We start from the raw sequence: 115,343 nt of genomic DNA, 5'->3' as shown, positions 1-115,343 counted from the left end.
CCACAAAACTAAAACAGGAGAAGCATCAGTGAAATTGTCCTTAACTTTTTTTGCGAGAAAGAGGATGAAGTTCACTTAATGTTTTGTGATCAATTTACTCTGATCTCTGAAATCACTTGGGGTGTATCCCATTTTGCGCTTAAAAGTTCTGTTAAAATTTGAAATATTATTAAAACCGCTGTCGTAGCATATTTCTTTTATTGATTGTTCAGATTCAAATAATAATCTTGCGGCCATACCTAATCTTAAATCGGTTACATAATCCGAAAATGAGCTATTTGTGCATTTTTTAAAGTAATGACTAAACGCAGATTCCGACATGTTAACTAAATCTGCAACTTCCTTCAATTGAATTTTATTCTGAAGATTATTCTTTATAAATTCATTTACTTTTTCGATTTTCTGGCTTTCAGAAAAACTGTAATAATCTACGTAAGAATGAGAGGCAAGGGTTTTTGAGTTTTTTGCTATTGCTAAATCGTGTAATATAGATAGAAAATCCAACAACGAATTAAAATCCTGAGAGTCGGATAATTGTAAAATTTTTGGTTTTAAATTTTCAATTGTTTCTTTCGAAAAAGCAATACCGCGTTTTGATCTTTCCAATAACTCTCGAATTGGAATAGCAAGTTTTCTCCTTAAAGTCTTTTCTGAAAATAAATCTTCATGAAACTGAATGGTGACCACATGAGCATCATTGTTTTCTTTAATTCCTGTCCATAAATGTGGCGTGTTAGGACCAATCAGCGCCAGATCACAATCAGAATATTCTCCTACAGAATCTCCAATAATTCTTTTTCCTGAAGAATTCAAAACTAAATTCAATTCAATTTCTGGATGAAAATGAAGAGGAAAGTCAAATTTTGCATTCATATGATTTAATACTATAAAGAAGTCGTCATCTGAAATTGGTACTAATTCTCTTAAAATATTGCGCTTTTCGTTCATAATAGTATTATTTTAATTCACTTACTGAATAATAAAGTTGGTCAAAAATAAGTAATAAATTTCTGTTTTAAACAATTTTAGGCTCAAATAAAAATTATATGTTCAAATAAAAATTACTTTTATTGATAAAAGTATTATTCGTAATTCATTAAAGTATTACTATTTGATGTAATTTACAAAATGCTTACGAAAACGAAGTAGTTAATTTGTCTCGAAACTATTAACTAATCTTTAACCAATCAAACAAATGAAAAAAAAATGGACAAAAAGTATACTTTTTTGTATTCTGTTTGTTAGCAGTTTTGCAGCTTACAGTCAGAATATAATTAAAGGTACAGTTGCCGACGAAAGCGGTCTTACAGTACCTGGAGTAAATATTACCGTAGAAGGTTCTTCTAAAAGTGCTTCTACAGATTTTGACGGGAAATTTGAAATCAGTGCTCCAGTAAATGCAATTTTATCTTTCTCTTTTATGGGTTTTGACACTCAGAAAATTCAAACCGCAGGAAAAAATACTTTGAATGTTGTTTTAAGAGCTTCTTCCCAAAACTTAAAAGAAGTTGTTGTAATCGGATACGGCTCTGTTAAAAAAGCGGATTTAACGGGTTCGGTAGCGACAATCAAAACCAAAACTTTAGAAGACATTCCAACCAATTCTGTTGAGCAGGTTTTACAAGGAAGAGTTGCAGGATTACAAGTTACGACTTCCCAGGATCCTAGTTCTACGTCTACAGTAAGAATCAGAGGAGGAAGTTCGCTTAGAGGTTCAAATGCACCTTTAGTGGTATTGGACGGATTTCCATTGGGAGATGCCGGCGATTTAAAGCAGGTAAATGTTGCCGATATTGATAAAGTAGATGTTCTGAAAGATGCTTCGGCTTCTGCAATCTACGGTTCAAGAGGTGCTAACGGAGTTATCATTATTACTACAAAGTCAGCTAAAAAAGGAAAAACCCAGATTCAGGTGCAGCAACAATCTACGTTTTCCGAGTTTAATTCAGAACTAAATCTTTGGAGAGATCCAGTTTTAATGGCGCAATTAAGTAATGAGGGAAGAATTAACGGAGGACAGACGCCTTTATATGTAGGTGCGAATAACTCAAACGGAGTTTATTATCCATCCATTCAGGAATTGCAATCGGGTTCGTGGCCGTATTTTACAAGATGGGGCGATGTGACTTTTAGAAACATGCCTTTAGGAAATAATACTATTGTGAGCATTAACAGCGGAACCGATAAAACGAGTTTTAATTTAAGCGGAAATTATTACAGCGAAGAAGGTGTTTTCGTAAAAGATGGTTACAGCAAAGGCGGTTACAACTTACGTATTAAGCATGATGTCTTTGATAATTTCACCGTTCGCTTTTCAAATATCGTAAGTAAAGGAAAAAGAACTTCAAACGGAGGTCTGGCGTATTGGAGAAATCCTATTTTCCCAATTTACGATGATAATGGCGATTATTATATGATTGGTCAGAACGATTATACACATCCTGTTGCGATTACCAATCTTCGTCAGAACGAAACTAAAACTATAGATGTTATCAGTTCTGCGGCGTTAGAATGGCAGATTATTCCGTCTTTGAAATTGACTTCAAGATTAAATTACAAATACGGATCTTCTGTAAATGATCAGTATTATCCAAGTAAATATACCGAAACCGGAGATTTTAATAACGGTGCGGGTTATATCAACAATTGGGAAGGGCAGAATTTTGTGTCTGAAACTTTTGCCAATTTCAATAAAACATTCAATAAACACGATTTTGGTGTAACTGGAGGTTATACATTCGAAAGTTATTTATCAAGAAGTTCAGGACTTGGTGCATTTGATTTTGTGAATGAAACTTTAGGAAACGAAAATATGGGCGCTGGAAATCCCGAAAGAAATACCGTTTCTAACGGAAAAGTAGAAACTAGATTGGTTTCAGGAATTTTTAGAATGAATTACGGTTATGATGATAAATATTTATTGACTGTTACAGGCCGTGCAGACGGATCCTCAAAATTTGGTAAAAACAATCAATGGGCGTATTTCCCGTCTGGTGCAGTAAGCTGGAAAGCACATAATGAGACTTTTATTAAAAGTTTAAATGTTTTTGATGAATTAAAATTCCGTGCTAGTTATGGTATTTCTGGAAATCAGGGAATCAATCCGTACCAGACTTTAAGTCGTTATGGAGTAAGTCAGTACTATGATAATGGAAGCTGGGTTTCTGCAATTGGGCCAGGTTATGTCGTCGGAACTACAGGTCAGGACGGAATTGAAAAACTTTGGGGCGGAATCCCGAATCCAGATTTAAAATGGGAAACTACTGCTCAAAGTGACTTTGGAGTTGATATTTCGATCTTAAAAAGCCGTTTAAACATCATATTCGATTATTACAACAAACAGACAAAAGACCTTTTGAGAGAAAGAATTCTAACTCCGTCATCTGGTTACGATAGAATTTGGGTTAACGACGGAGAATTAACGAATAAAGGTTATGAGATTACTGTTGACGGTGAAATCTTCAAAAATGAAGACTGGCAGGTTAATGCTTCTTTAGTGTATTCAAAGAATAAAAATGAAATTGTAAGCCTTGGTTCTGTTGCGCAATCAGGTTTAAATGTAGATCCGAACACAGGAATGCAGTACGAATATTCTGGAAACAGTTTAGAGCAGTTCAGACAATTTCCAAATCTGTTAGCAATCGGTCAGCCGGTAAATGTTTTCTACGGATATAAAACTAACGGAATTGTACAAAATCTTCAGGAAGGAATCAACGCTGGTCTGGACGGACAATTGGCGCAGCCGGGAGAATTTAAATATGTAGATATCAATGGCGACGGAGTTGTAGATACTAAAGATCAGACCATTATCGGAAATCCAAACCCGGATTTTATGGCGAGTTTTAATATGAGTCTTAAATACAAACAATTTGATTTCAGTTTCTTTTTAAACGGCGTTTTTGGTCAGGATGTATTAGATACTCAGGCATTTAATCAGCCAAGTAATGCGCCTTTACGCTGGACTTTGGACAATCCGACAAACGATTATCCAAGTTTAAGAGACGGAAGAACTTTGAAATTCTCAGACTGGTGGGTAAAAGACGGATCATTCGTTAGAATTCAAAACATCACTCTGGGGTATACTTTAAAACCAGTAAAAAGTGCATTCCAAAGCGTACGCTTATATCTAAATGCCAACAACGTATACACTTTTACCAAATTTGACGGTTACGATCCGGAAGTGGGAACAGACGGAATTTACTGGGGTGGTTATCCTAGATTGAGCAAATGGACATTCGGACTGGACTTAACTTTTTAAAAAACTACTATGAAAACAAGATATAAAATAGCAGCAATGGCGCTTATCATTAGTGCTTTTGCCTGCGACTTAAACGAAGAACCATACGGATTTTATTCGGAAGATAATTTCTATAAAAGTGCTTCTGATGCCGAATCTGCGGTTGATTACGCTTACGATGCTTTGACTTTCCTTGAGTATTCAAGAGCCATTTTTTATGTGGGAGATCTTCCAACAGAAGAATGTGGCCCAAAGGGTGATGAAACCGTTGATAATCAGAATTTAGATAAATGGCAAACGGGAACGTTTAATACCAATAGAATGTTGGGCAATTATTTTAAATATGCTTACATCGCCATAAATAGAGCGAATGCTGTTATTAAAAATGTACCGGACGGAAAATTTGAACAGGATTTAAAAGATAAATTTCTGGGAGAAGCTTATTTCCTTAGAGCTTGGAATTACTTCAATCTCGTTAAAAACTTCGGTCGCGTACCAATGCATACTTCTGTTGTAGAAACTGTAAGTCAGACTGCTGCTCCGATGGCAAAAAACTTAGATGAAGTATATGATTTTATTATTGCTGATGCTGAAAAAGCAATCGAATTATTAAAAGTAAATCAGGCTTTAGGGCGCGCAGATAAAGTTGCGGCGCAGGCTTTATTGGCAAAAGTGTATTTGTATATCGCTTCTTCAAAAGAACATAACGTTCCGCAATATGCAGAAATGAGTAAAGAGGTAGCGACTATGTATCAGCAGGCTGCAAAATATTCCGGAGATGTAATTACAGGCCAAAGTGTGTATGGTTTTGAGAATAATTTAATTAGTATATACGATGTTGAAAAACCATTAGGAAGAGAAAACATCTTTTTGCTTTCAATGGACAGAACCGGAGCAACGGAAGGAGATTATTCTAAAATTTCGAAACTGTTTATTCCGTATATCGACGGTGCAACTATTTATTTGAAAAACCCTGATAATACCTATTCCAAATCGCATGACGGATGGAGTGTATTTCAAACTCTGACAGGCTTTTATAACAGTTTTGATAACTCAGATAAAAGAAAAACAGACTTGTTTGTAACCACAACTTATAATGCATCTGGAGTTGTTTCGGCTCAATATCCGGGAAAAATTATTTATCCGTTTACACGAAAGTATATTGACCCGAATTTTATTGGAGATAAAACAAGCACAAAGCCTTTTTTAATTCGCTTTAGCGAAGTGGCTTTGACTTATGCTGAAGCTGCAGGTCCAACAACTGAGGCTTATGCTCTGGTAAACCAAATTAGAAACAGAGCCGGTTTAGGGAATCTTGCACCGGGATTGAGTTTGGAAAGTTTTAGACAGGCAGTTTGGAATGAACGTGCTTTAGAGTTGGCTTTTGAAGGAAACCGTCTTTATGACCTGCGTCGTTTCAACAAAGTTTCTCAGGTTGTACCGGAAGCTGCCGGAATTACAGCAGAAGAAGCAGCGTTTTATCCGATTCCACAAACAGAAATCGATTTGAACACAGGGTTATAATTTTAAAAATATACGATTATGAAAAAAATAATATACGTTTTGTTTTTCATTACTGCCTTAGCGCAGACAAGCTGTCAAAGCGATCCTTTGGAAGATATCGAAAAAGGAGACTGGAATAACGAACGCAATGTTTTGGATATAAAATTCGAAAATCAGGTTGGTAATGCACAAATCGTTCGCGTAGACGAGCAAACAGGAACTATCAATTTAGCAATTAACGTTGATGCCGTTCCTAACTTAAGCAATATTGTAATTAAAGAATTGGTCTTATCTTATGGAGCAAATTCATCGGTTGCTGAAGGCGAAGCTTTAAACTTTGAAAATGCTGAGAACAGCGCCAGTTTAACGGTTACTTCTCCAACAGGAAAATCAAGAAATTATACAGTTGTAGCAAGCTCATTTAGAGAATCTCTAATCGGAATTTACGATATAGATAACTTGATTGTTTACGGAGGAACAGGCCCGGAATATGGTGGTGGAGCAGTTTTAGCCATGACCGATAAACCTTGGATATGGTCAACAACAAATGGTCCGGACAAAGAATTGGACAATCAGTTAATTTTTGAAATGGAAGGAATTACAGAAGATGGAAATACGTACGGAAAAGTGACTAATACTGCTGGAGCAGATGGCCAATACGCCGATTTTATTTACGTAGGAAGTCCTCAAACCGATGTTAAAAATTTCTACAGACAAATTCCGACCGGAGAAGGAAAATGGTTGAGAAATTATGCAGCGGGAACTATCACATTCACTTTCGCAGACGGAACTATAAAAGTTGGAACTTTTGAAAATGCCGGAACAGAAGATTTAGGAAATGGACAAAAGAAAACCATTACCAATAACGCTTTTGCCTTTAATCTAAACGGTACAGACGACTGGACGAATATTTATTCGGACTATGACAAATTCGTGAAGAAACCAAGACGTTTTTGGATAGATGTTACCAAAAAAGATTAAGTAAAGAGGTTGTAAATCAAATGTATGCGAAACATATTTATTAAAATTCTAGTATCATTTTGGTTAGTGAACTCGGTAATCAGTTGCTCGGCTTCGGCCGATGCAACTATTGCTGTTGATAGCAATACCATTATAAATGAAAATTACATTGGCAACGGTGTCCAATGGGATCCGTATCAATTGGATTACGGAGAAAAACAGCTCAACATTTCGGCGGCAGACTGGCAGAAATTGTATGCGCGTCTTGATTTTATGAAACCCCAATTCATAAGAGTGATGATCAATACAACTTCGGTAATTGAAAATGGAGTCTTAAATGAAACTAAAAATTACCAAAATATTGCCCCAATTCTGGAATATTGCCAGTCCCGAAATGTGAAGGTTGTTTTAGGAGACTGGGGCGACCGAATGGTTAATAGTAAAGCCAATACGATTTCAGAAAATAATTTAAAACTGGCTGCTCAATATCTTGATTTTCTTGTGAATAAAAAGGGTTTTTCATGTATCAAATATTATAACATGATCAACGAACCGAATGGATTCTGGTCGGCTACGGATGAAAATTATGGGCTATGGAAAAATGCAGCTCAATTTTTCTGGACAAATCTTCAAGCTGTAAATCTTGATAAAAAAGTGTCTTTAATGGGACCGGATATTGCGATTTGGAAAGCCGATAAAGTAGATTGGATTACGAATTCTGTTAAAGATTTAGATAGTGCGATCGGCGTATACGACATCCATACGTATCCGTCAAAAATCACGGTCAATTCAGGAGAATATACTTCGATATTAAAAGCGTATAAAGATGCTGTTCCAAAAGGAAAACCAATCGTTATGGGAGAAATCGGATTCAAATTTGTTGAAAAACATGATGAAGCGTTAATGAACGAAAATATAGAAAGAGCCAAAGCAAAACCTTACGCTTCGGTTGAAGATTCTCAAATGTTTGTTTACAATTATGTCTATGGTTCAGATATGGCCGATGCTTTAATTCAAACCGTAAATGCCGGTTATTCGGGATCGGTTGCCTGGATGCTTGATGATGCCATGCATGCCAAAGAACAAAAAAACAAACTAAAAGTCTGGGGTTTTTGGAACATTTTAGGAGACGAATATTTTGGAAGTAAAGAAGAAGAAGTCCGCCCATGGTTTTATGCCTGGTCTTTATTGACAAAATACATGCCGACGGGTTGTAAAGTGCATCAGGTTTCGGTAAACGGAAATCCAAACCTAAAAGCGGTTTCAGTTTCTAAAGACGGAAAAAATATGATCGCGATTGTCAATGTTTCGAATCAAAATCTTAAAGTAAATCTGACTTCGAAGAATTTACCTGTTTTAGAAAAAGTAAAAAGTTTTGCTTACGCGAAAAATCAGCTGAAACTCGAAGGCGATCATACAATGCTTCCGAACAAGACCAACTTCACTTTACATTTAAAAGACAATACAACGCAAACCATTCCGGCAGAAGGACTTTTGGTTTTAACCAATTTTGAATATTAATCTTAAAAATGCGATTATGAAATCATTATATACAATTTTATTGCTGTCGGGCTTTTTGTGTTTCGGATGCTCCTCTTCTGATGACAAAAAAGATCCTGGAGGAAACGAGCCTGAAAATCCGATTCCGGTTACGCTTCAATTATCTGATCCAAACGCCACCGCAGAAACCAAAGCCTTGTATTCTAATTTATGGAGAATTCAGGAAAAAGGAACTATGTTCGGACATCACGACGATTTATTATACGGAAGAAACTGGATGACAGAAGCCGGACATTCTGATATTAAAGATGTTTGCGGAGATTATCCTGCTGTTTTTAGCGTAGATTTTGCCGAAATTATGGACGACAGAAGTTCGACTTCAACCTTAAATAATGATCGAGCAAGAGTTATTAAAGAAGCCAGAGAAAGAGGCGAAGTGATTACAGCTTGTTGTCATTTAAACAATCCTTTAACAGGAGGAGACAGTTGGGATAATTCTAAAAATACGGTGGCAAAAGAAATCCTCACAGACGGAAGCGCAACTAATATAAAATTTAATTCCTGGCTGGATAAACTGGCCGATTTTGCCAATAATTTAAAAGACAAAGACGGAAAACTGATTCCGGTTATTTTTCGCCCTTTTCACGAACATACACAAACCTGGTCTTGGTGGGGTTCTGGAGCAACAACACAGCAGGAATTTATCAGTTTATGGAAATACACTATCGATTATTTGAAGAATAAAAAAGGAGTTCATAGCTTTATTTATGCGATTTCTCCGCAATTAGATTCACAGGGAACTGTTGAGAGCTTTTTGTTTAGATGGCCTGGTGACGATTATGTGGATTTTATTGGCTGGGACAGTTATCACGGAACCAATACCACAGCTTTTAGCACCAATCTTAGAAATCTGGCGACACTTTCGCAGCAAAAACTAAAACCATGCGGTGTTACAGAAACAGGAGTAGAAGGAATTGTAAAAAACGGGGCTCCGTACGATACGTATTGGACAAACGAAATTAGTGTTCCATTAACGGGAAAAAAAGTTTCGATGGTTGTACTGTGGAGAAACAAATACGATCCGTCTCACGAAGGAAACCATTTTTATGCTCCGTTTGACGGTCATAGTTCTGCTGCAAACTTCAAACTGCTTTATGCAAGTCCGAATATGATCTTTAGCAAAAAACTGCCGGATATGTACACGTTGGCAGTCAACACAATTGTAAAATAAAAACCAAAATACAAAATTCTAAAAATGAAATTAATTAAGTGCACTCAGAATCCAGTTTTAAGCCCAAACCCTAATAATTATTGGGAAAATCTTGTTGTTTGTAATCCGGGAGTTTGGTACGAAAACGGAACTTTTTATATGCTTTACCGAGCGGCGGGAGACGATGTTGATCATTTTATTCGTGTCGGACTGGCAACAAGTACGGACGGAATTAACTTTAAAAGAGAATCAGACGAACCAGTTTTTGGGCCAAGCAGCAACGGTCCGGATATGGGCGGGGTTGAAGATCCGAGAATCATTAAATTCGGAAGTGAATATTATGTTACGTATGCTTACAGACCTTATCCTCCCGGACGTTACTGGACCTTTCCACACGACGTAATTAATCTTCCTGAAACGGGCGAAGATGCACCTGCGGTTTTCAAACATAACATTGCAAATTCTGGTTTGGCGGTAACTTCAGATTTTAAGAATTTCAGAAGATTAGGTCGAATTACGACTTCTAATTTAGATGACAGAGATGTGATTTTATTCCCTGAAAAAATCAACGGAAAATATGCGATGTTACACCGTCCAAAACAATGGATAGGAGTAGAATATGGCTGTGATTATCCATCAATCTGGCTTCGTTATTCGGATGATTTAATGGTTTGGGAAGAAAAAAGTATTCTTTTATTAAGTGGAAGAAACGGAACTTGGGAAGAAAAAATCGGAGGAAGCACACCGCCTTTACGTACAAAAGACGGTTGGTTATTAATTTACCACGGAGTTGAAAATGGCGGAAATGGCTATTACAGAGTCGGGGTAGCTTTATTAGATTTAGAAGATCCGTCAAAAGTAACGGCAAGGCTTGAAGACTGGATTATGGAACCGGAACACGATTACGAAATTGAAGGTTTCTACAAAGGATGCGTTTTTCCTACAGGAAATATGATTCTCGATAATATTTTATATGTTTATTACGGCGCTGCCGATAAATACGTTGGTCTGGCAACTTGTGATATCAACGAATTATTACAAACTTTAAAAGATTCCAAAAAATGAAAATTCAAAATAATATCCTGATGCTTTGCGCTTTAGTCAGTTTTTCGGTTCAAAGCCAAAGCAAAATTCCAGTTGTTACTATCAATCCAAATGAGATAATTTCGAGTGAATTTATAGGAAACGGAATTGAATTTTCTGCTTATCCGCACGCCGATACCGAAAGTTCTGAATGGGGGAATTTAATGACCGATGAAAAATGGCAAATGGTTTTTGACCGTGTTTCATTCATTAAACCTAAGATCGCCCGCGTTATGGATCAGGCCAATTGGAGATATCTGAAAGGTTTTGATGCTGCAAGAAATCCGATTGTTGATTTTGAAAGTGATCAGATGCAGGCGCTTTATAAACTTCTGGATTATTGTCAAAAGAATGATATAAAAGTTATTTTGGGTGAATGGGGACAGCCGTACAAATTTCACGATACGCATCTGAATCTTCAAAATAGTTTTACGGGAGCAAACGACCCAAAATGGATTGACCTGATCGTTAAAAATCTGACTCATTTACTGAATGTAAAAAAATACAGCTGTATTAAATATTACAATTTAGTAAATGAACCAAACGGCGACTGGGCAACTACAGACGGCGATTTCGAGCAATGGAAACAAGGAATCGAACTGCTTCATAAATCCATTCAAAAAGCGGGATTAGATAAAAAGATTTCGATTATTGGTCCCGATGCAACTTCATTCAATAACAGTAAATCACAATACAAGGGTTTAGATTGGGTAAAACAAACTGCTCTTCAGATTCCGGATTTGGTTTCGGCTTATGATGCGCACGATTATCCTTCTAAAGAAAGTATTCGTTCAGGAGAATTTCAAAAGACATTTGGTGATTTGGTTCGTTTTACCGATTCAGTTCATAAAAAGCCTTTTATTTTGGGCGAGCTAGGAATCAAAGGCGATCCTTCATCTCAAAAACATCTTGGAGATAAATATACAAGTGTTGATAGTCAGCTTTCGGTTTACGATTATGATTACGGAGTTGATATGGCCGATGCTTTGATTCAGGCTATGAATGCCGGTTTTGATGCTGTAATCGCTTGGGATTTAGATGATGCCATGCATACCAAAGATGATAAAGGCGATAAATATCAATTGAAGCGCTGGGGAATGTTTAATAGTTTAGGAAAAGAACTTACAGAAGATCCGTCAGATGAAAATTTGCGCCCTTGGTTTTATACCTGGTCGATTATGACGCGTTATTTTACCGGAGATATGAAACTCCTAAAACTAGATTCAAAAATAGATAAAGTTCGTTCTGTTGCCGGAATTACTAATTCTGGAGAAATTACAATCGCAATTGCGAACAACAGTGATAAAGAAGTTGATTTTATTATTGATACTAAAAAACTAAAAGTAAAATCAAAGCTGAATAAATATTTGTACAGCGAAAACAAACGTACTGTAGACCAAAACGGATTTCCTGTTCCTTCAGAGAAAATTGATGTAAAAGACAATTCTATCAAAGTTTCTATACCAGTCCAAAGCGTTATTCTTTACACTTCATACCAAAAATAAACATGTTAAATTTAAATATAATTGACTTAGTTGTCATCGTTTTATACATCATCTTTATTGTTTGGTGGGGTTTAAAAAATAGTAAATCAAGCGATTCAGATGCTTATTTTCTGGCAGGAAGAGATTTAAAATGGCCAATGGTTGGTTTGTCACTTTTTGCAGCGAGTATTTCAAGTTCAACTTTGATGGGAAATTCAGGCGAAGGATTTATAAACGGAATTGCCGTTTTTAATTACAACTGGATTTCGATTTTGGTAATGGTTTTCTTTGCGATCTTTTTTCTTCCGTTTTATATTAAATCAGGAATTTTCACAATGCCTGAATTTCTGGAAAGACGTTTTGATGTTAGATCAAGAACGTACTTTTCGTTTATAACTATTATCGGAAATATTTTCCTCGATGCGGCCGCAACTTTATACGCCGGAGCTTTAATTATCAATATGATTTTTCCAGGCGCCGATATGATGCTGATTATTATCGGAATGGCTGTTGTTGCCGGAAGTTACACGATTATTGGCGGACTTTCATCTGTTATTAATACCGAAGTTATTCAGGCGTTTATCCTGATAATTGGTTCGACTTTATTGGCCTTTTTTGCAATGGACAGCATTGGCGGTTGGGATGCATTTTATACACAATTTCATGACGGAATTTGGTTAAAACTTACAAGACCAATGGACGATCCGACGGTTCCATGGTTAGGAATGTGGGTCGGTATTCCTATTCTTGGATTTTATTTCTGGGGAAACAATCAGGTTATGGTACAAAGGGTTTTATCTGCAAAATCAATCGATCATGGTCGAAAGGGCGTCTTACTGGTTGGTTTTCTGTATTTGTTTACGCTTTTCATTTTTATTTTTCCCGGAGTAATTGCGCGTGGAATTAATTTGTTTGGAGTTGAAAATCTACCGCATGAAATCATCAGCGGAAGCGAATTAAAATCAAAATACGGTATTAATACCGATCAGGTTTATCCGAGATTAATTAGCAGAGTTCTTCCAATTGGCTTAATCGGGATTATTTTATCGGCTATGATTTCGGCTTTAACATCCGCATTAAGCGCAACTTTAAATTCAGTTTCTACTTTGTTTACAATGGATTTTTACAGCAAATTTGATAAAAATGCGTCAAGCGAAAAAAAGGTAAGAGTCGGAAAAATTACTGCGGTTGTCACTTTGATAATTGCCATTTTATGGGCGCCGTATATTGGTAAATTTGATTCGTTGATTGCTTATTATCAAGAGATATTATCTTATTTGGCACCGCCGGTAGTAGGAACATTTTTCCTCGGATTATTCTGGAAACGTTCTAATGCCATCGGAGCTTTCAGCGGTTTAATGTCGGGATTATTTATTGCAGTGATTATTATGAGTGCGAAGTATATTTTAGGTATTCAAATCGGGTTGCACTTTTTATTATTAGCTCCAATTATTCTGGTTTTAAGTATTCTGGTTAATGTTACTGTAAGTCTTTCTACAAGACCTCCTTCAACGGAAAAAGTGAAAGAGAACACTTGGACAAAAGCACTTTGGACGGAAGAAACAATTGCTTTAAAAGATGTGGTCTGGTATAAAAACTTTCGTGTTCAGGCACTTCTTTTGGTTATTGCATGTTTCGTGATGTATGCTGTATTTTTCTAATTGCTGTGTTTTTTTAAACACATAGGGACATAGATTTACAGAACTGGAAATGGCATTTCACAGTTCTAAAATTCACATACTATTTATGTGTTGGAAACTAGTTTCTTTTCATACTCTTTTTCTGCATTAAAAAAGTCTATGTTTCTATGTGTTTAAAAACACAGCCAACAAAAAGATATTTATGAAAAAACTTCAAATTTTAGCGCTTCTTCTAATCATTTCCGGATTAGGAGCAAGCGCTCAAACGACTGATGCTGTAATCGAAAAGAAGATAGAAACACTTTTGAAGAAAATGACTTTAAAAGAAAAAATCGGTCAGATGAATCAGCTTTCTGCAGATGATATGGAAACCAATTATAAAGTCATTAAGAAGGGAATGGCAGGTTCGGTTTTGAGTATTACAAATCCTGAAATTGCCAATAAAGCACAGAAAATTGCTCTAGAACAAACCAGATTAGGAATTCCGCTTATTATTGGGCGTGACGTTATTCATGGTTTTAAAACCATATTTCCGATTCCGCTGGCGCAAGCAGCAAGTTTTAATCCTGATTTAGCTGAAAAAGCGGCTCGTATTGCTGCGATTGAAGCATCAGAAACCGGAATTCGCTGGACATTTGCACCAATGATCGATATTGCCCGCGATCCGCGTTGGGGGAGAATTGCCGAAAGCTGTGGAGAAGATCCTTATTTAACTTCAGTTATGGGAGCTGCAATGGTAAGAGGTTTTCAGGGAAAAGATTTATCAGATCCGACTTCTATTGCTGCTTGCGCTAAACATTTTGCAGGTTACGGTGCTGCGGAAGGAGGAAGAGATTACAATACAACGAATATTACTGAAAGACAGTTTAGAAACCTCTATTTAAAATCTTTTGAAGAAGCGGTTAAAAAAGCAGATCTAGCGACAATTATGACGGCTTTTAATGCTAATGACGGAATTCCTTCTTCTGGAAATGAATTTCTGCTAAAGCAAGTTCTTCGAAACCAATGGAATTTTAAAGGTTTTGTAGTTTCGGACTGGGCTTCGATTACTGAAATGGTCGATCACGGATTTTGTTCTGATACAAAAGAAGCTGCTCAAAAAGCTATAAACGCTGGAGTTGATATGGAAATGGTCAGCGGTACTTATGTGGCTTATGCGGAATCTCTTTTGAAGGAAAAGAAAATAAGTATGGAAAGTATCAATAATTCTGTTCGAAATATATTGAGAATAAAATTCAAATTAGGCTTGTTTGAAAATCCATATGTTAAAGGAAATCTCAATGAAGTTTTTTATAAAAAAGAACATTTAGAAATTGCTGAAAAAGCCGCTGAAGAATCTATAGTTTTATTAAAAAATGAAAATAATATTCTGCCTTTAAAAAAGCCGAAAACAATTGCCGTTTTTGGTCCTTTAGCCGATGCGCCACATGATCAATTAGGAACTTGGGTTTTTGACGGAGATAAAAGCCACACAATCACACCGCTTAAGGCTTTAAAAGAAAAATATGGAGAAGAGATTAAAATTCTTTACGAGCCAATTTTAAAATATTCCAGAGATATCGATTCTACTCAATTTGGAAAAGCCAGAGAAATGGCAAAACAGGCAGATGTTGTTTTATTATTTCTGGGAGAAGAATCGATTCTTTCCGGAGAAGCGCATAGTCTTTCGAACCTGAATCTTCAAGGCAATCAATCGAAGCTTTTAGAAATTTTAAATGAAACTAAAAAGCCGATTGTAACAGTTTTCGTTGCAGGAAGACCTTTAACAATTGAAAAAGAAGTCAAAGAATCTAATGCAGTTTTATACGCTTGGCATCCGGGAACGATGGGCGGTCCGGCAATGGTTAATTTATTATTTGGAAAGGCAAATCCGTCTGGGAAATTACCGATTACTTTTCCTAAAAATGTGGGACAAATCCCGATGTATTACAATCATTTAAATACAGGACGTCCGGCAAATGGAAACGAAATCAATTTGGATAATATTCCTGTTGAAGCTTCTCAGACTTCGTTAGGAAATAAATCCTATTATTTAGACAACGGAACAGAACCTTTGTTTCCTTTTGGTTTTGGGCTTTCTTATACGCAATTTGAATATGGGAAAATTTCGCTTTCGAAAACTCTTCTCAATCCAAAAGAAACACTTGAAATTTCGTTTACTTTAAAAAACAATGGAAAATACAAAGGAACCGAAGTTGTGCAGTTGTATGTGAGAGATATTTCGGCTTCGATTGCTTTACCAGTTAAAGAATTAAAAGGTTTTAAAAGAATTGAATTAGAATCGGGAGAAAGTAAAAAGATAACATTCGAATTAAAAATGGAAGACCTTGCTTTTTACGGAATAGATATGAAGAAAAAAGTAGAGCCAGGAAAGTTTGATTTGTGGATTGGCGGATGCAGTTCTAAAGGAGAAAAAGTTTCATTTGAAGTACAATAAATTATGAAAAAGCTATTATATCTGCTAATTGTATTATTTCAGTGTACAGTGCAGTCGCAGGATTTTATTAAAGTAGAAAACGGACATTTTCTAAAAGCCGGAAAACCATATAAATATTTAGGTACCAACTTTTGGTACGGAATGAATCTGGCTGTTTCCAACAAAGAAAGATTAATTCGTGAATTAGATCGCTTAGAAAATCTGGGCGTAATTAATCTTAGAATTATTGCCGGTTCTGAAGGAAATTCCAAAATACCGTGGACCGTGCAGCCAACCATGCAGAAAGAACCCGGAATTTATAATGAAGAACTTTGGCTCGGACTTGATTTTCTTTTAAATGAAATGAAAAAGAGGAATATGAGGGCTGTAGTTTGTCTTAATAATTTCTGGCCATGGTCTGGTGGTTTTGCGCAATATATTTCCTGGACAAAGAAAAATGAATCTATTCCGTATCCGCCGCCAGCAGAAAATGGTAACTGGAGAACTTATCAGCACTATTCAGCGCAATTTTATAGTAATGAAAAGGCTAAGAAATGGTTTTTAAATCATATCAAAAAAGTAATTAGCCGCGAAAACTCAATCAATAAAATATCATATAAAAATGATCCGACGATTATGGCGTGGCAATTGGCCAATGAACCTGAAGGAAGTAACAATGTCGAACATTATAGAAATTGGATTCATGAAACGGCTAAGTTTATTAAAAGCTTAGATTCAAATCATCTGGTTTCCATTGGTTCAGAAGGGAATACACCATCACCATCGAACGGAACCAATTTTGAAATCGATCATCAGAGTAAATATATTGACTATTGTACTTTTCATCTTTGGGTTCAAAACTGGGGCTGGTTTGATCCGCTTAAAGCGAAAGAAACGTATCCAGAAGCATTAGAGAAAGCAACAAATTATATTGATGAACATGTAAAGATTGCTCAGAAACTCAATAAACCAATCGTTCTTGAAGAATTCGGGATTTCGAGAGACGAGAACAGTTACGAAGCTAATTCATCAATAAAAATCAGAGATGATTATTATGCATTTATTTTCGATATGATCTATAAATTAAGCAAAACAACTCCACAAGTTTCCGGTGTAAATTTCTGGGCTTGGGGAGGCGAGGGCAGACCTTCACAACCGATGTCAGTCTGGAAAACCGGAGACGATTTAATTGGCGATCCTCCTCATGAATTTCAAGGATGGTATTCGGTTTATGATACTGATAAAGAAACGCAAGATATAATAAGTGAATTTGCCTTAAAACTAAACAAAGGAAATCTGTAGGGTCTATTATTAGATTCTTTCAATTCATTTTCGACATACATTCGCTATGAAAAAAAACTATTCAATAAAAGATATAGCGGCAGAATTAAATATATCAGTTACTACAGTTTCGTTTGTCTTAAATGGAAAAGCAATTGAAAAACATATTTCCAGAGAAACTGCACAAAAAGTTACTGATTACGCAAAAAGGATTAACTATAGAGCAAATGAGATTGCACGATGTCTTCGTACAGGAAAGTCACAGATTTTAGTATTTATAGTCAAAGACTTTTCAGATGCATTCTTTTCTAAATTTGCTGCAATTTTTGAGGATCTTGCCTATCAGAATGGATATAAAGTTATTTTTTGTTGCAATAGCAATAAAGATGATAAAATGGCCGAATTGATAGACTTTTATAAACTTTTGTATGTTGACGGATTTATAGTAGCAACTTCTATCGAAATGAAACAAAAAGTTCAGAATTTGTTTAAGGAAGATGAAAAATTAATTTTATTAGATATTGATGAGCTTAATGAAGATTCTCCTTTGTTTAAAATTGCTGAAGCTATGATAGGATCAGTTTTGAAACTTACAATTGTATAAATATTAAGAAATTTTTGACTTTATATATGTACAAACTAAAAGCTGAATGAGTTAAAATTTTATTGAGCTTTTGGTTATAATTTTCTATTGAGCGCTGAAATGGATTTTTTACCAATTTTGGACCATTAAGTCTGTAGTAGCGGGAACGGGACTCGAACCATGTATTTGTACGTTTTTGAAAAAATCTTTATGATCGCTCCGCCATTCGAACCTGCTTTTGTCTGGTGCTGTCAATGCAGGAATTTTACTTTTGTCTTCAACTGTGTGCCACGATTCTGCCACAAAAATAAAATGCATGATATGCGGTTAAATTCGCCTTAGATTTTTTTAAAAAATGAAGTCCATTAAAGTACTGCAAATTACAGATTAAATTTGGAATATCTGAATTGTCGTGACTCTGTCATGACAATTTAGATGATAAGAACCACTGTGCAATTCATTATTTATACATTTCTTTTCTTTAAAATTCTATTTCAAAATAATTGAGCACCGATTTATAATTATCCTGTGCAGTCAGGCAGGTGTCCATTAAATATTCTTTTATGCTGTTCCATTCCTGTAAACCTCTATAATAAAACAGCTTCAGCTGTTCATCAATTATAAAAGGGACAATATTGTTTGCAAGACATTCTTTAAAGATAATCAGTCGGCCCACACGGCCATTACCGTCCTGAAAGGGATGAAGTATTTCGAAATTATAATGAAAATCGATAATGTCCTCTATCGTTTTATTTTTAATACTGTGGTAATCTTTAAGCATTTCTTTCATCTTGGATGAAACAAGTTTCGGAGGACAGGTTCCGTTTCCTCCGACTTCATTTGGAAGCTTTTTGTATTCTCCTACATTAAACCAGCTTTTCCCGCTATCAGAAGTTCCGGACTTTAGTAAAAAATGGAGTTCTTTAATAATGGATTCAGTGAGTTTTGCATTTGCCTTATCGATTATAAAATCAATGCATCTAAAGTGATTAGCCGTTTCAATTATATCGTCCACATTAATGCTTTCTTCAGATATGCCGACTGTATTGGTCTCGAAAATATAGCGAGTCTGATCATGGGTCAGTCTGCTTCCTTCAATTTTGTTGGAGTTATAAGTCAAATCGATCTGGGTTCGATGATAGATCCCCCCTTTTAGTTTCATTTCCTTCTGTTCCTTTAGAATGTCCAGCAGGAAGTGTTTATTTAATTTTTTGTTATTTTCTTTTTGGGCAATAACGGCATCACTAGGAATATTCCATGTCTTGCCAGTTAGGAAAGCGCCTTTTAATCTGCCCGATGCGCAATAGTTGCGGATTGTTCTTTCGGAAAGCTCCACTTTTTTCGCAAATTCAGCTGTTGAAATATATTTCATTTTAAACAAGTTCCGTTATCGGCAAATATAATGTTATTTTTTAACTTTTTTCTTGATTTTTTTTGCCGATAAATATACCGGACAATTTGTTTCTATAAATACTATGCAATAGCCTTTTTAGAGATCAATTGTGCAAATTGGACTTTATAAAAGAAATTGTGTCGACAATGTCGACACAATCTAAAACTACAAAGAAATTAAATTGTGTGCACTGTGCGGACACATAACTATTCTAACCTAAATTCGGAAAAACTTGATTTTGGTGAGGTTTTACTTTCTTAAAAAGCAATGTGCCACGATTTTGCCATACTAATTCTGACTTTACGGAGGTATCGTAATGTGCTGGTTTTAATGCGGAAGGATACTTGTGGTGTCCTAATTAAATTCAATATCTTATTTTCTGGGTATAGCCGTATAGCAGCTCAATAAATATTTAAAGCTCAAGAAAGTTTTGCACTGCCGTTTGTATGTCCTGACGTATTAAACTGAGCGAATATTGTTTGGTGAGGAAGGCTGCAGCGTGGTTTTCTTGAGCAAACTTTTTATCCGCTTCACTCGAGGAAGTGGAATAGATGATAACCGGGATATCCTTAAAGTTGGGATCCGCTTTAATCTGCTGAAGGAATGCCCTGCCGTCCATGATGGGCATGTTAAGATCCAGAAAGATAAGGTCAGGTTCTGCAAAGGAGCCGGATCTCAATTTCTCAAAAGCGGCGGCGCCGTTCTCGGCCTGCTGATACAAAACAGAAGGATGTTCTGCCGCTAAAGATTCTTCGAAAATTTCGCGGTCATCAGGATCATCATCAATTAAAAAAACGGTCTTCATAAAATGGGGTAAAGCGAATGTAAATATACAATTTTTCGCGATAATTTTAATCTTCCCCTTTTTTTGCCTGTGATTTTGGCAGTATCATTGCAAAAGTGCTCCCTATGCCTTCTTCTGAGACGGCGCTGATGGTCCCGCCGTGGTTCTGGAGTATTTTCCGGCACATGGCAAGCCCGATCCCCGTGCCTGCAAACTGGCCATTTCCATGCAGGCGCTGGAAGATATTGAATATCTGTTCGGAATGCTGTTGGGAGAACCCGATGCCGTTGTCGCTGATTTCTATTTTAAGATAATCTTGATCCGGCCCCTCAGACAGATTGTTCTTGTCAGATTCGGAAAGGGGCTTTAGCCTGATGGAGATCAGTGGGGGGATATCTGGCCTGCTGTATTTCAGTGCATTGGACATCAGGTTGCCGAAGAGCTGTGCCATCTGCAGGGGAATGGCTTCTATTTCAGGGAGCACATCGCTCTGGATCACAGCATTTTTCTGCTCGATGACCAAGTCAAAATCCGCCAGGGTCTCCAGGATGACGGTGTTCAGGTCCACAGGCTCAAAATTCTTTTCCGCCTGGGAGAGTCTGGAGAACTGCAGCACGTCTTTTATCAGGTTTTCCATTCTCTTGGCCGAGCCGGTTATCTTGCCAAGGTAGAGGTCGGCTTTTTCAGGATTTTTATGCAGGTTGTTTTGCAGCATGTCGGCAAACACGCTGATTTTCCGTACCGGCTCCTGCAGGTCATGCGATGCGATATAGGCAAACTGGGAAAGCTCGCGGTTGCGCGCTTCCAGTTCGGCATTTGCCGCATTGAGCTCTGAAGTCCTTTCGGAGACCTTGAACTGGAGCTCGTGCTGGAGTTCGCGCTCTTTGGTCACATCCTGGGCTGTTCCGCTGATTCCCTCAGGGGTTCCGTCCTTGGAGTACAGCACCTGCGCATTGGCATGTATGATGCGCTTTTGGCCTGTAACCTTGTTGGTAATGGGAAATTCGTAATCATAGGAATCTTGGGCGTCAGAAGTGAAGGCCTCTTTAAATGCTTCCATTACTTTTTCCCTGTAAGGGTCTTCGATACGCTCCATAAATATGCCGCTGCTGCCGTGGTTATCGGCCAGTCCAAGCCACTCTTTGAAACGGTCCGAACAGGTAATGCTGCCGTCGGCCGCACTCAGGCCCCAAGTGGCCAGTTCGGCCAGTTCGATTGCCCCGGCGAGCGCCTGTCTGGTCTCTTCGAGTTTTTTGGAGGCGGTGACCTGCTGTGTCACATCAACGGCTATGTCCATGATGCCGTAGATCTCGCCTTTGGAATTGCGGATGGGCGTATAGGTGAATTCAAAGTAATAGGTGCTTAGTTTTCCATCGACCTGCAAATCTGCCGGCATAGCGCGCCCATAGTAGGTTTCCCCGGTGCGGTAGATGTTTTCCAGTATGCCGATAAACGGCTGGCCTTCGAGTTCGGGAACCGCATCGATGAACGGTTTTCCAATTACGTTGCGGTCTTTTCCCCAATAGCCGATCATGATGTCATTGGCAATTTCAATTTTCAGATCGTCACCGGTGAAAAGGCAGATCCCGACCGGGGACTGCTCTACCATTGAGGTTACCTTATGCTGGCTTTCGGTGACCGCCTGCCTGCCTGAGATGATTTCATCCATGTCCATGCAGAACCCTGCATAGCCTGCATATCGGCCTTCGGCATCGTAGAAGGGATCGCCCGCGGCCCTGCACCACATGGTTTCCCCCGTATGCTTTCTTGCCCTGAAAAGCGTGTCAAAGTGCCTTTTTGAGGCAATGGCATCCAGATAGGCATCTTTAGCCCTGTGGTAGTCTTCGGGCGCGATGGCATAGGTCCAGTTCCCTTTTAGCAGCTCCTGGTAGGGCATTCCGGTAAATTCGATCAGCGTCTTATTGAAATAGGTCATCCGACCATCCTTATCTGAGAGCCATAAGCCTGTAGGGGAGCTGTCGGTCACATTGCGGAACAGCGCATCTGCCTCGCGCTTGCTGATTTGAAGCTGCTCTTCGGCCTGCAGCAGTGCCAGACGGCTGTTGTCCTGCTCGGTGATGTCGGCAACGGTTCCCGAGAATGCAGAACCGTTTCGATGCGAATCAAACATCCTTGAGGCAGATATTGCAATCCTATGGATGCTTCCGTCCTCCCAGATCACGCGGGGCGTATAATGGAAAGTGCCGCTTTTGATACCTTCTTTAAGAGCCTGAACCCTGAGCTCCAGGTCTTCGGGATGGATGTATTTTGAGAGCTGTTCTATGGTGAGCTCTGCCTGGACTTTTCCGGTCATGAGCCTGGTTAGCTCAGCAGTGTAGTCGATGGTGCCCTGGGAGTAGTCCACGTTGAAAATTCCCAGCCCCATGCTTTTGATGGCAATATCGGTAAGCTGGCGTGATTTGTAGAGTTCTTCGGCCGCTTTTTTCTGGGCTGTGATGTCCTGCACCGTGCCGTTAAAGCGATACGCGATATTGTCCTTGTCAAACCACGCCTTTCCCAAGGCATGAACCGTTCGGATATCTTTAGATTTAGAATCTATGATATCGTACTCAATGTCGTAGCGCCCGCCAGAACTGTAATCCAGTGTCCTGTTTATGGAATCCGCCACACGCTCCCTGTCATAGGCCGCTATGGATTCCAGCGCATGGACCAAGAGCACTTCATCCTGCGCCTGCAGGCCAAACCAGTCCTTAAGCCTTGGGTTTGCAGAGAATCTCTGGGTCTTTGGGTCCAGGTCGAAAGTGCCGAACTCTGCGGCATTGATCGCAAATTCAAGCTCTTCCTTACTCTGGTTTATTTTCTGCCTGTGAAGCACTTTGTCTGTAGTCTCAGTGGCAATGACCAGTACGCCTTTGATCTGCCTGCTGTCATCGCGCACAGGGGAATAGCTGAAAGTCCAGTAGCAGTCTTTAAGGATTCCGTCCCTTTCAATGGGCATCAAAAGGTCATCGTACCATACGCTTTCCCCTTGGTCTAGAACCCTTGCTATCAGTGGCTGTATAAAGTCCCAGCATTCGTGCCAGTAATCGGCCGCTTTTCCTCCCATTGCATGGGGGTGCTTGGCAGTTCCCATTATGCCGAAATAGGAGTCGTTATAAAACTGGGTGAGCTCTTCCCCCCACCACAAAAACATCGGGAACTTGCAAGAGAGAAGGGTGGATAGCGTATTTTTCAGATTCTCGGGCCACTTCTCAGGAGTGCCGAGAATGTGCGCGCCCCAGTCGATACTCTGGATGATTCTGGCAGCTTCACCTCCATTGTGAAGGAAATAATAGTCGGAATTGTAAAGGTCTGGTTTCAAAGGTTTGTTTTCAGGTTGCCAGCCGCATATATTGGCGCGGCATATTTAGGTAAATATAGCCAATTAAATGTAAAGAGCCCGTTTTTAGGCTTGGTAATGCTGCGGGCATTTTTTTCTCACATCAGAAATGTGCCGGGATCCGAGGCGGTTTCTTCCTGCTGCTGCTGCTCGCTTTGCTCTTCTTGTTCATCAGGGCTGCCTTCACCGGTTTGTAAACGGGCGCCCACCAGCAGGGTATTAAAACGGCTTTTTGCTTTTGCCAGTGCCGATATGCCTGTACCCAGGCAGTGGTGGTACTGCAGCAGGAGCTGCTCTTCATAGCATGCGGCGGCACCGTCTTGGGGGACGCTGTGATAGCAGTTTTCTGGAGTCATAAGCTGATATTGGATTGATTAAGCGCCGCTTCCTTTTTTACAGGCCGCGGCAGGGTAAATGTAAAGCTTTTGGGTTGGGTGCCTTTTATATAATTTTTGCGGGGAATTGTTAAATTCTCATTTGCCGCTTTTCAATTTTAACAGGGGCACCTATTCCAGATAGGGTTTAAAATTATAAATTTGATGCTCTATTTACGGATGTTCAATATCAAATATTTCACAATGGAAAAAGAGATACAGCTAAAGGTGAGAAAAGATCTGGATGCCCGAGAGCAGCATACTATCCTCAAACTCAAAGGCAGCCTGATCTCAAAAGGCTATACGGAGATTATCCATATCCTGGACCAGGACGAGCAGTTCCATATCAATACTTTTGAAACAGATGGAGATAAAAGCGGTGAAGCCCTGGAGTATATTGCCGCGTTCATCGAGCAGGAAAACCTTTCGGGGGCAATCAGCATCAAATAATTAATCAGCCCTTTTAAATCCACAGCCCGCCAGCCGTCAGGCTGGCGGGCTTTCGAGCCTTAAAATGCGGCCATAAAAAAAAGCCGATTCAATTATCGGCTTCTGCTTTTACGTTTCTTTTTTTCATGCGCTGTTTTATCTGATACAGGTTTTGGGAAAGCAGGCGCAGTATCTGCTTGTGGTGATTTGAAGGCCTGTTCTTCAAGCCCCTGCATTGCAGCACTTCCATGCGGCTCAGGGATAGTTCGATGGTTTCCACTGATTTATCGGCAATTTTTGCCGATAGGATAAGCGAATCTTTTTTGCCATAATATTCATTGGTGAATACGCAGTGCCCCAAGTCATCGCCCTCGCGCATAAAATCCTTGACGTTTTCAATCACCGAAATGTTCAGTTCCCTGTCCTGAAATGACAGTCCGAAAAAGCGTTTTTTATCGCTTGCGTACCTGCTCTGCGCTTTTTCGATTTCAAGGCGCAGGTCTTGGAGTTTTTTCTTTCGTAAAAGCCCGCGCTTTTTATGCACCAATCGGTCATGCGCTCCGCTGAGGTTTTCAGGGCATACGTAAAGGGGACTGCAGAGGTCTTTTTTGAAATGCCGAAGCAATTCGAGATAATCCTCCCAAATCTGCACATCAGCGATTTTGTAGCTGTTCCTGATGGCGGTCTTGACTGCCTGCCAGTTTCGTCGGATGCCCTGTCCTGAAACACGCAGATAATGCTGCAGAAGCTTTATCTGACGTGCTTTTAAAAGGGTTTCGGCAATGGGGTCGGATAAAAGCGATGCAAAGAGCAGGTGGGGCGCTATATCATGCACCGAAGATTTAAAGCCGTTGCGTTTCAAAATGGGCAGCACTTTGATCTGCGGAAAGACCTTGTAGGGATTGATGAAGCACTTGGCATTGCGGACAAAATCCTTTGGCCTTATTTCAAGGGGGGAATAAAATTTCCACGCATCGCAGGCCTGTGAAAACGCATTGGTGCTGCGCGAGAGCGTGCGCACTTCCCCTGCGGGGCTTATCCAATGCTGCATGACCTCATGGTGGAAATGGGTCGGTGCGAAATTCTTTTTCATGCGCTTATAGGCTATGGCCATGCGCACCACCTGAAACCCTGCAAAGCGCTGCACCACGGCAAAGTATTCGGTTTCCTTGAAATGCACCTGATTGCAGGGCATCATTTTAAGCCTGCCTTTGCAGGCAGGACAGGCGGTAAATTTGGCGCAGGAGCTTTGGCAGGAGGGTTTCCATACATGGGTGCAGTCCAAGCAGTAGAATTTGGAACGTGATAGCACGCCCCATTTCAGGAAGATATTTTTTTCTGCCCAAACAAAAACCTCAGGATTTATGGGCGAAAGCGTTGCGCTTAAGGCGGCAAGCTGTTTTTCTATTTGTGTTTTGGGTGTCATAGGTCAAAGAGTGTCAGGGCGGTCTGCGCCGCAGGTTTTACATCTTTCTTTACGGGGATAACAGTCTGGGTTTGGATTTTCGCGGCAGGAATTTCAGGCTGCGAGAAAAGGTCGGCAGCGGCGGGTGTCTGCACCACGGCTTTATAGGCTACAGGGGCAGGCGTTGGGATGGAATCATCGGTGTAGTACTTTACTGCCATGTCAAAGATTTCCTGATTGTCAAAGTAGCACAAGCCTGTTTTTTTGACCTGCCCGCCTATGTAGTGCAGACAGGATTCGAAGTTCTTGGAAGCTTTGGCGTAATGGGGCGCAAAGGCGCTGTCGCCCTGCGCCAGACTGTTCAGATAATTTTCTATGGCTTTTCTAAAATTTTCAGAAGCTTTCATAAGAGTGGATTTAAGATTGAAATTTTCACTCAAAGAGCCTTGAATAAAGGTCGTAGCAGTACTCTTCAAAACAGAGCCAGCATACAAAAGTGTAGTGCGGCGCGCTAAATCGGTTCTCGATAGGTTCTCCAATCGCTTCTTCGAGCTGGGTTCGCATATCTTCAAGCTCATCGATATGTTCGATGTAAAATTCTTTGCAGTCCGCATTGTAGATAAACTCTGAAACCATCCCGCTTACGCAACCGCCAGTCTGCAGGTCAAGGAAAAAGGATTTCAGCTGTACGCTGCGTTTGCCGTCATACGAAGTGATGCTTCTAAGGATAATTTCATTAAAGGCAGCACTTACGCGATAATCGCTGTAATTTGATTTTTGTAAGGCTTTCATAAAAAAATATTTTAGGCGTGCATAATTTTTAAAAGGCGTAAGGTTTAGAAAGGCAGGTCGTCGGGGTCGTCCGTGGTTTTCTGCTGTTTGAGGGCGGGCGCTGGCTTGCTGTTATCCGACTGCGCGAATACCAGTATCTTGACATCCGAGGTGTGAAAGGTCAATGTCCCGTGAGCCTGCGCATCATTTCCGATATAGACCTTCAGCCCGATGCGCCCGAAGAGCTGCACAAGGGTGCCTTTACGAAGCCACTGCGCCAGTCCTGCGCTGAGCCAATAGGAGCAGTCGATATAGGTTACAATCTTTTTCACCTCGGTGCTTCCTTTGGGCTTGTAGCTGTCGTTGACAGCTATGGAGAAGTTTACCACCTCACGGTTTTCTTTTACTTTCGCCACTGAGGCATCTTTTACAATTCGTCCTGTGATTTCCATGATTTCTAATTTTAAATGAATACTTGTTCGAGTTTTCTTTTCCATGCCCCGCAAGAAAAATTTCAAAAGAAAAAACGGGAAAAAAGAAAGCGGAAGAACAGTGTGCGAAACGAGCCGGAGTGCTATAAGTCCCGAAGGGCCGCGTAAAGCGGTTATGCGCATGCAGGAGAGGGCGGGCACTACTTTGGCTGCCCTTTTAACCCGTTTTGAATTGAAAATTTACCACTCAGCTTTTTGCGCATTTGAGATTCCGCCACAGAATAGCTACCTTAGCGGTTAGTAAGAAAAAAACAGACCGCAGGCCTTAAAAACTATGGGACCAGACCAGTATATCAGACTCTCACAGCTGAACGACCAGATCCAGGACACGATCAATTCCCGCTTTAGGGGACAGACGCACTGGGTGGTGGCTGATATCACCAACCATTCCTTTAAGGCCGATAAGAAGATCCATTACTTTGAGCTGGTGGAAAAAGGCGAGAAGAACAGCGCCATTATAGCCAAAATCATGGGAAAGGCGTGGGGAGAGGGGGCAGTGCAGCTGTCGGATTTTGAGAAGAAGACCGGCCAGAGATTCACCAACAACCTTCATGTGCTGGTAAAGGTCAGCGTGGATTATCATCCGCTGTATGGGCTTTCTGTAAATGTGCTGGATATAGATGTGAATTTTACCCTTGGGGTCTTGGAGCAGCAGCGCAATGCGACCCTTAAAAGGCTTGCTGCAGAGAATGATTTTATCACCAAAACAGCCGATGGCTATTCCACGCTTAACAGCCGTCTGAAACTTCCCCTTGCCATTCAGAGGGTTGCCGTTATCTCAGCGAGCAACTCGGCAGGAAATGAAGATTTCCGCCATACCCTGCAGCACAATGATTTTGGGTATGCCTTCCAGATTGACGATTATTACACCATAGTGCAGGGGGACAACAATGCCAAGCTTTTCCTAAACAAACTCATTGAAGTCTATAATACAAAAATCCCTTATGATGCCATTGTCATTACAAGGGGAGGCGGCGCACAGTCGGATTTCCTGATCTTTGACAATTACCAGATCGGGCGTGCTGTGGCTAAATTCCCCATCCCGATCATAACAGGGATCGGGCACCAGAAGAATGTCACCATCACTGACCTTATGGCGCATACCCATACCAAAACCCCGACCAAAGCGGCAGAGTTCATTATTGCCCATAACCGCAGTTTTGAAATGGGGCTGCTTTCCCTGCAGCAGCTTATCGTGATCAGATCCCAGCAGCTTCTGCTGCAGCATTCCAAAGGGCTGGAAGAGCTCAAGAGAAATATATCCAAAAATTCAAGGGAGGCGCTCTTGGGACACAAGAAGCAGCTGGCCCTTGCCAACCAGAGAATCGCGGCGGACGTGAAAGACATACTGCAGGGGCAGCAGAAACGGCTTTCACTGAAAGCCCAGATGGCAGGGCAGCTTTCACAGAACCTGCTTCGCCGCAAAAGGAGCGATATGGAATATCTCACAGGGAATTTAAAGCTGTTTGCCGCAGGCTATCTGAAAAGCAGCAATCTTCATCTGTTGCATATGCAGAAGAGCATTGCACTGATGTCCCCGCAGAATATCCTGAGGAAAGGCTACGCGATTGTGAAAGCCAATGGGAAGATTGCCGCATACACCGGGGATATAAAACAAGGGGACGATATAGAAGTCATCCTGCACGATACCATACTTAAAAGCACCGTTAAAGAAAAAATACAATACGATGGAAGAGAAACTGACTTATGAGCAGGCTTGGGAAGAGCTTGCCGCCATTTCAAAAGAAATAGAGAACGAGACCATTTCGGTGGACCAGCTTGCCGCTAAGGTGAAAAGGGCATCTGAGCTTATCGCCTTCTGCCAGGGCAGGCTTAAGGCCGCAGAGACTGAAGTGGGCAGAATAATAGACGGCATGGAAAAAGAATAATAGGACTTGAATATCCAGCAACACTATACATGCTGGAACTGTAAAACAAAAAAGAGCCTCAGGCTCTTTTTTGTTTTAAGCATCTTCTAGCTGTTAGAAGATGCGCTTCAAGTGCTTCCAGCCCCTCCTGAATTATCATTTCGCCCCGTATCGTAGATGGAATCATCCGCTGCCGACCCATCGCGCTGATCATCCCAGTCCCCTGTATTGGCATCTGCATCCTTATTGCTGCTCTTTTCAGGCGGATTCTGATATCCCTGTGCCTTTAAGGCACTATGATATGGACATTTCTGGATATCATCGTAATTTTCTGCTGTATTTTCCATGACTGATCAATTTAAAGTTAATTATAAAAATACGGCTAGCGGATGGTATTTATTTACAGGCAGAGAGCTGGAGGTTATTTAATTTCCATTTTTGCTGACATGGCTTCTCCTATTTTTAATTTTCAGGCCCATTATCATCTGCAAATGGATCGGGAGCATTCTTCAGGCTTTCCTGAAGATCCAATAGGGCATCGGGCGAAGCGTTTTGCTGCTCGGAAGCAGCTAAGGCCAGGAATCGGAAAGCGAAATCAATCGGCTTTTCTTTCCCCATCTCAAAAAAATGCACCAGATACTGTTTTTTTTCGATATCCACTGCCAGAACTTCCCCTTTGTCCCATACGGGATGCACCACCATATCCCCTTCTTTGAAAGCGGTCTCTTGGGTGTTCTGCAAGGATGCTGCGGTAGCCTGCGAGGCCTGAAGGATCTCCGGGGAAAGCTTTCCCTTGCGCACATAAAACTCCTCCTTGATTTCAAAGAGAAACCGTGACGGGTATTTATTAAGTCCGGTAGTGAAATTAAACCCTTCGGAGTCGGTCATGTAAAACCGCTTCTCGGCGCGCGTTACCGCCACATACATCAGCCTTCTTTCTTCCTCTATGGCGCGCTTTCTCCTTTCTTTGATCGATAAGGCGCTCGGGAGCACCCCTTCGGTGAAGCCGCAAAGGAAGACATAGGGGAATTCGAGGCCTTTAGAGATATGGATGGTCATCAGGCGCACCTTGTCCTGATTTTCGGTGTCTTTGTCCAGATCCGTATACAGGGCTATCTCCTGCAGGTACTCGACGATATCTACAGGACCGTTGTTTTCTTTTTCCAAGAGCATCATCGAGCTTACGAGCTCTTTGATATTCTCGAGCCTGTCCTGGTCTCCGTCCTTGCGGTAGAGTTCGGAAAGCCCGCTTTTATCGAGTATGATTTTTACAAGGTCTGAAATAGAGTTGGACTGCGCATCTTTCTTCAATTCTGATACCAGTGCCAGAAAATCGGAAGCCCCTTTTTTATTGAGTTCCTTATCCTGGAGATTATTCTCCAGCGTGTGAAGCAGCGGGAGGTTCTGTTCGCCTGCCAGCAGGCTCAGCCTTTCGAGGAACTTTTTGCCGAGTCCCCTTGTCGGGTGGTTGAACATGCGCAGAAAGGAGAAATTATCCCCCTGCACGATAAGCCTTAGAAAAGAGAGCACATCTTTGATTTCCCTGCGCTCAAAAAAACGGATGCCCCCAAATATGGCATACGGGATATTTTCCTTGATGAGCGCCTGCTCGATATTTCTTGAAAGATGGTTGGAGCGGTAGAGTATGGTAATATCGGAATACGAGGCATTTTCTGTCTTCATGATTTCCTTGATTTCCGAGGCCACCCAAAAGGTTTCCTCAAAATCATTTTTGCCGTGGAAATGCACCACTTCAACGCCTTCTGGATTGTCGGTGACCATATCCTTATCCACCCTAACCGTGTTGTTTTTGATGATATGGTTGCCGACTTTCAGGATGTTGGGGGTCGAACGGTAGTTCTGGTTCATGAAGATGGTTTGGGTATCAGGGAACATCTGGTCGAATTCCACCAGATACTCGGGCTTTGCCCCGCGCCATTCGTAGATGGTCTGGTCGGGATCGCCCACAAGGAACAGGTTCTGGTGCACGCGCGAAAGCATTTCCACCAGATGGAACTGGCTGTCGGAGCTGTCCTGCGCCTCATCCACCTGTATGTAATGCAGCATTTGCTGCCACTTGGAGAGCACATCGGGATTGCTGTCCAGGATAAAAGCCGTGAAATGGATCAGATCGTCAAAATCCAGCGCATAGTTGCGTTTCTGCTTGTCCAGATATTTCTGATAGACCTGGCTGGAAAGCGAATCCTTCTCATCGGAAGTGAAGCTTTTGTTTTCAATCATATACCCCAGATAGTCCGAGGTGCTTTTCTGTTTGGAGATGAAGCGCAGCACCTGTTTGAAGGTTAGGTTTTTGGAGTTGATGTCCAGTTCTGTGAAGACTTCCCTTAGGATGGTTTTCTGGTCTTCTGCATCCAGTATGATGAAATTCTTTGGATAGTGCAGCTTATTGATTTCCTCACGCAGAAAGCGCACGCAGAAGCCGTGGTAGGTGGTGATGAAACTCACATCGTAGAGATCCCCGATGAGCGCCTTGACCCTTTTTTTCATTTCCTGTGCGGCCTTATTGGTGAAGGTCACACAGAGGATGTTGGAAGAGTTGATGCCCAGCCTGTCCACAATGTAGGCAAAGCGGGAGGTAAGCGCTTTTGTTTTCCCCGACCCGGCGCCGGCAATAACGCGCACGTAGCCTTCTGTGGTTTTTACGGCCTGAAGCTGGCTCGGATTAAGGTTTTCAAGAATCGGATCGTTCATTTTAAAAGGATGATTTTTTTTTGAACCCTATTTTAGCTGATGTCAGGTAAAATGAAATAGGCATGCAAATTTATGCAATTAATTGAAAAGCGCAGCGGCATTGAGCCCGATTGGCTTTGGATTGCCATTGCAATAAGATAATGCATTGCCAGTATAAAGAGCCGATTCAAATAAAAAATCCTGAAGAAGATCTGGAAATAAATGCCCTTCAGGATTTTTTGCGAACCGCTTCTGCTTTTTTTTATAAAACAGCTTAATAACTGCTGCCCATTTTCATTCCCCCTGATGCCATGGGCCGTCTTTCAGGCGCACGGTTTCTGAGGCGCTTTCCCTGGAAGGGGAATTTCCATTAAGATGATCCACTACTTCTTCAACCGTTGTTCCTGCAGCCCTTACGGCATCTTTCAATATTTCTTCAGGGACATTGAGCTTTTCTGCCCACTGCTGGATTTCTGCCTGCTGGGAGATATCGATATGCATATCATCGCTTTGTGGCATATTGTTTCTATTTTCCATGATTTCTAAATTTAATGATTTATCCAAAGTTAGCATCAAGCCGCATAATCCTGTTATATGATAAGAAAGGAATATTATAGCATTTCTATGATTATCAGCTTTTTAAAATAAGGAGCCGCATTTTTTATATCCCGCGCACCTGCCGAAAAGTGAGGTTGATCCTGGGCAGGACTTGGCGGGCTGTTTTAGGCACCTGATGCTCCCAATAGGTATTGGTGCTTCCCGCCATCAGCAGGAAGCTGCCGTGGTGCAGTGGAATTTCTATCGGCTCGATGTGCTTGAGGGTCTTATGTCGCAGGCGGAATAGGCGGGTTTCCCCAAAAGTCACAGAGGCAATGTTCATGTTCTTGTTGCTGGAAGAAGTTTTGTCGCTGTGCCATCCCACACCGTCTGTGCCGTCCCTGTAAAGGTTCAGCAGCACGGCATTAAAGTTTATGCGGGTCTCATCCTGCACGCGCTCCCTGATCTGGAGCAGCTCCAAGGGCCAGTGGGGATTGGATTTGCGCTCAGGCCTGCCAGAATCGCCATACCAGCAGATCATGCGCGGTGCGGTAACGACCTTGTCATACATAGGCATTTCATATTCCCTCCACTGCGTGCCATGGTATAAAACATTGTAATAATGGTCGGATTCCTGTTTATTGAAAAAATTATCAATCAGCAGCAGCTCGGCATCAGGGGCGTCAAATATCCTTCTGCCGCCATTGCCTGATGAAAAAATTTCAGTGTCATCAAAAAGCATCATTTTGTTTAGTTTTTCAGTTCACATTCAGACTGCCGGCATGCCGGAGGCCTGTCCACTGCTCATTTTAAGCCGCGGGATATTGATTTCATGTTCCTGCGGATAGGGTGCGCGATGGGTCATGCTCACATCCTCGCGTATTTTCTGCTGGGCCCTGTATTTCCAATCGTTCTCATGCTCATAACGCGGATCGGGTATAAAAGGCATTTTAGCCATCTTTATGACCGTTATGGTTGGGAAATGGTAATCCACCTCGACATTGCCCAGCAGCAGGTAGCATCCCCCTCCCTGAAAAGGGTATGCCGAGAGGCTGTCTGTGAAATGCGCCGTATCAAACATATCCCCTCTGGCATCTATCCAGGTGCCGAAATACATAGCGCCCATCTTTGTGGGCACATGCTTGCGCGAGATCAGATAGGCGAGCATCCGCACCTGTTTTTTATGATGGGCCAAAAGGTCTTGCGCCATCACATTGCCCCTGAAAGGGGTCTGAAGCAGATCAAAAGGGGAACACGAGACAGGGAAACCCAGCAGTTCGATCTCATCAAAAGCATCTTCAAAAGCGGAGCGCTCCAGCTGCGGCAGTATAAATTCCTTCACAGGCTGCTCAAGCAGCAGCGGGGTACGGGGTTTAAAGTTTACCAGAATTAGGCGGGTAATCACCAGCAGCTGGTTTTTTGTCTTGCCGGTGAACCGGAACGCGCCGATGAAAATCAGGATCTGTATGGCTTCGATTCCGATTGCTATGCGGTTGATAAAATCCTCAAGGGACTTGTACAGCCCGTTTTTTTCGCGTTCCTGCTGAATGAGAAGCGCTGTTTTGGATTCCAGGCCCTGCAGATGCATAAAACCCAGATATACATCAGAGCCATACAGAGTGGTTTGGATTTCACTTTTATTCACACAGGGATTGTGCACGGTGGCCCCAGACATCCTAGCTTCATGCACATATACTTCGGTGCGGTAGAAACCGCCCTGATTGTTGATCACCGCCACCATAAACTCTATTGGATAATGCACCTTCAGATACAGGCTCTGATAGCTTTCCACGGCATAGGAAGCCGAGTGCGCCTTACAGAAGGAATAGCCTCCAAAGGACTCGATCTGGCGGTATATTTCAGCGCTCAGCGCGATGGGATGCCCTTGGGCCCTGCAGGATTCAAAGAAGTTATCCTTTACCTTCTGCAGTGCGGCTTTGGAACGCCCTTTTCCTGACATGGCACGCCGGAGGATATCCCCGTCAGCAGCAGTAAGGCCTCCATAGTGCTGGGCAATCTTGATCACATCTTCCTGATATACCATAATGCCGTAGGTTTCCCCGAGCTGCTGCTGGAATACGGGATGGAAATATTCAAACCTGTCGGGATGGTTGTGCCTGAAGATATACTCTTTCATCATTCCAGACTGTGCCACTCCGGGACGTATGATGGATGAGGCGGCCACAAGGGTTTTGTAATTGTCGCATTTCAGTCGCCGCAGAAGGCCCCTCATGGCCGGGCTTTCGATGTAGAAACAGCCTATGGTTCTGCCTATGGAAAGAAACCTGTTGCAGCTCTTTTCATCTTTTGACATCCTGGTGTCACGGATGTTGATGCGTATGCCGCGGTTCTTCTCAATAAGCTTTACGCTGTCGTCAATATGCCCGATCCCGCGCTGGCTCAGGATGTCAAACTTTTCAAGTCCGATATCTTCGGCCGTATGCATGTCAAAAAGCACTATAGGGAAGCCCTTTGGGGGCATCTCCAGAACTGAATAATTAGTAATGGGCTCCTCGGAGATGAGTATGCCGCAGGAATGCATGCTTCTCTGGTTGGGATATCCCTCGAGCATCATTCCATACTGCTGCACCTCGCGGACCACTTCATTGGTGGGATGCAGCGCCATAGGGTTTTTGGCCAGCGCGTCGAGCTCTTCTTTTGGAAGCCCGAAGACCTTGCCGACCTCACGGAATATGGAGCGGTATTTGAATTCCACATTGGTGCCGCAGAAAGCCACATGATCATAGCCGTAGCGGGAGAAGATATATTCCAGGATAACATCCCGTTCCTTCCAGCTCCAGTCAATATCAAAATCCGGAGGGCTCTTGCGGTTCAGGTTCAGGAAACGCTCAAAGTAGAGATCCAGCTCCAAAGGGCAGATATCGGTAATCCCAAGGCAGTAGGCAATAATGCTGTTGGCCCCGCTGCCGCGTCCTATATGCAGGAATCCCTGAGAATTGCTAAAGCGTATAATATCCCATGTGATTAAAAAATAGCCGCTGAATTCCAGCTGGTCAATTACTTTGAGTTCCCGCAGCATCCTTGATTTTGCCTCTGCATTATTGTTTCCATAGCGCCATTCCAGTCCCTGCTGGGCCAGGGTGGTGAGAAGCTGCAAGTCGTCTTTTCTGCTGTTGGTATAGAATTTCTTATTTTTCGGCGTTTTGAAATCAAATTCAAAATGGCACTGTTCAATTATTTCTTTTGTATTGGAGATGATCTGGGGGTAGCCGTCATAGCATTTAAGGATCCTGTCCAGACCCACCATGACTTCTGTCTGCCTGCAGCAGTCTGTTTGGGAGAGGCGTGAAAAAACTACATTCAGGTCTATAGCCCGCAGTATCTTATGGAGTTTGTATTCGGTTTTGGTGCGGAAGGTGACAGGCTGCAGCACCACCATGCTGTCTGCTTTGGTCTTCCAATTGCCCATAACCAGTGAAGGGCGCTGTTCGGGGCGCAGGCCGATAAACTCATGCTCTCTTAATACAGAGGGCACATTCTCCAAGGGATAGATGACAAAAACATTTTCAAAGGCTGGAGCGATTAAGGGAAGTTCTGTATTGTCAAAATTATGCCGGGTCAGAAAACGGTTCATTTCTGCAAGACCTGCCGCATTTTTCGCCAGTCCGATATAACGCAGCGCATTTCCGGAGCGAAATTCGATCCCTACGATGGGCTTGATGCCCGCAGCCTGGCATCCTTTTATAAAGTCGTAAATCCCAGTGGCGGTATTGATATCAGTCAGTGCCATAGCCGTGATGCCCAAGTCCGAAGCTTTGGATATCAGGTCCTCAAGCGGTATGGTGCCATAGCGCAGGGAATGGAAGGAATGGCAGTTGAGATACATTTACTCTGATTTGCGTTTTAAAATTTCATTTTTGGCATTGGGTTTGAAAGAAGCGCCTGCGCACCGCATTACCGCATCAAAACCGTAGCGGTTCTTCATGCGGTCCATGGCCTGATAGAGCGCCAGCATTTCTTCGGTGTCATTGAAAATGTCGATCTGATAGGTCCCGCGCACCAGTCCGCTGAACGTAACTCCGATCAGCCGCAGCCTCATACGGCGCTGGTATAATTTATCAAAAAGATCCAGCACAATTTTGGCAAGTATGTGATCAGCCGAAGTGTGCTGCACACGGCATTGTTTTGTTTCTGTGTCAAAATTTGCGTAACGTATCTTCACTTTTACAGCGGAAGCCAGCCACGCCTCGGAACGCAGCTGGTAAGAGAGTTTCTCCACCATGCCCAGCAGCACACGGTTTAATTTCGCAATGTCAATGGTATCCTGAGAAAAGGTATGTTCTGTGGAAATCGACTTTCTTTCCGTGTAAGGCTCTACCGGATTATTGTCGATGCCGTTAGCCTTTTTCCATAGCTCGATGCCGTTCTGTCCGATCATGCGCTGCAGCGATTCGGCCGGCATTTCTGAAAGGGTCTTTATGGTGCGGATCCCGATGCGCGAGAGCAGCTGGAAAGTCTTATCGCCCACCATCGGTATTTTGCGGACCGAAAGGGGATTTAAAAAAGCCTGTACCAGATGTTCGGGGATTTCAAGGTTCTGCTTCTGCTTTCCTTCGCCCGTGCCGATTTTCGATACGGTTTTATTGACTGAAAGGGCAAAGGTTAGGGGCAGTCCGGTTTCTTTTGTGATGCGCTGCGCCAGCTCGTCGGTCCACTTATAGCTCCCGTAGAATTTATCCATTCCGGTAATGTCCAGATAAAACTCGTCGATGCTGGCTTTTTCCACCACGGGAGCTTTCTCCTGGATTATTTCGGTCACGTCGTGCGAGAGCCTTGAATAGAGTTCCATATCGCCTTTCATCACTTTTGCCTGAGGGCACAGCCTGAGCGCCATCTGGATAGGCATGGCCGAGCGCACGCCGAATTTTCGGGCTTCATAAGAGCAGGAAGCCACCACACCTCTTTCGCCTCCGCCGATAATCAATGGAATTCCGTTAAGCTGGGAATTGGCAAGCCTTTCGCAGGAGACGAAAAACGTATTCATGTCTATGTGTACAATTGCCCGGTTCATAATCTTAATCATTTTATACAGATCAAAATTAGCACAGATAGTAACATTTTTTTTAAAATAAATGTTCTAAATCATAACAATATTCTAGAGGCCTTATTTTTCAGGGAGTTTAAAAATCAGTTTTTTTATGGTGATAGATGTTTATTCAGAATTTACGCAGCATGGTTTAAAGGAATCTTTTTCGGGAAGGCTTTCAGCTAAAAGGAGTTTAGATGTGAAAACTGTTCAGTGCAATGCGCTTTTCTTTTCATAACATTCAAGCAAAATATAGATTTTGACAATATTTTATAGGAAAAAGACTTATCTTTGCATGCTATTAACCGCTCCCACGGATATAATTCGATTATTTATCGATTTTCAACGGCCGGCACAAAGGCTTTTGCAGATTTTTAGATTCTTGTCTTCCGTAACTGCACAAATTTCCAAGCCATGCCGCAACAGCAGGGTCCCCGACAGATTATTTTTCATGCAGATGATGACGAAGATGACAGAATGCTGTTTTTGGACGCCGTTGCTGAACTCAATTTGCAGCTTAAAGTGGAGCAGGCCCAAGATGGGCAGCGGCTTTTGGATATTCTTTGGCGCACTGCTTCAGAAATGCCGGAAATGGTATTTCTGGATATTAATATGCCCGGTAAAAATGGATTTGACTGCCTCAAGGAAATAAGAAGAGCATCAGGCTGGCAGAATAAGTTAAAGGTAATAATGCTTTCCACCAGCAGCAATATTGAAAATATTGAGCTGTCCTATGAATTGGGAGCTGATTTTTATGCCGTCAAGCCCAGCACCTTTGAGGGGTTCAAAAGACTGCTCGCATCTATAATGAGCTTGGACTGGAATATTTCAAAAAGGGATAGGAAAGAATTTCTCCTATTTGAAAAATAAATAGATTTAGATTCAAAAAAGCCCTGCATACTATTATGCAGGGCTTTTTTTCACAAGTCCTATAGGGCGGCTTCAGCATCTGTAGAGGACGCGCCAGCAGGCTCTTCGCCAGCAGGCTTTTCTGTGTTCTGTTGGGCAGTCTGCTGGACTGTCTTTTTCATCAGGATATAAAAATCCCTGAGATGCCACCATGCAGGACATCGGTCCAAAGGCCCTGTAGAGTTTCTGATTGTGGCATAGCAGCTCAGTAAGAAAACCTGCGTATCGGTAATCTTTGCCCACGGTGTCCATTCCACTTCTTTTGGAGCAGGATTGTGTTCAAAATGGCGTTTTATGTCTTCGTAATTCATGCGGTAAAATTAAATAAAAACCCTGCATCAAGCAAAACCTGTAGCGGTTCTTGATCTAAACTTTTTTTCCCTTTTTTAAAAGAGATTATAAGCTGTGGTCAAACCTGCAATTCCCGCGCCAATGAATGAAACTTCAGTTTGTACGTTTTGATTGGGTTTCTCAAATCCTAAAATTGATGTCGAATCAATCCAAAAAGAAACATTTTCTTCTAACGTTACAGCGCGCTGTTTAAGTTGTTATTAGCATTCATAAATAATCACTTTAATAATTAACAAAAAATAAGCAGTTCTTAAAAACTTAAATTAGCTGTAATAGAGGTCTAATTTGCATGGTTACTATATCGCAGCGTTTTGGCTGAGAGAGTGTAAAAAGAACGCTCATTGCGATATCTTCAGCCTCGAGCATTTCCATTTTATCGATTTTTTGCTGATGTTGTGCCTTTGTTCCTGGCTGCATATCGCTGGTTACAGCACCTGGTTCGATAAGTGAGACTTTGATTCCGAGCGGATTTAGTTCTTTTCGTAATGCGGCGCTAAAACCCCTTATTGCTGCCTTTGTGGCTACATAAACTGTACTGGTGGGTTCATTTGTTTCGGCGCTCATAGATCCAATATTAATGATATGACCCGATTTTTCTGCCGACATTCTTGTTGCGGCTTCCTGCGCAAATGCTAGATAACCAGAAATGTTTGTGTCTAAAATATATTGCCAGTCTTCTAGTTTAACTTCGGTAAGTCCAGAGGCAGGGAGCGCAGCATTATTTATCAAAATGTCCAAACCTCCCAGTTCTTTATCAACAGCCTCAAAAATTTTCTGCAAGTCCTCTTTGCGGGTAACGTCTGCTGTAAAACCATACAGATTGCTGTTAGGGTATTTGGATTTTATTTCATCAAATGTTTTTGTGAAATCTTCTACATCGCGCCCAAAGATAAAAACGCGTGCTTCTAGGGAAACTAATGAATCGGCTATTGCTTTTCCGATTCCTGTTGTTCCTCCCGTAATTAAAATTCTTTTATCTTTTATGTTTTTTCCAAAATAGTCTGATATATTCTCCATAATTTTTTCTTCAATAATTAATGGCTTAAATTTAGTTTTGATGAGGATATGATAATTACAGTATTTTGGATATGCCTTATATAATCTTTACACTGCAAATCACACTTAAAGAGTATTTTGATTTATAGGAAGGCTGTTTTCAACAAGATTTTTAAGTGACAAAGCATTAAAAGCCGCATCTCCTTTTTCATCATTATCAAAAAAAACAAATATATCTTTTGTTTTTAACCACTGGATGCATTTATCAGCCCATTCTTTTAAAACGGTAGCAGAATAACTGCTTTGATATTTCGCGGCAGTAGGGCCATGCAGCCGGATATACAAGAATCGGTGGCAATCTTTATGGACGAAATGTGACCTGCAAGCTCATAAATGCAAAAAGCACAACTGTATTTTTCTAATAACTGATAAAGTTCGGGTACATACTTGCATGCGAAACTCAACTACATAGCGGTTTTTATTAGAAAGTGCCATCAAGAAATCTTCGAGCAGCTGTAAATCCAATTCGAGATGGGGAGGAAGCTGAAATAAAACAGCACCAAGTTTTTTTCTAGATATTTAAGCTTTTCCATAAAAATCAGCAGACTGTCTTCTGGATCATGCAGCTTTTTCATGTGTAATAAATCGGTTGGCTTTTATGGCGTAAACAAAATCTTCAGAAACTTGATTTTCCCAATCCTGTAAGGTGGCATCGGCAGGCATTTTATAAAATGTGCTGTTAATTTGCACTGTATTAAAGATTTTTTGATAATACAAAAACTGATCTTTCACTTTTAAATTTTCAGCATAAAATGTGCCACGCCAATGTTTGTAAGACCATCCAGAAGTACCGATATGTATAGTGTGTAATAGTTACTGAAGTTGGATTTTAGATTAAAAATTACAAAGCGTAAAAGTCAAAATAGCAATTAAAACCCGTTTGAAATTTCATACGGGTTTGTCTTTTATAAATTTCGGTTAGGATTAGTGTCGGTTTCATCTTCTTCATCCAATTCGACATCATCTTCTTCATCCAATTCGACATCATCGTCATCTAATTCATCGTCATCTTCCTGATCAAATTTATCTCCGTCAGGATTTAAACTTTGTCCGTTTATTTCTTCGGCTGCAAAATCATTTCCATAATCTTGTTCTGCGTTATCACTTATCGAATGGACTGCGCCTGGCGCATCAATATCATCATATTGGCGGTCATTCTCATATCCCGTTTCATCATCTTGAAAATACGCGTCATCCTGACGGTAATTTTCTCTTTCGTCTAGATTCATAATTACAATTTTTAAAGTTATTTTTTGTTAGATTCTGAAGTTTGCCCGCTTTTGTCCGCGGTTTGCTTTTTATCTGTTTTTTTCTCTGAACCGGCAGTTTTCTTTGTGGTTTTAGTGTTTGAACTTTTCAGAATGTATAATTTTAAAATTGTTACGAAAGTAAAAGTAGAGTGGCCCTATTAAAAATTTATAATCAGCAATTGTGCAATTTTATGGATTATGAGCTTTCTCTTTTAGCCCACAGCAAGACTTGGGTTTTAACGGCGTAATGAATTTTATCCGGATAGATATTAATGGTATATTTTCCAGCCTCATATCTTATATCGTGTATTTTTACTTCCAAATTTCTTAATTTCCATTCCTGATGATGGATGTCAAACCTGCAGATTTTATCGGCACAAATTTCATATAAAGAGTGCCTTTCCGTCAGCCATAAATCCAGCTCTGTTTTGTTTTTAAGCATCTTACTTTTTACAATTTTTATATCAAGAAGATGATTTTGCTTTTTGTTTTCTGAATAAAGTTGATTGTGATATCGCTTGATTGTTGCATGTTCATAAGGAAGACCTATAAAAAGTCTGGTAAGTAAAACTTCTATTAATTTATTGGTTTCAATGGAAAATAAATAAATGCCTGGAATTCCATTTCGCGTCACATATGTTCTAATATTGATTTCTTCGAAATTAGAAAGGTAGGGAAGTGAGGGTAAGTTGCGATGTCTCATATTTTTTACCTGAAATGAAGCCAGCGAAACCCACGCCATATTAATGTAAGTGTCGAGTTTTAGTCCTTTCGGAATGTATTGTTCCAAAAAGTAAACGGGAAGTTCCCAATGGAAAAATACCGTATGGTGCCATTCCTGATAGTATTTCCATTTTTGTTCCGGTAAAGGATGCTGCCTGTTTCCAGTGCTGTCTAGTATTTCTTTTATTGAAGCCATTGCTGATGAATTGTAAAGAAGTTTTTATTTTTCTCCCGTTTCTACCCATTTTAAAGCTTGGCTGATGGCATCTCTTTTAAAGCCTTTAAATTCGCCCGGTACCAAATAGCCGAAACCTTTTGTAAAGGTAATTGCTTTTTCATAATCGGTTACAATAGCAGCTCTATTCCATTTTCCTAAATTTTTGAGGCCAAACAAAGCATCTTCCATCCAAGCAGAGGCTGTGAAATTTTTGATTTCAGTATCTATTAGAAGTAGAAAGTTGATTTCATTTATTTTTTTTACCAATCTGGTTACTTCAGGGACGAGCACGTTTTTATAATCTTCTGCTGTTATTACGCCTACTGCTCTGAAGGCGGCTGTATTTTCAGGCCCATCGATAATCTGTATCATAATAAGTAGATTTTAAAGTTCAGCTAAATGTAGCAACAGTTTCAATACGGTATTTATAGAATAATTTTTCGGATTTATAGAATATCTATTTCATAAACAATGCTTTATGGTTGTTATTTTATAAGACATAAAATGAATTCCATAAAAATGAACCTTTTTTAAATCCTAATTTTGAAAAAGTTAATTATTAAAAAAAAGTATTATTATGAAAACTACAGAAACTAAAAAAGCGAGCACTAAAAAAGCTCCTGCAAAACAAAGCGGCGCAAAAACAGCATCTAAAGGAAGAACAGTAAAAGCAAAGTCGGATGCTGCTGAAGGTTTGAGAGAATTATTTGTAGATTCTTTAAAAGATATTTACTGGGCAGAAAAAGCTTTGACAAAAGCGCTTCCGAAAATGGCTAAAAATGCCACCTCAGAAAATCTAATTAGTGCGATCAACGAACATTTAACGGTTACACAAGGACAAGTGGAAAGACTGGAACAAGTTTTTAAAATTCTGGGAGAAAAAGCGGCTGCAAAAAAATGCGATGCTATGGAAGGCTTAATCAAAGAAGGAGAAAGCATTATGGAGGAAACTCAGCAAGGGCCTGTACGTGATGCGGGAATTATCAGTGCTTCTCAAAAAATTGAGCATTACGAAATTGCTTCATACGGAACACTTGCAGCTTTTGCTTTGACTTTAAACGAAGAAGATGCCGCGGCTTTATTGCAGCAGACTTTAGAAGAAGAGAAAGAAGCCGACACTATCCTGACAGAAGCGGCTTACAATACAATCAATTTCGATGCTACTGAGGAAGATCAGCAAAGTGAAGAATAATGGACTGTAGATTTAGATAAAAACCTTTAAATAAGTGCCATCCTATTTACAGGTTTTTTGACAATAACGAGTGATTTAATTTGATATCATTTAAAAGATGCATTATGGAAATTTTCAACAATAATAAAGAATCACAATCTGATAGGGAAAATCAAATGCCCAAATGGAATCCAATTCCGGGAGAAGAATTGTTTTTTTCTGACAAGGAAGAAAACGAAAAAGGAGAAAACCAAAGAGATCCCGCTCAAAAACCAAATACTGGAGACTGGGAAAATGAGGATGAGTTTGAAGAAACTGAAAGAGACGAAAACCGAGGCAACGACAATAGCGGCGGGGCAGGAAGTTCAGGAAGCGCATCTACCAACAGTTAATAAAAATAGAGACTTAAAAAATTAAAACACGAATTTCACGAATAGACACTATTACTTGTGAATTATTTGCAAAAATCTGTGCTAGTTCGTGAAATTCGCATTTTAATTTATAAGCAACATTCATTTTTATATCAGGCACGTATTAAAACAGAACCCATAAATTTTCCTGTCATAATATTAGAAAACGAAAAAACCGAAGGAAAAACTGCCAAAGCAATCGAGGAACAGAGGTCAAAAAATACATTCAGATATCTATTTGTATGGTCCCTAGCATCGATGGGAACATCGCTTGCCTTAAAATGTTTGGTAAAAATCACAGCGTACTATCTGTAGGACAATGGGCAGCGCCATTTTTACTTTTAGGGATTTATAATAAGCTTGTAAAGCAGGGAGGTCATGATTCTCAAGACAATGCTAATAATGATTTCTAAAAATTAAAACTGTTATAATAAATAAAGCTGCCGTATAAATGCAGCTTATTTATTTGTAAAATCTTTAAGCGTCCAAAGCTTTGCAGTTACAATGATGAAAACTTATCGATGCTAATTATATAAGGGATTTATTAAAAAACTGTAATTTTAAGGGATTGTATTTTTGGAATTTTATAAAAGGACAATAATGCTGTTGTTTCTTTAATTGCTCCGCATGATTACAAAAGAAGAAAAGAACATCGCTAAAGAAAAGAAGAAAAGAACGGCAGTACATTTACTTCCATGGGTTACTGCTGTGGCTATGTTTATACAATCGCTGGACGGGACGATTCTCAATACTTCGCTACCCTCCATTGCCAAGGATATGCAATATTCGCCTACTCAAATGCATTCTGTAATTGTAACTTATGCATTGACTCTTGCTTTATTTATTCCGCTTTCGGGCTGGCTGGCAGATAAGTTTGGCACAAGGACCATGTTTATGATTGCTGTTGCTTTATTTGTCGCAGGTTCGTTATGCTGCGCACTTTCCGGAAGCTTATTAACGTTCAATTTATCCCGCGTGCTTCAAGCTATTGGCGCTTCAATGATGGTGCCGATTGCGCGATTGGCCATATTATATCAATATCCCAAAAGCAAACTTTTAAAAACCATGAATTTTATAACCATTTTTGGTCTTTTGGGAATGGTGGTCGGACCAAGTCTGGGCGGTTTTCTTTCCGATAATCTATCCTGGCATTGGATTTTTTTAGTGAATGTTCCAATTGGACTTATTGGGATCTCGATGGCCAAAAGGATTATGCCCAATTTTAAAAAAGCCGTCGGTAAGTTTGATTTCCGTGGTCTGATGTATTTCAGCTTTGCATTAATCGTGATTACAATGATTTTAGAACTCCTAAGCAGCGGTCTGACGAATTGGTTTATTATTTTGGGAGGGCTGTTTCTTTTTAATGCTCTTGCAGCATTGTATTATTACCATTATAAAAGAACAGAAAAACCCATTATTGATCTCAGACTGTTAAATATTAAAACACTTAGGGTAGGACTTGCTGGAAGCCTTATAACCCGACTGGGGATCGGAGGGCTGCCTTTACTGCTGCCTCTTATGCTGCAGACAGGATTTGGATATTCGGCTTCAGTTTCAGGGTTATTGTTGCTGCCGTCGGCTCTTGCTAATGTGGCTATTAAGCCTTTTATGGTTCGTATTATAAAAGTTTTAGGGTACCGAAATGTACTGGTCAGCAATACAGTGCTTCTTGGAATTGTTTTGATTGTCTTAGGTTTTGTCGAAAGAGACACGCCATTAGGTTATTATATCATTTTAATGGTTTTTTATGGCTTTTTTACTTCCATCCAAATGTCGGCAATGAATACCATTACGCTTGTGGATTTGGATGAGAATACCAAAAGCGGCGGTAATACCATGCTCGTTATCATGCAGCAGCTTTCTATTAGTTTTGGTGTTTCTGCAGCAAGTCTTGTGCTTTCTTTCTTCGGATCAGAACATTTGGGATTCAGTATTGCGCAATCTTTTCATTATACATTTATTGTGTTGGCAATTATAACTATTCTTTCAAGTGTTACTTTCAGAAGACTTAGTGATTCTGACGGACGTGGTTACATGTAAGGTATTTAATATAGAATCAGAAGCTTTATTGGCAGCAGGACTGGTATTTGTATTCAGGATAAATTTTTATTGTATGGCCATATAATGAATAAGCCTGCTGCAGTTAGCAGCAGGCTTTTTATATGCCGAAAAGAATTCATTTAGCTATTCTCCATTAACTGGTTTTTGCTGTTCTTTCATCACTTCTGCGCTTAAGCTGTCCGAAAGTACGTTGCTCATTCCCACCTTTAATTTATTGCTAAATCCTGATATTATTCTATCCTTATTGTTCATTAAAGCATTGTAGCCGTCTTTAGCCACATCTGCAGGATCGGCTAACGAGTCCTTATCCTGGACAGCTTTACTTTCATTCATGCCAGCTTTGTTGAAAAAGTCTGTATCTGTAGGGCCTGGAAGTAAAGCAGTAACTGTAATGTTGGTGCCTTCCAGCTCAGATCGAAGCGCTTCGGAAAAGGAAAGAATAAAAGCCTTGGTACCATGGTATACCGACTGCCAAGGACCGGGAGCTTTACTGGCTATCGAAGCCACGTTAAGAATTCTGCCTTCATTTCGGAGCAGCATTTTAGAAAGGAAATGTTTGGCGAGTATTATTGGTGCATTAATATTGAGATGCACTATATCCAATTCCCGATTAAGATCAGTGTCCTTAAAAAGGCCGTAAACACCCTGCCCGGCATTGTTGACCAGAATATTGACTTCAATATTGCTTTGTTCCAATTCGTCGCATAAACCAAAAACTTCTTCGGTTATAAAAAGATCCCTCGCAGAAGTAATGGCCTTAATTCCATACAGTCTGAGTTCTTGAGCGACTGTATCTAGTTCATTCTGGCTTCTGGCAACAATAACAAGATTATAGCCGTCCTTGGCAAAAAGCTTTGCAAGTTCGTAGCCGATTCCCTGCGTGGCACCTGTGATAAGTGCATATTGATGATTATTTTCCATAACTTTAAATTTAAATTAAGAATTCAATTTAAAAAAATCATTTCGTTGACAATTATATAATTACAGTTTGTAGTTGTAATATGAGCATTAGATTTTCTTTATTGAGGTCCTATAAATTTCAGTTCTGTTGTTTAAAAAGCTTTGGCAGCAGAATACGCTGCTCCATCGGCAAATAGAATAGAGTGATCGTATAAAAATCAGCATTTATAATTGTAATATTCAAAATCAATTAAAGGGATAATATTATAATAAACCCTCAAAATCATGTAAGTAAGATTGAAACGTCTAATTTAAATTTACTCAAATTCCTTATTGCAAAACTTGATTTGTTAATTGGAGGAGACCTGAACTTAATTATTTAATCTTTCCGCTATGTTTAGAAAAGGACAGAATGTGGAAGAAGGAATCCGTAGCTCAGGTTATGGAAGTAATAGGTTTTGAGCCTGAGGTGATTCAAAAGCTGATAACCAACGGGAAGATGAAAAAAGAACAATTGCAACTGGAAAATTTATAGAATGCCAGCTTTCCTGTGGAAGAATGAATTATTAAAAAAAATCAAAGCAATGAAAACAGATACGCACCCTAAAAATATATTCTACGCATATCAGGAAAAGGATATCCAGATTATTTTTGATGAGATGGAAAGCAGTGCAAAAAAGAAGCTTTTGTATCAATTGCCGACAGGAGGGGGAAAAACGGTGGTTTTCTGTGAAATTGCGAGGAAATATACGGCTCAGTTTGGTAAAAAAGCAATTATCCTGACGCACCGAAAAGAGCTATGCACGCAGACATCCAATACACTAAAAAAAATTGGTGTCAAAAACCACATTATAAACAGTGGAAGCGGTAATTTTAAAAAGGGTTTTGACTGTTATGTTGCCATGGTAGAGACGCTGCGCAACAGAATCAAATCAAAAAAAATTAAAACAGAAGATGTAGGGCTTGTTATAATTGATGAAGCCCATCATAATTCGTTCCGAAAATTAATGGGCAGCTTTAAAAAAGCATTTGTTATTGGCGTTACTGCGACACCTTTCAGTTCAGATATTTCTAAGCCTATGAACAAACAGTACAACTCATTGGTCACAGGCGAAAATATTGCAGAACTTATTGCTCAGGAGTATCTTGCCAAGCCGGAATCGTACGTTTATGAAGTAGAATTAAATTCGCTGAAAACAGGACTGCACGGCGATTATACAGTAAGTTCCTCTAATGAACTTTATGGTTCCGAGGTAATGCAGCAGTTATTATTAAAGGCTTATACCGAACATTCCAAAGGAAAAAAAACGCTGATTTTTAATAATGGAATTGCAGCCTCTCAAAAAGTGTATGAAACTTTTAAGAATGCCGGAATTTCCATAAGACATCTCGACAGCAAAACTTCCGGTGAGGAAAGAAAAGAAATCCTGAAATGGTTTAAGAAAACAAAAGATGCCGTTCTTACTTCGGTTTCAATTCTAACTACAGGATTTGATGAGCCTGCAGTGCAGAGTATAATACTGAACCGCGCCACTACGTCGATAACACTCTACCACCAGATGATAGGCAGGGGATCCCGAAGACTGCCAAATAAAAAAACTTTCTCTATTACCGATCTTGGCAATAATATTCAGCGTTTTGGCGCATGGGAAGAACCTGTTGACTGGAAATTTGTTTTTGAACATCCCGATACTTTTGCCAGACAGCTGCAATATCAGTCCAGTGGCAGTCCGTCAGTTCAGCCGCATCGATTTTCAGCAGAACTCAGGGCGCAGTTTCCCAACACCCTTGAAATGACTTTTGATATTGAAGAACATTACCAGGAAGCTGTTGATATGGATAAGAAACCTAAAACGGTTATCCAGGAATCTATCAGGCAGCACGCCAGAATGTGCCTCGATAATGCAGAAACGCTTTCTCAGGCTATTGCATTAGCGGAGGCTTTACAGCCTGAAATTGAATGGCGTGTGAAACAGTATGTAAAATGCCTTGAAAATGCCAGCAAAAATTATAAGCAGTGGCTCATGGAAGATTACCAGAACCGTTTAAAAGGACTGATTATAAAATTATATCCGAAAGTGAATGCTGCTTAGTATCAATGCAATTTGAGAAGTAAATGAATGAATTTTAAATTTTTAATGTTTTACTGTAATTGGCTTATGAAAACTTTTATACGCAACAACGGTCTATCGATCTGCATTCTATTATTATTTGTTTTTTCTTTTGCAGGACAAATTATTTTCGGTCTTAAAGAATATAATAAAGAACTTCTTGAAAATGGCGCTTCTACAGTTTCGCTGCTGGCCTATTTTTCAACAGGGCATTTTATAGAGTCCACTTTTGAGAATTGGGAAAGTGAATTTCTGCAAATGGCGCTTCTTGTAGTGTTAACTATTTTTCTGCAGCAAAAGGGGTCTTCAGAATCCAAAGATTTTGATAAAGAAGAGGAGGTTGACAGAGAGCCTTCTTCTAAAAGAAAAGGTGCTCCATGGCCAGTTAAGAAAGGTGGCTTGATTTTAGAAATCTACAAACATTCTCTTTCAATTGTTTTATTTTTACTTTTCCTGCTTTCCTTCGGGGCTCATTTCTATGGAAGCTTAAAGGATGAGAACCGGCAGCTTTCTTTAAAAGGAATGCCTCTGGAAACAGCTTCAAACTATATTGCCGATTCAAGGTTCTGGTTCGAATCCTTTCAGAACTGGCAGAGTGAATTCCTTTCTGTCTTTGCAATAATTGTACTTTCTATATTTTTACGCCAGATTGGTTCCTCCCAGTCAAAACCCGTAGATGCACCGCATATGGAAACAGGTGGGTAGTTTTTAACTTTTACTGCTATAAGCTTTATTACTCGAAAATTAATTCTTTTTAAACATAAATAATATGAATACCATTTCACCCTGGGCTGCCACAGTGCATGCCGATTTAGAAAACAGTGCTGTAATTTGGGAAAAAGAATGCCATAAATACAATTTCCAAGCTTATAATACGGGAGATTCCTTATGGATTGCGGTTACCTGGCCTGAGAGCGGAAAAATGGCTTTTCGTCCTGCTTTTGGAATGAACAGCTGTTTTGAAATAACCAATATGTTTGATGACGGCCAGACTCTTGTTGTCAACTTGGAAACAAGATTAGGCCAGTATGAAATTATTATAGCATTTCCGTCCGAAAACTCGGCAGTGCTCCATTATACAACTACTTTTAAAGCAAACCAGCCCTTACTGATTCCATTTTGGCCCAGAGATATTATTCCTTTAACACAAAAAGGAAGTGTGGAAAATACCAATGGAAAAATACACATGAACCAGATGGGGTCGCGCTCTGGCATTTTGTTCGCCAGCATGACCAAGCCAAAGACGGGATCTTTTTTTTACTTTCAGGATCTGGGTTCCTTAAGCGATTACTGCGAAGCCACGCAGACTACAGTTGATGACACTGTCTGCGGGAGCTGGCCCGAAATTGGATTCAGACTTCCGTCTGCAGAAGATAAGCCGCTGCCTGCCGGCAAGCCTTATATCATTTCCGATGCCTATGTATTATTTTCTGAGGGAATTATTGATGATGAAATAGCAGTAACGCACCAATTTTTAAATAATCTCGCAGGAGTCTACCGTTTGCTGCCGCACCCGGAAATTATTTACCATAACTGGCCGGAAATCACGCAAAACTGCCTTAACGATATTTACACTAACAAAGGCTGCTGGACCCAGACCAATGGTTCCCCTTATCTCAATGCGTACCTCTGCGATTATGATACGCCTGCCGAAGTTATGGTGCAGCTTGCCGTATTGATGCCTTTAAATGAACTGAAACATTGGTATGGAGGAACGCATCCGGTTTATAATGAACTATTTAACGGTCTGGAGGCCTTCTATGACCAAAAGGTAAAAACGATTAACCGATGGCTCCCTGCGCTTAATGGCCAGCTTGATAATTCGGAGATCCAGAAAAAAGAAATGGTCATGGATTCCTGGTATCTGTATCATCCGCTGATGAACCTCACCAGGCTTGCACTGAAAGGAGAAAAAAAAGCGGAAGAACTCGTTTTGAAATCAATTGAATATGCCATAAAGGTCGCGCATCATTTTAATTATGAATGGCCCGTGTTCTATAAAATGGATACTTTGGAAGTGATACGCAGGGAAACCGAACCCGGGAAAGGAGGCGAAAAAGATGTACCGGGCTCGTATGCACATTTAATGCTATTGGTGTACCGACTGACGAACGATAAACGCTATCTGAACGAAGCAGAAAAATCGGTTAAAAAGCTTGAGGGCCGTGGATTTGATATTTTTTATCAGGCCAACAATACAGCCTTTTCGGCAGGGGTACTATTGGAATTGTTTAAAATCACAGGCAAAAAAGAGTATCTGGATTTGAGTTATGCCTGTTTGGCATGCCTGTTTAAGAACATGCAAATATGGGACTGCCAGTACGGATACGGTAAAAATTACCCCAATTACTTTTCTGTTTTTCCTCTCAACAATGCGCCTTACACCGCCGCTTATGAGGAAATGGAAGTATATGCGGCGCTTTCAGAATATCTCATACAGGCGGCGGAAATTGATCTGCTGCCTTCTCTAAAAATCCTTATTGCGGAATTTATAAAATATGCGGTAGGAAGACTGCCGTTCTACTATCCAACAAAATTGCCTGCGGAAATGATTTCCGAAGAAGTAAAAACCGGAGAAATACAAAAGGAGCTTTGGATTCCCCTCGAAGACCTTTACAGCGGCTGGGAAAAAAGCGGGCAGGTGGGACAGGAAGTTTATGGTGCAGGTGTTGGTTTTGGCGCCATGGTACGACAATATCATCAGGTTAAAAATGAAGACTTTTTACTATTTCTGGATTATCCGCTTATAAACTACAGGAAATCAAAACAGACTTTGCGCTTTACCGTTCTGGGATCTGTAGAATTTCAGTGCAATTTTAAGATTGTTCTTAATGATAATAACAATATAAAAATGCAGGTTTTTGAGCAAAATCAAATAATTGAACCGAAAGTAAAATCGAAAATGCTGCTGGAATATACCGTTGCCGGAGGAAGCGCCATTAAAGTATCTTGGAATTAACCTATTGGATTTGTGAAATTTTAAAACAATAATATCATCTCACAGTAATTTTAAAACCTTCTAAGCTCCTTAAATTATATAAACAGCAAAGTAAAAAATGTAAATTTTCAAAAGGCCTGCGGGGGTAACTTTGCTTAATAAATTATTAAAGTTATGAAATTTTTAGAAACAAAACTCCACGGTTATCTGGACTACTCAATAGGGCTGCTGCTTCTATTTATGCCATCTTTATTTCGTTTGGAAGCACATACCGCACAGAGTCTCATTTTTTATATATTCGGGATCTTCACCATCTTTCTAAGCCTGCAGACAGATTACGAAGCTGGGATATATAAGCTGCTTCCAATGGAAGCTCACATTGTTATTGAAATACTATCCGGTTTATTTTTTGCGCTTTCGCCATGGATATTCGGTTTTGCAGGGAAGGTATTTCTGCCTCATTTACTATTTGGCAGCATTGCTGTTTTTTTAGCATTAGCTACAAAAACGCAAAACAGCATTTTTCAGAGATTATTCTGATTTTAAACTTTCAGAATATTTATATAGCAAAGGCAGAGTCATAAGCTCTGCCTTTTTTTGCGCAAGATTAAATGTCTCGCCAATATTGTTGTAAGAATTATGTAACGATGAAAGTCTAAAGTATAAGTAAATCTGAAATTACTTAACGAGCTTTGTTAATCGATGTATTTTACACTTTTGTAAACAATTCATTATGAAAAATAATTTTTCGATTCTCACTTCTCTCACGATCAATAATAAAGATTATAAGCTGGAGCTTCTTCCCTGGGTTTCATTATTAGATGCGCTTCGCGAACGGCTTAATTTAACCGGTACAAAAAAAGGATGTGACCACGGACAATGCGGTGCGTGCACCGTTTTGTGCAACGGCCAGAGAATTTTAAGCTGCCTGACGCTGGCGGTGGCAAAAAACGGCAGTGAAATTATAACAATAGAAGGCATAGCAGACGGTTTGGAACTTCATCCGCTTCAGAAAGCTTTTATCAAGCACGATGCTTTTCAATGCGGCTATTGTACGCCTGGACAGATCTGCAGTGCTATTGGCATGCTGCAGGAGGGAAAAGCCCAGTCCCGTGAGCAGGTAAAAGAGCTCATGAGCGGTAATCTTTGCCGCTGCGGGGCTAATAAAGGAATAATAGATGCGATCATGCAGGTAAAAGAAGGGAGCGGTCATGAATAGTTTTGATTATAAAAAAGAAATTACAGTCAATGGAGCCATTAAAGCTGTATCCACTGATAATAAAGCGACGTTTTTAGCCGGAGGAACCAATATTATTGACCTTTGGAAATACAATCTGACAAATCCCGAAAAACTTATTGATGTAAATGATATAGCAGCACTCAATACTATTGAAGAACTTGACAATAATGGTGTCCGATTAGGGGCGTTGGTCAAAAATGCGGCGACGGCATATCATCCATTTATAGAAAAACGCTATCCTTTATTATCTAAAGCGATTCTTGCGGGCGCTTCGGCACAAATACGAAATATGGCAACAAACGGCGGCAATCTTTTGCAGCGCACCCGCTGTTATTATTTTTACGATCCGGATGTTCCCTGCAACAAACGCATGCCTGGATCAGGCTGTCCCGCTATTGGGGGCTGTAACCGTATGCATGCAATTTTAGGGACAAGCGAGCATTGCATTGCAGTTTTTCCCTCTGATATGTGCGTGGCCCTTGCCGCACTGGAAGCGGTGGTAAATGTAATGGGACCAAATGGAGAGCGACATATTCCTTTTGCTGATTTCCATAGACTACCCGGCGACACCCCGCATCTTGATAATAATTTACAGCAAGGCGAAATGATTACCTCAATTGATCTTCCGCCAAATCAGTTTTCAAAGCATTATGCTTATTTAAAATTGCGGGATCGCCATTCGTATGCTTTTGCATTGGTGTCTGTTGCAGCCGCTTTTGAAATGGATGGAAATGCGATATCTAAAGCCAGGATCGCTTTAGGCGGAGTTGCCCATAAACCATGGCGCGTACCTGAAGCAGAAGAACTGCTGAAAGGAAAAAAAGCAGCGGCAGAAAATTTTGCCTTGGCGGCTGAGCGTATCTTAGCGGGAGCAGTTGGAAGGGGAGATAATGATTTTAAGATACCTCTTGCCAAGCGGGCAATTATCAGGGCCTGCGAAATGGCTTTAGATCCAGAATCGCAAATTCCGGGGGCTGGCCCTTCACTTTAATCTAAAAATAAAAAGAATGGAAAATAGACCCTTAGTTGGACAGCCCCTCAGCCGGCTGGAAGGTTTTGAAAAAGTTACCGGAAGTGCCCAATATGCAGCAGAGCATAATGTTCCGGATCTCCTATACGGTTATGTAGTCAACAGTACAATTACAAAAGGAAAAATCTTAAGTATTGATGTCTCGGATGTACTCGCACTTCAGGGAGTTGTAAAGATATTTACGCACGAAAACCGTCCAAGCCTTGCCTGGTTCGATATACAATATGCAGATATGGATGCGCCTCCAGGAACGGTTTTTAAGCCATTGAGCGATAATAGTATCAGATATAATGGCCAGCCGATCGCTCTCATTGTGGCAGAAGATTTTGAGACGGCGCGTTATGCTTCAACTTTGATTAAGTTTGTTTATGAGGAAGAAACGTTTAATACGGTATTATCTCAAAATCAGGATAAGGCGCGAGAACCGAAAAAAGGAATGGCGACACCGCTGAAACCGCCTCCGCCAAAGCCAACGGGTAACTTTGAAGAGGCCTACGCAAGTGCAGAATTTACAGCTGCAGCCCAGTACCGTCACGGAACCGAACATCACAATCCGATGGAGCTCTTTGCAACAACCACTATTTATGAAGGCGATGGAAAATTGACCATTTATGATAAAACGCAGGGAACAATAAACAATCAGCTTTATGTAGCCAATGTTTTTGGCTTGAAATATAAAAATGTCAGAGTGCTGGCGCCGTATGTCGGAGGCGCTTTTGGGTCAGGCCTTCGTCCGCAGTATCAATTGTTTTTGTGCGTGCTGGCATCGTTGGAACTTAAAAGAAATGTTCGTGTTACACTCGAAAGAAAACAAATGTTCTCGTTTGGGCACAGACCTCAGGTAGTCCAGTCACTACGGTTCGGAGCCGACAATAGCGGAAAAGTAACAGCTATGAATCACAGCGCGGTTGGCGAGACTTCTGCTTATGAAGATTATAATGAAATTCTGGTTCCCTGGAGCCATAAACTGTATCCGGCTGCGAATACCTTATTTGAATATAAGCTGGCTCCGCTAGACCTTGCCACACCTATCGATATGAGAGCGCCGGGAGGAGTGAGCGGTATGCATGCAATTGAATGCATTATGGACGAACTGGCCTATAAATTGAATTTGGATCCTTTGGATTTTCGTCTTAACAATTATTCGCAAATTGATCCTTCCACGCAAAAACCTTTTACCAGCAAAGAATTAAAGCAATGTTACGAAAAAGGTGCCGAAAAATTTGGCTGGCATATGCGAAATCCAAAACCCGCAAGCACAAAAAAAGGAAATAGGCTGGTAGGCTGGGGTATGGCAACCGGCATTTGGGATGCATACCAATTTCCCGCCAGGGCTGGAGCTGCATTAACTAAAGAAGGCCGGCTGGAAGTGCATAATGCCACAACCGACATTGGCACAGGAACCCTGACCGCTATGACGCAGATAGCTGCCGATGAATTTGGGATTTCTGCCAATGAAGTATTGTTTTTTTATGGCGACAGCAAAAAGCCTTTTTCCATGTTTCAGGGAGGTTCAGCCATTACGTCTTCTACTGGTACGGCAATTGTCGCTGCCATCAGGGAACTAAAGAAGAAAATCATAAAGAAAATAAAAGATATGGATAATTCTCCTTTTGAAAAAATTCCAGAACATCAGATTGTTTTTCGAAACCGTGCCGTTAGTGTAGTAAATCAGCCGGATATTTTCATTTCATTTCAGCAGCTTATTAAAATTAATAATGGTAAAGAGTTTAAAGTTACCAAATTGGGAGGACCAGATCTGCTGAAACTCAGAAAATATAGCAAAGCGACTCATAGCGCTTCATTTGTTGAGGTTGAAATAGATAAAGATTTAGGAAGTATAACTGTTACTAGAGCTGTTACGGCGGTTGCAGCAGGAAAAATAATCAATCCGAAGACGGCAAAAAGCCAAATATTGGGCTCCATGATCTGGGGAATCAGCAAGGCACTGCACGAGGAAACGCTGATTGATCCAAATCTTGGAAAATATATGAATGCCAATCTGGGCGAATACCATATTCCTGTCCATGCAGACATTCCAGAAATGGAAGTTATTTTTGCTGAAGAAAACGATACGCTGATTAACGAATTGGGAATTAAAGGTGTCGGTGAAATTGGCATGACTGCAATTCCTGCGGCGATCGCTAACGCAATTTTCCACGCAACGGGTAAAAGGATCAATAACCTGCCAATTCATTTTGAAGATCTTATAAAAGAATAATATTTATATTTTACGATTGCACAGGCCACAGCATAAGGCAAATCGGTTCTACTATTTTTATTGCTTGTTTTTAGGCCCGATTATGCTGAAATTAAATTATTTGAAGACGTAAAAAAGATTTGTCACTTTTTTAACAAAGGATGTGAAGCTGCTTGCCGGTTCTGTGACTTCCTTTTAGAGTCTCCATCGGCCGTTTAAGGATAAAAGACTGTAAATCATATAATATTATTTTTAATATAATGTAAGGTTTTGACTTTCAGTGTTTAATAAATTTAACAAGCTTCACAAAATGAATATCTTTCAAAGTAATTGAACCGCAATATCAACACTTAACAATCCTTATGAAAACAAAAATCACTTTTATACTGCTTTTGGGTTTAAGCTGCATGTCTTATGCCCAAAAAGGGATTTCGCCCAAGGAAGACACAAAAAAAACGACAATCACCAATTTCCCAACACATTTAGAATACAGCACCGAATTGGCCTCGGGACTAAAAACTGCCCAGGGCTGGCAGGTAACTCCGGTGGCTAAAGGTTTAGGAAAACCTCGAATGCTGTATGTTGGCAAAAGCGGACAATTGTATGTAACCCGCCGCGATGCCGGCGATGTGCTGATGCTCAAAGACACTGATAAAGACGGCAGGTTTGATGATTTGATGCGTGTTGCTGATTTTCCGGGTGTTCACGGAATCACCTCAAAAGACAATTTTATGTATTTGTGCAATAACAGCAAAGTGCTTCGATATGCTTTAAACACAGATGGTACTTTTGGAAAAGTTGCTGATACGTTAATTAACGATCTGCCCAGCGGCGGACAGCACGCTAACCGGACTATGGATTTTGGGCCAGACGGCAAATTGTATATTTCTGTGGGAAGCGTCTGCAATGACTGCAAAGAAAGCGACAAAGAAACCGCTTCACTGCTTCAGGTGGATCCGCAGACCTGGAAAAGGACTTTATATGCATCGGGACTTCGCAATATGATAGGTTTTGACTGGCATCCCCAGACAAAAGAAATGTGGGGCGCGGACAATGGCGGAGATACAAAGGGCGACGACTGGCCGCCGGAAGAATTAAATCATATTGTACTGGGTGGCAATTACGGATTTCCTTTTGCTTATGGAAAACGTGTCGTTGACCAGAGCAGGGAAGATCCTGTGGGAAATACAAAGGAAGGATGGGTAAAAGCCACACAGCCTTCTGTAATGGAATTTCCCGCTCACAGCGCACCGATTGCGTTTGCCTTTTTTCAGCAGGGAAATAACAAAGGCGATGCACTGGTATGCTGGCACGGATCGTGGAACAGACAAAACCCGAGCGGATACAAAGTAGAAAGAATCAAATTTGACAAAAAAGGAAATCCAGTAAGCTCTGATGATTTTTTAAGTGGATTTTTAATTGGAAATGAGCGTTTTGGAAGACCTGCCGGTCTTGCCATTGGCAATGATGTAGTGTATGTTTCTGATGATGCAAATGGAATTATTTATGCCCTTAAACACAAATAAATTATGAAAAAGTTTATCATACTCATGCTGTCTGTTCAGGCAATCTGGGCACAGCAGCCTACAAAACGAATTGAATTTGAAGCGCCGGAATCATATCCGGAAGGGGTTGCTTTTGATAAAGCTTCGAATGCATTTTATGTTACTTCCGCGCGATTGGGAACCGTTGGAAAAGTAACCAGGGAGGGAAAATATACCGAATTGTATGCAGATAAATCTTTAAAGTCGACTTATGGGATAAAAGTGCATCCGGACGGAAAACGGCTTTTTTTCTGTGCAGCAGATGCCAATTACAGCAAATTCAGCACGCCCGAAACTAAAAAGAAGATGGCAAGACTGGTTTCTATTGATATAAAATCCGGAAAAAAATTGTCTGATACTGATTTGTCAGGCCTTGCTGCGGGAGAGCATTTCCCAAATGACCTGGCTTTTGACAAGCAGGGCAGCGTGTATGTTACGGACAGTTATGCCGATGTAATTTATAAAGCGGACACCAATGGAAAGGCAGCTGTTTTCAGCAGAAGCGAACTGTTAAAATCGGCCGGAGTAGGACCAAACGGAATTGTTTTTCATCCGCAGGGATTTTTAATTGTTGCCAATAACGGCACCGGTGCACTGGTAAAAATAGAACTTAATAATCCCGAAAAAGGCACTAAAGTTAAAATAGATCAGTTTTTTCCAAGTGCAGACGGACTTCTTCTAGACGATAATAATACCCTGACACTGGTGCAGAACGGCGGGGTAAATAAAATTTTCAAATTAATAACGGCCGATAACTGGACAACCGCACAGGTTGCAGAATCGACCTCTGTCGAAGACCGGTTTGCTTTTCCGTCAACGGCTGCAACAACTGGTTCGGAAACATGGATTATGAATGCCAATTTCAGCGAACTGACCGAAGGCAATAATGTTCCTTCAAAAAAATTCTCCCTGCAGCAGGCGGTGTTCAGTCCGGCAAAAAAATAAAATCAGACTAAAAAAAACTTTATGACTTTATCCACCCATTATATCCGTTACAGCGATTCGGTAGAAGTGCAGCAGCCGGATGAACAGGAAATCAGTCGGAAAATTGTAGATTCCATGGCGAGAGTAAACCGTCTGATGTACGAGAAATACCGTCATGCGATAAGAGATGCCCATGCCAAAAGCCATGCCGTTTTAAAAGGCGAAATTACCATTTATGAAAATCTGCCGGAACATTTAGCTCAGGGACTATTTGCAGAGCCTAAAACCTATCCCGTTATTGTGCGTTTTTCTACGGCTCAAGGTTCTATAGTACCAGATAAATTGTCAGCCTTCAGAGGAATGGCAATCAAAATAATAGGAGTAGAAGGAGAGAAATTTTTACCTGAACTGTCAGATGCCCTGACGCAGGATTTTCTGCTGGTGAATTATCCAATAATTCCAACAGGAACAATAAATGAATATTTAAAAATGCAGGAAGGTCTGGAGAGCCAGGCCCAAAGCGGCGAACTGTTCCAGCAGATTGCGCAGAAAGCCGCTGTAGGGGTGCAGAATGTTATGGCCGCTGTAGGTCTGGCAGATAATACAAACAAATTAAGCGCACCGGGACCGCACATTTTAGGCGATGCCTATTTTAGTATGGCAGCACTTCGTTACGGGGATTATGTGGCAAAGATTAACGTAAAACCATTGTCTGAAAATGTAAAGGGACTGTCTGGCAAAAAAATTGAAAGCGAGATAATTGATGAGGACGAAAATGCTTTTCTGACCAAAATTATAGCTGATTTTTTCAGATCCAATACGGCAGAATATGAATTAAGCGCACAGCTTTGCACAGATCTGGAAAAAATGCCGGTAGAGGACGGTTCGGTGCAGTGGCCGGAAGATGAAAGCCCTTATCAGCCGGTGGCAAAGCTGGCTTTTCCGCCACAGGAAACCTTCAGCCCCCAGCGGAGGGTTTATGCCGATGATGTGCTGAGTTTTAATCCGTTCCACTGCCTGCCCGAGCATCGTCCGCTGGGGAATATCATGCGCGTGAGAAAACTTGCGTATGAAACATCCAGCAGATACAGGCATCATATGAATGCGCAGGCAAGGCTAGAACCTAAAAGCATTGTGGAGCTGCCCGATTAATTGGTAAACAAAAAAAGAATTCTTATGAAAAGATATAAAGTTGGAATAATAGGATACGGGGGATTTGGAAAATTCCTGCACCACTGGTGGTCAAAACTTGAAAATGTGCAGGTGGCCGCAGTTGCAGACCATGGATCCCACATAAAAGAAGCAGAGAACTGCAGGGTGTACAGTGATTGGAAAGATCTGGTAAATGACCCGGAAATTGAAATTGTAAGCATTGTGACGCCTCCGGGGCTGCACAGCGAAATGGCCTGCGCCGCAATGCAGGCCGGAAAGCACGTGCTGCTGGAAAAGCCGCTGTCCATAACAGAGCGGCAGGCAGAGGAGATTTTCAGAGTGCAGCAGAAGACCGGCAGGATTATTACCGTTAACCATATGATCCGTTATAACCCCATTATAAACGCGGTCATCCAGCTAGGACAGGACGGCGCACTGGGGAGGCTGCGCCACGCTGTGGTAAACAACTACGCGCAGGATGAATCCCTGCCCGAAAGCCACTGGTTCTGGAATGAGGATGTGTCAGGCGGGATTATGGTGGAACACGGGGTGCATTTTTTTGATATCATCAATGCTGTGGGGGGACAGAAATATTCTCAGGTTTACGGCGTGTCCCATAAAAGAAATGAGCATCAGCGCGACCGTGTGGCTGCCATGGTTTTATACGATGAGGGCCTTATAGCAAATTATTACCATGCCTTCTCCGGGCCCGGCTTTTTTGAGCAGACCACAATCAATCTGGTCTATGATCTTGCCAGGATTACCATAGAGGGCTGGATGCCGATGAAAGGAAACCTGAAAGCGCTTGTAAATGCGCAGAGCCGCGAAGAGCTGTCCAGACTCCCAAGGTGGTCTGAAACTCAGGCGCAGGAGTTTGCAAAAGCCGGAGACGTATCACGCCCGGAAGGATGGGGCGCATCAGAATCCGGAGTTGCGGCTGAGAAAGAATCCACGCTGATATCTGGAATTTTGTATGACGCTGATCACATCGTATCGGGATCTTTTGAAATCCCGCAGACAAAAGGCGAGGTGTACGGCAGCTGCGTCCAGCAGATACTTTCTGATGTAATTGCAAAAATTGAAAACCCGGACCATACGCTTAAAATAACTCTCGAAGATGCTTTTGAAGCGCTTAAAACCGCACTGCTTGCTTCCAAATAAAATACGGTTTTCAGCGGCCGCTGAAAATCTGCCTGAAAGTAAAAAAGTTCCTTATCTTTGAGATGCCGGCCTGCTGTATTACATTTAATTAAATGATCTTTATGATTCAAGACCAATCCCCATTAAACGACGAATTCTATTTTGTGCCCAAAACTGCGATGGGGGACGCCCTGAGAAAGGCCGACTGGAGCCAGAGCAGATTAGGGCCTCCGGGGCAGTGGCCTGCCGCTCTGCGCAGCATCCTGTGTATGCTGCTGTGCTCTAAACTGCCTATGTTTGTATGGTGGGGAAAGGATCACCTGCAGTTCTGCAATGACTCCGGCCTTGAGAATTTTCCCAGCGACCGTCCCAGTCAAGGGCAGCCAGGGCCGCAGAGCGCCGGTCTGTGGAGCCTTTTTGGGCCTTCCGTTACAAAGATAATGCACACCGCGCTGCAGTCTATCCAAGAAGGCCAGTTTCCGATGCAGGAAAAGATTTTCCTTAACGGCAGATTATGCGTATTTAATTACACTCCGGTGTTTGGCAACGGCCCTGTGGTCGAAGGCGTGGCCGCGGTATGCTCTGAGCATGAAGACCATGCCCATGAGCTGCGTTCGCTCATTGATGCCGCTCCGTTTCCAATCGGAGTCTATGAAGGGCCACAGATGCGCATCAGGATGCTAAACCAGTCCATTATTGATGCCTGGGGAAAAGGGGGGGACCTGGTTGGAAAAACCTATTTTGAGGTGCTTCCCGAACTGGAAAGCCAGGAAATCTACCCGCTTCTGCAGCAGGTTTATAATTCCGGGGAGCCTTATCATGCCAAAAACCAGCGGGTTGACCTGCAGAGGGACGGAAAACTGCAGACCTTTTATTTCAATTACAGCTTTACGCCGCTTTTTGACGATAAGGGCAGGGTATACGGGGTGATGAATACCGCTGCAGATGTTACTGACCTTAATATCGCCAAGCTTAAGATGGCACAGAGCCAGGAGAATTTCCGCAGCCTGATCATGCAGGCGCCTGTCTCCATGTGCCTGATGCTTGGGCCTTCCCATACAGTGGAGATAGCCAACGAGCATATGGTCAATCTCTGGGGAAAAGACAGGCAAGAGGTAATGCAGAGGCCAATCTTTGAAGGACTGCCCGATGCAAGGGAGCAGGGGCTGGAGGGCCTTCTGGACCAGGTGTTTAAAACCGGCGAAACCTTCACGGCCAGTGAAATGCCTGTGCATCTTATACGTTTCGGAACTCCAGAGGTTGTGTACCAGAACTTTATTTATGAACCTTACAGGGACGGCAGCGGCGAGGTGCTGGGCGTTATTGCCATTTCCAATAATGTTACCGAACAGGTCTTGGCACGCCAGAGGGTTGAAGAACTGATAAAAGTCAGAACTGAAATGCTGGTAGAGGCAAATGAAAACCTGGCACGCTCTAACGCGGATCTGGCGCAGTTCGCCTACATAGCCTCTCATGACCTGCAGGAGCCGCTTCGGAAAATCAGTATTTTCTCTCAGATGCTCCAGGACAAGGCAGGCCCTATGCTGGACAGCAGGTCCCAGGAACACCTGAGAAAGATCGGGCAATCCGCTGCCCGGATGCAGTCGCTGGTGCAGGATGTCCTTGCATTCTCTCAGCTTAATAAAGCTGCAGGTTCCTTTTCAATGGTGGATCTCAATCAGATCATCGTGGAAATTCTGGCAGACTTCGAACTGCTGATAGAAGAAAAGGGGGCCGTTTTGGAGATTTCAGATATTCCGGAAATTCCCGGACAGCCGCTGCAGTTAAGCCAGCTGCTGGGCAATCTTATCGGCAACGCACTAAAATTCCAGCGGGAAGGATGCACTCCGGTCATTAAAATTACCGCTGCCAAGGCCGATAAAGCGGAAAAACTAAGCAATCACCTTATCGCTGAAGCTGATTATGTCAAAATTACGGTCTCCGATAACGGGATCGGTTTTCTTCCTGAAGAAGCGGATAAGATTTTCGGGGTTTTTCAAAGGCTTCATTCCAAATCACAGTTTGAAGGCACGGGTATCGGCCTTTCCATATGCAAAAAAATTGTCGATAACCACCATGGGGCTATAAGCGCGCAGGGCAGTTCGCTAAAGGGCGCTGTTTTCAGCATTTACCTGCCCTTGGAAATTAATTCCTCACTGCCTCCAACAGCAGAAAGATATCTTTTTTAAAAGTGGGGGCTGGGTTATTTGTAAGGCAAACCAGCCTAAAAAAAAATGTTAATTGAACCTTTAGCTCCCAAAACCCAGTCCCTGGGCTGCTGCAAAATATCCGGTCTGCAGAGGCGGCAGCTGTAATCCTTTCTGTAAATATAAAGTCAGCAAGAAAAAGTAAGAGTCAAGCATCAGCATAAAAGGGGCGGCGGCCAGATCCATATTGGCCACTCGGTGGTCCGGCCCCCTATTTGCAAGCCAATAAGTATGACATTGAAAGCCAGTGCGTTTGAAAGCATTTTAGAAGATGTCGTGCAGTGCACCGGAAGCTGCAAAAAATTACGGATAAATTTAGGCTGATATAAAACTAATTTTTAAATTTATTGCCGCTAAATCGGTAAGCGGCATATTTGCACCTGCAATAATTTATTAAGCACTGCAGCACAATATTAATTCTATAGAAAACATTGCGGGAGTATTCCAGCATATTGTCTGCACATAATTTATGAAGCATGACGTATGAAATTGCGAAAAAGAATAAAGCTAACTATCCAGACTTTACCACTTTGAGGGGTGGCACAATGAGAATTTTCATAGTGCCGCAGGTGCTCGAAGATTTCGACAGATACTTTAAGGATTATCTCACCAGAGATTTTGATGACGGAATGGTTCAAGCTTATTCTTCCAACGGGCAGTTTAAATTATACTATAGAGAATTGTAACAACATGCAATTTAAAGCAGATATTGGAAAGCCACAAGCTGGGCGTACAGTTGGCATCCGGATATCTGTCTGCAGCGGCCTCTGATGTCCGATAGTTCCGGGTAAATTTTGAAGCAGCCCTAAGATATTGATTTGTTATCCTTGTAATTTCTGTCAGAATTAATAATCTAAAGCAGGTCGCCTCATCGGGAATCATACGGGAAGAACCTTTCTGCTGTCCTTTATTGACCGAGTTTTCGTTCTGGAAATTCTCCTCATCCAAGGGTAGTTTTCAGGTGTATCTGCATTCACCTTATTATTTTTAAAAATTAATTTTTTACTGCCGTTCTTTTTAAAGGGGGGTGTTCCGCAGCCAATTTTCGGGCATTCTCGCGTTTGGGGCATTTTTCTCCTTTTGCGGGTTGCCATTTATCACATGCAAATTGATTAAAGGTGGATAATTTTGCACGTATTTTCTGAATTCGGTAATTTGATGGATTTAATTGTCTACATTTACGGGAATCCAAATATCACAGCAAATGCAGAACAGTCTCCTGGCAAGCTTGAAAGAGCACCAAAACAAATTATTGGCCGAATGGTCCCAGCTTTTACAAGCTAGCGGTTCTACTGACGGTTCAACGGAAGAAGAAGAATCAAAGGAGTTCGTTTCCCTTCTGCTGGATGCTTTAAAGCATTCAAATGGAAATGCGGATTCAGACGAATTCGAAAATGTTTACGATCTGCTGGTCGGAATTTCAAGTTCGAGGGGCAGACGCGGTTTTTCGCCTCGTGAAAATGCCCAATACCTCATTGCTTTTAAGGAAGCGGCTTCTAAAATTCTTTCAGAAATGGAGTCTGATCCTTCAAAATTGTACAGCGCTAATTTAGAGTTGAGCAAACTTCTTGATAATATGGCAATACTGACTTTTGAATCCTGTATGAAAGGGCGGGAAGAAGTCATTTCAAGGCAGATTGATGAGATCAGCGAGATTTCGACTCCTGTAATCCGCGTCTGGGATGGTATTGTGGCGCTTCCTATCATTGGCACGCTGGACAGTTCCAGAACCCAGGTGGTAATGGAAAATTTATTGCAGCAGATTGTGGATACGGGAAGTTCGATCGCCATACTTGACATTTCAGGCGTGCCGGCAGTAGATTCCCTGGTAGCGCAGCATCTTATAAAAACTGTAAGTGCAACACGGCTAATGGGTGCAGAATGCATTATAAGCGGCATACGCCCTGAAATTGCTCAGACGGTGGTTCATTTAGGAATTGATCTTACGGGCATTATTACTAAGGCTTCATTGGCAAGCGCACTTCAAACAGCCTTTGATATGCTTCAGCTCACAGTTGTGAAAAGAAAAATTACGAATTAAGATCACTGAAATGGAAAGAATTCCAATACTCAAGATGGGAGATTTTCTGCTGGTTACCATACAGGTCGATCTGTATGACCAATTGGCTGAAAATCTTGAATCTGATTTAATAAATGCTATCAAAAAGAATAATTCAAAAGGCGTTTTGATTGATATATCGGCGGTTTCCATTATCGATTCCTTTATGGGAAGAATTTTAGGAAACATTGCCGTAATGTCAAAAATTATGGACGCACAGACTGTTGTGGTCGGCATGCAGCCCGCTGTCGCTATTACGCTTGTTGAACTTGGACTGTCTTTAAATGGTGTTATAAGCGCCCTAAATGTTGAAAAAGGCATGGATTTGCTTCGCGCGAAAATGTACAATGGCGATAAGGAGGAGCAGGCATATGACGACAGCAGCCGATAAAGAAGAACTGTTTATAGCAAAAGAGCAGGATGTAGTTCCGTTGCGCAACCTCGTGAAGGAATACGGCGTAAAAATTGGAATGGGTATTTTAAACCAGACCAAACTGATCACTGCCACAAGCGAGCTTGTCCGCAATCTTCTTCAATATGGGGGAGGAGGAAGGGTTATCATAGAATCTGTAACCAATGGACGGGATTTCGGTGTCCGTGTGGTTTTTATTGATAAAGGGCCAGGGATAAAAGATATAAATCTGGCCATGCAGGACGGCTACAGCACCGGAAAAAGTTTGGGGCTTGGCCTTCCTGGCACAAAAAGGCTGGTGAATGAATTTGATATTCAGACAGAATTGGGAAACGGCACAACCGTAACTATAATAAAATGGAAAAATGGATAGTGCTTTTTGCGTTTATAAAATTGACGATAGGAGTCTTATCGCTTTAATTAAAAGGGAGATACACAACTTAGCGCTTCAGTTAGGCTTCAAGCCGCACAGGGCGGCGGAAACTGACATTATTATCGCAGAACTCGCTTCTAATCTTATCAAATATGCTGGCGGGGGCGATCTGCTTTACAGGGCGCATCACAATGGAAGCTGCAATGTGATAGAAATATACTGTCTTGATAAAGGAAGTGGCATTGATAATCTTGCCAAAATAATGAAAGACGGCTATTACACCTCCAGCACATTGGGACAGGGCATGGGCGCCATTAAAAGATTAAGCAATGATTTTCAGATCTATTCCTTACGCGGCTGGGGAACCGTCCAATACATTAAGATTTGCGATAAAGCCGATGCTGCATTCCCCAACTCAAATGCAGGATTGGATATAGCAGGGCTCAGTGTAACTTATCCGGGCGAACGGGTATGCGGAGACGGATACCATATCAAATATTCCAGAAAAGGCTTTCAGATTTTTTTTGGAGACGGATTAGGCCATGGGGTAAAGGCCCGCGAAGCAGTTGAACAGGCAGTCAAAGCTTTTAAGCAATGCGCAGAAACTGATCCTGCGGCAGTGCTGCGCCATGTTCATCAGCACGTTAAAAAAGGCAGGGGGCTTGTAGCTACTGTTGCCATTGCCGATTATGAGGCGCAAACTTGGAATATCTGCGGCATAGGCAATATCAATACGCGGATCTATAACGGGCTCGACAGCAAAACCTATACGCCATATAATGGCATTATAGGCCATAATATTCCACGGACTATAAAGGGCACCATCGACCCTTATCAAAAACATCAGATTATTATAATGCACAGTGACGGACTGCGTACGGGACTGCATCTTAATGATCTGGCTTCCATAATTAAACAGAGTCCGGGAATTATAGCTTCGGCCTTGTATAAGGATAATGTGAGAGGAACCGATGATGCCGCAATATTGGTTGGAAAAATAATTTAAAGCTTTATGGAGGAAATTGTAAAAATTAGTCTTGACAATGAAATGGACCTCATACTGGCTCATAAGCGTTCAATGAAAATTGCTGAAATGTGCGGCCTGCCCATAGCGTCGCAGACCCGGTTTTCCACTGCAGTTTCAGAAGTGGCAAGATGCTCAATTGCCAGCGGAAAAAATTCTGTGCTTGTTTTGGGAATCAATACCATCAAAGCAGGCCGCAAAGAAATACAGGCGGTGCTTACCGATCAGGTTGATCTCAGGGGATGCAATCCAGAAGCTTACAAATATGCTGATAAATTATCAGGCAGCATAGGATACAGTTATGCCGGCGGCCAGTCAAAAACCATATTAAGCCATCAGGTTTCTTCGCCGGGGCTTCTTTCAGATGCAAAAATAAATGCTCTGGCAGATTACTTTAAATATGAGCCGCCGATTTCGGCTTATGATGAAATCAGAAAAAAAAATATCGAGCTTGCAGCACTTTCAGAAAAGCTGGGCGAAAGTGAAAACCAATACAGAAATCTCGTGGATACAATTCCCGTTTTGATCTGCATTGTCAACGACAGAAGCACTGTTCTGTTATCAAACCATGCATTCAAAGCTTATCTGAAAACCCCCCTAGCCATTTTTGACAAAAAAAACCTTGGGGCATTTATACATCATGATGATGTGCATCCGATATTGGAAGGATGGAAGAATGTTAAAAAAAACAGAAGAGATTTTTCTGCTGAAATCCGAATTAAAAAAGATGGCATTTATATCTGGCATAATGTTTCCATTATGCCGAATAAGTCGGAAGACGGCTCTTTTAAGAGCTGGCTTATCTATTTTATAAATAACAATGCCCAGAAAATGATTGTTGAAGCTTTAAAGGATAATTCGGAGCTTCGAAAGATGCAGCTTGAACTGCAAAGCGCAAACTCAAAACTTAAATTTAAAAATAAGGAGCTGGAACAGTTCGCTTTTATAACAAGCCACGATCTGCAGGAGCCGCTTCGAAAAATCATGATCATGATCTCAAGGGCGGCAGAACATTTAACCGAAGGGCAGAAAACGCTTTATTATTTTGATAAAATTACGCTGGCGGCCGGCAGGCTATCAAATTTGATTTCAGATGTTCTTAATTATTCCCGTGTAAACAATCATGATAAATTTATTAAAGAGGCCGATCTTAATGATGTTGCAGCTCAAGCTCTAGAGGACCTGAGTCTGATTATTGAAGAAAAAAAAGCCGTTGTAAACTTAAATGGGCTTCCGGTTGTTACCGGGATTGAAACCCAGCTGCGCCAGCTGTTTTACAATCTGATAAATAATGCGCTGAAATTTAATGCGCTCAAGCCCGAAGTGAACATTTCCAGCCGTATAATTTCAGATAAAAGCGACACTGCCTTTGATCCTGCAGCCCCTTGCGGTGATTTTTATCTAATTTCAATTGAAGATAATGGAATTGGAATGGACAGCGAGTATTCTGCCCGAATCTTTGATATGTTCCAGCGTCTGCACCAAAAGGGCCAGTACAGCGGCAATGGCATAGGGCTGGCCTTATGCAAGCGCATTGTCGAGAATCATAACGGGACTATCAATTTTACAAGCATGCCGGGAAAAGGAACAGTTTTTTGGATCTATCTGCCAATTCTTGCGGCCTGAAAGCGCTATTTATGCGCTGGATATGCCGGCGAAAATAACAGGCAGAGAGAAGACTGTAAAAATGCGTTTTTTATTGGCAGCAGGGAAGACCTTTCCAATTTAACAATGTCGCGGCTGCAGTGCCCGCGCATTGCCCCGGAAGAAGTCGGGCATTACATCCACGGAAAAATAAAGGGAAGCACATTTGAGAAAATGAATGCTACTGAACACTGCCCGCATATGAGCCATCCGCAAGGGGCAATTGAATTGATTCAAAAATTCCTAAACCAGACGACTTATTGATCCCGAACATCGGAGAGAGCTGGAGCTCCAACAAGCTAAAATCAATGGAAGGGCAGCAGCAGGAAATATTCAAAATTATTACCCATGATCTGCAGTAGCCTTTACGCAAAGCCGTATTTACGGGGAATTTTCTTTTGGCAGAGTATTTTACATAACAGTATTGCAGTTCATTAAATTCCGTCTTTATACATTGCCCGCTATTCATTACAGAATTCAGATTCCTTAAAATGCAATCAGATAGACGAAACAAGGAAGAGCTCTCTACAATCCGTAATTTCTAATTTATAAAATTCTTTTCCTGCTCCATAAAAGAACATCGATAGATTGGCAATAATGAAGCTTTTCTGGATGTTTATTTAAAGAAATGCTGTTGAAATTATAATTTATTTCAGTAATAGGAATGTCAATTTCTTCTAGATTCCATTCTTTATGATGTATGTCATGGCGGAAAAGTTTATTTCCGGTGGCATTGTACAAGCAATGTCGTTCTGTTTAACCAGTAATCCAGCGGCGTTTTTATAATTGGAATTCCTATTTTTTTATAGCTGAATAAAAGCTTGTAATTCTTCACGCCATTCGAAGAAAATAAAGTATTTATGGATTTTTTGATGTAGGACTTCCTATAGGGCAATTCTAAAAATGTTCGGGTGAGTAAAACTTCAATAATTTTGTTAGTTTCTATGGAAAGCATGTAAATACCTTTGATTCCATTATTCAGCACATAGGTCCGAACATTTATTTCCTTAAAATTGGATATGTAGGGAATACGAGGGATATAATGCATTCTCATTTTATGAACATCAAAAGCCACCAGTGATATCCAAGCTTTGTCTTGAAAAGTGTCCAGCACCAAACCTGTCGGAAGCAGTTCCGATATGAGTTCTGGCTTAACGCTCCAATGCAAAAAAAAGGTATCGTCCCACTGCTGGAAATATTTCCATTTTCTTTCAGGAAGGGGCAAATACCTGTGAGAGGCTTGTTCTACTATTTCTGATATGGCCATGGCAAACTTTTAATGGTCCAAGTTTGACATCAATGCATTTGAGACTGGTGCAGAAAAGAGAAATGATGCCCGGCAGCATATTGCCGCCTTTATTAGTGCGGAGCATATTGAAGATGCGGTCTCTCTTCAAGGGGACTAGGCCGGGGTTTGGGATTTGACTGTGTGTTTTTAGGAGCTTTTTCCCGCTATCCGTTGCAATCTATGCGCCGGAACGCCCGGCGCATAGTATTTCCACTGCACACGAGCGAAGCGAACTGGCGAAGCAATCGGGGCTAAAATTTTGGAAGAAAGTTTTGCGGCAATAGCGGCATACTATGGCAGGGGAAAAATGTAATTTTTACTGCCGCTGGACCCGCAGGTTAACTGTTCCTGCATTCAAAGGCGCCATACGCTGGATTTTGGCAGGCTCTGCAGATTTGCATCATTTGCAGCGATTTTCTGAAAAATTAGCCCTATATTTGCAGTTCACCAGCCGCATGCGGACATATTTCTATCGTTTACCCATTACAAGGATTGTATTAATTTTTTAGTATAACTTTTGCAGATTCATTTGCCCTTAATTGAACTGCCCTAAATTTGAAAACGATGTCTGAGCCCCAGAATTTCCATAAGTTTATTTTCCATGCCGATGACGACGAGGATGACAGGCTGCTCTTTCTCGATGCAGTGGATGAGCTTGATCTGAATATTACCGTTGGACAGGCCGCCGACGGAGGGCAGCTTCTGCAGTGCCTTTCGGGGAGCGGGGCGCAGATGCCCGAGCTGCTGTTTTTAGATATCAACATGCCCGGAAAAAACGGGTTTGAATGCCTAAGGCAGATAAAAGGCGCAGAGGGGCCTTTTGGCTGCCTTAAGGTAATTATGCTCTCCACAAGCAGGAATCCTGAAAACATTGAGCTTTCCTACGCGCTGGGGGCGGATCTCTATGCCGTGAAGCCCGCCACGTTTCAGGAGCTTAAAAAGCTGCTGTGGGCTGTTTTTATGATCGACTGGAGCGCATTTGCAAGAGATAAGAAAGGGTTCATTCTTACCTGAAAAGGCTGGGATCCTTACAGAAGACAGCACCGCAGTTCAGATGCGGGCTGTTTAATTGTATGTAAATGGTGCCGGGTTCGGGACGCTGTCCGTTTATTTTATCCCTGCGGTGCTGCGCGGGCCATTTTTCCATTTTCTGCACAAGAAGAATCTCATGAAGGTCCCGAGGGGGTTTTTACAGCCCTGTGATCGTCCTTTTCCGGTAAAATTTTTTATCCTCGAAAAGGCAGGCGCGTTTCGGGTGCCCGCTGTGGGATGCCAGCCAGTTGCTGTCTGCTGCTTTTTTTATTCAGACTTCTTCATTTTGTTCTTTCCGGCAGCCGCATGTGCTAACTTAGCATGGAATTCCAGTTAAGAAATGCAGGTGGGGTTCTCCAAGGATGGAGAGTGGTCATGCTCTCCACCAGCAGCACGCCAGAAAACATCAAGATCTGCTATGCTTTGGGAGCTGATATTTATGCTGTGAAGCCCAGCTCGTTCCAGAGGCTAAAAGAACTGCTTTATGATGTCCTGACCCGGGAGTGGAATAAAAAAGACCTGTAAAAATCTTTCCTTATTTGAAAGTTAATTTATAAAAGCGCCCCAGAATATATAGAAACCTGCCCGATGCCTAGGAATAATTTCTGTCTGGTTTATTAAGGCTGCTCTAGTCTGTAAGCTCATTTAAAGAGACAAGATCCAGATAACAAAGCAGCAGCATGGTCTCCATTATACGGGTCTGGCATCGGGTCTGTGGAAAAAAACAATCCGTCTGGTTTTTTTACAAGATGTGCAAATTTACGCAATTAGATGGATCTTTTTTACTGAATTAATGCTTTCTGCAGCAGCAGGAAGAAGCCTTTGCCCGCAGCTCTTTAGCCCTGTTTTCCCGGTCAGGGTATGCTATTTAAAGCCGGCAGCCATGATTATAGTGAAATTAAAGAGCAGGACTGGGATTTATTGACTGAAATGCAGGGCTGATTTTTCAGCGCCTTCCTGTAAAATTCTTTTTTATTATTTCCCTGTACTTAAAGGGCGTGAATCCGGTCTGTCTCTTGAAGAAACGCTCAAACCCGCTTGTGCTTTTAAAGCCCAGTTCGGAGGCGGTAAAAGCAATGGATCTTGAAGTGTCAAAAAGTTTTAATCTGGCCCTGCGGGCAAGCTCTAAAGATATGAAGCCTTCTGCGGATAAGCCGTTCTGCTTAAAGATCAGGTCTTCAAAATATTCATAATCCATGCCAAGCTTTTCTGCAAAATAGCTTGCCGAGGGGATGCCCTGAGGCGCAGTTTTTTCGCAGCTGTAATATTCTTCGATAAGATTCTTCATGGTGCGGCCCATATCAAGGGCTGTCTGGCTTTTTTCTCTATGCATCTCAATTTTTTATTTTTCTAGCCACTACGTGAAGCCCCGTTATTCCAAATCAGGTTCAGGCGTTTAATGATCTGCGTCTTCGGCTGGATCTCACAAAGCCGCCGGCTTTTTCCGTTTTAGGGTTCCTGCCTTACTGTCTCCGGTCGCGGATTCTGGTTTTGATTTTGCGCTCCCTGTAGTTTTTCCCTTATATTCATATAAAATCCTTCTGGTTCCAGAATGCCGGGCAACTATCAATTGGGCCTTTGTAATTGTTTATGGCCGAGTAGCAGCTCTTGAGAAAAAGCTCCGAATCGGTTATTCTGGCCCACGGCTTCCACAGCGCCTCCTTTGGAGACGGGAAGGCTTCAAAATAACGTTTTATCTCTCTTGGGGCCATAGGATAAAATTAGGAAAAAAACAAAAACCGGTCAAGGCTTTGGATGGGGCAGTTGTTTTGTTTTTTTATATTTTTTTGAGCTGTCCAAGCTATCCGCCGCACATGAGCGATAACGAACTGACGAAGTAATATTCTGCGCCGGATTCCGGCGCAGAAGGATTTCCGCTTCTATCGGGGCTAGGGAGCCCGCTTTGTGCCGTCTGACTTTTATGATCACTTTTACGCCATCGACAATAATAGGGCAGCTTATTGGCAAAAAAGACGGGTTGTCCTGCAAAACCTGTCTGCAGGTTCACAATAACCATAGCGGGATTAATTTGGCCGCCCATCGAACTGGTCATATCGGCAATTACCGCATTGCTATTTTTCATGTCGATGATAAAGTCCTGAAGATTGCAGTGAGCACTGTATCTTGAATTATGAAAATGTTAAACAGCTTTCCCGCGGCTATATTCCAGCCGATCAGCTTTGGGTTTTGTTTTGGCGCTGCGCCCGGATTTCCCATATCCGATGCCCAAAACACATTATCTGCGGCCATGAGAGTTTATTCCAACCATCCAAGCCTGTTTAAAATAAACCCTTCCAGCTCCTTGTCAGCAGCGGCATCCCGCTGGGCAGAGGTAAGTATCTTACTGTAAAGAACAATAAAATTTTCAGACAGGAACACGTCCAGCGCATCCAGGCACTCCATTAAATCCGGCTGCGATGTCTGCCAGAGCGTTCTTCGTTCGCCGGAAATATCCTTCAGCACTAGAGTGTACATTTCCGATGAAGCTTGGGAATGCTGGTCTGGGATGGTGATGGCAATTTCAAAATCGTTGTCCTGATCATTAAAAGAGCCGGTAAGGAAATAGCTTGTGGTCATAACGGGTGTTTTGGTTTATAAATGTTCTAACTTATAGCTGCAGGGACAGTTCTTTAAAAAAAGAGGCTCTGTGCTTTGGCGACTGCTTTTCTCATGTCAATTCCCTTTTGCAGCGCCCCTTTAAAAATATCCCCTTGAGCCCTCATGCGCGCTATGGAGTTCTCAATGGTGAAATCCTTAATCTCCAGCCCTTTTCTGACCTCCTCCCAGTGCAGGGGCATGGAGACCGTGGCGCCCGGTTTTGGCCGCAGCGAATAAGGGCAGGCGATTGTGGCGCCGGGACGGTTCTGAAGGAAGTCCAGATACATCTTCCCGCCGCGGTTTTTGATCTGGCGCTCCAGGCTTGTGAATTCCGATAGCTGTCCGTGCACGATCGAAACGATCATTTTTGCGAACATCTGGGACTGGTCATAGCTGTATTTGGCGCCAAGGGGAATGTAGATATGGATGCCGGTGGAGCCTGAGGTTTTCACGTATCCTGTGATGTCCAGCGCGTCAAGGATGTTTTTAACCTCGCAGGCGGCCTCTATGACCTGCCCGAAAGTATTCTGGTCCGGGTCAAGGTCAATCACGCAGTAATCGGGATTGTCGGGATGCTGCACGCGGCTGAACCACGGGTTCATCTCAATGCAGCCGAGGGATGCCATGTAAAGCAGGGTTTTCTCATCCCCGCCTACAAGGAATTCTTTTCCCTCACCGTCACTGGTCGTGTAGGGGAAAGTCTCTGCCCACTCAGGGGCTTTTCCCTTCACGTCTTTCTGGTAGAAGCTCTTGCCGTTTATGCCCCCGGGGAAACGGTTAAGCGACAATGGCCGGTCTTTAAGGTATGGAAGGATGAATTCGGCCGCCTTGTAGTAATAGTTGAACATATCGCGTTTGGTGTAACCGCTTTGGGGCCAGTATACTTTGCTCAGGTGCGAGAAGGTCATGTTCTGTCCTTTGATCTTTTTGGTCTGGGTCTCTTCAGTCGGGTTTAACAGTGTCTTTGGACCGCCTGCTTTTGGGGCGGTAAGGGGAGAGGTAACGGGTGCCTTCGTTTCTGGGTCATTGTCCTTTAAAACCGCCCCCGATTCCGCTTCTTTCTCCAAGGTTACATCGGCCGCTTTTTTATCGCTTCGCATCCCTTCAAAGGATGGGTGGCGGAAAACCCCGTCGGATGTGATCTCGGCGTAGCTGACCTCGCAGACCAGTTCGGGTCTGAGCCAGACCGCCTTTGCATGCGGCGGGTTGGGGCGGAATCGTGAGGGCTTGTTGATATCGGGCTCCGAGGCAAAGGGGATGGTCTTGGTGATAAGGGGCGCGAACTCCTGCATCATTTCTTTCTGCATCTTATCGGTAAAGCCTGTGCCGACCTTGCCGGCATACTGAAGGGTTCCGTTCTGGTAAAAGCCCAGCAGCAGCGAGCTGAAGAGTTTGGAGGAGTCCTCGTTTCGGGTATAGCCCGCGATAACCACTTCCTGGCGCCTCTGCGCTTTTATCTTCAGCCACTGCCTGTTTCGGCTCTCTGGGATGTAGAGGGAATCCTTTCTTTTGGCCATGATCCCTTCAAGTCCGATTGCGCTGGCGGTCTGAAAAAAATCAATGCCGCCCTCAAAGCTTTGGCTCAGGCGTATGCGGTCGTCATCTTTAGGCAGTATTTCTTTTAAAATGGCCTGGCGCTCTGTAAGGGGCAGCTCCATGAGGTTTATCCCATTGTACCAGAGAATGTCAAAGGCATAATAGACCAGATGCCCGTCCGCTTCGCTGCGCCAGTTCTGCAGCGCGCTGAAATCCGCCTTTCCGTCTTCTTTTAAAACCAGTATCTCCCCGTCAAGCACTGCATTGCTTTTCCACTTTTGCAGGGCCTGGGTGATAGGGTAATATTTGCCCGTAAAAGGCTTGTTGTTTCTGGAGGCCAAAGATACTTCGCCTTTGTTTATATAGGCCAGGGAGCGGTAGCCGTCCCATTTGACCTCAAAGCTCCACTGCGTGTCATCAAAGGGCGCGTTTACCAAAACTGCCAGCATGGGTCTGATGCCCTCTGGCATGCTTCCTGGCGTACCTGCTTTTAAAAGCGTGTTGATTTGCGCTGTCTTATTATCTTTTTTCTTTCCCATGTGTGCTGTCTTTAAATGAGTGGTAAATAAAGCCCTGACGCCTCGGGCTGTTTTACTCTTAGATGTACTGTATCATTCAGGCAAAAAATCCCCGAAACATCTGTTGGCATGCCGGGGATCAGGTTCTTTTTATTGGCTAGTGCTATTTTGCGCGCAGCACGCGTGCTACGGCGTCGGCTGAGTTGCCTGCCTCATCTACTGCCCTTTGGAGCTCTTCGCGGCTGACATTGAATTTCTCTGTCCAATACGCGACCTCGTGGTCCTCGTTCATATTGATGCGGGAGCGGTCCTGCTGTCCTTTGTTTTTTAAGTCGTCGCTCATGATACTTGATTTTGAATTAATAATTCTTTTTGCAAAAGGTTAGGTGTTTGTACTTCTGCCCGAGCGGGCATCTGTCGGGTCATCGCTGCCGCTTTTTTCATTGCGGTCCGGGTCAGTGCCTGCCTCATCTGTCTCATCGATATCGCCCCAGTCTCCGGTGTTCTCGCGCCTGGCATCTTTATTTTTATTATCCTGAGCGGCCAGCATCTGGTGGTATGGGCAGTTTTGGAGCTCTTCGGGGCTGAAATTATGCGTGTTTTCCATGGTTTTTGATTTTAATAATTAGCAGGGTTAAAATTAGCAGGTTAGCTCGATTTAAGCTTACAGGAAAAAGCGCGGAGTTTATGTAATTATCATCTTGGGGGCGGGGTGCGTGATGATAGTTTTTGGGATTATTAAGAAAATGCTTGATGGGGTGGTAAAGCAATATTCAATTCTACAAATATTTCAGAGGATATGAAATGATTGTACTGTGTAAAGCAGAATTGTCTTTCTTTAGCTCTATAAATTTCAGTTTGAGTTTTAATTGATTTGCTAACGTAAAATATAGATAAAGTTAAGAGTCCATTTTAGCCACTTTATTTTATATAATCTCATCATTAAAGTGAAGGGAATATGTAAAATTCGCCTTAGCTTTTTGTGTAATAAGATATGAAGTCCAGCTTTCAATGACCGGAATGCAGGGTTGCCAAAAGCGAATGCAAAAAATACATTTTTAATCTATCTTCATTCTGAAAACGTAGTACGGCGGTCTGCTTGCATCTACTCCATTATTAAGCAATGGCAGATGGTGCAGCTGATTGGCTACGATATACAAGTATCCTTTATATAGGGCCACACCGTCAGGCCACGAAAGCCTTTTGTCTGCTAATAATTTTTTATATCCTTGCGGACTGCTTACTCCTACAGCATTTTCCTGAACGTCAGTTACATATATATTGCCATTTTCACCGACTTTAAATCCGTCTGAAATTGGCTTGTCGGCATAAAAGGAAATGTATTTTGCGAGCGATTCATTGGAGAGGCTTTCGTCAGCCAGCACTGAGGAGGGGATTTTATAAATTTTCTTTGCGCCCATGGCTCCAAAATATATAAAATTATTTTCCTTGTCTATTGAAATTGGATTCAGACCGTTTCGTGGCTGCATGGCTGTGCCGTCTGCCTTTTTATGGATCACTTTTATGCCATCGACAATAATCGGGTCGCTAATTGGCAAAAAGGAAGGGTGGTCCTGTAAAACGCGTTTGGCAAAACCTGTATTCAGGTTTACAATAATCAGAGCCGGGTTAATTTGGCCGCCGATTGAACTGGTCATATCGGCAATTACTGCGGTGCCATTTTTCATGTCGATGATAAAGTCCTGAAGAAAGGAAGTTGCAGTGAGGACCGTATCTGGAATTATGAAAACTTTAAACAGCTTTCTCGTGGCAATATTCCAGCCGATCAGCTTTGGATTTTGTTTTAGCGCTGCGCCCGGGTTTCCCATATCCAATACCCAAAGCATATTATCGCTGCTTACCTGGATCCCTATAGTGCCGCTGACGCCCTTATTGCTGGAATTGGGCTGCATTACCCATTCTTCCTCGGGAAACGGAACTGTAGATCCGTCCGATAGTATTTCCCTGACCATATGCTTTGAACTGACCAAAGCAGACATAGTGATAAAAATGCGCCCTTCAGGGGATACGGCAATATTCCCAGGCCTTTCGCTAGGGAATTCAGCAACAACTTCCAATTTGCTTTGTGCAAAAACATGCGCGGATAATAAAACTGACGCAGATAGCAGAAAATACTTGATTGTATTCATATTTGTATTGTTTAAAATTAACTTTACAAATTTTAAACAATTAAGAATGCTGAAAGATGAGGCATATCAATATTTTAAAGTGACCTAAATCACACCTGCTATCCTTTAAGCCTACTCAGTGTCTCCCTTGTCATCCCTAAGTAAGAAGCCAGAAGTTTTTTAGGTACTCGGTGAACCAGATGAGGAAATTTTTTTACAAGATTATTATAACGGGTCTCGGCTGTTTCGTTCAGCAGCGACATGATGCGCTGTTCTAAGGCAATGTATCCGTAGTGTGATTTCACTCTGAAGAAATTTGACATTTCAGGTATTTCATGGCAAAGCTTTTCCCTGTCCTCAAGTCGGATGCAGAAAAATTCGGAGTCTTCGATGCAGTCGATAAACATAGTGGCCGGCGTTTTGTTTTGATAGGCCTTGAAATCGCTGGTCCAATATTGTTCCATTGCAAACTGCAGTATATGCTCTTTGCCTTCGCTGTCAATGGCATAGGTTTTTGACAGCCCCTTAATTATCCAGGCTTTGTAATGCACCAATTCATCCTTCTGCACGAGAAATTGATGTTTTCGAAGTTTTTTATATACAAAGCATGCAGCTATTGTTTCCCATTCCAGATCGGTTAAGGGGTTAACCTCCTCGATGTGTTTTCTCAGCAGGCTATAGTATTCTTCCATGGTATTTGATGCGATTGAAAAATTAATTGGCCAAATATAATGAAAAAGCTGAAGTGTACACTCCAGCTTTTCATTTATAGGCATCTTTGAATTTTACCCTGCTATTTTGGTCATTCTGTACAGCGTGAAATCTGCAATCCATCTGGCAGCGCCACTGGCTTGGAATTTTTTTATTGCCTCGCCCTGCATGTGGGCTCTCCAATCTTCTTCACTGGCCCATGTTTCAACAAAAACCAGTACTCTGGGATCATCTTTTGACTGATGCAGTTCATATCGTATGCATCCTTTTTCCTTTAATGTCTCAGTGACAAGCTTTTCTTGTTCGCGGCGAAGATTTAGTTCTTCATTCTGAAGGGCAATTGCTGTTGCAACGATTGTTATCTCTGAAGTTTTTTCCATTATTGTTTTTTTTAAACTAATTTCCCTCTGCCAATAAGATTCTGATTCCTACATACGTATTCTGGATGACTTCTTGATCCTCATTCAGTTATATTTCAGATTAAATGGGGCATATAAGGGATAAGCTTAGTATGGTTTATTACTCTTGAATGCTGTTAGATATACTATCCAATATAAACTGGGTATCTTCAGCTTTTTTTATCACCGATTCGATGGTTTGCCCGTTTTCTTCAAAAATAAGCTCCGCGAAATTTTCTATCATGTGAACGGTTTGGGCCTTGCCGGTCGGGGAATCAACATATTCAAACTCTTTAGGGGTTGCCATTCCTTTGCGAAGAGTGTAGCCCGCGATATGGTTTTTATCATCAAAGGCAAATCCTTTTGACCAGTCCAGAACAAAATCATCCATAGTTATAAGGCCCTCAGTACCTAGAAGGTCCAAATCCATAATGCAGACCCCTGCATTGTAGCCTATATCCCAGTTTGAGATTGGATTGCCCTTGAATTTAATCATCCCAGAACCGCGATAAATGGCATTGGTTTGCGGATCACGCTGTATGAAAGTCGTGATATCCAATATTTCGCTTGCGTTGGGCATATATTCTACTATAGCGCGTGCAACATACCACCCCATATCACCGATAGCGCCTAAAGGCTCCAGTTGCGTATTGTATCTGATGTTTGTGCGGTCAAGAAACGGAAAGAAGAAAGAGGTGTGGATTCCTTGTATAGTTCCAATCTGTACGGCTGCATTTTCCTGAATTTTTTTGGTTCTCGGATGATGGGTGAAGTGGGTGGCATCCATGAATGCTACTTTGTTTTCCCTGGCAGAGGCCGAGATGCGCTTAAGGGACTCAAAGTCCGCAAAGGGCTTTTCCACCAGTATGTGCTTTCCTTCTCTGGCGGCCTGAATTGCAATCTCTTCTTTGGCAGAAGTCGGAACACCTATATAGACGGCGTCGACATCACTCGAGGCAATCATTTTTTTCCAGTCATCGTATCTGGAAGCTATTTGATGCTGGTCGGCAAAATTGTTCAGTGTTTCAGGGTCCCTTCCAGAAATTGAAGAAATCGCAGCATTCGATGCCGCATTGATTGCCTGGGCTGTTATATTTGAAATCATACCGGTACCAACTATACCGATTCTAAGTTGTTTTGATTGCATTTTTTATTGTTTTTAATTTGATGTAAAATTCAGATTTTGAATCTTCACAGCAGATGACCTACATCACGAAATTAAATTGACATACATCACACTTGGATTTATGGGCTGAACATTTTGTCGCTGTCTCTTTGGAGGAGTTCGCTGCCTAAATGCTGATTGCTGTCTTTCATCCTCATCGCATGCATTAAGTTTTTTGGACGGGTATCTTTCAGATTCGATCTTCAGATACTTGAGTCAGTTCTCAATTGATGCATCAAGACTCAAGCCATCCCTTTAAACAACCTTTTTCTGGTTCTGTTTTTCATCACAGTCTTATTTTTAAATCGACGATAAGATTTGTCTGGTCCACCCTTCAATATTTTCAGGACTGGGCCTGTCGGCTTTTTCAAAAAAGAAGTGGTTTTTTATTTCAAATCCGCAATAGCCGTATATGCCAGTATCTGAGGTGAGAGATAGCGCTTTGTCCATGCCTATGGCATTGTATTCTTCATGGGATTTTCCATGGGTATTGATAATCAAGGCCTGCTTGCCTTTTAGAAGCCCTTTTTGGACGCCTTGGTCGTAGCGGTACGCAAATCCATAGCTGAAAACTCTGTCAATGTAACCTTTCATAATCGCTGGCAGGCCAGTCCACCAGATTGGGTGTATAAATGATATGCAGTCTGCCCATTCTATTAGGCGCTGCTCTTCCTTTACGTCATCTGTTACCTGCCCTTTTCGCTGCCCATACATATCGGAGAGCGAAAGGCTGGGACTAAAATTTAATTCGTATAGGTCCCTTACTACCACTTCATGGGAATTTTCCTGAAGATGTTTAGCCAATATGTTCTTGAAATGGCCGCTTAAACTTTCCGGGTTGGGATGGGCATAAATAATCAAATGTTTCATTTTCTTTACTTTTATATGATTTAACATGACAAAAGTAGAAGGGATATTGGAGGTAAAATTGTATGAAAACGAAGCACAGATTATGATACCGGGTTGCAGATGTCCTGCTGGAGCTTCAAGTACTGGTTTGGAGTGAGATTCAGATAATGTCTAAAATCGTGTATAAGCTGGCTTTGGTCATAATAGCCGCACTGTTCAATGACTTGAAACCATTCAACGCTGCTGCTGCCTGCTACCGTATTTTGAATAAGTTTGACTGCATTTAAGAAGCGATGGTATCTGTTTGCTTCCTTGGCACTGTATCCAAAAATTTTTTTATGATGCGATTGAATGCTTCTTTCGCTCTGCTGGGTATGCTGCGCAACAGACTTAATGGGGTTGTAGATGCTGGCCTTAAAATTAACCAGCAGTTCTGATGTACTGTTTTTTGCGGCCAAATACGGCCGGCAGAATTCAAGGATGAAATTAATCCGGTCATTTTGATCATCAATTTGCCTTAATTTCTCCCATAAGGCAGAAAAGCAGTTTTCAATGCCCAAGTCATCCGGATTGAATGGTACATGGCCGCTTAAGATTACTTTTCCGAAAAATCTGTAAAATGCGTCGTCCTTAAAATTAATAACCAAGATTTCAGAACCTGGCTCTAATCTGTATGGGAGAGCCTGCTTGACAGGGCCTAAAAATAGATAACGTCCAACTTCTATTTCGTCCCCTTGGTTTGCTTTAAAATAAACCGGTTTGCCAAAACTAAACACGAAAATGGTTTGAAAGTTTGGAAGCAGCGTTTTTGCTACCGCCTTTTGGGTATTGTTTTTAGCAAAATAAAAATGGGTAAAAACATCCTCAAACTCTTTTGTGCTGGGAATTCTATAGCTATTGTATTTTGGATCGATTGGTTCCATACATTTCAATATTGGTACTAAAGTACAAAAAATCACCTTACGGGCTGACGAATTTGCACCAAATTTGGATTGGATATAATGCCTTTATATGCCAGGAATAACCACTTGTTGGTAGCAGTTGGACAAGTAATACATTTATATAGGACAACAGTTAATGAAATTATTCGCAAAATTCTAAATTATATTCTACAATTAACCGCTGATAATTATTTTAGCACTATTTTGAAAGATGTTAATTTTTGTTTAGCTCATTCAAGGTGTTCATATCCTGTTAAGTTATCGAACTACAAATATTATATCTTAATTGGTTTAGATGTCCTGTCGGGATTGATCAAAAATCTATTAAAATACCCCATATCTTAACAAGTTGTTCTTAGACATTTTTATTATTTGTAACAGACAATCTAAAACTTTTTGAGATGAAAATTGTGCTATTTGCATCTAAATTTAAAAATCGAAACATCTATAAAATTTGCATTAGCTTTTGTAGCAGAGAAGGTGTCAAATTTGATGAGGCAAATGTAAAAAATGCGCCAATTGATTTCAATTAACGCATTTTTGCTTAAAAAAATAACAAGCAGTATTAGCTGTTTTTCTCTTTTATTATTTTAGTGTTAAGGTATTCATGTTAGTAATCTGGCCATTCACGACCACTACATTAGGAACAACCAAAGCTGGCAATTGCGAAGCAGCATCTGGCGTAATGGTTACAGAATACTTCCCAGCCGCGATACCGTTTAGCTGAAACGCTCCTGATTCATCTGTATAAGCAGAAACAGTTGTGTCCCCAACCTGAACCGATATTACAGACTGGAAGCTGAAAGGCGTAATTATTCCTTTGATAATCCCAGATGCAGCAGCCGTGGACACTCTGATTACAGGATGCAGATTGTAGCCGCCGGAACCGCCTGCTTCTACAACAACGGAATGCTCGACATCAAAATCAAGTAAAAAATCATACGTTACGCCAGCTGTCAAAGTTTGGTTTACTTTTAATTTTAAGCCAGACTCCTGCGCGCTTGGCGTTTTTAAAGGATAAGTCACGCCGTCTTTAACAACAGTGTTCTTATCTCCAAGAATTAATCGCATCTGGCCTAAATATCCAGATGGAACTTCGTTCTCTGCCAAAAGCACATTTACACCGCCAGTTAAATCCAATAAATTATATATTCCCGGTTTAATATTTCCTATACTAACCCAGCCATCTTCGCCAGTTTCAGAGCTGCTTTTAATTCTAACGTCCAATACTTCAACGTTTACCTGATCGTAATCACCCGGTGCATCTGTCATTCGCACGCTTACTTTTGATGTCTGCGGCCCATTATTACCATCACTGCTGCACCCTGTAAGCAATAGGGTAAATAATGAAGCCAAAAGGAAAATTCTACATTTGGTGTTTGCTTTTTTCATTAGTTTCTTCTTTTTTTAAGTTAGTTAATTAATAACGCATTTCAAAATTGGTTTAGTATGTTAATTATGCATGTGTAGGATGTCTTAATGGAATATTAAGGAAAATGATATTAACATAGCATCTGAATGTCAAAATATTTTAATAACTGGACGCTGCAATTGGAAATGGAAAAGAGGCTCGCTAATGCTGGAAGTTAATCTTGCATGTGTGGGTTGAAGTTTTTTAGAGCTTTAGTATTTCTCTTTAATAGTATTCCAAAAATGGGTATATTTGTCTTGTAACCATCAAAAAAAAAACTTTTTATGCAAAACCGAAAAAATAAAATACTCGGGAGCGTCCTGTCTGTGCTTGCTGCTTTACTGCTTAGCGGCTGCAGTGCGCATATCCATACCTCCTCAGGCAAGGTGCCTCCAGGGCAGGCAAAAAAAATGACGGGGGATAAAAGCGCGAAAGCCTATGCTCCAGGACAGCAGAAAAATAATTAGAAGCCGCACTTATTTATAGCAGGCATATAGGCATTGCAAAAAGCCTATGGTCTAAGCCCTTCATTTCGAAGCTGGGATTCCCGGCAAAGCCCTATAAAGCCGCTCGCAATAAAGAAATAGAGCGGGCTAAAATTACGGATTGGATTTAAGTTTGCAGCCTGGTGATTTTGTTTTTATTTGCTGCTCTGCAGGGACGCTTGTTTATAACTTTTTTAGCAGGACAATTGTTCATCGTTTAAAAAGGAATATTTTTGGCACTGCAGATTAGATACTTGAAAAGCAAGGCATTTATTAAGACATTATTGCACACAATATTTAGTTTTTATGCCTTTGTGCCACAGCTACAGATAAGCCAAAAAATAGCCTAGAACAGCGCCCAGTATAACCACTAGGGCGCTGTTTATTTTTTTTAGCTTAAAAATGGCAATGCAGCTGATAGCGGCAATTGCAATAGTACGCCAATCGGTAATGGCTTCATTTGCCATGGCTAGGCATACGGCAGCGATAAGCGCTATAGAAGCCACATTAACAGCATCCATAAACACGGCCAGTCCTTTTGAAGTGCGCAATTTTTTCATCAGCTGATGAAGCAGGGCAACAAAAATAAAAGACGGCAGAAAAATTGCAATGGTTGAGATTGCCGCTCCCGAAAGACCATTGATCTGATAGCCGATAAAAGTTACTGATGAGAACAGCGGCCCGGGCGTAAACTGGCCAATTGCAATGGCATCTATAAGCTGCTGTTTTGTGAGCAGCCCCTTTGCAGCGAGTTCTGTATCTAAAAAGGCAAAAAGAACATATCCGCTTCCGTAAAGAATGGCACCTATTTTAAGAAAGATTAAAAAAAGTTTAGAATCTACCCCTGACCAAAAGGCAGTTTGAGGTATAGCCATCAAGGCAAATGGAGTAAAACTTTGCAGTTTGTCTGTTCTCATTTTTTGAATGTAAAAAACAGCAGATGCAAGCAGGCCTGATCCAAACAGCAGACAAATTTCGTTAATTCCTAAAATGGATGCAGTAAGGACAGTTATTGCGATTAGACCCAAAAGTAAAGATTTTATCGATTTTACGGCTAGGGGATAAACTGCCCCAATAATTATGGCTATGACTGCCGGTTTGATTCCGTAAATGAAAGGCTGCACTTGTGGGAGCTGTCCATAGCTGCGGTACAAATAGGCAAAAAATCCTGTGATAAGAACCGCAGGCATGATAAAACAGAACCCGGCGACAAGAAGTCCTTTCCAGCCTCCTTTTATATAACCGATATGGATTGCCATCTCGGTGCTGTTGGGGCCGGGAATAAGGCTAGTTGCTCCAATCAGATCCAGAAAATGCTGCTCGGCCATCCATTTACGTTTTATAACCACTTCCTCGTGCATCATCGCAATATGTGCAGCAGGACCTCCAAAGCCAATAGTTCCCAGCTTTATGAATACTTGAAAAATTTCTTTTAGATTTGCATTATGCTCCATTTTTTTTACTCAAATTCTGCCATGGACCACCTCCCGGCACGTTTAATAAACAGAAACTATTTTCAAGCATCGCCCGATCGGTACGGCTTACATGCACCATTTTCCAAGAGCCTTTATTTATTAATAAATATTTTGCATTTGGAATCGTAAATGTCTGTAATCATTGTGGCTACAAGAGGAATGCTTGTTAATTTTGCAGTGAATTCGATCAGAATAAGAAATGCCGCAGAATATTTCAAACCAGCCCTCGAAGATTCCTAATAATTCAGATTCTGGCAAGCTTATTTTTTGTAAGCGCTCTGCGTCAAGAAGGAAAGAAAATAAATATTTTTGAATCCCTTCTGAAAGGAAGACAATGCCAACCATAAAACGAATCAGCAGTGTAGTTTCTGGCCCGTCTGTCTGAATTATTTTTTCGTATATCATGATGCCTTTTATTTTTGCTTATTTTAATTTATACTCAAAAAAACATACTGTTTTTATCCAATGTCTTATTAAATAACAAACACTTTTTCAGGAACAGCAGCTACAATATAAAAAAGTATAAACACTATTTCGAAATCTGTGGATTTTGTTGTCTGTTTTCTGCATAAGGCTGCGTAAGAATAATTACGAATTCTTAGCGGTTTTGTAAAAATACTTTGACCTAAACCAGAATGCAAGGTTTACTAATGCAATTAAGGCCGGCACTTCTACAAGAGGTCCTATTACTCCAGCAAATGCCTGCCCGCTGTTTATACCAAACACACCGATTGCCACAGCAATTGCCAGTTCAAAATTATTGCCCGTAGCGGTAAAAGCCATAGATGCAGCTTGTGAATAATCAGCCCCAAAATATTTTCCTGTAAAAAAACTGATGATAAACATCAAAGTAAAGTAAATCACAAGCGGCAAGGCAATGCGCACAACGTCCGTAGGAATCTGAACAATCAGTTCTCCCTTTAGACTGAACATTACAATGATTGTAAAGAGTAAAGAAATAAGAGTAATTGGCGAGATTAAAGGCATATACTTGTTTTTGAACCATTGAGAGCCTTTCAGGGCTGTCAGAGTATAACGGCTTATGATCCCCAACGCAAAAGGAATCCCTAAATAGATGCCCACACTCTCGGCAATCTGTGCAATGCTGATGTTTACCTCAAATCCATCACATCCAAAATAGGGAGGCAGGATGGTTATAAAGATATAAGCATAGACGCTGTAAAACAGCACCTGAAATATACTGTTAAGTGCAATAAGTCCTGCAGCATATTCCCTATTACCGTCTGCCAGATCATTCCATACCACAACCATTGCTATGCAGCGTGCCAGACCAATAAGGATTACCCCAATCATGTATTCTGGGTATCCGTTCAAAAACAGCAGCGCCAATAAAAACATTAAGACAGGGCCTACAATCCAATTTAGGAATAATGATGCTCCCAAGACTTTTGTATTTTTGAAAACCTGCCCCATCTGCTCATATTTTACCTTTGCCAGCGGCGGGTACATCATCAGGATGAGTCCTATTGCCAATGGAATGTTTGTTGTCCCGCTGGAGAAGGAATTGATAAAATCCCCGCTTGAAGGAATAAAGTATCCTATTGCTACGCCTATAGCCATAGCAAGGAAGATCCAAAGGGTTAAAAATCGGTCAAGGAAGCTTAATTTTTTGCGTCCGACGACTGGTGTACAGTTATCTGCTGACATTTTATTTTTTTATTTGTGAGAATACGTAAAACATTTCAGCTCCTATCTGCAGGCTACGCTCCAGATAAGTTTCTTTCTGCTGAGACGTTCCGTCAGAAATTTTTGGATCTTCAAAGGTAATCGGCATTCTTTTCTCGGCACCTGCAATAAACGGGCATCCGCCATCAGCCTGAGAGCAGGTCATAATTGCAGCGAATCCGCTTTCAGGATTGAAGTCATCATCATAGGTTTTGGAAAAACCGATGACAGGAAGTTCATCAGCTGAATATTTTATTGAATAAACTGGGTTTGATCCTTCTGAAAGAGTCTTAATCTTAAATCCCGAATCCTGAAGTGTCTGGGCAGCCATAGGGAACAGGGCAGTAGCTTCAGTCCCTCCTGAATAGCAGGAAACATTTTTTATGCCGTAATAGGCAGCCGCAGTCTGTGCCCAAACTTGCGACAGATGACTTCTTCTTGAATTGTGTGTGCAGATAAGGTTTAGTCTGGTATCCAGCTTACTGTCCACTTTAGTCTGAATAAAGTCGATTAATGGCTGCAGGACTGCTTTGCGATCTTCAGAGAGCTGCTTAAAATCAAATGATTTAACGGTATTCTCAATTTGAGGATATAGCATAATTTTTTAATATAATGGTTTAGTAGTTATCTATTTAAAAGTTAGCAGCATCCGCCGCCAGGAGTGCATGAATTGGCATTATCATTATTTAACTGGGATAATTTCACTTTAGGCTTATCAGATGGAATACCGCACTGTTTCTGAGCAAGACATGCTGTCTGTTTATTAAGCAAAATGAAGTTCAGCCCGTTAAAATCTAAATCGTATTTACCGATCGTAGTGTTCTGGTACTCCACTTCAATTTCATGATCTTCAATTCCCAATACTTTTTCTGAGAGCTCAATGATGTGGATCAGTTTCTGAGGTTTCAGCCTGTGCTCATAGTCATTGGCATCCCAAAGCTGGAAATTCACAACAGTTTCCTTTCTTACCGTACCGCCGCAGTCGATGAAGTTTTTGGTAACCAAGCCTACTTCCGTTACATGAAAATATTCCGGTACAAATGTGCCGTCCGGCAGCTGAAAATTTACAGCTTCCACTGTTTTAAGCACTTCTTTAATTTCTGAAAGTTTCATAATTTTTTATATTTAGTTATACTATATTTTTTTATTAAATAATAACGGAACTTCTTCTTTCAAGAAACGCGGTATTTCTCCAGATACCGTTTTGTTTTCCGATTTTCTCCCTTATTCCAAGTATCCTGAAACCTGCTTTTTGATGAATGCGAAGACTCGCCTTATTCTCAGGAAATATTCCTGCCTGAAGTGTCCAGATTCCTTCTTCTTCTTCACTCTGTCTGACAAGCTCATTTAAAAGGGTAAGCCCGATTCCTTTTCCTGAATGGGAAGAATCTACATATACGCTCACTTCCGCAACCCCTGCATAAACACAGCGGGAAGAAACAGGAGAGAGAGCTGCCCAGCCGATTATAATATTATCATCCTGTAATATAATTCTGCAGGATTCCAGATGTAAATTGTCCCATTCTTCCCATGAAGGTGCGCTGTTCTGGAAAGTGGCATTGCCGGTGTCTATTCCTTTTTGATAGATTAATTTTACCTGATCCCAGTCTTGAGGTGAAAGTTTTCTTATTTCCATATTTTTACAGTTAACAGCATTCGTTTCGCTTTTTTGCCAAATGATCCGATATATGCTCAAAAAAAACTTTTATCTTCTCAAGCCCAGGTTCATTGATACAGTAGCAAATAGAATTCCCCTCGATGCTCCCTTTGATTAGCCCTGCATTTTTCAATTCTTTCAAATGCTGAGAAACTGTAGGCTGCGAAAGTGGAAGTTCATTTACAATATCCCCGCAGATGCAGGCATCCACTTTTAATAGATATTCCATAATAGCAATACGGGCAGGATGCCCTAACGCTTTTGCTAAAATAGCCAGCTCGTTCTGGCTTTCGGTAAAATGATCTGTTTTTGTTGCTCCCATTGCTTTATATTTATATTGCAATATTACGATAATAAGTTTATATAGAATGAAAATTATCCTAATATTTAAGCTATCGCAAAAAGAATGGACCAAACTCTGAATCAGTTATGCGGCAATTGCGATGAAAGTCTATTGTATTTTTATATTGAATATCAAATATTAAGTAAGTGGGCACTATGTGAAATTTTATCTGGCTGGCTTGCTTTTTTGGATAGGAATTTCAATACTTTTACTTATTTATTATACTGCTAAGCAATAATAAAATATGCCGGATAGCAGCGTTATCCATAAGTATAGAAAGGTTAAACAATTGATAGTTAAAATTAAAACATGTTAAAAAAATTCTCGTATAAACAGTTCGGCAATTTACAATTCACAAAACAATCCTTTGAAGACGGCCGATTTAATTCTGTGGAAGAGCATATCAAAATTTTATTTTTGCCAAAAAATGCCATTATACAAGTTGATTTCCAGGAGATCGAGATGAAATCTGATTCCTTGCTGTTTATTAATCCCAAAGTGGTGATAAAGCCTTGCGAAACTAAAGACGGCCAATTATTGCATTTCAATAGGGATTTCTACTGCATAGAAATTCACGATCAGGAAGTAGCCTGCGACGGAATTTTGTATAATAATGTATTTGAAATTCCATTCATTGCTTTGAACGAAAATCAATCTGAGGATATTCAGAAAATAATCAGGGAAATTCAATTTGAAATGAAAAATGAGGATGCAAACACTGAGGAAATGCTTCGTATACTGTTAAAGCTCATCATACTGAAATCGACCCGTATCTGGAAACACCAGCACCGATTAGCTGAAGAAAGCCAGCAGGCTGATGTGCAGTTTTTACGGAAATTCAGCAAACTAGTCGAACAGCATTACAGGACTCTGCATACGGTTGCGGATTATGCCGATCTGCTATTTGTGACTCCCAAGAATCTCAGCAAGAAAATCGGACTTGTCAGCAAGAGGACTCCCAACGATATTATTAAAGAAAGAATCGTTCTTGAAGGCAAAAGGCTCTTGGCACATACACAGATGACGGTTAAAGAAATTGCCTATAGCCTGAATTATGAAGACGATGCTTATTTCATTCGTTTTTTTACAAAAAACACGGGACTGTCCCCAATTTCATTTAGAAAACAGTTTTAACTATACAAAGCACGGCATTCAAGCCGTGCTTTTTTTATGCAAATCATTAAAAAGGCGCCAGCAGGCGATTTTATCAAATAAAAGGAAAGCGTATCCAAAAGAAAAATGTGCCCATTATATTTCCGGAACTTGTGATAATCTTCGCAGCAGTAAACGATAAGCGCTGTTTAATTAAGCAAATCTTTATAGGGAAGTCTGACCTTTTAGAAATATTAATTTACCTAATAAAGATATTTTGCCCCTTATTAAACTTATAGGTTTGCCAAACGCTATAGCAATCATGAAAATGGTTGAAAAACATTGCAATGGACATTCTTTACAATAAAGGAAAAAAGTGCAGTCCAAAGAGAAATGCGTCCATTGATGCGTCTCGGGTTTTGGAGAACCTTTGCATCATCAAATAAAAAACACTAATTAATTATGAAAACCAATATTGGAATATCGGAAAACAACCGCCAAAATGCGGCTTTGGAATTATCAAAAATACTTGCCGACGAATCTGTACTCCACACGAAAACGAAACAAGCACATTGGAACATCGAAGGAAATGATTTCTATGACAAGCACAAACTATTTGATGAGCAGGCAAATCAAATAGCTGAAACAATTGATACTGTTGCAGAACGTATCCGCACTTTGGGTCATTTGGTGCCTGCAACTTTAAAAGCATTTTTGGAACTGAGTCGTCTGACTGAAAACGTTCCGACTGAAAATGACAGCCAGAGTTTAATAAGCGAACTCCTTTCTGCACACGAAACTATAATCACCCATTTAAGAGCAGACATCAATCTTTTTGACAATGATTATGAGGATTTAGGAACTAGCGATTTCATCACTGGATTGATGCAGGAACACGAAAAAACAGCTTGGATATTAAGAGCACATTTAAAAAAATAATAACAAAGAAATTAATTAACATTAAAAAATAAACAGATGAAAACGCACAAAAAATTTTTATGAGGAGCTGTTGCTTTCGCAGGCCTGACTGCATTTTTAACTCCAGAAACCGCTTTTGCACAGCAGTCAGGAATTAGCCGCACCAATCTGCAAAGACATGATATTTCGGTTTTGGGATATGAAACTATTCAGGCTCGGATAGACTTCGAAGCACATTCCGCTTTTGGGATGCATAACCATCCGGGTGAGGAACTGATTTATGTGCTGGAAGGCACATTTGAATATCAGATTGAAGGAGAAAAACCCATTATTCTTAAAGCTGGTGACGTACTTTTTGTCCCCGCAGGAAAGAATCATTCAGCAAGAAATATAGGTCATGTTAAAGCTTCGGAGCTTGCTACTTACATTGTGGAGAAAGACAAGGCTCTTCTTGTAATGAAAAATAAATAATCCCAGTAGAATTTGAAAGTCTTGCTTGCGGTTATTCTTCACATCTGATTGAAACAGACAGTGGACTTAAAAGACAAATGGCATTCTTCAAAAAAAATAAAAATTTAAAGCAAGGGAAAAAAGTGCAGTTCAAAGAGAAAGCCATCCATTGATAGACGCCCAGATTAATCTCAACTTTGCCTTATCAAAATAACAGTAACATTAAAATATAAACAAGATGAACAAATTTACAGTAAAAGACGGAACAGAAATTTATTTCAAAGATTTAGGAGCAGGACAGCCAATTTTCTTTCACCACGGATGGCCGTTGTCATCTGACGACTGGGATGCTCAAATGATGTTTTTCCTAAACCAGGGATACAGAGTTATCGCCCACGACAGAAGAGGCCATGGAAGATCCACTCAAACATATAAAGGAAACGACATGGACACGTACGCACAGGATGTAGCTGAATTGACTGAGTTTTTAGACCTTCATAATACAATTCACATTGGGCATTCAACAGGTGGCGGAGAAGCCTTGCGCTACGCAGCCCAGTACGGAAAAGACCGTGTATCAAAAGTGGTTCTGATCAGTGCAATTACTCCGTATATGATTGCAGACGATAGAAACCCAAATGGTGTGCCATTGGCTGTGTTTGATGATATCCGATACAATACTTTACATAACAGACAGCAATTTTACCAAGACCTGACTGTTCCTTTTTATGGCTACAATCGTGAAGGCGCCAATGTAAAAAAAGGAATCCAAGACAACTGGTGGAGACAGGGAATGATGGGCGGCATTAAAGCGCAATACGATTGTATCGAAGTTTTCTCTGAAACTGACTTTACTGAAGATCTTAAAAGTATTGATGTTCCTGTATTGGTTCAGCATGGTGATGACGACCAGATCGTACCTTATGAAACAACTGCTGTAAAAGCGGCCGAACTTTTGAAAAAAGGAAAACTGATTATTTATCCTGGATTCTCACACGGTATGCCGACTACTGAAGCGGAGACGATCAATAGAGACATTTTGGAATTTATCCAGTCATAAATCCAAGAAAGGGAAAAAAGTGCAGTTCAAAGAGAAAACGATCCATTGTCCCTTCCTGCGCTTTATCCCAACTTTGCAACATCAAATAACAACAACCAAATTATTTAAAAAATAACAATTTAAAATTTAGAAAACATGAAAAATTTAATTTTATCAATCGGTTTATTTACAGCAGTCTTATTTAGCAGTGTTTCGTTTGCACAAACAAAGAGAATTCCAGCATCTTATGGAAGGGAAGAGTATATAGAAGTTGAAAAAAATGTAAAGCTTCACGTTACGGATCTTGGCGAAGGTCAGCCAATCGTTTTGATCCACGGATGGCCATTGAGCGATGCAATGTACGAGTATCAGTATGCTTATTTTACACAGCAGGGATACAGGGTTATCGGAATTACTTTGAGAGGTTTTGGATTATCAGACAAACCAGCAGGAAAATACAACTACGATGTTTTTGCAGATGACATTAAAGTAGTCCTTGACAAATTGAATATTCAAAACGCAACAATCGGCGGTTTTTCAATGGGAGGTGCAACTGTGATCCATTATGTTGCCAAATATAAAGCGGCTCATGTTTCCAAATTGGCTTTATTCGGAGCAGCGGCGCCAATATGGACAAAAAGGGCCGATTTCAATTACGGTTTGTGGACTAAAGAAGACGTCGACGGATTAATCAAATTGAACAATACCAACAGACCTAAATTACTGGAAAACTTTGGTCAGATATTCCCAGCTAACGAAACAAGCGTTGCTCCAGGTTATGGCGCATGGTTGGGAACTATTCAGGCACAAGCTTCACCTTATGCAATGGCTGAAGGATTAAAAACTCTAAGAGACAGCGACTTGAGAGAGGAATTGAAAAGCATCACAATCCCCACACTTATTCTTCACGGAAAATTGGACAAAATATGTTCTTATGAATTGGCTGAACAAATGCATTCTCTATTAAAAAATTCTACATTGGTGCCTTTAGAAAAAAGCGGTCACGCCTTATTCATTGAAGAATTGGATAAATTCAACTCAGAGTTATTGAAATTTGTAAAAAAATAAAAATTCAGAAAGAGGTTAGTTTGGAGAAAATTAACCTCTTCTGTTTTTCTTAAAAGAGAATTAGAGATGAAAAGAACAGCAGTATTTTTAGCCTTATTAGTTTTCGCTTCCTGCACTAATACCAAATCCATTGTTTCAGTAAACCATTCCAATCTGCCAAAGCCAATTGGCCCATACAGCCATTCCACCAGTTTTACAGATTTAGTGTTTGTTTCGGGGCAGATTGGCGTTGATCCAAAAACAAACACTTTGAAAAATGGAATTGAAGAACAAACCATTCAGATTTTCGAAAACCTGAAAGCCGTTTTGCAAAACAACAGTTCAGATTTGGACCACATTGTAAAAACCACCATTTTCATTACAGACATCAAGCAGTATGAAGCAGTTAATAAAATTTATGGAAGCTACTTCCACCATCACTTTCCTGCCCGAAGCACAATTGAAATAGTTTCACTGCCCAAAAACGCGAGCATTGAAATAGAATGTATTGCGGTGAAAAAATAAAACTTACCTATTTTTTTGAAAAGCTTTGGGTTTCATTCCGTTATGCTGCTCAAAAACTTTGCTGAAATGGCTCAAATTTGAAAATCCCAATGCATAACCCACTTCGGAAACCGACATTTTATTTTCTTTTAATAAACGGGAGGCTTCCTTCATTCTAAACTTTTGATAATAGCTAAATAAACTGCTTCCAAAAATTTGCTTGAAGAGCCTTTTAAACTTTGATTCGCTCATTCCGATTTGTAATGCCAGGTTTTTAATGACGGGAGGTATATGAATTTCGTTTAAGATCGCATCCCTGGCTTTATAAATTTTCTGGACATCCATTTCATTCAGAACGTGCAAAGTGGGTTTTTCTCTTTTGAAAAGTTCTTTTAACGTTAAACATATTAGTTCTTCAGCTTTTATTTTAAAGAAAAAATCAGACAGTGTATCAGGAATATCAGATTCGATGATTTCTAGTGCCACTTCCTGTATCTTTGGTGAGACAGACTCTTCAAAAAGAATAGGCTGCTCACTGCCGGTAATTTTTTTTAAAATAGCATTGTTTCCATTTGAACCTAAAAGATTGACCAGCATATCGGAATCAATTCCAATAAAAATAGATTTGAATTTAGTTTTGTTTGGATAAAAAGTTTCAATGTTCAGTTTTCCCTTAAAAACCCGTATGGAAGGCAAATCATTTTTCGAGTTTTTGATTTTAGAATTAGGATCTGGAAAAATGGAATTAAAAGAAAACAAGATTCTCTTAAGTGAGTTTTCGCTTCCAAAACGTTTTGTGAGCAGATCATCATTAAATTCATAATTACTTACAATCATGCTTATTGAATTATCCAGCCTAAACCCTCTCAAATAGCCGTTTCCTTTATCTTCCGGAATTGTCAGCATTCCATTAACGACCTCTGAACCAATCAAATCTGCAAAACCTGCCAGGAAACCGAATTCCTTTTTTATATTCAATTCCATAATAAATTAGACCTTTTAGAGCTATTAATGTGTCAAATGTAAATATTTTAACTCTTATTGCGCATGTAACTTTGTCAAAATCTAATTGTAACATTAATTAAAATTAAACAAATGAATACAACAAAAACCACTGCTATTGTTGATGCAATTGTGTTTGATGGCAAAAACGTAATAGGAAAAAAAAATGTAATAATCAGCAAAGGAAAGATCGCTTCAATTTGCGATGAACTGCCCGATGGAGTTGATGAAATAGTTAACGGAGAAGGAGCGACACTTCTGCCGGGACTGATTGATGCACATGTTCATACTTCGGTTGATTCGCTGCGAGATGCCATACAATTTGGCGTAACCACAGAATTGGAAATGCAGGGCGGTATGACAAAAAAAGGCCGTGAACTGCAAATAAAGGATTGCATTGACATTGCCGATGTCCGCTCTTCGGGTATGGCTTTGACAGCCCCCGGCGGACATCCAGATGAATTGATTCCAAAGGAAGAAGGCATTCCGAGCTTTATTCTGAAAAAAATGGAGAAGATGACAGATCAGGAAAAAAAAGATTTTATTGCAGCCTTTGAAGAAAGGGTAAACGAAAACGGCGAAAAACTCGATTGCACCACTATAGAAGGCGCTGTTGAGTTTGTGCGCCAGCAGATGGATAACGGTGCCGATTATTTTAAAATAATGATTGAAGAAGGAACTGTAATGAATTCGCCAGGTTTACCCATGATAAACCCCAGTGTTTTGAAAGCTGCAGTGGATGAAGCCCATAAATTAGGTAAAATCGTCATAGCGCATGCACTAACTGCCGAAGCCGCAAAAACCGCCGTTGAAGCAGGTGTAGATGGATTGGCTCATCTTTTCATCGACAGACCGCAGTGGACTGCTGAACTTATTGAATCCATTGCCTTTAAGGGAATATTTGTAACCCCTTGTCTGGTTCTAAACTCCTCCATCATTGGCAAATCTGCCTGCCATGTGGCTCATGACGAAAGGGTGAATTACAAACTCAATGAAGATTGGAAAATGACAATGTGTTCTTGTTTTAATACTTTTCCTTCGGGCAATATGCAAGACAGTTACCACAATATAAAGGATCTCCATGATGCCGGGGTAGATATACTTGTGGGCACAGACGTATCAGTTCCCATGGCGCATTTGGGAGGTCTTGCCCACGGGGTTAGCGTTCATCATGAGATGCAGTTACTGGTCGAAGCGGGTCTTATTCCCATTGAAGCTTTACGATCTGCAACCTCAGTGATTGCGAAAAGATTCAGCCTGTCAGACAGGGGGCAGATCTTAGAAGGATTGAGAGCAGATTTGCTTTTAGTCAAGGGGGACCCTGCCACAACTATTTCTGACACCCTTTCTATATTAAATGTTTGGAAAGAAGGAGTTGAGATAAACTTAAAAGGCAATGCTATTTGATTTTTGATGGCTTTAGATTTTTAATTTTGAAGCTGTGACTGAAAGTTACTTATGTTTAATGGTATAAGCAAATAAAATGGCGCCAATTGTCTTCAATTGGCGCCATTTGGCTGAGTGACCGTAAAGGACATATTTCGCACCATTTTATGGAGATTTGAAGAGATTGTCTTACTGCAAGTAGGTGCTGTCTTTCATTGGCTTTAAAAATTTGGTTTGGATGTCCTGTTGGGGATTGATGTAAAAAAAGATAAAAAATATTTTCGTCGATTTTACAATTCGTGGCTTATAGTCTTTTTTTAAATTTTATATAACTTTGTCCAGCAATATAATTTAGAAAATTGATATAAAAAAAAGAGGCTCCCCAAAGCCTCTTTTAAATTAATGTTTCCCATTTCCTTTGCCTTTCCCATTTCCATTATGGTTTCCATTATCATGGTGGCTTTTATCTTTATTATTTCCTTTTCCGGGTTTTTGTCCTATTGTTTTTTGAGGTTTTCCTTTATACCCTTTTCCGTATTTTACTTTGTGAGATTTAAAGCTGTCGTAAGGTCTGTCTCCTCTGTAATCAGTCAATACTACTTTGTATTCATTATAAAGATCATAGTTTCTATAGGCTGAAGGCAGTGATCTGGTTCTAACCCATTGTCCGTTATTTAAATAAACATAATTTGACGTACTTACGTCATAATAAGTTTCAAGATCGGGCAGATAATAATAACGAACATCTGAATAACCGGCAGGTCCCCATGCAGGAGGTGTTCCTATATTCACATTTACTGATACCTGAGCCTGAGTGTAGCTAAATGAAAGGAATAAAATTCCGATCAAAAAATATTTTAAAGTTTTCATGATTTTACTTTTTAAGTCATTGAATATATTTCGGTAAAAACAATAAACGTGCCGAAAAGTTTATGTGTTTTTAAGTATTTGATTACGTCTATTTATATTTTATGTTAATGCTGATAATATCAGAAGTCATATTAGTAGTTCTCGCATAATGCCCATAACGAATCTCTAACGTATTCCAATGCTTGAGCCCAAAAATGCCATTAAGAGGCGTGAATTTCATTCCCATCCCAAAGAAACTGCTGTCAAACTTAGACAAATCATAGTTGCTGGTATAATATTCATCCGCTGCTGTATGTTCACCATACGGTTTAAAATACTTCGTTCCCGTTTGAGTATAATACCTGTAAAACGGACTCACTGAAAACGCCTGTGTTAACTTCACCGGAATTTCAAGATCAGCGGTATGAGCTTTTAAACTCCAGTCATCAGTATAATATCTGTAATATGCAGGAATAATTATATTATCCCCAGAAAAATAACTGGCCCTGATTCCAAGTGGAATTTTAAGTCTTGTCTCCGGCATTTTTTCCTGATGAACAGATCCGTCTGCAAAATAAACCCTGTGAAAAGGAAGACTTAAATACCCATTTTGTCTGATAACATCACCTACAAGCATTACCTGCAGGTTTTTGTTTACAACCTGAGAATAACTTAAAGTTCCTGCAAAAGTATTTCTATTAGCGCTGTCATAACCTTCGCTTCCAGGTATACGAAGTTCCACGGGTTCAATTAATTTCAGCTGATCTATAAAGGTTTGAAATTTAGCGGTAAATTCTCCGTTTCTGTCCTTTGTTTTTTGTGAGAAGCTGATGTTTTCTCCAAAAGACTGATAATCAAACTCAGTTGATGATGAAACGCCAATCCCAAGTGTTCTTCCTTTCTCCTCATTTTCTCTCAGATAAGTTAATGAAGGGTAGAAGCGGTTGTCTGAAGATGAAGCAGATGAATTCGCACTCAAATCAATCATATCTGATGAAGCAGAAGTATAATGGTCATTGCCGGCTTCAATATCAAAGGTATGTTTGATCCCGTTTTCACCATATTTTACCAGTTTAACATCAATAGTGTTAGCGATATCAGTAAGATGCTCAGAACCAACTCCTCCTGTAACGGTAGAATTGTTTCCATCCTGTTTATAATAACTGGAAACCAAATTTACCTCTTCGAGTTTAATTTTTTGCTTTGGCCTTTTCATTTCAGGTTAATATTTTTAGAAGTGTAAATTTTATTGTTGTCGTCGATGATAATACAATACAGATCCGGTATCTGATCTATTAAAAACAAGCCGGTTTTAATACCCATAACTGCTATTGGGGTAGCCATTGCATCTGCAAATTCTGCATTTGATGCGATAATGGCCACGCTTTTTATTCCGGTTATTGGCAGTCCTGTTTTTGGGTCAATCGTATGCGAATATTTTTTCACATTAATGGTCACGAACTTTTCGTAGTTTCCAGAAGTTGCCACGGCTTTATTAGAGATTTCCATGTACGAAAATGCCGCATTTGGAGCATCGGGATCCGCCACGCCAATGGTCCATTTTTTGCCATTAGGCTGTAATCCCCAAGTCGAAAGATCTCCGCTGGCATTAATAATGCCGCTCTGCACATTATGTTTTATAAGAATTTGTTTTGCCATTTCAGCAGCATATCCTTTTCCGGCACCTCCAAAACCAATCCGCATTCCTTTTTCTTTGAGAAATACATTGGTCTTTTCTTTGTCCAGTATAATATTTTTATAATCAATAAGATGCACCATTTTGAGTGCCGTTTTTACATCGGGCAGTCTGGTCATTGTTTTGTCAAAATTCCAAAGACTTTTGTCGATACTTCCATAAGAGATATCAAATGCACCTTGTGTAATTCTGGAAATCATGATAGATCTTTCAATGAGATTAAAAACTTCCAGATCTACTTCAACGGGCGCTATCTCTGCATTGTCATTGATCAGATTGGTCTGACTGTCTTCTATATAGGCAGTCAGAAGCCTTTCAATTCTTGTGATTTCTTCAACGGCAAGCGCAATATTCTCATTTCCTGTTTTTTCATTTTCGGCGACAACTGTTATGGTAAAGTTGTTCCCCATGAGTTTTAGGGACTCGGAATATTTTTGGTTTTTAAGCATGTTATTTTCGGCTCTCACAGATCGCTTTTATTTCGGCAGTCCACTGTTCAGGAGTAGTTTCCGGTTTTCCATGCCAGGTTTTAAGTACTTTTCCATCGGCATCCAAAAGAAGCGTTAGAGGAGAACTTCCTTCCTTGTTGTATATTTCGGCTAAATCTTCATTTCGTTTAACCTGCTGTGGTGTTCCGATATTTTTCTTTTTCCTTGGGAAATCAGCATTAACAAGTACCAGATTTTCATTTGCCATCTCTGAGAATACCTGGCTTTCAAGATAATCTCTGCGTGTCACAATGCAGAGTCCGCACCAGTCTGAACCGGAGAAGTTCAATAGGATTTATTCATGTTTTTCTTTTGCCGTTTTTTTTTGCATTATTAAAATCAGGTTCCCAGTTGATGGGAAGCAGGATCATTAAAAGCAATAATGTAATTAGTTTCATTTTGCAGTCTGTTTTAGTTATGTACGAAATAACGCATTGCTGCGATTCTTATTTTTTTAATTGCTTAAGATTCAATTAATTTTTACTCCGCTTCAGGACTGTTTTTTTTTAAGCCATGTGCACCCCGAAACATAACCGACCAAGGCTGAGGCTGCCATGGCAAAAGTTCCCCAGATGCAGATACGCAGTACAGCTTTCAGCGTATGGGATCCCCCGGCCTTAGCGGCCAGCATTATCGATAATGCCAAAAAGAGTATTGAAAAACCGTACTGATACAATACCATTTCTTTTATGGGAGCGAAAATAGCCATCAGCAGGGGAAGCAAGCCTCCGATGATAAAGGATACAGCTGATGCGAAAGCGGCCATTAGTGGATTAGCCTGGGTAATTTCATTGATTCCGAGCTCATCCCGGGCATGTGGCATTATTTTCATCTGAAAAGAGTGCTTCCTGGATATTTACGTTAAAATTTATAATTCAGATTTTAATAAGAACACTTTTTATTGACTTACGCTTTATGAGAGATCTTTGAGATAACTTTCATAAAAGCATAAAGAAAAAGAGTGCGATTTGGCGTCTTATAACATCCGCTGGGATGAACGGAGTCATAGTGATAAATCCTGTGTCAGGGTATCTTAAGCACTGCATGGGGGTTGATTATTATTTAAAATAATTCTAAACTTATATTTTCTTTTTACTTGTTAAAACCATCCTAAAAAAATACCCGTATATAATCTTAAATCTAACCGTTTTAAAAACTACATATGAAAATTGACAAGCACATCAAAAAAGCACTTTGGATTGCAATGGGAATTACGTTCTTATTTTTGGCAATTCTTCTTTTTCACATCATTACTGCCAAACCAGCGGTTTATGACACTCCAAATCTGCAAGTAAGCCGTATTGATTTTAAGGCAGATATCGATTCTGCCCAAGCCAGACAGATCTGCGCTGATTTGAGATCTATTAAAGGACTGACTTCCGATTCCATCATTATTAAGAGAAACGTGGTGGTTTACTTCCACAATAACAGGATCACCAATTCCAAAAAGGTCTATGCCCAGCTGATGGCCAAAAGGCATTACGATGCGAGGCCTTATATACTGCCTGAAAATCTGGCATCTAAAGAAGTCTGTCCCATGGACCAAAACAGTATGAGCTATAAATTGTCTCAGAAAATAAACCATTTTTTTAATTAACCCTTTAATATTATTGTTATGAAAAATTATTCTAAAATTGCCTTAAGCGCGTTATTTCTTTCAGCAGCTGTTTTTACATCCTGCAGTAATGATGATGAAACTCCGGCTCCAGTAAAAGCATCGATATATGAGCGATTGGGAGGCACCAAAATGGTTGCCGATCCTGATAATTCAGGTCAGATGATCGAGCAGGGGCGTCTAAGCTTCCGTAAAGTTGTAAATTCAACTATTGGACTTATCGTTGCCGATATCCAGTCCAATGCATCAGGAAACCTTCAGGCGCATTTCGCGCCCCTTCTGGCCGAAACCGGAACGACCCAAGCTACAAACATTGCAAAATTATCAGATAATCTGACTGATTTCTTTTCATTCAACACCGGAGGGACAAATGCAGTGAATACTTATTCGGGCCTGAGCATGGCAGCAGCCCATAACCCTGCGACAAATCCTCGAATGGGAACAAAATCAAGCAATGCTGACTACACAAAGTTTGAAGGCTATGTAGGAGCGGCAGCCAATGCAAATGGTGTTGCCTCAAACACAGAACTCTACACGGATATTGTAGCGGTTTTGGAATCCTTAAGAACGCCTATCGTTCAAAAATAATAATCTTCCAAAAAAACGCTGCCTTTTATGCGGGCAGCGTTTTTATTTGAAGCGTTGTTTCATTCCAATACAATCATGCATATGCTTAAGGGCTGCCGTTTGTAATTCTAAATTTAGGCTTATGGTATTGGGCGTATTATGATTTGAAAAATTACAGCATGATCCCCGGCATTGCAATTGATCCGATTGTTCACAGCACTTCAGGATGCAATTCCGAATTTATTTTATAAAACTGATCTCCCTAATTGTTGAATCTTTAAGTGAAGTTATCCTATGGAAAATTTGAACCTGTCCAAAAATACCACTTTTTATGCTTTAGGATTAAGCTATAAAAAAGCAGATGCCCTGATTAGAGGGAAATTCAGTTTAGACCCTAAAGGGCAGTCTGATCTGCTGGCACAGGCTAAAGCTGAAGGTATAGATTCATTAATTGTAATTTCCACCTGCAACAGGACTGAAATTTATGGATCGGCTTCTCATCCATATGAACTGATAAAACTGCTTTGCTCAAATACCGAAGGCAGCGTCGAGGAATTTCAGCAGGCCTGCTACATTTATAAAAATAAAGATGCGGTCAATCATTTTTTTCGAGTTGGGGCAGGCTTGGACAGCCAGATACTGGGTGATTTTGAAATCATCAGCCAGATTAAAACTTCCCTTAGCAACAGTAAATCACATGGGCTGGTCAATACGTTTTTGGACCGTTTGGCCAATGCAGTGATCCAGGCCAGTAAAAAAATCAAAACAGATACAGGAATCTCCTCAGGTGCTGCATCTGTTTCCTTTTCAGCCGTACGGTATATCATTGAAAATGTCCAGCAGATAGGCAGCAAAAAAATTCTGCTGCTTGGAACAGGCGATATAGGAAGAAATACCTGCGAGAATTTAATAAAGCATACCAAGAACGGCCATGTTACCGTTATAAACAGAACAAAAAGCAAGGCCCAGGCACTGGCAGGAAAACTCAATGTTATAGTTAGGGATTATAATGACCTGCAGCACGAACTGCAGCAGTCCGATGTTGTGGTGGTGGCAACAGGGGCAGATCATCCAACTGTCTGCAGCGAACTTCTGAATTTAATTAAACCCTTATTGATCTTGGATTTATCCATTCCAAGAAATGTAAACCCGGATGTGGAGAAGCTCCCTGGTGTAAGGCTTATTCATATGGATTACCTTTCTCAGATGAAAGATGAGACCCTGGAAAAGAGAAAACAGCATATTCCAGCAGCCGAAGCTATAATTGAAGAGGTGAAGCTGGAATTTAATACCTGGGTGCAGACAAGAAAATATGCCCCGGCAATACATGCATTAAAATCAAAATTGAATGATATTGCTGCAGGGGAACTGGCTTTTCAGAAAAAGAAATCCATTAACTTTGATCAGGCTCAGGCTGATGAGATAAGTTCGAGAATCATTAATAAAATAACCAGCCATTTTGCAGGCCATTTAAAAAATGAGGACTGCTCAATTGATGAGAGTATTAAGTTTATTGAAAAAGTATTTCAGCTGGGAGAATATGAACCGCTGAAAAAGCATTCACCCATAGAGGAGAAATACAAAATTAATCTCTCTTGATAATCAATAAGTTTTTAAAGTAGTTTTGAATCAGTTTTTTCCAGTTGGAACAATCTTATATCCAGCAGGTCTAAACTGCTTAAAACACTGCGGCGAAATATCTTACTATCCAATAAATATTCTGTATTAATATTGCAGATTAACTCTTCTCAAGGAAGTTTAGGGTTTTCATTTGATTAGTTTATTAAGCATCCCGTTAAAAATGAAACCGTGAAAAGGCAGCACAGCATACCAGTACAATCTGCCTGAAAGCCCTTTAGGCCTGAAAGTTGCGGCCTGATACAAGGTATTATTAATGATCTTAAATTCAAGCCAGGCTTCCCCGGGCAGTTTCATCTCAGCGTATAAAACCAGTTTACCCTGTTTTTTGTCGGCATACACCACACGCCAGAAATCTAAAGCATCCCCTGGAAATAATTCATTTTTATGGGTTCTTCCGCGTCTGGTGCCCACACCTCCGAAAACCTTGTCAATAAATCCCCGCAGATCCCACAGCCAGTTGGCGTAATACCATCCGGTCCCACCGCCTATTGACCAGATTTTTTCAATGGTATATTCGCGGTCTATAATTTCTTTTTTCCTTCTGTCTATATAGCAGCCCTTTTTCGGGACCTTTAAATACCGGCTGATGCCGCCGGTAAACCTGCTGCTGGCGAGCGAATCTTTCCAGCTCGATACAATATCATTCTGCTGTATTTTCTTCAGGGTCCTCTCCAGTGCTTCCCGATATGTCATGGGGCTTATATGAAGCAGGGTATTTATACGATTATCACGGCAGACCACTTCTATTTTCATGCTGCTGACCAGAGCTGATGCCAATTTGTAAGATGTTGATGTAACAAAATAAAGCCAGTAGGAGGATAGTTTCGGGGTCATGACCGGAACAGTAAAAATGTATCGGGTGAGTTTTTTGGCCCTGGCAAACTCCAGCAGCATTTCTTTATAGGTCAAAATATCCGGCCCGCCTATATCAAAGCTCTGGTTGTAGGTCTGGGGATTTAAAAGAGAGCGGGGTAAAAATTCCAAAACATCCGAAACTGCTATAGGCTGGCATTTGGTGTTAAGCCACTTTGGTGTGATCATAACAGGGAGTTTGTCCACCAAATCCCGTATGATTTCAAAAGAAGCGCTGCCTGAGCCTACTATTATACCTGCCCTTAGTGTTGTAGAAGGTATTTCAGTGCTTTTTAAAATATCCTCGACGGCTTTTCGCGAAGACAAATGTTTGGATAAGGATTTGTCATTTACGATCCCGCTGAGATAGATAATCTGTTTTGCCTGCGTACGGCTGAGCCTGTTTATGAAATTATAAGCAGAGACACTTTCCATTTTATCGTAACTCCCTGATGTGTCAGACATGGAATGTATCAGGTAATAAGCAGCGTCTATATCCTCGGGAATATTTTCTAGACTTTGGGCATCAAGAAAATCCCCTTGGACAACTTTTACATTACCCTGGGCTGTATGGGGATAATTGAACCTGCTTTTATCCCTTACGCAGCAGATAACCTGATGTCCGTTTTTTAGAAGAAGCGGCAAAAGCCTTTTCCCTATATATCCTGTAGCTCCGGTCAAAAGAATCTTCATGGTCAGTTTTTATTATATCTTAAAGCTGACAAGCCCGTAATCCATTACAAAAACCTGTCCTGAAATAGAAGAAGCGCTGTCTGAAATCAGATAATCAGCCATTTGGGCCACTTCACGGGCCTGAAGGTAATTTTTCATGGGATGGCGCTCTTTGATGGACTCTTTTATTTTGTCGTTTCTTAAAATAGAGGCAGAAAGCGGTGTCTGGGTAATGGTCGGCGCTACGGCATTAATGCGGACCTGGCCGGCAAGCTCTGCCCCAAGGGATCTCACAAGTCCTTCGACGGCTGCTTTAGATGCTGCAATGCTGGCATGAAAGGGCATGCCGAGTTTTACGGCCACAGTGCTGAACAGCACTATCGACGGGTCAGCTCCCTTTTTTAGGATTGGGAGATATTTCTGGATTACTCTCACGGCCCCCATTACATTTATTTCAAAATCATTTCTGAAATCATCAGCATGCAGACTCTGGAAAGGCTTAAGGCTGATCGACCCCGGGCAGTATATAATAGAATCGATCTGCTGTATATCAGGCAGCGGATCTTTGAGAATATCGGCGCAATGATGGATAAGATTGCCGTGCGATGTGTCAGGGGGTGTGCGGCTTATGTTAAAAACGCAGCTGTTTTTTAGTTTTTTCTCCAAAAGGGCCCTTCCAATCCCTGTGCTGGCTCCTATGATCAGAATTTTTTTCATATCGGGTGGTTTACTCTTTTATCTAAAATGATATAAGCCTAAAGAATTTACTATTTTGCGCTTTATCGGTCTTTTAGGTCAAATTGGGAATAGAAGTAGTAAAGATACAATTTTGTTTAATGTTAATTTATATTTGTTAAACAAATTTTTTCAGTTTCTGCCTTCCTGCCAGCCTGGAACTGATTTGAATCTTATTGCAGCAATGCCATTGGCCAGTGCTGTTTTCCGGACGGCAATTTTACTTACATAATAAAACAGCGGGCAATATTATTTTATAAACAAGCTTTTTTTTTATGTTTTTTTTAAGAAACGTTTAGTTTTAAAAATCGTTTCTTTAATTTACAAGAAGAAATCATACAGCCCTGCTGATTGGACAGAACTGTTCAATCAATGCTCGGATCTGTGGTGTATGGATTTGGAGAAACAGGCTGAGGCATTTAGATTTATCAGTTCGATTTTAACTTAATACAACCTATAGAATGTCTGGAGAAATAAATGAAAACATAAAAAGCATAAGAGAACTCAAAAACTATACTCAGGAATATATGGCCTTCAGGCTGGGCATTACCCAGGCAGGCTACAGTAAGATGGAAAGGAACGGCAGCAGGATCAGCTTTGAGAAATTAGAGGAAATAGCAGTCATATTTGAAATGGATCTGAAAAGCATCATCAATTTTGGCAGCACCCTTAATTTTAAAAGTGCCCTGCAGATTCCGCCGCATGCTTTAACCGGTTCAGGGCTTTTAAATGCTGAATACCTCTACAGGGATAAAATCAGATTATTGGAAAAACTGCTCGATATCACAGACAGGGAGCTGAAAACCTACAAGGATAAATTTGGCTGTCTTTAAGTTTTTTTGGTCAGAGCTGATTTTAGAGGTAATCTATCTGCCGGCAGATATGGTTTTTCAGCAGTGTTCGTTTGTCGATAAATCGGACAGGGCTGCTTTATTTTCAGTGCTTAATTTTTAGATGCCGATGAGCAGTCAGTCTGGCTCGTAATTTAATGCAATATTTAGTCCGTTTTACTGGAATGCGGCAGAGCGTTTGAAAAAACAGCGGATGAGGAATTTAATTCAGCGGGTATAGTATGTATATTAAGGCCTTATGATTATATAGAAACATTTATTTGGAAGATTATGTTTTTATGGACAGCCGTCTTATTGCATGATAAGGCGGTTTTTTTTCTTCAAAATTCAGATTCTAAATCTGCGTCAACGGGGGTAACGGTTCAGCAATAATAAAGAGTATGCAAATTTTTAAAGAGCGATTCTTTTGCAAAAAAAAAATAATGCCGTCTCATTTTGAAACGGCATTATCTGCTTAATGTTTTCCATGGCCTTTTTGATGATCATGGTGCGGGCCGTGTTTTGCTCTGCCAGGCCCCGTCCTGTTTGTAATAGCTCGATACCAGATTAGCTTCCCCGTGCACATCCGGTTTTCCTTCTGCCCTTATCTTATCGGATAATATTACGTTTAAGGCCGATAATGATATTGTTTATAGTATTATGTCCGCCTTATTTACCGATGATAGTTAACATGAGAAAAACTTTAGGGTCTGGGTTTTGATATTATAGAAAAGATTCACGTTTATAAAATAAATTAAGCCGCAGCTGGAGATCGGGGGCTCACTGCCTGCCTTGAGAACTTCAGATTGAAGCTGTAAAAGTTTTGAAATTTTATTTTTTTTATCTGTCTTTATTTTGGATTTTAAAATTTAAAAAAGAAAGCAGGTATTCTTAACCTTTCCCAGCTTGAGCGGGGAAAGTTTTTTTTTTTGCTGATTAATGGAAGGTAAAATACTTTGAGGCTTTTTTGTAAATCGATGAATCCTGCTGACTGCCATTAAAGATGCTGCCGCATCTGGCAGGGTCATCTCCTGAATGGAGCGGCCAGGACCCCGCCTGGGGCTGGAAATCTATCCCTTGTACTTATTTTTATGTAAGCTTTTAATCTGTTGCCCTTATAGATCACATCCGCGCAGGGCATTTAATCCCGGTTTTAAAATTTCCGCTCCGAAGGCTTATGGAAGCGGGAAGGGCCGCCGTCTGACTCGTCTCGTGCCAGTTCATCTTACTGAAGCTCTTCACTGCCGAGCTGCCCGATCTCGAATTCCCTGTTTACGGGATTATCATCATCTTTCTGGATTGTTTCAAAGGCCTCGTCTTCATCCCGTGTGCTTTCAGGCTTGTCGATGTCTGTTTCAAATCCTCTTGAAGGGCGATTCTCCATAAGGTCTTTTTCGATGTCCTTCCCGATGATGTCTTTGGAGCGGGCATCTGATTCCTGGTCCAGGTTCTCCGCGCCATAAGGATTGCTGTCAGCGCTGCTGTTTTTTGGGCCTGCGGCTTCGTTTTGGTAATTCGCTTTGTCTTGTGACGTATTCTGTGCTGTGTCTTGATTTTTCATTTTATTTTTTTTTAAAATTAACTGCTGCTGTTTTTTTTAAGTAATCTGCCTGTAAAGCGGCTGTATCGGCTTTCCGGGCCGTGCCGGGGCTCCGGGCTTTCAGCTTTGCGCCCTGCCTTTTGCCTTTGGGTTTGGATTTTGGTTTTCTGCTTTAGCTTTATTTCATTTCGTTATTTTCTAGCCACTGCACACTGCTTTCCACAGTATCCAATACGGCTCGTGATATAAATAAGTTTTTTATTTGAGTAAAACTAAAAACAACCGATTGCGTTTAGGAAAGAAAAATAAATTAAACATGAAATATTTTTTTAGGAAAAAGAGTGCTTTTTTATTTAGTCTATAATTTTTTGTGATAAATTATATGTATTTGCTATTTAAATATAGATTTGTATTGAATAATGAAAAAATAATACAAGGCTCCAATTCATTTTTTTTTGAAATTATAGTTATATTTACGACTAATTATATAGTAATGGAAGAACATAGACCTGTAACTATTTATGATATTGCAGAGCGACTTAATCTGGCTACATCTACCATTTCAAGAGCTTTGAAGGATCATTATAGCATAAGTGATAAAACAATTAAAAAAGTTAAAAGAACAGCAGAGGAGATGGGGTTTGTTCCCAATACTCTGGCTGCAGGATTAAGAGGCAATAAAGCCAAAACGATTGGTATTTTAATACCTACAATTACACAGCCGTTTTTGTCATCATTAATTAGTGGAATTGAGGTTACTGCCAGAAAATCTGATTACTCAGTGATTATTATGCAGTCGCACGATTCCTATGAAGACGAAGTTAATATGGCTAAATCCCTTTATAGCAGCAGGGTGAGTGGCGTTATTTGTTCGTTAGCCATGGAGACAAAAGATACTTCTCATTTTCAGCAATTTACAAATAATAATATTCCACTTGTATTTGTCGATCGTGTTCCTAAAGGGTATAATACTTTTAGAGTAGTAATTGATAATTATACTGCTGGTTATAAAGCAACAAAACATCTTATCGATCAAGGCTGCACAAGAATTGCACATATGACTGCAGGAGCAGAATTTGGTAATCTTTACAAAGAACGTAAAAGGGGATATCTTGATGCCTTGACAGATCACGGCCTGCAAGTTAAAGAAGAATGGATTATAAATCTTAAAACAATGACTTATGATGCCGGAGTCAAAGCATGTCAAAAGCTGTTTGGTTTAAAAACACAACCGGATGGACTCTTTGCGCCTGGAGATATTCTAGCTGTCAGTGCTGTGCAAACCGCAAAAAAAAGAGGAATCAAGGTCCCTCAGGATTTTGCCGTAATTGGTTTTAATAATGACCCTATATCAGAAATAATTGAACCTAATATTTCGACTATAACGCATCCTGCAGACAAAATGGGTAAGGCTGCGGCAAATATTGTGATAGATACTATCGGATCTCGTAGAGAAGAGGAAGCCAAAGAAATAACTTTTTTAAATACAGAAGTGCTAATTCGGGAATCATCTAAAAGAGCCTGAATTTTTTGAGACAAAGAAAGAAACTGCTGTTGCATTTTATGTAATAGCAGTTTTTTTGGTATAAAATTAGATTTTATATAGCATTACTCCTATATAATGAGTTAAAAATATTAAATCATTATTAAGTGGCAATACTAAATATAGGTTACACTTTGATAAATTATATAACAATCGATTGTTTAGCTAAAATAACCTAAATTACACTCTCTATACTTGTAATATATGAATTTTTTGTATAATTTTACACAACCGATTGCTTATTTATTTTAAATGAATAATTGCTTCATTAAAAAGAATAGCAGTAAGTGTATGTGCTACATTCATTAATCCTTGTTCTCATCTTAAGTAAGTCCTTTCTCAAATAATGTGAGATAATAAGAGGGTTTTAAGAGAAAAGAGTTTAAATTATTTAATAGAACACCACTATGCCTGAAAAAAGCATTGAACATATTAATTTCGAGCAAATTAATGATCTGGCGATTTCAAAGCCTTTAGTATCCCACATTTACACAGCCGATCCTTCGGCGCATGTATTCAATGGAAAAATTTACATTTATCCGTCGCATGATATAGATGCCGGAATTCCGTTTAACGATAACGGAGACCATTTCAGGATGGAGGATTATTACGTTTTTTCGATGGATACGATATCCTATGAAGCTGTGGATAACGGAGTAGCACTTCATGTTGATGATGTGGCTTGGGCCGAAAAACAAATGTGGGCACCCGATGCGGCGCATAAAAATGGAAAGTACTATTTGTATTTTCCAGCCAAACGTGTCAACGGGATTTTTCAGATTGGAGTGGCCGTAGGGGATTCGCCAGAAGGTCCTTTTATACCTCAATCTGATGCTATAAAGGGGAGTTACAGTATTGATCCGGCTGTTTTTGAAGACGAAGATGGCAAACACTATATTTATTTTGGTGGCATCTGGGGCGGACAACTTCAAAAATACCGTAATAATAAGTTTGATGAAGACAACGAAGAACCTTTGGCGGAAGAAAAAGCTTTAGGGCCAATTGTGGCTTTGTTAAGAGATGATATGCTTGAATTTGCGGAAGAACCAAAAGAAATTAAAATTTTGGATGAAGAAGGAAAGGAGATTCTTGCAGGTGATAATAATCGTCGTTTTTTCGAAGCTTCATGGGTTCACAAATACAACGGAAAATATTATTTCTCTTATTCAACAGGAGATACACATTTTATCTGCTATGCGATAGGTGAAAATCCTTATGGACCTTTTACTTATCAGGGAAGGGTTTTAAATCCTGTTCTAGGATGGACATCACATCATTCGATTTGTGAAGTGGAAGGTGAGTGGTATTTGTTTTACCACGATTCGAGTCTGTCTAAAGGAGTAACCCATTTACGAAGCATAAAAGTAACTAAAATAGATTATTTAGAAGCCGGATCAATTGTTACAATTGATCCGTATGGAATAAGAAGGTCGTTTGATTGATAGTGATTTAATTTTGTTTCTATGAAAAAGGAGGAATTGGGAAAACGTAGATGCAATGACATAAGCGGTAAAAATAATATAGAAATAAAGTGCACAATATTCTGTCTTGAAGAGAGAAAGCTAAAGGTGCTCGTTATTAAAAATGAAAGTGATTTTACGGAAGACAAATGGAAATTGCCAGGTGCTTCATTACCTTTAGGAGAGACAATGTTCAAGACAGCACAAAAAATAGTACGAGAATCTATTTTTTCAGATGATTTCTTTTTAGAACAGTTAAAAGCATTCGAATACGATTCTTCTTTGTTTGGAGAGAATGTTTCGATTGGATTTTATGCCTTGGTAAGAGGAGGGGAAACGGATGCCGATAATGAAAACCTGAGTTCGGACATGAATTGGATTGCTGTAAATGATGTGGATTGTCTGGAAGAGAAACATCTACCGATTTTAGACTTTAGTCTAAGGGAACTAAAAAAGAATATGCGTTGCAGTGCAGTAGGTTTTAAACTTTTACCTGAAAAGTTTACCTTGCTTCAGGTAATTCATTTGTATGAGGAGATATTAGGAATCGAAATTAACAAAGTCAATTTTAGAAGGAAGATTTTACAGAGAGGACTAGTTAATGCCTTAGATGAAAAAGAAGAGGGAGTCTCCTATCGAGCCGCAAAATTCTATTGTCTAAATATATTGGAAAGTGATATGCTGTGGAGCACAAAATTCAACTTCAATTTTTGAATACTATTTGCCTGAATTTTTTAAATTGCTTTCAGCTGTGAATATGATAGCTGTAAAAAGTTATTAGCTATGTCCCGCACAATATAAAATGAATCTTTTTATTTCGGATTTGAAAGTGTAGTTAATTTTTTAAAATAAATCTGTTTTTAATTTATGAAACCTTCCATCGCAATGTTGGAAGGTTTTTTTATGGAAAGCAATCGATTGTTTTTATTTTTTATAAAATATGAATAATGATATGATTAATGACTTATTTGTAAGTATTAGTATTTTTCTTAGTAATTACTTGTATTTCTACGTTTTGATAGCTGCTTTTTAAGTCTTTTGAAGTGATAAAAGAAACACCAGATTCTTTTTGTGTTTTCTTTAACAATTTTTATCAAATGATATTTTTTTATCAAGTTTAGCTACAACGTTGTAGTTAAATTTAGTAAATATTCATTTTTTTTTGATTATATATGAGATAAGTATTTTTTTTGAGCCTATTTTTTTTATACTTAATAAAAAATAATTTACACAACCGATTGTTTTTAAAGCATGTTTTGTTATATTTGTAATAAATACACTTATAAAAATACCAAAATACATAGCATGAAAGTGTATAGGAATACTAACTAACAAAAACCAATTTTAATAATTAAATCCATTTTTTATGAATAGTTTTTTTATTACAAGTAAATCGGAGCATCTAAGGAGTTTCGGTTTTTTGATTCTGTTGTTTTTGGTGTCATTTCAAATGAAGGCACAAACAACAGTTACAGGAACAGTTTCGGACGCAAGTGGCCCAATTCCGGGAGTGAATGTTACTTTAAAAGGAACAAAAAACGGGGTAAGCACCGGTTTCGACGGAAACTATCTTATAAATGCTCCTTCAAATGGTGTACTCGTTTTCAGTTTTATAGGCTTCAAAAGCAGAGAAATTAATGTAAATGGGCAAACTAAAATCAATGTCCTTTTAGAGGAAGATTCAAATAACTTAAAAGAGGTAGTCGTTATTGGATATGGTACTCAAATTAAGGAAGCCGTTACGGGATCGGTTGCTTCATTGGGAGGGAAGGAATTAAATGAAGTGCCTGCGGCTAATATTACTCAAGCCTTGCAAGGAAGACTGCCTGGAGTTGAAATGACCCAGACATCTTCTAAACCTGGGGCAGCCATGCAGATTAGAATACGTGGAACCAGATCCCTGACAGGCAGTAATGATCCTTTGGTAGTGCTGGATGGAGTTCCGTTTGCAGGTTCCATAGGAGATATTAATCCTGCTGATATCAAGTCGGTTGATATTCTAAAAGATGCTTCTGCAACTGCTATTTATGGTTCTCGTGGAGCAAATGGTGTAATTTTAGTGACTACTTTAAAAGGGAAAAAAAATCAAAAAGCAACATTTTCATACAACGGCTTTAGCGGAATAAAACAGGTTTTTTCAAGGTATCCTATGATGGATGCCTCTAAGTTCGCTGCACTTCGTGATTATACAGGCTTGTATGTAGATGGTGTTGACGAAAAAAGAAATGTAAATACAGACTGGCAGGATTTATTGTACGGTTCGGGTGAAATGATCAGTCATGATGTAGGTGTTTCAGGAGGAAGTGAAGGCGGAGCTTATAATGCTGGTTTAGGTTATTATAAAGAAGAATCAGTATTGCCCGGACAAAAATATGAGCGTTTTAGCCTAAGAGCAGGATTGGATCAGCAGGTTAACAGATCGATACGTCTTGGATTTAACACCAACAGTAATTTCAGTATAACTAATGGGGATAATATTGGAACAGGAACAGTTTTAGGTACTTCGCCATTGGCGAATCCATACAATGCAGATGGTTCCTTAAAAAGAACAGTAAGTATGGCGGCAGATGATAAATGGGTTTATACTAGACAAACAATCAGAAACCTTGGAGATTCATACGTTAATTTGAATAGGGCTTTTAGTTCTTATAACAACATTTTTGCTGAGGTTAAAATTCCAGGAATCGACGGATTGAAATACAGACTTAATACAGGGTTAAATTTCCGCACCTCTAATGCAGGATATTATGAGGGACAAGGGGTTTTTGACGTTAATCCTGCAACATTGTCAAATGCGGCAATCACGAATGGATGGTCTACTCAGTGGCTTTTGGAAAACTTAATAACGTATGATAAGACTTTTGCACAGAAACACACTATAAATTTTGTCGGATTGTATTCAAATGAACAATATACAGGTCAGAGTTCCCGAGTGACTCGAAACGGAATTACTTCTGATGCCTTTCAGTTTTATAATTTAGGACAGAGTGAAGAGGAAGCTGTAATTAATCCGACAGATCAGGATTACACCCAGTGGGGATTAACATCTTATATGGCAAGGTTAATGTATTCTTATGACAACCGCTATTTTATATCGGGGACGGTGCGTTCAGACGGTTCATCAAGATTATCTCCGGGAAACAAATGGGTGACTTATCCAGCAGTATCTGCAGGATGGACAATTTCGAATGAATCATTCCTTAAAGATGTTAAAAATATTAGTTTATTGAAATTAAGAGCAGGATATGGAGAAACGTCAAATCAGGCAGTTGCTCCTTATGCAACCCTTGGGGCATTAAGTACAAGACCTTACAATTTTGGAAGTACTAATTCAACAGGAGTTTACGTAACAGAATTGCCTAATCCTAATTTAGGATGGGAGTTTTCAACTACCTGGAACTATGGTTTGGATTTTGGATTCTTTAACAACCGTTTATCGGGTACAGTTGAATATTATAAAACAAATACGAAAAACCTGCTGCAACGCGTGGGATTGCCAGCAACTTCTGGAGTAAGCGGTTATGTAGCCAACGTAGGAGAAACACAGAACAAAGGGTATGAAATATCTTTGAATGGAGTTATTCTTGATAATCCTAATGGGGTAACATGGTCTGTGGGAGTTAATTTTTACAGAAATGAGAACAAACTTGTTGCTTTAGCATCAGGTGCCAGTCGTGACGAAGCAAACAATTGGTTTGTCGGATATAATATAAATTCAATCTATGATTATGAAAATATTGGAATCTGGCAGGAAGGCGATCCTTATATGTCAATTTTAGAACCTGGACCAACCGGAATTAACCAACAGGGAACAGTAGTAGGATCAATCAAGGTTAAATACACGGGAGAGTATAATGCTGATGGCTCGCCAGCTCGCGCCATTAATGCAAGCGACCGCCAGATTATCGAAACTGATCCTGATTTTCAGGGAGGCTTCAATACGAATCTTACATACAAAGGATTTGATTTTAATGCAGTAGGCGCTTTTAAAAGCGGTGGAGTGCTGATTAGTACTTTGTACGGAGGAGCAAGTTACTTGAACTTATTAAACGGACGTCGCAGCAATGTGGATGTTGATTATTGGACTCCGGATAACAGAGATGCAGAGTTTCCTAATCCGCGAGGCATCAGAAGTGGCGATAACCCTAAATACATGTCAACAATGGGATATTTTGACGCTTCTTATGTAAAAATTAGAGCACTAACTCTTGGTTACACTATAGATCAGAACTTTACAAGAGGGTTGGGGATTGATAAACTAAGACTATATTTTACAGCCCAGAATCCATTTGTTTTATTTTCTCCTTATCATGACAAATCTGGAATGGATCCTGAGACAAATTCATTAGGTGATGAAAATCAGGCAGTAGCCTCTTATCAGAGAAGATTCTCTGTTATTGGTACTAACACACCTACCACCAGAAATTATTTATTTGGACTTAATTTAACATTCTAATCACATAGCTATGAAACGATATATTTTTAAAAATGTAATTATAGGATCTGCCATTTTACTTTTAGCAAGCAGTTGTTCTGATATATTGGAGGAAAAACCTCATGATTTTTATGAACCAGGGTATTTCAAAACAGAGCAGGGAGTTAAACAGGGATTGACCTCTCATTATGCACACTTACGTTGGATTTATGGTCAGGCTTATTTTTATAATGCCTGCCAGACTGGAACAGATGAAGCTACGTATGCACAAAGTGCTGACGGGAATTTTAAAGACCATGATTTATCAGGTGTTGGTATTATTAATCCCAATTCAAGTCGTTCAGACGTTTTATGGAATAACTCTTATTATGATATCAATACCGCAAGTGGCATTATCGAAAATGGAGCAGCAGTTGGAGTGGCGAGCAGTTTAATTGCCGAGTCTAAATTTTTCAGAGGGTTTGATTACTTTCTATTGGTACAGACATTTGGAGGAGTGCCAATGGATTTAGGGGCAGGGGAATTAAAGTTTAACAGTAAACCTTCAAGATCTTCTAAACGCAACACAGTTCCTGAAGTATACACCAAAGCTATTTTTCCAGATTTAATTACGGCAGTTAAGGATCTTCCTGATGCACCTCGATTAACCGGTACTGTAACCAAAACCGTAGCAAGATTATTTTTAGC

The 115,343-nt window shown here is 40.6% G+C and carries 108 protein-coding genes and 1 pseudogene (1 of these 109 only partly in view); 55 read left to right on the top strand and 54 right to left on the bottom strand.

The genetic code is table 11. The features are described from left to right. Positions 1-75: 75 nt before the first annotated feature. Entirely contained in the window at positions 76-948 is an 873-nt protein-coding gene (locus Q9Q97_RS12265) for an AraC family transcriptional regulator (protein WP_306157375.1), read from the bottom strand. Positions 949-1,195: 247 nt separating this feature from the next. Here Q9Q97_RS12265 and Q9Q97_RS12260 point away from each other — a divergent pair, with 247 nt between their 5' ends. From Q9Q97_RS12260 to Q9Q97_RS12210, 11 genes are all read left to right on the top strand, one after another. After that, on the top strand, positions 1,196-4,258 hold the full coding sequence (locus Q9Q97_RS12260; protein ID WP_306157373.1) for a TonB-dependent receptor: 3,063 nt from the start codon (positions 1,196-1,198) through the stop codon (positions 4,256-4,258). A 9-nt stretch (positions 4,259-4,267) separates the two neighbouring features. Next, positions 4,268-5,761 (top strand): RagB/SusD family nutrient uptake outer membrane protein, encoded by a 1,494-nt coding sequence (locus tag Q9Q97_RS12255; protein ID WP_306157371.1) that lies wholly within the window; start codon positions 4,268-4,270, stop codon positions 5,759-5,761. A gap of 18 nt (positions 5,762-5,779) precedes the next feature. Continuing rightward, positions 5,780-6,721 (top strand): hypothetical protein, encoded by a 942-nt coding sequence (locus Q9Q97_RS12250; RefSeq protein WP_306157369.1) that lies wholly within the window; start codon positions 5,780-5,782, stop codon positions 6,719-6,721. Between the two features lie 24 nt (positions 6,722-6,745). Next, positions 6,746-8,221, top strand: a complete 1,476-nt coding sequence (locus Q9Q97_RS12245; protein WP_306157368.1) for a cellulase family glycosylhydrolase — start codon at positions 6,746-6,748, stop codon at positions 8,219-8,221. 16 nt (positions 8,222-8,237) lie between these two features. Next, positions 8,238-9,431 (top strand): glycoside hydrolase family 26 protein, encoded by a 1,194-nt coding sequence (locus Q9Q97_RS12240; protein WP_306157366.1) that lies wholly within the window; start codon positions 8,238-8,240, stop codon positions 9,429-9,431. Positions 9,432-9,455: 24 nt separating this feature from the next. Next, positions 9,456-10,475, top strand: coding sequence for a glycosidase (locus Q9Q97_RS12235; protein ID WP_306157364.1), 1,020 nt, complete (start codon positions 9,456-9,458; stop codon positions 10,473-10,475). Then, complete coding sequence (locus tag Q9Q97_RS12230) at positions 10,472-11,998, top strand: cellulase family glycosylhydrolase (RefSeq protein WP_306157361.1); 1,527 nt, start codon at positions 10,472-10,474, stop codon at positions 11,996-11,998. Before Q9Q97_RS12235 ends, Q9Q97_RS12230 begins: the two co-directional genes overlap by 4 nt. 2 nt (positions 11,999-12,000) lie before the next feature. Beyond that, complete coding sequence (locus Q9Q97_RS12225; protein ID WP_306157359.1) at positions 12,001-13,638, top strand: sodium:solute symporter; 1,638 nt, start codon at positions 12,001-12,003, stop codon at positions 13,636-13,638. Between the two features lie 181 nt (positions 13,639-13,819). Continuing rightward, the gene (gene bglX, locus Q9Q97_RS12220; protein ID WP_306157357.1) at positions 13,820-16,054 is read left to right on the top strand and encodes a beta-glucosidase BglX; all 2,235 of its coding nucleotides are present in this window, start codon (positions 13,820-13,822) and stop codon (positions 16,052-16,054) included. A 3-nt stretch (positions 16,055-16,057) separates the two neighbouring features. Next, positions 16,058-17,335 carry a glycoside hydrolase family 2 TIM barrel-domain containing protein gene (locus Q9Q97_RS12215; protein WP_306157355.1) on the top strand — a complete coding sequence of 426 codons (1,278 nt, stop codon included), beginning with the start codon at positions 16,058-16,060 and terminating at the stop codon, positions 17,333-17,335. 46 nt (positions 17,336-17,381) lie between these two features. After that, complete coding sequence (locus Q9Q97_RS12210) at positions 17,382-17,918, top strand: LacI family DNA-binding transcriptional regulator (protein WP_306157353.1); 537 nt, start codon at positions 17,382-17,384, stop codon at positions 17,916-17,918. Between the two features lie 460 nt (positions 17,919-18,378). On the opposite strand, the gene Q9Q97_RS12205 is transcribed toward Q9Q97_RS12210, so the two are convergent. The 4 genes from Q9Q97_RS12205 to Q9Q97_RS12190 form a co-directional block, all read right to left on the bottom strand. Continuing rightward, a complete protein-coding gene (locus Q9Q97_RS12205; protein WP_306157351.1) occupies positions 18,379-19,269 on the bottom strand; it encodes a DNA-binding protein in 891 nt (296 codons plus the stop codon). A gap of 433 nt (positions 19,270-19,702) precedes the next feature. Then, complete coding sequence (locus tag Q9Q97_RS12200) at positions 19,703-20,095, bottom strand: response regulator (protein ID WP_306157349.1); 393 nt, start codon at positions 20,093-20,095, stop codon at positions 19,703-19,705. 46 nt (positions 20,096-20,141) lie between these two features. Then, positions 20,142-23,396, bottom strand: a complete 3,255-nt coding sequence (locus tag Q9Q97_RS12195) for a PAS domain S-box protein (RefSeq protein WP_306157347.1) — start codon at positions 23,394-23,396, stop codon at positions 20,142-20,144. 116 nt (positions 23,397-23,512) lie between these two features. After that, positions 23,513-23,770, bottom strand: coding sequence for a hypothetical protein (locus tag Q9Q97_RS12190; RefSeq protein ID WP_306157345.1), 258 nt, complete (start codon positions 23,768-23,770; stop codon positions 23,513-23,515). Between the two features lie 222 nt (positions 23,771-23,992). Here Q9Q97_RS12190 and Q9Q97_RS12185 point away from each other — a divergent pair, with 222 nt between their 5' ends. Then, positions 23,993-24,238, top strand: coding sequence for a hypothetical protein (locus Q9Q97_RS12185; protein WP_125721217.1), 246 nt, complete (start codon positions 23,993-23,995; stop codon positions 24,236-24,238). Positions 24,239-24,326: 88 nt separating this feature from the next. Here the strand turns inward: Q9Q97_RS12185 and Q9Q97_RS12180 are convergent, their stop codons facing one another. From Q9Q97_RS12180 to Q9Q97_RS12165, 4 genes are read right to left on the bottom strand one after another with little or no spacing between them, the layout of a single operon-like run. Beyond that, a complete protein-coding gene (locus tag Q9Q97_RS12180) occupies positions 24,327-25,643 on the bottom strand; it encodes a PcfJ domain-containing protein (protein WP_306157343.1) in 1,317 nt (438 codons plus the stop codon). Further along, complete coding sequence (locus Q9Q97_RS12175) at positions 25,640-26,029, bottom strand: Cas9 inhibitor AcrIIA9 family protein (protein ID WP_306157341.1); 390 nt, start codon at positions 26,027-26,029, stop codon at positions 25,640-25,642. The genes Q9Q97_RS12180 and Q9Q97_RS12175 overlap by 4 nt, the downstream gene beginning before the upstream one ends. A gap of 25 nt (positions 26,030-26,054) precedes the next feature. Then, the gene (locus Q9Q97_RS12170; protein WP_306157339.1) at positions 26,055-26,414 is read right to left on the bottom strand and encodes a hypothetical protein; all 360 of its coding nucleotides are present in this window, start codon (positions 26,412-26,414) and stop codon (positions 26,055-26,057) included. 44 nt (positions 26,415-26,458) lie between these two features. Then, entirely contained in the window at positions 26,459-26,845 is a 387-nt protein-coding gene (locus Q9Q97_RS12165) for a single-stranded DNA-binding protein (protein ID WP_306157337.1), read from the bottom strand. 313 nt (positions 26,846-27,158) lie between these two features. Here Q9Q97_RS12165 and xseA point away from each other — a divergent pair, with 313 nt between their 5' ends. After that, positions 27,159-28,595, top strand: a complete 1,437-nt coding sequence (gene xseA, locus Q9Q97_RS12160) for an exodeoxyribonuclease VII large subunit (protein ID WP_306157335.1) — start codon at positions 27,159-27,161, stop codon at positions 28,593-28,595. Then, the gene (gene xseB / locus Q9Q97_RS12155) at positions 28,573-28,773 is read left to right on the top strand and encodes an exodeoxyribonuclease VII small subunit (protein WP_125721208.1); all 201 of its coding nucleotides are present in this window, start codon (positions 28,573-28,575) and stop codon (positions 28,771-28,773) included. Before xseA ends, xseB begins: the two co-directional genes overlap by 23 nt. 107 nt (positions 28,774-28,880) lie before the next feature. Here xseB and Q9Q97_RS12150 read toward each other — a convergent pair whose 3' ends face one another. From Q9Q97_RS12150 to dinB, 6 genes are all read right to left on the bottom strand, one after another. Beyond that, positions 28,881-29,099: a hypothetical protein gene (locus tag Q9Q97_RS12150; protein ID WP_306157333.1), complete on the bottom strand. Its 219-nt coding sequence runs from the start codon at positions 29,097-29,099 to the stop codon at positions 28,881-28,883. Between the two features lie 115 nt (positions 29,100-29,214). Further along, positions 29,215-31,464 carry an ATP-dependent helicase gene (locus Q9Q97_RS12145; protein ID WP_306157331.1) on the bottom strand — a complete coding sequence of 750 codons (2,250 nt, stop codon included), beginning with the start codon at positions 31,462-31,464 and terminating at the stop codon, positions 29,215-29,217. A gap of 273 nt (positions 31,465-31,737) precedes the next feature. After that, positions 31,738-31,980, bottom strand: a complete 243-nt coding sequence (locus tag Q9Q97_RS12140; RefSeq protein WP_125721201.1) for a DUF3606 domain-containing protein — start codon at positions 31,978-31,980, stop codon at positions 31,738-31,740. 124 nt (positions 31,981-32,104) lie between these two features. Beyond that, positions 32,105-32,725, bottom strand: coding sequence for an alpha-ketoglutarate-dependent dioxygenase AlkB (locus Q9Q97_RS12135; protein ID WP_306157329.1), 621 nt, complete (start codon positions 32,723-32,725; stop codon positions 32,105-32,107). 24 nt (positions 32,726-32,749) lie between these two features. Then, positions 32,750-35,827, bottom strand: a complete 3,078-nt coding sequence (locus tag Q9Q97_RS12130) for a DNA polymerase III subunit alpha (RefSeq protein ID WP_306157326.1) — start codon at positions 35,825-35,827, stop codon at positions 32,750-32,752. Beyond that, positions 35,828-37,012 carry a DNA polymerase IV gene (dinB, locus tag Q9Q97_RS12125; protein WP_306157324.1) on the bottom strand — a complete coding sequence of 395 codons (1,185 nt, stop codon included), beginning with the start codon at positions 37,010-37,012 and terminating at the stop codon, positions 35,828-35,830. A gap of 429 nt (positions 37,013-37,441) precedes the next feature. Between dinB and Q9Q97_RS12120 the strand changes: the two genes are divergently transcribed. Further along, positions 37,442-37,897, top strand: a complete 456-nt coding sequence (locus tag Q9Q97_RS12120; protein ID WP_306157322.1) for a response regulator — start codon at positions 37,442-37,444, stop codon at positions 37,895-37,897. Between the two features lie 59 nt (positions 37,898-37,956). Here Q9Q97_RS12120 and Q9Q97_RS12115 read toward each other — a convergent pair whose 3' ends face one another. The 6 genes and pseudogenes from Q9Q97_RS12115 to Q9Q97_RS12090 form a co-directional block, all read right to left on the bottom strand. After that, positions 37,957-38,247, bottom strand: a complete 291-nt coding sequence (locus Q9Q97_RS12115) for a hypothetical protein (RefSeq protein WP_306157320.1) — start codon at positions 38,245-38,247, stop codon at positions 37,957-37,959. Positions 38,248-38,545: 298 nt separating this feature from the next. After that, positions 38,546-39,304, bottom strand: a complete 759-nt coding sequence (locus tag Q9Q97_RS12110; RefSeq protein WP_306157318.1) for an SDR family oxidoreductase — start codon at positions 39,302-39,304, stop codon at positions 38,546-38,548. Positions 39,305-39,409: 105 nt separating this feature from the next. Continuing rightward, positions 39,410-40,138 (bottom strand): annotated as a pseudogene (locus tag Q9Q97_RS12105) (DUF72 domain-containing protein). 110 nt (positions 40,139-40,248) lie between these two features. Further along, complete coding sequence (locus Q9Q97_RS12100) at positions 40,249-40,572, bottom strand: hypothetical protein (protein WP_306157317.1); 324 nt, start codon at positions 40,570-40,572, stop codon at positions 40,249-40,251. Between the two features lie 217 nt (positions 40,573-40,789). Then, entirely contained in the window at positions 40,790-41,512 is a 723-nt protein-coding gene (locus Q9Q97_RS12095) for a YqjF family protein (RefSeq protein ID WP_306157315.1), read from the bottom strand. 24 nt (positions 41,513-41,536) lie between these two features. Then, complete coding sequence (locus Q9Q97_RS12090) at positions 41,537-41,905, bottom strand: STAS/SEC14 domain-containing protein (protein WP_306157313.1); 369 nt, start codon at positions 41,903-41,905, stop codon at positions 41,537-41,539. A 205-nt stretch (positions 41,906-42,110) separates the two neighbouring features. Between Q9Q97_RS12090 and Q9Q97_RS12085 the strand changes: the two genes are divergently transcribed. From Q9Q97_RS12085 to Q9Q97_RS12070, 4 genes are all read left to right on the top strand, one after another. Beyond that, entirely contained in the window at positions 42,111-42,725 is a 615-nt protein-coding gene (locus tag Q9Q97_RS12085) for a ferritin-like domain-containing protein (RefSeq protein WP_306157310.1), read from the top strand. Between the two features lie 104 nt (positions 42,726-42,829). Next, on the top strand, positions 42,830-43,096 hold the full coding sequence (locus Q9Q97_RS12080; protein WP_306157308.1) for a hypothetical protein: 267 nt from the start codon (positions 42,830-42,832) through the stop codon (positions 43,094-43,096). A gap of 260 nt (positions 43,097-43,356) precedes the next feature. After that, complete coding sequence (locus Q9Q97_RS12075) at positions 43,357-43,527, top strand: hypothetical protein (RefSeq protein ID WP_306157307.1); 171 nt, start codon at positions 43,357-43,359, stop codon at positions 43,525-43,527. A 214-nt stretch (positions 43,528-43,741) separates the two neighbouring features. Beyond that, complete coding sequence (locus Q9Q97_RS12070; protein ID WP_306157451.1) at positions 43,742-45,154, top strand: MFS transporter; 1,413 nt, start codon at positions 43,742-43,744, stop codon at positions 45,152-45,154. Between the two features lie 144 nt (positions 45,155-45,298). On the opposite strand, the gene Q9Q97_RS12065 is transcribed toward Q9Q97_RS12070, so the two are convergent. Further along, positions 45,299-46,096 carry an SDR family oxidoreductase gene (locus Q9Q97_RS12065; protein WP_306157305.1) on the bottom strand — a complete coding sequence of 266 codons (798 nt, stop codon included), beginning with the start codon at positions 46,094-46,096 and terminating at the stop codon, positions 45,299-45,301. Positions 46,097-46,659: 563 nt separating this feature from the next. Between Q9Q97_RS12065 and Q9Q97_RS12060 the strand changes: the two genes are divergently transcribed. From Q9Q97_RS12060 to Q9Q97_RS11975, 18 genes are all read left to right on the top strand, one after another. Continuing rightward, the gene (locus Q9Q97_RS12060; RefSeq protein ID WP_306157303.1) at positions 46,660-48,168 is read left to right on the top strand and encodes a DEAD/DEAH box helicase; all 1,509 of its coding nucleotides are present in this window, start codon (positions 46,660-46,662) and stop codon (positions 48,166-48,168) included. Positions 48,169-48,234: 66 nt separating this feature from the next. Further along, positions 48,235-48,891, top strand: coding sequence for a DUF6766 family protein (locus Q9Q97_RS12055; RefSeq protein ID WP_306157301.1), 657 nt, complete (start codon positions 48,235-48,237; stop codon positions 48,889-48,891). Between the two features lie 64 nt (positions 48,892-48,955). After that, positions 48,956-51,145, top strand: coding sequence for a hypothetical protein (locus Q9Q97_RS12050; protein ID WP_306157299.1), 2,190 nt, complete (start codon positions 48,956-48,958; stop codon positions 51,143-51,145). Positions 51,146-51,298: 153 nt separating this feature from the next. Then, positions 51,299-51,664 carry an SPW repeat protein gene (locus tag Q9Q97_RS12045; RefSeq protein WP_306157298.1) on the top strand — a complete coding sequence of 122 codons (366 nt, stop codon included), beginning with the start codon at positions 51,299-51,301 and terminating at the stop codon, positions 51,662-51,664. A gap of 193 nt (positions 51,665-51,857) precedes the next feature. Further along, positions 51,858-52,343: a (2Fe-2S)-binding protein gene (locus Q9Q97_RS12040; RefSeq protein WP_306157296.1), complete on the top strand. Its 486-nt coding sequence runs from the start codon at positions 51,858-51,860 to the stop codon at positions 52,341-52,343. Beyond that, positions 52,336-53,355, top strand: a complete 1,020-nt coding sequence (locus tag Q9Q97_RS12035) for a xanthine dehydrogenase family protein subunit M (RefSeq protein WP_306157293.1) — start codon at positions 52,336-52,338, stop codon at positions 53,353-53,355. The genes Q9Q97_RS12040 and Q9Q97_RS12035 overlap by 8 nt, the downstream gene beginning before the upstream one ends. Positions 53,356-53,371: 16 nt before the next feature. Next, positions 53,372-55,615, top strand: a complete 2,244-nt coding sequence (locus Q9Q97_RS12030) for a xanthine dehydrogenase family protein molybdopterin-binding subunit (RefSeq protein WP_306157291.1) — start codon at positions 53,372-53,374, stop codon at positions 55,613-55,615. A gap of 341 nt (positions 55,616-55,956) precedes the next feature. After that, positions 55,957-57,120, top strand: coding sequence for a sorbosone dehydrogenase family protein (locus tag Q9Q97_RS12025; protein WP_306157289.1), 1,164 nt, complete (start codon positions 55,957-55,959; stop codon positions 57,118-57,120). A 3-nt stretch (positions 57,121-57,123) separates the two neighbouring features. Continuing rightward, positions 57,124-58,083 carry an SMP-30/gluconolactonase/LRE family protein gene (locus Q9Q97_RS12020; protein ID WP_306157288.1) on the top strand — a complete coding sequence of 320 codons (960 nt, stop codon included), beginning with the start codon at positions 57,124-57,126 and terminating at the stop codon, positions 58,081-58,083. Between the two features lie 21 nt (positions 58,084-58,104). Then, positions 58,105-59,214, top strand: a complete 1,110-nt coding sequence (locus Q9Q97_RS12015) for a catalase family protein (RefSeq protein ID WP_306157286.1) — start codon at positions 58,105-58,107, stop codon at positions 59,212-59,214. A 24-nt stretch (positions 59,215-59,238) separates the two neighbouring features. Next, positions 59,239-60,375 (top strand): Gfo/Idh/MocA family protein, encoded by a 1,137-nt coding sequence (locus Q9Q97_RS12010; RefSeq protein WP_306157284.1) that lies wholly within the window; start codon positions 59,239-59,241, stop codon positions 60,373-60,375. A 101-nt stretch (positions 60,376-60,476) separates the two neighbouring features. Further along, positions 60,477-62,543, top strand: a complete 2,067-nt coding sequence (locus Q9Q97_RS12005; RefSeq protein WP_306157282.1) for an ATP-binding protein — start codon at positions 60,477-60,479, stop codon at positions 62,541-62,543. 494 nt (positions 62,544-63,037) lie between these two features. Next, positions 63,038-63,247: a hypothetical protein gene (locus tag Q9Q97_RS12000; protein WP_306157280.1), complete on the top strand. Its 210-nt coding sequence runs from the start codon at positions 63,038-63,040 to the stop codon at positions 63,245-63,247. A gap of 518 nt (positions 63,248-63,765) precedes the next feature. Continuing rightward, complete coding sequence (locus tag Q9Q97_RS11995; RefSeq protein ID WP_306157278.1) at positions 63,766-64,602, top strand: STAS domain-containing protein; 837 nt, start codon at positions 63,766-63,768, stop codon at positions 64,600-64,602. A gap of 10 nt (positions 64,603-64,612) precedes the next feature. Continuing rightward, positions 64,613-65,011, top strand: coding sequence for an STAS domain-containing protein (locus Q9Q97_RS11990; protein ID WP_306157276.1), 399 nt, complete (start codon positions 64,613-64,615; stop codon positions 65,009-65,011). Next, positions 64,992-65,405: an anti-sigma regulatory factor gene (locus Q9Q97_RS11985; protein ID WP_306157274.1), complete on the top strand. Its 414-nt coding sequence runs from the start codon at positions 64,992-64,994 to the stop codon at positions 65,403-65,405. The genes Q9Q97_RS11990 and Q9Q97_RS11985 overlap by 20 nt, the downstream gene beginning before the upstream one ends. Beyond that, positions 65,398-66,411 (top strand): SpoIIE family protein phosphatase, encoded by a 1,014-nt coding sequence (locus Q9Q97_RS11980; RefSeq protein ID WP_306157272.1) that lies wholly within the window; start codon positions 65,398-65,400, stop codon positions 66,409-66,411. Before Q9Q97_RS11985 ends, Q9Q97_RS11980 begins: the two co-directional genes overlap by 8 nt. A 6-nt stretch (positions 66,412-66,417) precedes the next feature. Continuing rightward, positions 66,418-68,055 carry an ATP-binding protein gene (locus Q9Q97_RS11975; protein WP_306157269.1) on the top strand — a complete coding sequence of 546 codons (1,638 nt, stop codon included), beginning with the start codon at positions 66,418-66,420 and terminating at the stop codon, positions 68,053-68,055. 564 nt (positions 68,056-68,619) lie between these two features. Here Q9Q97_RS11975 and Q9Q97_RS23280 read toward each other — a convergent pair. Both Q9Q97_RS23280 and Q9Q97_RS11970 read right to left on the bottom strand, forming a co-directional pair. Next, the gene (locus Q9Q97_RS23280; RefSeq protein ID WP_371878215.1) at positions 68,620-68,814 is read right to left on the bottom strand and encodes a hypothetical protein; all 195 of its coding nucleotides are present in this window, start codon (positions 68,812-68,814) and stop codon (positions 68,620-68,622) included. Continuing rightward, positions 68,792-69,340, bottom strand: a complete 549-nt coding sequence (locus Q9Q97_RS11970; protein WP_306157267.1) for a DUF2071 domain-containing protein — start codon at positions 69,338-69,340, stop codon at positions 68,792-68,794. The genes Q9Q97_RS23280 and Q9Q97_RS11970 overlap by 23 nt, the downstream gene beginning before the upstream one ends. A 585-nt stretch (positions 69,341-69,925) precedes the next feature. Between Q9Q97_RS11970 and Q9Q97_RS11965 the strand changes: the two genes are divergently transcribed. Together Q9Q97_RS11965 and Q9Q97_RS11960 are read left to right on the top strand one after the other, a co-directional pair. Further along, complete coding sequence (locus Q9Q97_RS11965) at positions 69,926-70,375, top strand: response regulator (RefSeq protein ID WP_306157265.1); 450 nt, start codon at positions 69,926-69,928, stop codon at positions 70,373-70,375. A 339-nt stretch (positions 70,376-70,714) separates the two neighbouring features. Continuing rightward, complete coding sequence (locus tag Q9Q97_RS11960) at positions 70,715-70,918, top strand: hypothetical protein (RefSeq protein ID WP_306157263.1); 204 nt, start codon at positions 70,715-70,717, stop codon at positions 70,916-70,918. Positions 70,919-71,339: 421 nt separating this feature from the next. Here Q9Q97_RS11960 and Q9Q97_RS11955 read toward each other — a convergent pair whose 3' ends face one another. The 21 genes from Q9Q97_RS11955 to Q9Q97_RS11860 form a co-directional block, all read right to left on the bottom strand. Beyond that, positions 71,340-71,726: an AraC family transcriptional regulator gene (locus Q9Q97_RS11955; RefSeq protein ID WP_306157261.1), complete on the bottom strand. Its 387-nt coding sequence runs from the start codon at positions 71,724-71,726 to the stop codon at positions 71,340-71,342. Positions 71,727-71,919: 193 nt separating this feature from the next. After that, the gene (locus tag Q9Q97_RS23275) at positions 71,920-72,105 is read right to left on the bottom strand and encodes a hypothetical protein (RefSeq protein WP_371878214.1); all 186 of its coding nucleotides are present in this window, start codon (positions 72,103-72,105) and stop codon (positions 71,920-71,922) included. Between the two features lie 89 nt (positions 72,106-72,194). Then, positions 72,195-72,476 (bottom strand): hypothetical protein, encoded by a 282-nt coding sequence (locus tag Q9Q97_RS11950; protein ID WP_306157260.1) that lies wholly within the window; start codon positions 72,474-72,476, stop codon positions 72,195-72,197. Positions 72,477-72,649: 173 nt separating this feature from the next. Continuing rightward, positions 72,650-72,970 carry a hypothetical protein gene (locus Q9Q97_RS11945; protein ID WP_306157258.1) on the bottom strand — a complete coding sequence of 107 codons (321 nt, stop codon included), beginning with the start codon at positions 72,968-72,970 and terminating at the stop codon, positions 72,650-72,652. A gap of 53 nt (positions 72,971-73,023) precedes the next feature. Next, positions 73,024-75,066: a DNA ligase D gene (gene ligD / locus Q9Q97_RS11940; RefSeq protein WP_306157256.1), complete on the bottom strand. Its 2,043-nt coding sequence runs from the start codon at positions 75,064-75,066 to the stop codon at positions 73,024-73,026. A gap of 142 nt (positions 75,067-75,208) precedes the next feature. Then, the gene (locus Q9Q97_RS11935; RefSeq protein WP_306157254.1) at positions 75,209-75,388 is read right to left on the bottom strand and encodes a DUF3606 domain-containing protein; all 180 of its coding nucleotides are present in this window, start codon (positions 75,386-75,388) and stop codon (positions 75,209-75,211) included. Between the two features lie 39 nt (positions 75,389-75,427). Further along, entirely contained in the window at positions 75,428-75,652 is a 225-nt protein-coding gene (locus tag Q9Q97_RS11930) for a hypothetical protein (protein ID WP_306157252.1), read from the bottom strand. 451 nt (positions 75,653-76,103) lie between these two features. Further along, entirely contained in the window at positions 76,104-77,195 is a 1,092-nt protein-coding gene (locus tag Q9Q97_RS11925; RefSeq protein ID WP_306157250.1) for an L-dopachrome tautomerase-related protein, read from the bottom strand. Positions 77,196-77,293: 98 nt separating this feature from the next. Continuing rightward, on the bottom strand, positions 77,294-77,866 hold the full coding sequence (locus Q9Q97_RS11920; RefSeq protein ID WP_306157248.1) for a Crp/Fnr family transcriptional regulator: 573 nt from the start codon (positions 77,864-77,866) through the stop codon (positions 77,294-77,296). A gap of 93 nt (positions 77,867-77,959) precedes the next feature. Beyond that, positions 77,960-78,265, bottom strand: a complete 306-nt coding sequence (locus Q9Q97_RS11915; RefSeq protein ID WP_306157246.1) for a putative quinol monooxygenase — start codon at positions 78,263-78,265, stop codon at positions 77,960-77,962. A gap of 139 nt (positions 78,266-78,404) precedes the next feature. After that, on the bottom strand, positions 78,405-79,430 hold the full coding sequence (locus Q9Q97_RS11910; protein ID WP_306157244.1) for a Gfo/Idh/MocA family protein: 1,026 nt from the start codon (positions 79,428-79,430) through the stop codon (positions 78,405-78,407). Positions 79,431-79,748: 318 nt separating this feature from the next. Further along, complete coding sequence (locus Q9Q97_RS11905) at positions 79,749-80,318, bottom strand: NAD(P)H-dependent oxidoreductase (protein ID WP_306157242.1); 570 nt, start codon at positions 80,316-80,318, stop codon at positions 79,749-79,751. Between the two features lie 80 nt (positions 80,319-80,398). Next, entirely contained in the window at positions 80,399-81,220 is an 822-nt protein-coding gene (locus Q9Q97_RS11900; protein ID WP_306157240.1) for an AraC family transcriptional regulator, read from the bottom strand. A 603-nt stretch (positions 81,221-81,823) separates the two neighbouring features. Further along, the gene (locus tag Q9Q97_RS11895) at positions 81,824-82,630 is read right to left on the bottom strand and encodes a DUF4382 domain-containing protein (protein WP_306157238.1); all 807 of its coding nucleotides are present in this window, start codon (positions 82,628-82,630) and stop codon (positions 81,824-81,826) included. Between the two features lie 827 nt (positions 82,631-83,457). Beyond that, complete coding sequence (gene chrA, locus Q9Q97_RS11890) at positions 83,458-84,588, bottom strand: chromate efflux transporter (protein ID WP_306157237.1); 1,131 nt, start codon at positions 84,586-84,588, stop codon at positions 83,458-83,460. 120 nt (positions 84,589-84,708) lie between these two features. Beyond that, on the bottom strand, positions 84,709-85,014 hold the full coding sequence (locus Q9Q97_RS11885) for a DoxX family protein (protein WP_306157235.1): 306 nt from the start codon (positions 85,012-85,014) through the stop codon (positions 84,709-84,711). A gap of 183 nt (positions 85,015-85,197) precedes the next feature. Next, positions 85,198-86,277: an ACR3 family arsenite efflux transporter gene (gene arsB, locus Q9Q97_RS11880; protein WP_306157233.1), complete on the bottom strand. Its 1,080-nt coding sequence runs from the start codon at positions 86,275-86,277 to the stop codon at positions 85,198-85,200. Position 86,278: 1 nt separating this feature from the next. Next, entirely contained in the window at positions 86,279-86,893 is a 615-nt protein-coding gene (locus tag Q9Q97_RS11875; protein WP_306157231.1) for a low molecular weight phosphatase family protein, read from the bottom strand. A 41-nt stretch (positions 86,894-86,934) separates the two neighbouring features. After that, entirely contained in the window at positions 86,935-87,408 is a 474-nt protein-coding gene (locus Q9Q97_RS11870) for a DUF6428 family protein (protein WP_306157229.1), read from the bottom strand. A gap of 34 nt (positions 87,409-87,442) precedes the next feature. Further along, the gene (locus Q9Q97_RS11865; protein ID WP_306157227.1) at positions 87,443-87,931 is read right to left on the bottom strand and encodes a GNAT family N-acetyltransferase; all 489 of its coding nucleotides are present in this window, start codon (positions 87,929-87,931) and stop codon (positions 87,443-87,445) included. Between the two features lie 10 nt (positions 87,932-87,941). Further along, positions 87,942-88,274, bottom strand: a complete 333-nt coding sequence (locus Q9Q97_RS11860; RefSeq protein ID WP_306157225.1) for a helix-turn-helix transcriptional regulator — start codon at positions 88,272-88,274, stop codon at positions 87,942-87,944. A 330-nt stretch (positions 88,275-88,604) separates the two neighbouring features. Between Q9Q97_RS11860 and Q9Q97_RS11855 the strand changes: the two genes are divergently transcribed. From Q9Q97_RS11855 to Q9Q97_RS11830, 6 genes are all read left to right on the top strand, one after another. After that, positions 88,605-89,429, top strand: a complete 825-nt coding sequence (locus Q9Q97_RS11855; RefSeq protein WP_306157223.1) for a helix-turn-helix domain-containing protein — start codon at positions 88,605-88,607, stop codon at positions 89,427-89,429. A 420-nt stretch (positions 89,430-89,849) separates the two neighbouring features. Continuing rightward, positions 89,850-90,326 carry a Dps family protein gene (locus Q9Q97_RS11850; RefSeq protein WP_306157221.1) on the top strand — a complete coding sequence of 159 codons (477 nt, stop codon included), beginning with the start codon at positions 89,850-89,852 and terminating at the stop codon, positions 90,324-90,326. Positions 90,327-90,410: 84 nt separating this feature from the next. Beyond that, a complete protein-coding gene (locus Q9Q97_RS11845) occupies positions 90,411-90,776 on the top strand; it encodes a cupin domain-containing protein (RefSeq protein ID WP_125721101.1) in 366 nt (121 codons plus the stop codon). A gap of 217 nt (positions 90,777-90,993) precedes the next feature. Then, a complete protein-coding gene (locus Q9Q97_RS11840; RefSeq protein WP_306157220.1) occupies positions 90,994-91,815 on the top strand; it encodes an alpha/beta fold hydrolase in 822 nt (273 codons plus the stop codon). A gap of 135 nt (positions 91,816-91,950) precedes the next feature. Beyond that, on the top strand, positions 91,951-92,862 hold the full coding sequence (locus tag Q9Q97_RS11835) for an alpha/beta fold hydrolase (RefSeq protein WP_125721097.1): 912 nt from the start codon (positions 91,951-91,953) through the stop codon (positions 92,860-92,862). A gap of 66 nt (positions 92,863-92,928) precedes the next feature. Then, positions 92,929-93,366, top strand: coding sequence for a Rid family detoxifying hydrolase (locus tag Q9Q97_RS11830; RefSeq protein ID WP_125721095.1), 438 nt, complete (start codon positions 92,929-92,931; stop codon positions 93,364-93,366). Between the two features lie 3 nt (positions 93,367-93,369). On the opposite strand, the gene Q9Q97_RS11825 is transcribed toward Q9Q97_RS11830, so the two are convergent. Then, positions 93,370-94,329, bottom strand: a complete 960-nt coding sequence (locus Q9Q97_RS11825; protein ID WP_306157215.1) for an AraC family transcriptional regulator — start codon at positions 94,327-94,329, stop codon at positions 93,370-93,372. Positions 94,330-94,440: 111 nt separating this feature from the next. Here Q9Q97_RS11825 and Q9Q97_RS11820 point away from each other — a divergent pair, with 111 nt between their 5' ends. Continuing rightward, positions 94,441-95,754: an amidohydrolase family protein gene (locus Q9Q97_RS11820; RefSeq protein ID WP_306157212.1), complete on the top strand. Its 1,314-nt coding sequence runs from the start codon at positions 94,441-94,443 to the stop codon at positions 95,752-95,754. Between the two features lie 378 nt (positions 95,755-96,132). Here Q9Q97_RS11820 and Q9Q97_RS11815 read toward each other — a convergent pair whose 3' ends face one another. From Q9Q97_RS11815 to Q9Q97_RS11795, 5 genes are all read right to left on the bottom strand, one after another. Then, a complete protein-coding gene (locus tag Q9Q97_RS11815) occupies positions 96,133-96,603 on the bottom strand; it encodes a hypothetical protein (RefSeq protein WP_306157210.1) in 471 nt (156 codons plus the stop codon). An 88-nt stretch (positions 96,604-96,691) separates the two neighbouring features. Further along, positions 96,692-97,798 (bottom strand): DUF3570 domain-containing protein, encoded by a 1,107-nt coding sequence (locus Q9Q97_RS11810; RefSeq protein WP_306157208.1) that lies wholly within the window; start codon positions 97,796-97,798, stop codon positions 96,692-96,694. Further along, on the bottom strand, positions 97,795-98,688 hold the full coding sequence (locus Q9Q97_RS11805) for an FAD:protein FMN transferase (protein ID WP_371878213.1): 894 nt from the start codon (positions 98,686-98,688) through the stop codon (positions 97,795-97,797). Before Q9Q97_RS11805 ends, Q9Q97_RS11810 begins: the two co-directional genes overlap by 4 nt. Positions 98,689-98,728: 40 nt before the next feature. Then, on the bottom strand, positions 98,729-99,016 hold the full coding sequence (locus Q9Q97_RS11800; protein ID WP_235830940.1) for a hypothetical protein: 288 nt from the start codon (positions 99,014-99,016) through the stop codon (positions 98,729-98,731). Between the two features lie 240 nt (positions 99,017-99,256). After that, the gene (locus tag Q9Q97_RS11795; protein WP_306157203.1) at positions 99,257-99,598 is read right to left on the bottom strand and encodes a VIT1/CCC1 transporter family protein; all 342 of its coding nucleotides are present in this window, start codon (positions 99,596-99,598) and stop codon (positions 99,257-99,259) included. Between the two features lie 330 nt (positions 99,599-99,928). Here Q9Q97_RS11795 and Q9Q97_RS11790 point away from each other — a divergent pair, with 330 nt between their 5' ends. From Q9Q97_RS11790 to hemA, 3 genes are all read left to right on the top strand, one after another. Continuing rightward, positions 99,929-100,363 carry a hypothetical protein gene (locus tag Q9Q97_RS11790; protein ID WP_125721083.1) on the top strand — a complete coding sequence of 145 codons (435 nt, stop codon included), beginning with the start codon at positions 99,929-99,931 and terminating at the stop codon, positions 100,361-100,363. Positions 100,364-100,381: 18 nt separating this feature from the next. Further along, entirely contained in the window at positions 100,382-100,969 is a 588-nt protein-coding gene (locus tag Q9Q97_RS11785; RefSeq protein ID WP_125721081.1) for a hypothetical protein, read from the top strand. Positions 100,970-101,242: 273 nt separating this feature from the next. Further along, on the top strand, positions 101,243-102,547 hold the full coding sequence (hemA, locus tag Q9Q97_RS11780) for a glutamyl-tRNA reductase (protein ID WP_306157200.1): 1,305 nt from the start codon (positions 101,243-101,245) through the stop codon (positions 102,545-102,547). A 168-nt stretch (positions 102,548-102,715) separates the two neighbouring features. Here hemA and Q9Q97_RS11775 read toward each other — a convergent pair whose 3' ends face one another. Further along, positions 102,716-104,134 carry an SDR family oxidoreductase gene (locus tag Q9Q97_RS11775; RefSeq protein ID WP_306157198.1) on the bottom strand — a complete coding sequence of 473 codons (1,419 nt, stop codon included), beginning with the start codon at positions 104,132-104,134 and terminating at the stop codon, positions 102,716-102,718. Between the two features lie 12 nt (positions 104,135-104,146). Then, positions 104,147-104,830: an SDR family NAD(P)-dependent oxidoreductase gene (locus Q9Q97_RS11770; RefSeq protein WP_306157196.1), complete on the bottom strand. Its 684-nt coding sequence runs from the start codon at positions 104,828-104,830 to the stop codon at positions 104,147-104,149. Positions 104,831-105,309: 479 nt separating this feature from the next. Between Q9Q97_RS11770 and Q9Q97_RS11765 the strand changes: the two genes are divergently transcribed. Further along, positions 105,310-105,681, top strand: a complete 372-nt coding sequence (locus tag Q9Q97_RS11765; protein ID WP_306157194.1) for a helix-turn-helix domain-containing protein — start codon at positions 105,310-105,312, stop codon at positions 105,679-105,681. 1,222 nt (positions 105,682-106,903) lie between these two features. Here Q9Q97_RS11765 and Q9Q97_RS11760 read toward each other — a convergent pair. Continuing rightward, a complete protein-coding gene (locus Q9Q97_RS11760) occupies positions 106,904-107,239 on the bottom strand; it encodes a hypothetical protein (RefSeq protein WP_306157192.1) in 336 nt (111 codons plus the stop codon). A gap of 472 nt (positions 107,240-107,711) precedes the next feature. Here Q9Q97_RS11760 and Q9Q97_RS11755 point away from each other — a divergent pair, with 472 nt between their 5' ends. From Q9Q97_RS11755 to Q9Q97_RS11735, 5 genes are all read left to right on the top strand, one after another. Further along, the gene (locus Q9Q97_RS11755) at positions 107,712-108,743 is read left to right on the top strand and encodes a LacI family DNA-binding transcriptional regulator (protein WP_306157449.1); all 1,032 of its coding nucleotides are present in this window, start codon (positions 107,712-107,714) and stop codon (positions 108,741-108,743) included. A 425-nt stretch (positions 108,744-109,168) separates the two neighbouring features. Then, positions 109,169-110,203 carry a glycoside hydrolase family 43 protein gene (locus Q9Q97_RS11750; protein WP_306157190.1) on the top strand — a complete coding sequence of 345 codons (1,035 nt, stop codon included), beginning with the start codon at positions 109,169-109,171 and terminating at the stop codon, positions 110,201-110,203. Between the two features lie 21 nt (positions 110,204-110,224). After that, positions 110,225-110,935 carry an NUDIX hydrolase gene (locus tag Q9Q97_RS11745; protein ID WP_306157188.1) on the top strand — a complete coding sequence of 237 codons (711 nt, stop codon included), beginning with the start codon at positions 110,225-110,227 and terminating at the stop codon, positions 110,933-110,935. Between the two features lie 652 nt (positions 110,936-111,587). Beyond that, positions 111,588-114,677, top strand: a complete 3,090-nt coding sequence (locus Q9Q97_RS11740) for a TonB-dependent receptor (RefSeq protein ID WP_306157185.1) — start codon at positions 111,588-111,590, stop codon at positions 114,675-114,677. Positions 114,678-114,687: 10 nt separating this feature from the next. Beyond that, positions 114,688-115,343, top strand: partial view of a RagB/SusD family nutrient uptake outer membrane protein gene (locus Q9Q97_RS11735; RefSeq protein WP_306157183.1) — the start only. 1,285 nt of this gene lie beyond the right edge of the window; the window shows 656 of its 1,941 coding nt (coding positions 1-656); its start codon is at positions 114,688-114,690; its stop codon lies beyond the right edge, outside the window.

Origin of the sequence: Flavobacterium sp. DG2-3, from assembly GCF_030730925.1 — a bacterium.
GTDB lineage: Bacteria > Bacteroidota > Bacteroidia > Flavobacteriales > Flavobacteriaceae > Flavobacterium.
This window is presented reverse-complemented; position numbering and strand designations above follow the sequence as displayed.

Coding starts and splice junctions, on each gene's coding strand:
- Q9Q97_RS12065 (WP_306157305.1), bottom strand. CDS start 46,096: ATGGAAAATAATCATCAATATGCACTTATCACAGGTGCCACGCAGGGA.
- Q9Q97_RS11770 (WP_306157196.1), bottom strand. CDS start 104,830: ATGAAAAAAATTCTGATCATAGGAGCCAGCACAGGGATTGGAAGGGCC.
- Q9Q97_RS11750 (WP_306157190.1), top strand. CDS start 109,169: ATGCCTGAAAAAAGCATTGAACATATTAATTTCGAGCAAATTAATGAT.
- Q9Q97_RS11795 (WP_306157203.1), bottom strand. CDS start 99,598: ATGAAAATAATGCCACATGCCCGGGATGAGCTCGGAATCAATGAAATT.
- Q9Q97_RS12115 (WP_306157320.1), bottom strand. CDS start 38,247: ATGAATTACGAAGACATAAAACGCCATTTTGAACACAATCCTGCTCCA.
- Q9Q97_RS11980 (WP_306157272.1), top strand. CDS start 65,398: ATGGATAGTGCTTTTTGCGTTTATAAAATTGACGATAGGAGTCTTATC.
- Q9Q97_RS12000 (WP_306157280.1), top strand. CDS start 63,038: ATGACGTATGAAATTGCGAAAAAGAATAAAGCTAACTATCCAGACTTT.
- Q9Q97_RS11765 (WP_306157194.1), top strand. CDS start 105,310: ATGTCTGGAGAAATAAATGAAAACATAAAAAGCATAAGAGAACTCAAA.
- hemA (WP_306157200.1), top strand. CDS start 101,243: ATGGAAAATTTGAACCTGTCCAAAAATACCACTTTTTATGCTTTAGGA.
- Q9Q97_RS12145 (WP_306157331.1), bottom strand. CDS start 31,464: ATGAACGATCCGATTCTTGAAAACCTTAATCCGAGCCAGCTTCAGGCC.
- xseB (WP_125721208.1), top strand. CDS start 28,573: ATGGAAGAGAAACTGACTTATGAGCAGGCTTGGGAAGAGCTTGCCGCC.
- Q9Q97_RS12095 (WP_306157315.1), bottom strand. CDS start 41,512: ATGGCTTCAATAAAAGAAATACTAGACAGCACTGGAAACAGGCAGCAT.
- Q9Q97_RS11825 (WP_306157215.1), bottom strand. CDS start 94,329: ATGGAATTGAATATAAAAAAGGAATTCGGTTTCCTGGCAGGTTTTGCA.
- Q9Q97_RS11840 (WP_306157220.1), top strand. CDS start 90,994: ATGAACAAATTTACAGTAAAAGACGGAACAGAAATTTATTTCAAAGAT.
- Q9Q97_RS11755 (WP_306157449.1), top strand. CDS start 107,712: ATGGAAGAACATAGACCTGTAACTATTTATGATATTGCAGAGCGACTT.
- Q9Q97_RS11885 (WP_306157235.1), bottom strand. CDS start 85,014: ATGATATACGAAAAAATAATTCAGACAGACGGGCCAGAAACTACACTG.
- Q9Q97_RS12060 (WP_306157303.1), top strand. CDS start 46,660: ATGAAAACAGATACGCACCCTAAAAATATATTCTACGCATATCAGGAA.
- Q9Q97_RS12240 (WP_306157366.1), top strand. CDS start 8,238: ATGAAATCATTATATACAATTTTATTGCTGTCGGGCTTTTTGTGTTTC.
- Q9Q97_RS23275 (WP_371878214.1), bottom strand. CDS start 72,105: ATGGCCCCAAGAGAGATAAAACGTTATTTTGAAGCCTTCCCGTCTCCA.
- Q9Q97_RS12015 (WP_306157286.1), top strand. CDS start 58,105: ATGACTTTATCCACCCATTATATCCGTTACAGCGATTCGGTAGAAGTG.
- xseA (WP_306157335.1), top strand. CDS start 27,159: ATGGGACCAGACCAGTATATCAGACTCTCACAGCTGAACGACCAGATC.
- Q9Q97_RS12215 (WP_306157355.1), top strand. CDS start 16,058: ATGAAAAAGCTATTATATCTGCTAATTGTATTATTTCAGTGTACAGTG.
- Q9Q97_RS12090 (WP_306157313.1), bottom strand. CDS start 41,905: ATGATACAGATTATCGATGGGCCTGAAAATACAGCCGCCTTCAGAGCA.
- Q9Q97_RS11960 (WP_306157263.1), top strand. CDS start 70,715: ATGGAATTCCAGTTAAGAAATGCAGGTGGGGTTCTCCAAGGATGGAGA.
- Q9Q97_RS11785 (WP_125721081.1), top strand. CDS start 100,382: ATGAAAAATTATTCTAAAATTGCCTTAAGCGCGTTATTTCTTTCAGCA.
- Q9Q97_RS11865 (WP_306157227.1), bottom strand. CDS start 87,931: ATGGAAATAAGAAAACTTTCACCTCAAGACTGGGATCAGGTAAAATTA.
- Q9Q97_RS11915 (WP_306157246.1), bottom strand. CDS start 78,265: ATGGAAAAAACTTCAGAGATAACAATCGTTGCAACAGCAATTGCCCTT.
- Q9Q97_RS11930 (WP_306157252.1), bottom strand. CDS start 75,652: ATGGAAAACACGCATAATTTCAGCCCCGAAGAGCTCCAAAACTGCCCA.
- Q9Q97_RS11790 (WP_125721083.1), top strand. CDS start 99,929: ATGAAAATTGACAAGCACATCAAAAAAGCACTTTGGATTGCAATGGGA.
- ligD (WP_306157256.1), bottom strand. CDS start 75,066: ATGGGAAAGAAAAAAGATAATAAGACAGCGCAAATCAACACGCTTTTA.
- Q9Q97_RS12055 (WP_306157301.1), top strand. CDS start 48,235: ATGAAAACTTTTATACGCAACAACGGTCTATCGATCTGCATTCTATTA.
- Q9Q97_RS12025 (WP_306157289.1), top strand. CDS start 55,957: ATGAAAACAAAAATCACTTTTATACTGCTTTTGGGTTTAAGCTGCATG.
- Q9Q97_RS11910 (WP_306157244.1), bottom strand. CDS start 79,430: ATGCAATCAAAACAACTTAGAATCGGTATAGTTGGTACCGGTATGATT.
- Q9Q97_RS11990 (WP_306157276.1), top strand. CDS start 64,613: ATGGAAAGAATTCCAATACTCAAGATGGGAGATTTTCTGCTGGTTACC.
- Q9Q97_RS12150 (WP_306157333.1), bottom strand. CDS start 29,099: ATGGAAAATACAGCAGAAAATTACGATGATATCCAGAAATGTCCATAT.
- Q9Q97_RS12050 (WP_306157299.1), top strand. CDS start 48,956: ATGAATACCATTTCACCCTGGGCTGCCACAGTGCATGCCGATTTAGAA.
- Q9Q97_RS12070 (WP_306157451.1), top strand. CDS start 43,742: ATGATTACAAAAGAAGAAAAGAACATCGCTAAAGAAAAGAAGAAAAGA.
- Q9Q97_RS11815 (WP_306157210.1), bottom strand. CDS start 96,603: ATGAAAACTTTAAAATATTTTTTGATCGGAATTTTATTCCTTTCATTT.
- Q9Q97_RS12190 (WP_306157345.1), bottom strand. CDS start 23,770: ATGACTCCAGAAAACTGCTATCACAGCGTCCCCCAAGACGGTGCCGCC.
- Q9Q97_RS11970 (WP_306157267.1), bottom strand. CDS start 69,340: ATGGCCATATCAGAAATAGTAGAACAAGCCTCTCACAGGTATTTGCCC.
- Q9Q97_RS11895 (WP_306157238.1), bottom strand. CDS start 82,630: ATGAAAAAAGCAAACACCAAATGTAGAATTTTCCTTTTGGCTTCATTA.
- Q9Q97_RS11950 (WP_306157260.1), bottom strand. CDS start 72,476: ATGAAAAATAGCAATGCGGTAATTGCCGATATGACCAGTTCGATGGGC.
- Q9Q97_RS11805 (WP_371878213.1), bottom strand. CDS start 98,688: ATGGGGAACAACTTTACCATAACAGTTGTCGCCGAAAATGAAAAAACA.
- arsB (WP_306157233.1), bottom strand. CDS start 86,277: ATGTCAGCAGATAACTGTACACCAGTCGTCGGACGCAAAAAATTAAGC.
- Q9Q97_RS12230 (WP_306157361.1), top strand. CDS start 10,472: ATGAAAATTCAAAATAATATCCTGATGCTTTGCGCTTTAGTCAGTTTT.
- Q9Q97_RS12205 (WP_306157351.1), bottom strand. CDS start 19,269: ATGAAATATATTTCAACAGCTGAATTTGCGAAAAAAGTGGAGCTTTCC.
- Q9Q97_RS12140 (WP_125721201.1), bottom strand. CDS start 31,980: ATGGAAAATAGAAACAATATGCCACAAAGCGATGATATGCATATCGAT.
- Q9Q97_RS12020 (WP_306157288.1), top strand. CDS start 57,124: ATGAAAAAGTTTATCATACTCATGCTGTCTGTTCAGGCAATCTGGGCA.
- Q9Q97_RS12265 (WP_306157375.1), bottom strand. CDS start 948: ATGAACGAAAAGCGCAATATTTTAAGAGAATTAGTACCAATTTCAGAT.
- Q9Q97_RS11985 (WP_306157274.1), top strand. CDS start 64,992: ATGACGACAGCAGCCGATAAAGAAGAACTGTTTATAGCAAAAGAGCAG.
- Q9Q97_RS11875 (WP_306157231.1), bottom strand. CDS start 86,893: ATGCTATATCCTCAAATTGAGAATACCGTTAAATCATTTGATTTTAAG.
- Q9Q97_RS12045 (WP_306157298.1), top strand. CDS start 51,299: ATGAAATTTTTAGAAACAAAACTCCACGGTTATCTGGACTACTCAATA.
- Q9Q97_RS11995 (WP_306157278.1), top strand. CDS start 63,766: ATGCAGAACAGTCTCCTGGCAAGCTTGAAAGAGCACCAAAACAAATTA.
- Q9Q97_RS11740 (WP_306157185.1), top strand. CDS start 111,588: ATGAATAGTTTTTTTATTACAAGTAAATCGGAGCATCTAAGGAGTTTC.
- Q9Q97_RS12185 (WP_125721217.1), top strand. CDS start 23,993: ATGGAAAAAGAGATACAGCTAAAGGTGAGAAAAGATCTGGATGCCCGA.
- Q9Q97_RS12135 (WP_306157329.1), bottom strand. CDS start 32,725: ATGATGCTTTTTGATGACACTGAAATTTTTTCATCAGGCAATGGCGGC.
- Q9Q97_RS11830 (WP_125721095.1), top strand. CDS start 92,929: ATGAAAAGAACAGCAGTATTTTTAGCCTTATTAGTTTTCGCTTCCTGC.
- Q9Q97_RS11760 (WP_306157192.1), bottom strand. CDS start 107,239: ATGAAAAATCAAGACACAGCACAGAATACGTCACAAGACAAAGCGAAT.
- Q9Q97_RS11870 (WP_306157229.1), bottom strand. CDS start 87,408: ATGAAACTTTCAGAAATTAAAGAAGTGCTTAAAACAGTGGAAGCTGTA.
- Q9Q97_RS12130 (WP_306157326.1), bottom strand. CDS start 35,827: ATGTATCTCAACTGCCATTCCTTCCATTCCCTGCGCTATGGCACCATA.
- Q9Q97_RS11975 (WP_306157269.1), top strand. CDS start 66,418: ATGGAGGAAATTGTAAAAATTAGTCTTGACAATGAAATGGACCTCATA.
- Q9Q97_RS11745 (WP_306157188.1), top strand. CDS start 110,225: ATGAAAAAGGAGGAATTGGGAAAACGTAGATGCAATGACATAAGCGGT.
- Q9Q97_RS11945 (WP_306157258.1), bottom strand. CDS start 72,970: ATGACCACAAGCTATTTCCTTACCGGCTCTTTTAATGATCAGGACAAC.
- Q9Q97_RS12260 (WP_306157373.1), top strand. CDS start 1,196: ATGAAAAAAAAATGGACAAAAAGTATACTTTTTTGTATTCTGTTTGTT.
- Q9Q97_RS11820 (WP_306157212.1), top strand. CDS start 94,441: ATGAATACAACAAAAACCACTGCTATTGTTGATGCAATTGTGTTTGAT.
- Q9Q97_RS11920 (WP_306157248.1), bottom strand. CDS start 77,866: ATGGAAGAATACTATAGCCTGCTGAGAAAACACATCGAGGAGGTTAAC.
- Q9Q97_RS12170 (WP_306157339.1), bottom strand. CDS start 26,414: ATGAAAGCCTTACAAAAATCAAATTACAGCGATTATCGCGTAAGTGCT.
- Q9Q97_RS12180 (WP_306157343.1), bottom strand. CDS start 25,643: ATGACACCCAAAACACAAATAGAAAAACAGCTTGCCGCCTTAAGCGCA.
- Q9Q97_RS12080 (WP_306157308.1), top strand. CDS start 42,830: ATGGAAATTTTCAACAATAATAAAGAATCACAATCTGATAGGGAAAAT.
- dinB (WP_306157324.1), bottom strand. CDS start 37,012: ATGAACCGGGCAATTGTACACATAGACATGAATACGTTTTTCGTCTCC.
- Q9Q97_RS11860 (WP_306157225.1), bottom strand. CDS start 88,274: ATGGGAGCAACAAAAACAGATCATTTTACCGAAAGCCAGAACGAGCTG.
- Q9Q97_RS11810 (WP_306157208.1), bottom strand. CDS start 97,798: ATGAAAAGGCCAAAGCAAAAAATTAAACTCGAAGAGGTAAATTTGGTT.
- bglX (WP_306157357.1), top strand. CDS start 13,820: ATGAAAAAACTTCAAATTTTAGCGCTTCTTCTAATCATTTCCGGATTA.
- Q9Q97_RS12040 (WP_306157296.1), top strand. CDS start 51,858: ATGAAAAATAATTTTTCGATTCTCACTTCTCTCACGATCAATAATAAA.
- Q9Q97_RS12235 (WP_306157364.1), top strand. CDS start 9,456: ATGAAATTAATTAAGTGCACTCAGAATCCAGTTTTAAGCCCAAACCCT.
- Q9Q97_RS12200 (WP_306157349.1), bottom strand. CDS start 20,095: ATGAAGACCGTTTTTTTAATTGATGATGATCCTGATGACCGCGAAATT.
- Q9Q97_RS11855 (WP_306157223.1), top strand. CDS start 88,605: ATGTTAAAAAAATTCTCGTATAAACAGTTCGGCAATTTACAATTCACA.
- Q9Q97_RS12210 (WP_306157353.1), top strand. CDS start 17,382: ATGAAAAAAAACTATTCAATAAAAGATATAGCGGCAGAATTAAATATA.
- Q9Q97_RS12085 (WP_306157310.1), top strand. CDS start 42,111: ATGAAAACTACAGAAACTAAAAAAGCGAGCACTAAAAAAGCTCCTGCA.
- Q9Q97_RS11835 (WP_125721097.1), top strand. CDS start 91,951: ATGAAAAATTTAATTTTATCAATCGGTTTATTTACAGCAGTCTTATTT.
- chrA (WP_306157237.1), bottom strand. CDS start 84,588: ATGGAGCATAATGCAAATCTAAAAGAAATTTTTCAAGTATTCATAAAG.
- Q9Q97_RS11905 (WP_306157242.1), bottom strand. CDS start 80,318: ATGAAACATTTGATTATTTATGCCCATCCCAACCCGGAAAGTTTAAGC.
- Q9Q97_RS11955 (WP_306157261.1), bottom strand. CDS start 71,726: ATGCATAGAGAAAAAAGCCAGACAGCCCTTGATATGGGCCGCACCATG.
- Q9Q97_RS12255 (WP_306157371.1), top strand. CDS start 4,268: ATGAAAACAAGATATAAAATAGCAGCAATGGCGCTTATCATTAGTGCT.
- Q9Q97_RS11925 (WP_306157250.1), bottom strand. CDS start 77,195: ATGAATACAATCAAGTATTTTCTGCTATCTGCGTCAGTTTTATTATCC.
- Q9Q97_RS11775 (WP_306157198.1), bottom strand. CDS start 104,134: ATGAAGATTCTTTTGACCGGAGCTACAGGATATATAGGGAAAAGGCTT.
- Q9Q97_RS12175 (WP_306157341.1), bottom strand. CDS start 26,029: ATGAAAGCTTCTGAAAATTTTAGAAAAGCCATAGAAAATTATCTGAAC.
- Q9Q97_RS12120 (WP_306157322.1), top strand. CDS start 37,442: ATGCCGCAACAGCAGGGTCCCCGACAGATTATTTTTCATGCAGATGAT.
- Q9Q97_RS12100 (WP_306157317.1), bottom strand. CDS start 40,572: ATGAATCTAGACGAAAGAGAAAATTACCGTCAGGATGACGCGTATTTT.
- Q9Q97_RS11965 (WP_306157265.1), top strand. CDS start 69,926: ATGTCTGAGCCCCAGAATTTCCATAAGTTTATTTTCCATGCCGATGAC.
- Q9Q97_RS12225 (WP_306157359.1), top strand. CDS start 12,001: ATGTTAAATTTAAATATAATTGACTTAGTTGTCATCGTTTTATACATC.
- Q9Q97_RS12165 (WP_306157337.1), bottom strand. CDS start 26,845: ATGGAAATCACAGGACGAATTGTAAAAGATGCCTCAGTGGCGAAAGTA.
- Q9Q97_RS12035 (WP_306157293.1), top strand. CDS start 52,336: ATGAATAGTTTTGATTATAAAAAAGAAATTACAGTCAATGGAGCCATT.
- Q9Q97_RS11935 (WP_306157254.1), bottom strand. CDS start 75,388: ATGAGCGACGACTTAAAAAACAAAGGACAGCAGGACCGCTCCCGCATC.
- Q9Q97_RS11900 (WP_306157240.1), bottom strand. CDS start 81,220: ATGGAACCAATCGATCCAAAATACAATAGCTATAGAATTCCCAGCACA.
- Q9Q97_RS11850 (WP_306157221.1), top strand. CDS start 89,850: ATGAAAACCAATATTGGAATATCGGAAAACAACCGCCAAAATGCGGCT.
- Q9Q97_RS12245 (WP_306157368.1), top strand. CDS start 6,746: ATGCGAAACATATTTATTAAAATTCTAGTATCATTTTGGTTAGTGAAC.
- Q9Q97_RS12110 (WP_306157318.1), bottom strand. CDS start 39,304: ATGGAGAATATATCAGACTATTTTGGAAAAAACATAAAAGATAAAAGA.
- Q9Q97_RS12030 (WP_306157291.1), top strand. CDS start 53,372: ATGGAAAATAGACCCTTAGTTGGACAGCCCCTCAGCCGGCTGGAAGGT.
- Q9Q97_RS12005 (WP_306157282.1), top strand. CDS start 60,477: ATGATTCAAGACCAATCCCCATTAAACGACGAATTCTATTTTGTGCCC.
- Q9Q97_RS12250 (WP_306157369.1), top strand. CDS start 5,780: ATGAAAAAAATAATATACGTTTTGTTTTTCATTACTGCCTTAGCGCAG.
- Q9Q97_RS12010 (WP_306157284.1), top strand. CDS start 59,239: ATGAAAAGATATAAAGTTGGAATAATAGGATACGGGGGATTTGGAAAA.
- Q9Q97_RS12075 (WP_306157307.1), top strand. CDS start 43,357: ATGGTCCCTAGCATCGATGGGAACATCGCTTGCCTTAAAATGTTTGGT.